Raw genomic sequence first — 113,038 nt, forward strand, 5'->3', positions numbered from 1 at the left:
GAGCACCGGATCCTCCAGCACGTAGCCGTCGACGAAGTCGGCGAACTGTTGCGCGGCTCTTACGGACGGGGGGATGTCGCACCTCCAGGAGACGTCGATCCCCGCAAGCCTAGGAGACCTCGCCCTCACGTGTGGGATGCCGGCCCGTGTAATGCTGGATGCGAAACGGACGGAGGAGCCGATCGTGACAGACGGTTCGGCCTGGCGTCAGCCTGGCCACGGCGCACCGACCAGCCACGCCGGCTGGCCGATGCCGCCCGCGCAGCCGCGACCGCAGCCCGCCCCGAGCAGCTGGTGGTCCGACGCCCTCGCAGACCCGTGGCGCGACCCCGACGCGCAGGTCGTCGTGGTCAAGACCCCGGCCGAGGAGCCACCCGAACTGGAGAAACCGCCGCCGCCCGGGCAGGCCCCGCGCATCGGCATCGGCCTGGTGCTGATCGTGTCGATCGTCACGGCGCTGCTCGCCGGCGCGCTCGGCGGCACCCTCGGCTACGTCTTCGCCGCCGGCGGGGGCGGCGTCCTGGGCGCACCGCCGCTCGGCAGCGACCCGCCACTCAACGGCCGCGCCCCGGACACCGTCGCGGCCCTGGCGAAGAAGGTCCTCCCGAGCGTCGTCACGATCAGCATGCGGGTCGGCTCCGGCACGTCCCTCGGCTCCGGCTTCGTGGTCTCCGCCGACGGGTACGTCATCACCAACAACCACGTCGTGCACGGCGGCAGCGGCTCGGCCACGATCCGCTTCAGCGACGCCTCCGTGGCACCCGCCACGGTCGTCGGCGGCGACGACGAGTCCGACATCGCCGTGCTGAAGATCGAGACCGCGGGCCTGCCCGACGGCCAGCTGCAGCCCGTCGAGTTCGGCGACTCCGACCAGCTCCAGGTCGGCGACCCCGTCGTCGCGGTCGGCGCGCCGCTCGGCCTGACCAGCACCGTCACGTTCGGCGTGGTCAGCTACCTCGACCGTCCGATCCGCACCAGCGAGGGCGGCACCGCCCGCTACTACTCGGCGATCCAGACCGACGCCGCCGTCAACCAGGGCAACTCCGGCGGCCCGCTCTTCGACGGCGCCGGCCGTGTCGTCGGCATCAACTCCGTCATCGGCACCCTGTCGGAGGACCAGGCAACCGCCGGCAACGTCGGCCTCGCCTTCGCCATCCCGATCAACCACGCCCGCCGCGTCGCCCAGGACGTCATCAACACCGGCAAGGCCCGGCGCACTGTGATGGGCGTCTCACCCGACCCGAGCTACCGCAACCCGGCCGGCGGCGCCCGCCTCGCCTCCGTCGAAGCCAACGGCCCGGCCGCCGGCGCCGGCCTCCACGCGGGCGACGTCATCCTGGCCGTCAACGGCAAGCCCGTCGAGGAGTTCTGGGACCTGACGGCTCTCATCCGCAAGTACGCCCCAGGCGCCGTCGTGGAGATCCAGTACCTGCGCGGCACCACCAAGGAGAAGACCTCGGTGACCCTGGTCGCCGACGCGAAGTAACCGGTGGGCCCTCCCGGATCAGGCCCGTGAGTGCGTAGGCTGACGGGCGAGAGCAGGGAGGGCCGGCAATGGGCTTGGAAAACCTCGGTGGCTGGGAGTTCATCGTCATCGTGCTGGTCGGGCTGTTCATCTTCGGCCCGGACCGGCTGCCGAAGGCGATCAGCGACGGCATGCGCATGCTCCGCAACGTCCGCCAGATGGCCCGCAACGCGACCGGCGACCTGAGCCGCGAGCTCGGCACCGACATCCAGCTCGAAGACCTCCACCCGAAGGCCTTCCTCCGCAAGCACCTGCTGAGCGAGGCCGACGAGGCCGCCCTGCGCCGCCCGCTGCAGGACATCGTCGGCGAGGTCCGCGGCGTCGCCGACACCGTGAAGCGCGACGCCCAGGCCGCCGCCAACGGCACCGCGGCCGTGACTCCCGCCCCGTCGTCTCCGGCCGCGCAGCCAGCCGCTGCGGCTCGCCCTTCCTGGGACGACGTCACCTAGGCCTTTCCTGGACCTGCTCTTCGCGTGCGGTGTTTTGGCATGCCCGTATAGAAAATCCATCACGGCTGCGGCCTTCGGCGGCGCGACGGGTGGCGTGGTTGTGGTCCGTGCCGTGCCTGGGTGATGTCAAGCCAGGTCCGCGCTCACATGACCCAGCGCCGTCGAGCGCTTCATTCGGTGGTTCCACACCGCCGCTGGCTTCAAAACGAAACCTTCCTCGATCGCCGGACCGGCGCAGGTCGTCACCCGCGTGGCCGAATGGGCGATTTACGGTCTTTGTGGCCCGGCTGCTCGGAGTCGGCGGCGACGGATGCCGCAACGGCCGCCCTCGATCGGCAACCGAGCCCTTGGGGAACCACACCGAGGCGCCGCTTCGACACGTCAAGACCCACGCCCGCCCACGGACGGCGATCTCCATGGGGCAGCCGAGCATCGCAGTGGTCCGAGGCGCTGCGTAGCCGAATCCCGTCACCGCCGGACCTGGTCGCCGATGGGACGATCGGGCGATTTATGCCTGTTCTAACCGATCGTCCAAATAAGGACGGAGACTGCAGGGGATGTCCCGACGGCACCGGAGCCCGCGAGGACGCCATGAACACCGGCCCGCGACGACACGGGCCGCACAGGGGCATGGGTCACCGAGCATCTCGCGCCGCGGCACGACGCGGCGCGACGCGGCGCGAGACGGGCGGCACGACGCGGCGCGACGCGGCGCGAGACGGGCGGCACGACGCGGCGCGACGCGGCGCGAGACGGGCGGCACGGTGGCGTTCGGACGGTGACCTTGGTGCAGGGACCATGACAGCTGGGATCGGTCCGGTCGCCTCCGATGCCGACGGGGCGATCCAGTCACCAGAGCGGCAAGCCTCCTTCAGTTAAGGGCGGGGCTCCTCGTTCAACTCGGCGTGGGCCGCGTCGCAGAGCGAAGCGGCGCGGCAATGTCGGTGATTGCTCTTGTTGTGAAGCCAGCGGAGGTGTGGAACCACCGAATGATGCGCTCCACGGCGCTGGATGAGGTGAGTGCGGACCCGGCTTGGCATCACCCCAGGCACGGCACGGACCACAACCACGCCACCCGTCGCACCGCCGCAGGCCGCGCGGAGCCACCAAGGCCGCAGCGGTGATGGATTTTCTATTACGGGCATGCCAAACACCGCACGCGGAGCGCAACCCCCGGCCCCGCTCCCGCGCCGGAAGAACAGCAAGTCGGCGCGGGAGCGGAAAGCAGAGCCCGTCACCCAGCCGGCACCTGCGCCGCCTTGCCAGAACGCGACGAGCGCGAGAACCTGGCGGACCGCGCGGCCGCCCGCTGGTCGCGCTCGATCCAGTCCAGCGCGGTCCGCGCCGTATACGCCCACCAGCCGATCGTCGGGCCATACCAGTCGCGGAGCTCGCTCGGTGACGGTGACGGATCGCCGTAGATCGTGGCGGCGGCGGTGAGGTGCTGCTGCAGCTCCAGCGGTGCCCGGTCGGGGCGGCCGAGGACCCGCAGGAGCAGCGCGTGGGCCGTGAACGGGCCGATGCCGGGCAGGGACAGCAGCGCCGCATACACCTCGTCGGCGGGGCCTGTGCGCAGCCAGTGCTCGTCGAGGGCGCTGAGGCCCATGAGGACCGTGTGCAGGCGCCTGGCGCTCAGCCGGTTGCTCGCATACTGCTTGAGCCCCTCGACGCCCAGCGCGGTCAGCGTGGACATGGGCGGGAACGCGGCATAGGCGACGCCGTCGACGACGCCGTGCGGGCCGTGGTCGGCGAGGAGGCGGCGCTTGTAGACCTTGGCGAACCAGTGCGTGGAGTGGTGCACGAGGGTGTAGAAGACGGCGCCCTCGGCGAGGGAGGCGAAGCGGACCTGGTGGAGGCCCTCGGCGACGGCGAGGACGGGGGTCATCGCCGGGTCGGCGCGGGCGAGCTCCAGGAACGTGTCGCGGTCGTCGCGGAGGCTGAGCCAGTCGCTGACCCGGTCGCCCACCGCCGTGGTCTCCGCCGGGGTGAGCGCGTCGTCGCTGAAGATGGTGACCGCGACGCCGTCGTCGCGGCCGACGACTTCGGTGACGACGGCGCGGGTCGGGTCGGTGGGGTGCAGGAACGCCCGGCGGACGCGGCCGTCGATGACGAGCTGGTCGCCGCTGCAGGGGGCGAAGGACTCCATGGCGCGCAGCGAGGAGCCGAAGTGGAACGGGGCGGTCGCCTGCAGGACGGTGCCGGTGGTGGTGCCGAGTTCAGTCATGCCCCGATTTTCGAACAGGGGTACGACAATTTTGGGTCATGCCCGGGCAGAGAAAAAGCCGCGTGCCTCAAGGGGCGAGGCGCGCGGCGTTGCCAACGATCATCCCACCGCCCGGGACGCGGGACAAGCCCGTCATCGTCCGTGTGATGTGTTACCGCGGGCGCCAGGTCACCCGAATAGGACAGGGGGCCGACGTACGATGGCTGACATGTCAGCCCCGGCCACCACCGTCGAAGCCGCGATCGCCGCCGCCCTGTCGACCGTCGACGACCCCGAGATCCGTCGCCCGATCACCGAGCTCGGCATGGTCCGTGACGTCGTGCTGCGCCCCGACGGGGTCGCCGTGATCGGTCTGCTGCTGACGGTCGTCGGCTGCCCGTTGAAGGACAAGCTGCGCAACGACATCACCAACGCGGTCGGCGCGGTCGACGGGGTCACCGGGGTCGAGGTCGACTTCGGGGTGATGACCGCCGAGCAGCGCAAGGAGCTGCAGAGCAGCCTGCGGGGTGACGTGCAGGAGCCGGTCATCCCGTTCGCCCAGCCGGGCTCGCGGACCAGGGTCTACGCGGTGGCCAGCGGCAAGGGCGGCGTCGGCAAGTCCAGCGTGACGGTCAACCTGGCCGCGGCGCTCGCCGTGAAGGGGCTGCGGGTCGGCGTCGTCGACGCGGACATCTACGGCCACTCGGTGCCCCGCATGCTCGGCGCCGACGGCCGGCCCACCCAGGTCGAGTCGATGATCATGCCGCCGTCGGCGCACGGTGTGAAGGTCATCTCGATCGGGATGTTCACCCCGGGCAACACGGCCGTGGTGTGGCGCGGGCCGATGCTGCACCGGGCGTTGCAGCAGTTCCTCGCCGACGTCTACTGGGGTGACCTGGACGTGCTGCTGCTGGACCTGCCGCCGGGCACCGGTGACGTGGCGATCTCCCTCGCCCAGCTGCTGCCGTCGGCGGAGATCCTGGTGGTGACGACGCCGCAGGCCGCCGCCGCGGAGGTCGCGGAGCGGGCGGGTTCGATCGCGCTGCAGACGCACCAGCGCATCGTCGGCGTCGTGGAGAACATGTCGTGGCTCGAGCTGCCCGACGGTCAGCGCATGGAGATCTTCGGCAGCGGCGGCGGGGCGCAGGTCGCGGAGTCGCTGGGCCGTCTGGTCGGCGCGCCGGTGCCGCTGCTGGGGCAGATCCCCCTCGACACACGGCTGCGGGAGGGCGGCGACGCCGGCGTCCCGCTCGTGCTGTCCGACATCACGGCACCGGCGGCGGCGGCGCTGATCGCCGTCGCGGACCGGCTCGCGGTGCGGCGGGAGAGCCTCGCCGGCAAACCGCTCGGTCTCAAGCCCGCCGGTCGTTAGAAAAGCGAGCCACCGGATCAGGCGGTGGCTTCGAGCCAGCGCAGCAGCGTGCGGACGCCCCAGCCGGTGGCGCCCTTGGTCAGCTCGCCGTCGGCGGAGTCCGCCCACGCGGACGAGGACATGTCCAGGTGCGCCCACTGATCGCGCAGCCCGCCGGTGAATTCGCGCAGGTAGAGCGCCGCCATCAGCGAGCCGGCCCCGATGTCGGTGGAGTTGACGAGGTCGGCGACGTCGCTGTCGAGCGCGTCGGCGTAGTCGTCGTGCAGTGGCATGCGCCACATCGACTCGCCGGCAGTCGCGGCGGCCTCGGCGAGAGAAGTGGCAAGGGTGTCGCTGTGGCTGTAGAGCGCCGCGGTCCGTTTGCCGAGGGCGACGCCCTGCGCGCCGGTGAGGGTCGCCAGGTCGATGATCGCGTCGGGGCGCAGCCGCCGCACGGCGTAGGCCATCGCGTCGCCGAGGACCAGGCGGCCCTCGGCGTCGGTGTTGTAGATCTCGCTGGTGGTGCCGCCGTAGTGGCGGACCACGTCGCCGGGGCGGAACGAGTCGGCGCCGAGCGCGTTCTCCGCGAGCGGCGCGATGGCGGTGACGCGCAGCGGCAGGCGCAGCGCGGCCGCGGCGAGGGTCGCGCCGATGACGGCGGCGGCGCCGGCCATGTCCTTGCGCATGAGTTTCATGCCGGACAGCGGCTTGACGCAGATGCCGCCGGTGTCGAACGTGATGCCCTTGCCGATGAGGACCACGTGCCGCCGGGCGCCGCGGGGACGCCAGGACAGCTCGAGCAGGCGCGGGCCGCGGGTGGAGCCGCCACCGACGGCGAGGATCGCGTTGAACCCCTCCTCGGCGAGGGCCTTCGGGTCACGGACGGTCGTCGTGAGCCCCGGCACCCCGGCGGCGGCCTTCTCGACCCGCTTCGCGAACCAGGCCGGGGTCTTCTCGTCGCTGGGCATGTTGGTGAGGTCCCGGGCGAGGACCGTCGACTCCGCGACGGCCTTCGCCAGGGCGAGCCCGGCGGCCAGGTCGGCGGAGGCCGCGACGGCGCCGGAGGGCGGGACGAGCACGATACGGCGCAGCGCCGGCGGGTCGTCGGCGCCGAGCCGGAAGCGGTAGGAGGCCAGCCACAGCCCCTCCCCCAGCCCGCGCACCGCCGCCGGCGTGACGTCGTCGGGCAGCACCACCATGAGGGTGGGCTCGCTGCTGGCGGACTTCGCCAGCTTGGCGCCCGCGGCGCGCCAGTCGGCCTCCTCGCCGGCCCCGACACCGATGAAGAGCAGGCGGTCAGGGCGGCGCCCCGGGCGCGGCAGCTTGTGCATGGTGCCGGCCGACCCGGAGTGCTCGACGTCGGCGAGGAACGCCGTGACGTCGTCCAGGTCGGCCGGGCCGAGCTTCAATCTCCCCAGCGACAGCCGCACGGCCGCGAACCGTGCCGCCGCGAGCTGCGCTGACGACGGGTCGTCAGATGCAGATGTGGTGTCCCCGCCGGCCGGCACGACGACGGCGACCGCGCCGGAGGCGTTGCGGGCCGTGGCGAACCGTATGTCCAGCAAGAGCATGCCTCCACTAAAAGTTTCCGCGCACACCTCGGGGAGCGACCGCCTCAGGGCCACTCGGTTGCGCGGGGTCGTGCCGGATGAACGAAAAAGACCTCAGCCAGTGGCGGTCTTCAGCGCCTCGCTGAGCTCGTTGGCCTCATCCTTGGTCATCTCGACGACGAGCCGCCCACCACCTTCCAGCGGGACCCGCATGACGATGCCCCGGCCCTCCTTGGTGACCTCCAGCGGACCGTCGCCTGTCCGCGGCTTCATGGCCGCCATGTTGTCTCCCTTCGCTCCCTGATGTCCCAGACACCAGGTGGCACAGCCGTCCCCGCATGCCCGCGCGGCCTCTCACCAGCGTCGACCGGGACCTGCCTCCCGGCCGTCCGACTCGTGATGAACGCGCCAACAGATGATTTTCCCTGATGATGGCCCCAAGACCCAAACTGGGATGCGAACCATGTGACAACTCCTGGCGGTGGATGCCGGTCAACTGTCACAATAAGCGGCCATGCAGGCCCGGTCCGCCCTCTTTGATCTCTATGGCGACCATCTCCGTCCCCGCGGTGGACGGGCCGCCGTAGCGGCCCTCGTGCGCCTGCTCGCGCCCCTCGGCATCGCCGCGCCCGCCGTCCGGACCGCGGTGTCGCGGATGGTGCGGCAGGGTTGGCTGCACCCTTTACGGTTGCCGACCGGCCCGGGCTACGGCATCACCCCGAAGGCGGCACGGCGGCTCGATGCGGCGGGTGCCCGCATCTACCGCACGCCGAAGGGCGGTGCCGCCGAGGCCACCTGGGACGGACGCTTCGATCTCATCACGTTGGACCCGCCGCAGCACCGAGGCGCGCGGGCGAAGCTCGTCGCCAACCTCGGATTTCTCGGGTACGGGGCGATCGACCCCTCCACCTGGATCGCGCCGCGCCCCGGCGAGGGCGTCGACGCCCTCCTCGCCGAGGCCGGGGTGCGCTTCGACCGGTTCAGCGCCAGTCACGTCGCCGGCGGCGGATCCCTCGTGTCGCGGGCGTGGGACCTGGACGAGATCGGCGCCGCGTACGAGCAGTTCGTCGCCAGGCTCACGCCGCTGGTGTCGGGCATCGGCCCGGGCACCGACGACGAGCGGGCGTACGCGGCCAGGTTCACGCTCGTGCACGCCTGGCGGGCGTTCCTGTTCCGGGACCCGCAGCTGCCGCCGGAGCTGCTGCCGCAGCGCTGGCCCGGCACCGCGGCGGCCGCGTTCTTCGACCGGCATGCCGGGCGGCTGCGCCCCGCCGCCGACCGTTACGTTGACCAGTGTCTGCACAGCTAGCCCGAGAAGCAGCCAGCCCGAGAAGCAGCTGGCCCAGAGAACAGCTGGCCCAGAGAACAGCTGGCCCAGAGAAACAGCCAGCACCGAGAAACAGCCAGCACCGAGAAAGGGATCCGCATGAGTCTGCAGGTCGAGCGCAATGGCGCGGTCGCCGTCGTGACCCTGAACCGGCCCGAGGCCCTCAACCCGCTGGACACGGCGACCAAGGTGGCCCTGCGCGACACGCTCAAGGACCTCGCCGCCGACCCCGCCGTGCGGGCGGTCGTGCTCGCGGGCGCCGGCCGGGCGTTCTGCGTCGGGCAGGACCTCCGCGAGCACGTCGCGCTGCTGGAGTCCAGCGACCCGGCGCCGCTGTCGACGGTCCGGGAGCACTACAACCCGATCGCGGAGTTGATCGTGGGCATGCCGAAGCCGGTGATCGCCGCGGTACGGGGTATGGCGGCGGGTGCCGGTGCGTCCCTGGCGCTGCTGGCGGACTTCCGGGTCGGCGGGCCGGGGACGAAGTTCCTGATGGCGTTCGCCAACGTGGGGCTGGCCGGTGACACCGGCGTGTCGTGGACGCTGCCGCGGCTGATCGGCCACGCGAAGGCGACGGAGCTGCTGATGCTGGCCGAGCCCGTCGACGCGGCCACCGCGGACCGGCTGGGCATGCTGTCCAAGCTGGTCGAGGACGACGAGCAGGTGCTGCCCACCGCGCTGGCCCTCGCGGAGCGGCTGGCCGCCGGCCCGACCGTGGCGTACGGGCAGATCAAGCGCCAGCTCGCGACCGGCGGATCGGCGGGGCTCACCGAGGCCCTGGAGGCCGAGGCGGAGGCGCAGGCCGTCTGCGGCCGGACCACGGACCACCAGGCATCGACGGCCGCCTTCGTGCAGAAGCAGAAGCCGGTCTTCAACGGGGCCTGATCGCGGCTTTACCTGCCTCGAACACACCGGTCCTACTGTGGCCGCATGGCCGATCGGAAAGCACTCGCACACCTGCTGCGCCGCGCGACCTTCGGACCGACCGCGGAGGAGGTCGACGCGGCGGAGCGGGCGGGCGCCGTCGCGACCCTCGACGCCCTCCTGAACCCGCCGACCGCCGACGGAGGCGCCGCCCGTACACCCGTGCCGAAACTGCCACCGGTGATGAACGCCAAAACCGAGCGGGCCGAGCAGATCCGCGCCGTGGGCTCGTGGTGGCTGGACCGGATGGTCCAGGCCGAGCACCAGCTGCACGAGAAGCTGACGTTCTTCTGGCACGGGCACTGGGCGACCTCGGCGGACAAGGTGAAGTCCGGTCCGCTGATGCTCGGCCACCAGCAGACCCTGGCCCGCACCGCGCTCGGCGACTTCGGCACGATGGTGCGCGCCATGCTGCGCGACCCGGCGCTGATCATCTGGCTGGACGGGCAGAAGAACACCGTCAAGGCACCCAACGAGAACCTGGCCCGCGAGCTGATGGAGCTGTTCACCCTCGGCGTCGGCCACTACACCGAGCAGGACGTCCGGGAGGGCGCCCGCGCGCTGACCGGCTGGGTCGTGGACACGAAGACGGGCACGGCGAGCCTCAACCCGAAGCGGCACGACGCGAAACCCAAGACGATCCTCGGGCGCACCGCCGACCTCGACGCCGACGGGTTCGCGGCGCTGCTGCTGGAGCAGCCGGCGTCCCCGGAGTTCATCGCACGCCGGTTGTGGCTGCGGTACTGCAGCGACGCCCCGATCCCGCAGCCCACCCTGGACGAGGCGAAACGGCAGCCGACCACGGCGGCGATGCTGCGGGTGCTGCTGCTGGCCGACGGGCACGCGGAGCTGGTGAAGCAGCCGGTGGAGTGGCTCGCCGGCGCGCTGCGGCAGCTGGGGCTGCGCCCCGGTGAGCTGCCGGACAACCAGCGCAAGCAGCTGCAGAGCGGGCTCAACCAGCTCGGCCAGGTGCCGCTGCGGCCGCCGAGCGTCGGCGGCTGGCCCGCCGGCGCCGCGTGGCTCACCACGTCGGCGACCCAGGCCCGGTTGAAGGTCGCGCAGCTGCTGGCCGGCAAGGCCCCGCAGCCGGTCCTGGACCGACTCGGCGCGGCGCCGCAGGGGCAGCGGGTCGACGCCCTCGCCCGGCTGCTCGTCGTCGACGCGTTCACCGACCGGACCCGCGCCGCGCTCGACCCGGCCGCCGGGGACCCCCGCAAGCTGCTTGCCCTGGGTCTGGCGAGCCCCGAATACGCGATCCAGTAGGAGGCCGCACATGGACACCGTGACCCGGCGCAAGTTCCTGATCACCAGTGGCGTCGTCGGCGGCGCAGCCCTGGCCGCGGGCGGCGCGTGGACGCTGCGCGACGTCTTCGACACCGCGACCTGGGACGACCGGCCCGGCGACGCGAAGACCCTCGTCCTGGTGACGCTGTACGGCGGCAACGACGGCCTCGCCAACGTCATCCCGTTCGCGGAGAAGGGCTACCGGGAGGCGCGCAACGAGCTCGCGTACACCGCCGATGAGGTCATCCGGCTCGACGACACCGTCGGGCTGAACCCGGCCCTGACCGGCTTCAAGCGGATGTACGACGCGAAGAAGCTCGCGATCGTCCGCGGCGTCGGGTACCCGAGGCCCGACCACAGCCACTTCCGGTCGATGGACATCTGGCAGACCGCGCAGCCGGAACGCCCCGGCAACACCGGCTGGCTGGGCCGCTGGCTGGACACGTTCGGCGGCGACCCGCGGCACGCGGTCTCCTTCGAGCCGGTCCTGCCGCCGCTGCTGGCCGGCGCGACGAGCGCGGGCGCGGCGGTGCCGGTGACGGGGCTCGCCCTGCCCAACGGGGTGCGGACCGCGACCCTGGAGCAGTTCGGTGCCGCCTCGGCCGGCGAGCCGGCGCTGCAGGCCAGGGCCGCCCGCGCGTTCGCGGACCTGGTCAGCGTCGACGCCCTGATCCACAGCGCCGACGGCGCCCCCGACGACGCCGACGACGAGGCCGGCGGCACAGGTACCGGCGGCAGATCGGACCTGAAGGCGCAGCTCGACCTCGTCGCCCGCTGCGTCGAGGCGAACGTCGCGACCCGGGTGTTCTCGGTGTCGCTGGGCGGCTTCGACCTGCACGCCGAGGAGCGCGACTCGCAGGAGAACCTGCTCAAACGCCTCGACGAGGCGCTGACCGGGTTCGCGGAGCGGATGGCGAGGACGGAGGCGGGCCGCAGGGTCGTCGTCGCCGTCTACTCCGAGTTCGGCCGGCGGGTCGCCGCGAACGGCTCGGACGGCACCGACCACGGCACGGCGTCGAACATGTTCCTGCTGGGCAGTCCCGTCACCGGCGGCCTGTACGGCGAGCAGCCGAGCCTGTCGGACCTGGACAACGGCGACCTGAAGTTCACCACCGACTTCCGGTCCGTCTACGCGACGCTGCTCAGGGACGTCCTGGACGCCGACCCGCAGCAGATCCTCGGCTACGACCGGGCGCTGCAGGGGGTGCTGTGACTCGCTCCCGCCCGGGATCCAGGTCGGCCCTGGCGGCTCACTCCTGCCCGGGATCCTGGTCGGCCCCGGCGGCTCACTCCTCCTCGGGGTCCTGGTTGGCCTCGGCGCCGAGGACGAACGCCTGCATCGCGAGCTCGTCGCCGGCGGGCCACACGAACGCCGGCAGCTCCGCCGGACCGAGGTCGCGCACATAGGTCCAGAACTCCCGGACCGCCTCGGCCGGTGACGCCGCCTCGATCGGCAGGTCGACGCTCACCAGCCAGGTGCGTTTCCCGGTGACGTCGGCGGTGGTGGTGCCCGGGTCCCCGTGGGGGGCGGCCGCCGTGAAGGCCGCCTCGTCGATCGGGTGTGTCCCCTGGCCGAGCGCGGCCGCGAACGGCAACGGCGCGTCGACCAGGTTGACCGTGTAGCGCAGCCGGCCTTCGGCGTCGGCCCGGGCGACGCCGAAGACGACGGGCGGGTCCAGGGCCGCGACCAGCAGCGCCTCGTCACCGGCCGGCAGCTCGGCGCCCGGCGCGAACTGCGAAGCGTAGAGACGCTCCTGCGAATACTGCTCCTCGGAAACGACCACCGCCCATTTCGCCATGACCCCATTGGATCATCCGGCGGGATCAGCGCTGCTCGACGGTCCAGCCGGTCTGGTCGGCCCACTGCTCGGCCCGGTCGAGCATGTCGAAGATGAACTCGGTCTTCGCCCGCGTGTAACGCTCCCGATCGTCCGCGAACCGGATCGCGAGGCGCCGCTTGACCTGCGCATACGCGTCGGCGGCGAGGTCGTGGTTGCGCAGGAAGTCCACGAAGAGCAGCTGGACCCGCTCGTGGGAGGAGCCGCGGGAGGTGACGTGGACGTGCCGGGTGCGCGGCGGCGCGGCGGGCCGGTAGAACGACCACGACGCGGCCGGGTCGCGGTGCGCCAGGGCCATCCCGGTCGACTCGACCGCGGCCCGGTAGCCCTCCCGGTCGTGCTCGTCGGCGACGACGACGAGGATGTCGATGACGTTCTTCGCGGCGAGGCCGGGCACGGCGGTGGAGCCGATGTGCTCGATGCGCAACGCCACCGGGCCGAGCGCGTCGGCCAGCTCGTCGCGGTAGTAGGCGAACTTCGCCGGCCAGCCCTGGTCATAGTCGACCAGGTCGAGTGGACCCCCGTAGTCGGCGGCGAACTCGGCGGTCATCCGTCCACACTCCCGTCGCTCACCGGGTGATCGTCAGTCCGGATCATGGCCGCTCGAGCTGCACAAAACAAGAGGCGAGGTGGTCGTCGACCATGCCGGTGGCCTGCATCAGCGCATAGGCGGTCGTCGGGCCGACGAACTTGAACCCGTGCCGTTTCAGGGCCTTGGCCAGGGCTTTGGACTCCTCGGTGACGGCCGGCACCTCGGCGAAACTCGCCGGGCGGGCCGCTCTGGGCTCCGGCGCGAACGACCACAGCAGCGCGGCGACCCCGCCGGGCAGCTCGGCGGCGGCGCGGGCGTTGGCGATCGCGGCCTCGATCTTCGCCCGGTTGCGCACGATGCCGGCGTCGGCCATCAGCCGCTCGACGTCGGCCTCGCCGAACTCGGCGACCTTGGCGATGTCGAAGCCGGCGAACGCCTCCCGGAACGCGGGCCGCTTGCGCAGGATCGTGATCCACGACAGGCCGGACTGGAACGCCTCGAGGGTGAGCCGCTCATAGAGCCCGTCGTCGTCGCGGACCGGCCGGCCCCACTCCGTGTCGTGATAGACCGCATAGTCCGGCGTGGAACCGCCCCAGGCGCACCTGGCCAGTCCGTCGTCCCCGATGACCACATCAACCACGTCACGGAATCTACTGCAGCCCTACGACAGTTTCCCCGCCTCGACGAGCCGGGCGAAGCGGCGCAGGGCACCGGTGAGACTGACCTTGGAGCCGGGCCACAGCACCGGCCAGGCGGCCTTCCCCGCGGCACCGGCCGGCAGGTGGAACCATTCGTGCCACACGACCTGGGTGCGGTTGGCGCCCAGCGGCGTGCAGCGCAGCACCCCCGGGCCGCGCAGCACCTTGCCGTGGTGCACGACGCGGACCTCGTAGGGCGGGTCGACCTTGACCACGCGCATGAGGTCGCGCAGCGCGGCCGGCCCGACCCGCGTGACCGCCTCGATGGAGCTGCCCTCACCGCCGTCGCCGGACAGCACCCGGACCGTGGTGAACGGGATCCAGTCGCTCTGCCGCGGCCAGTCGATGAGCGCGGCGAAGACCCGCTCGGCGGGTGCCCGGACGATCACCGTCGCGGTCACCTCGCCGGTGCCGGGTTGTGCGACCTCGTCGTCGAACGACGGATCGGTCACTTCACCACCGGGGACGGACTGCCCCAGGTCTCGTCGCTGGGCAGCCCCCAGCTGTTCGCGGCGCCGTCCTCGGGCGCGTCGCCGTCCTCGGCCGCGGACTTGTCCAGGTCGACGGGCTTGTCCAGGTCGACGGCCGCGTCGGCCGGCGTCTCCGGCTTCTCCGTCACGACGTTGGTGCCGCCAGCGCCGGTCACGGCGGCCTCGCGGGCGTCGCGGAGCGCGTCGGCGTCCTCGGTGCGACCGTCGCGCAGCGCCTTGACCTCGGCTTCGAGGACCTGGATCAGCTCCTCCTTGTAGCCGATGTCGTAGCCGGCGCGGCGCAGCGCCGCGTCGACCTGCGCCATCCGGTACCCGCGGAGGGTGGTGTCGAAGCGCACGTGCCCCACGTCGCCCTCCACCAGCGGCCGGGACGAGGGCAGCGGCACCGCGCGCCCGTCGGGCTCGTGACCTTCGATCCCCGGGTCGTCGCCGGTGATCAACAAGGACACGCCGAACCCGATGGCCCCGACGACCACGGCGGCGATCAACACCAGGAGGAACTCAGCCATAGGGGGAATCGTGGCACGCTGACTGGGCGCGGGCGACCCCGGCACACCCATCTGAAGGAAAGACGGAGGATCCATGATGTTTCGGCTGGGCCGCCGGGAGTTCACCGACAGTGACTACGCGGTGATGGCGATCGTGAACCGTACCCCCGACTCGTTCTTCGACCGGGGCGCGACGTTCGCGGAGGACGCCGCGCTGCGGGCCGTCGAGGCGGCCGTCGCGGAGGGCGCGGACATCATCGACATCGGCGGCGTGAAGGCCGGCCCGGGCAGCACCGTGGACGCCGCGGAGGAGCTGCGCCGGACACTGCCGACGGTCGTCAAGGTCCGGGAACGCTTCCCTGACGTGGTCATCTCCATCGACACGTGGCGGGCCGAGGTGGCCCGGGAGGTCATCGCCGCCGGCGCGGACCTGATCAACGACACGTGGGCGGGCGCCGACCCGGACCTTGCGACGGTCGCCGCGCAGACGGGCGCCGGCCTGGTGTGCTCCCACGCCGGCGGGCTCACCCCGCGGACCCGGCCGCACCGCGCGGCCTTCGGCGATCCGGTCGAGGATGTGGTACGCACAGTGACGGCGCTCGCCGAACGGGCGGTGTCCCTGGGGGTCCGCAGGGACGGCATCCTCATCGATCCGGCGCATGATTTCGGAAAGAACACCCGGCACTCCCTCGCCATCACCAACCGGCTCGACGAGATGACGGCGACCGGGTGGCCGGTGCTGGTGGCGCTGTCGAACAAGGACTTCATCGGCGAGACCCTCGACCTGCCGGTCGGCGAGCGTCTCGAGGGCACCCTCGCCGCGACGGCCGTGTCGGCGTGGCTGGGCGCGCGGGTCTTCCGGGCGCACCAGGTGCGGGCGACCCGCCGGGTCCTGGACACGGTCGCGGCGATCCGCGGCGACCGCCAGCCCGCCGTCGCCCGGCGCGGCCTGGCTTAGCGGTCTGGGTTGGTGGCCTGCCCCGGCTCCACGGCCGGCGCGGTGGTCAGGTCCAGCGCAGGATGCGCTTGCGCCACGCGTAGAGGATCCCGAGGGCGAGGACGGCGACGAAGATCGCCATCTCGACGACGGCGGCGGCCCCGAACTCGGGCCGGTCGAAGATCACGGCCCACGGGAAGAGGAACACACTCTCGACGGCGAACAACGCGTACAAGAACGCGTACACGTAGTAACGGATCTGAGCCTGCGCCCAGTCGCCGCCGACGGGGTCAAGCCCACATTCGTAGGTGTCGAACTTCGCGGCGGTAGCGCCACTGTCAGCCGATCGGCGGGGACCTAGCAGCCGAGCGGCCGTAAAGGCAGCGACGAAGACGCCGGCGCCGACCAGAAGCAGGAGGCCGAGCGTCGCATAACCACCCAGATAACCACTCACAACACGCACCGTACTCGCATAACCACGATCTCCGAGATGCCGAAATCCAGAACTTGTCTAGATAATGGGCTTCCTTGCTTAACGGCAAGCATGTGCCCCACCCCCAGGAGCAAGCGGACCGCCGCCGAGATACGAGGACGCCCCCCATGGAAGCACCCGCGCGCCGCCGCGCCCGGCTTCGTGCTGCCTTCGTCGCGCTGAGCACTGTCTGCTCGCTGCTGTTCATGCTCTCCCCCGCCGCGTACGCCGAGCCGGACCCGGAGCAGACGACCGAGGCCCCGACGGACCCGCCGGTCACCACCGACCCGCCCGCGCCGACGGTCGAGCCGACGACCGAGGCCTCGCCACCGCCGACCACGGAGGCTCCCCCGCCACCGCCGAAGGTCCGCAAGTTTGCGCTGACGGTCAGCGACGTCGTGCTCGGCGACGGGTACTGGCAGGGCGACGGCTCGTCCAAGCTGGTCGTCTCGGTGCAGAACCTCGGCGACGTCCCCGAGACCATCACGGGCTTCTACACGTTCCCCAGCGGCACCCGTGCCACCGGCGGGTACGGCACCGACGGCTGCACGACCAGCAACGGCACGCTGAGCTTCAGCTGCCCCCTCGCGCCGGGCAAGATCGGCCACGTCGTGGTCAACGTCGACGTCGCGCTGGACGCGTGGCGGCTGTCCGGATCCGGCAACGTGACCGCCGTGATGGAGAACTTCCCGCAGAAAGTGCGAAATTTCTCAATCACCTTCAGCACCAAGCCGCCGGTGCCCGGCATCGAGCTCATGGCCGACCCGATGACCCTCCCCGTGCAGACCACGCCGCGCACGGAGAACGCGACACTGCAGGTCAAACTGCGCAACACCGGCTCGGCGAAGGCCGCCGGCGCGGTCGAGGTGGTGACCCCGCCGGGCGTCGACGTGGTGTCGTTCCCGAGCGCGTGCAAGGTGAAGAAGAAGCTGACACCCGAGCGGGACCGCTGCGAGCTGGGCGACATCGCCGCAGGTAAGGACGTGTCCGCGAGCTTCGTGCTGTCGATCAGCGCGTCCGCGCGGGCCGAGGTGCCGCTCACCGGCGCGGTGCACGGCTACCTGGCGCCGATCGGCCGGGACGCGGTCGAGACCCGCGCCGACTACCGCATCAGCGGCCCGCCGCTGGCCGGTGAGTCGCCGCTGCCGACCGAGGCACCGGCGTCGCCGGTGGCCGTGGCGGTCGCCGCCACCTCCGACCCCGCGAAGCGCCAGCGGCCCGCCAGTGGCCTGCTGACCAGCGATCCCTTGTCCAGCGTGCCGTTCGTCGGCGGGATCATCGGCCTGGTCGCGCTGGTGGGTTTCCTGGTGGTGCTCTCGCTGCGCCGCCGCCTGCGTGACGAGTCCGACGTGCCCGCCGCCGAGGAGGAACTGGTCACCGTGCCGGCGCAGCGCACGAGTGACGAAGATCTACCGGCGCTGCCCCAGCGCACACCGATCCCCAGGTCGCTGACCCTTCCGAGGCTGCCCAGCGGCCCCGTCGCCGGGTCGAGCTTCCGCAAGGACGACGAATAAGCGCAGAATAACGGAGTTTGTGCGGTTCCACGGCAGCCGCACAAATCCGGGATCCGACCCACACGGGCAACTGCGGCGGCTGCAGGCGCGGACCTTCGACGTACCCTCTGAGTGTCAAGAAGGATCGGCCGGCTCGACGACGTGGTCGCACCACCGCATCCGGAGTTCCGCCGGCTTTAACAGGAGGTCAGCTCACGTGACCAAGCAGGTCCGCCAGCTGGATCGAGTGGTCATCAGGTTCGCTGGCGACTCCGGCGACGGCATGCAGCTCACCGGTGACCGGTTCACGTCGGAAACCGCGCAGCTCGGCAACGACATCTCGACCTTGCCCAACTTCCCCGCGGAGATCCGCGCGCCCGCCGGCACCCTGCCGGGCGTGTCGAGTTTCCAGGTCCATTTCGCCGACTTCGACATCCTGACGCCGGGTGACGCGCCCAACGTCCTGGTGGCGATGAACCCCGCGGCCCTCAAGGCCAACATCGCCGACCTGCCCAAGGGCGCCTCGATCATCGTCAACACCGACGAGTTCACCAAGCGCAACCTGGCCAAGGTCGGCTACGCCAGCAACCCCCTCGAGGACGGCTCGCTCGACGGCTGGGCCGTCGCGCCCGTCGGGCTGACCTCGATGACGGTCAAGGCCCTCGAGACGCACGGCGTGTCGAAGAAGGACGCCGAGCGGGCCAAGAACATGTTCGCGCTCGGCCTGCTGTCGTGGATGTACTCACGGCCGCACGAGTCGACGCTGCGCTTCCTGGAGCGCAAGTTCGCCGCCCGGCCGGAGCTGGTCGCCGCCAACATCGCCGCCTTCAAGGCCGGGTGGAACTTCGGCGAGACGACCGAGAACTTCGCGGTCCGCTATGAGGTCAAACCGGCGAAGATGGACGCCGGCAACTATCGCAACATCACCGGCAACGCCGCGCTCGCCCTGGGTGTCGTCGCCGCTGGTGTACGAGCCGAGCTGCCGGTCTTCCTGGGTGCCTACCCGATCACCCCGGCGTCGGACATCCTGCACGAGCTGAGCAAGCACAAGAAGTTCGGCGTGACGACCGTCCAGGCCGAGGATGAGATCGCCGCGATCGGCGTGGCCCTCGGCGCCTCCTACGGCGGGGCGCTGGGCGTGACGACCACGTCGGGGCCCGGGGTCGCGCTCAAGGGCGAGACCATCTCCCTCGCCGTCGCGCTCGAGCTGCCGCTGCTGATCATCGACGTGCAGCGGGCCGGCCCGTCCACCGGCCTGCCGACCAAGACCGAGCAGGCCGACCTCAACATGGCCCTGTTCGGCCGGCACGGCGAGGCACCGGTCGCGGTCATCGCGCCCCGCTCCCCCGCCGACTGCTTCAACGCCGCGATCGAGGCCGCCAGGATCGCGCTGACCTACCGCACGCCGGTGATCCTGCTCTCCGACGGCTACATCGCCAACGGCTCCGAGCCGTGGCGGCTGCCGGAGGTCGCGGACCTGCCCGACCTGCGCACCGAGTTCGCGACCGAACCCAACGGCGAGGACGGCACCACGTTCCTGCCGTACCTGCGCGACCCGGTGACCCTGGCCCGCCCGTGGGCGGTGCCCGGCACGCCCGGCCTGGAGCACCGCATCGGCGGTCTGGAGAAGGCCGACAAGACCGGCGACATCTCCTACGACCCGGCCAACCACGACTTCATGGTGCGCACCCGCGCGGCACGGATCGAGGGCATCGAGGTGCCCGACGTGGAGGTCGAGGACCCCGACGGCACCGCCCGCGTCCTGGTGCTCGGCTGGGGCTCCACGTACGGCCCGATCGGCGCCGCTGCCAGGGCCCTGCGCCAGCGGGGGCTGCCGATCGCGCAGGCACACCTGCGGCACCTGTCGCCGCTGCCGAAGAACCTCGGCGCGGTGCTCGCGGCCTACGACAAGGTCGTCATCCCGGAGATGAACCTCGGCCAGCTGGCCGGCGTCATCCGCTCGAAGTTCCTGATCGACGCGATCGCGTACAACCAGGTCCGCGGCCTGCCCTTCACCGCCGCGGAGCTGGAGTCGGTGCTGGAGGAAGTGGTCAAGAATGCCTGAGGCGCTCAAGCTGACGACGAAGGACTTCAAGTCCGACCAGGAGGTGCGCTGGTGCCCCGGCTGCGGGGACTACGCGATCCTGGCGGCGGTCCAGTCGTTCATGCCCGAGCTCAACATCCCGCGCGAGCGGATCGTGTTCGTGTCCGGCATCGGCTGCTCGTCGCGCTTCCCGTACTACATGAACACCTACGGCATGCACTCGATCCACGGCCGCGCGCCGGCGATCGCGAGCGGCCTGTCGGTGTCCCGCCCCGACCTGTCGGTGTGGGTGGTCACCGGCGACGGCGACGCGCTGTCCATCGGCGGCAACCACCTGATCCACGCGCTGCGCCGCAACGTCAACCTGAAGATCCTGCTGTTCAACAACAAGATCTACGGCCTGACCAAGGGCCAGTACTCCCCGACGTCCGAGATCGGCAAGATCACCAAGTCGACGCCGGCGGGTTCGGCGGACTCGCCGTTCAACCCGATCTCCCTCGCCCTGGGCGCGGAGGCGAGCTTCGTCGCCCGCACCATCGACTCGGACCGCAAGCACCTGCAGTCGGTGCTGCGCGCCGCGGCCGAGCACCGCGGTTCGGCGTTCGTGGAGATCTACCAGAACTGCAACATCTTCAACGACAACGCGTTCGAGGTCCTGAAGGACCCCTCCACCAGGGACGACTACACCATCCGGCTGGAGCACGGCCAGCCGATCACGTTCGGCAAGGACGGCGAGTGGGCGGTGACGCACCCGCCGGGCGGCTTCGGCCTGTCCGTGGTGCCGACCGCCTCAGCGCCGGCCGGCGAGATCGTCGTCCACGACCAGTCCGTCGCCGAGCCGGCGTATGCGTTCGCGCTGTCCCGGCTGCCGGGCCTGGACCTGCGCAACACGCCGATCGGGGTGTTCCGCTCCGTGGAACGGCCCGCCTATGACGACCTGGTCCGCGACCAGCTCACCGCCGCGAAGGCCAAGGCGAAGGGCACTCCTGAGGAGGAGCTCGGCGCCCTGCTCAACAGCGGCGACACCTGGACGATCCTGTGAGCAACCGGCGACACGTCCGGCGCGTCTGAAGAGGTAGCACACCGATCACGTCGGTGAGCCCTCCCTGGGGTGGGGTGGCAGCGCAACGGGGTAACCCTCCGAAGCTCTGTCACTCCATCTGAGCAACCGCATTCTCCCCTCTTTCAGCAGCGCTGACTACGGCCGGTAGCGACGCCGGAGATCAATTTCCGGTGCTGCGGTAGCGTGTGGATGAACGGTCCGCGACACGTCGGCATCGCACCACATAGGGCGTCGCGTCCGTCGAACGACTACTCGACGGCGGAGAACCTACTCGACGGCGGAGAAGCGGATCGAGCCGGCGACGAGGTCGGGGTGCTCGATCGTGAGCGCGAGGGCGACCGACTCCTCCAGGCCCAGCGCACCGCCGGCGGCGTAGGCCTCGTCGAAGTCCGCGTCGCCCATCGCGGACCGCAGCGCGTCCTGCTGGTCCGTCCAGTACGTGCCGAAGCCGCCGGCCGAGCAGCGCAGCCGCACCCTCGCCGCCTGGGCCGCGCCGAACAGCCGGGCCGCGGTGCCGGTCTCGCCGGCCAGGGAGCAGCGCACCGCGATCGCCATCAGGGTCTCGCAGACGCGCAGGTGGAAGCCGAAGCTCATCCGCGAGCGCAGCGCGACGATCAGGTGGTCGTGGGCAGCGACCAGGTCGCCGCGGGACAGGGCGACCAGGCCGAGCAGCATGTCGACGGTGCGCCGGCCGCGTTCCATCGGCCGGGAGTTCTCCAGCGTCCGGGCGGACGCGAGCAGGTCAGCGGCCTCGTCGAGCGCGCCGCGGCGCCACAGCAGCTGCGCGAGGGCGTACACGGCGAAGAGCGTCTCGCCCGACACGCCCTGCTCCTCGGCGAGGGTGATGACGTCGCGGCAGATGCGTTCGGCCTCGTCGAAGCGGCCCAGGTCGAGCAGCGGCGCGCCCCGGCCGGCGAGGACCCGGGCGATGAGCCCCGGGTCGCCGGCGCGGCGGGCGGCGGCCTCGGCGCGCTGTGAGAAGCGCAGCTCCTCGACCGTCTCGCCGTCGGCGCCGGCGTGCAGCGAGTGCAGGTGGTACGCGGCCGCGAGCTCGGCGTCGGGAACGGGCTCGCCGGTGGCGCTGATCCGCTCGTACAGGCGGAACAGCCACATACGGCCCTCGCGGACCAGGCCGCGCTCCCGCCACCACTGGTCCAGTGCGCCCGCGACGGCGAGGCCCTGCCGGGCGCTGCCGCGAGTCACGGTCCAGTGCAGGGCGGCGCGCAGCTCGTCGGCGAGCGGGTCGAGGGTGTACAGGGACAGGGTGACGGGGCGCCCGTCGGTGTCGAGGTAGGCGTCGTGCGCGGCCTGCAGGCACCAGGCGACGTGCCGCTCCCTGGCGGACTCCTCCTCGCCGGCCTCCACGAGCAGCCGGGCGGCGTACGCCCGGATCGGGTCGAGCATCCTGTAGGTCGCGTTCGTGGCGCCGGCCTCGGCCTGCAGCAGCGACTTGTCGACCAGGGTGGCCAGGGGGTCCAGGGGGTCGCCGTCGTGCAGCCACTCGATGGCGGGCAGGTCGACGGGGCTGGCGAACACCGACAGCCAGCGCAGCAGCCGGGCGGCGCGTTCGTCGAGCGTCCGGTACGACCAGTCCACCGCCGCCTGCATCGTCCGGTGCCGGTCCCCCGGCTCGGCGGAGGCAGAGGCGGACGCAGAGGCAGACGCGGAGGCCCGGTCGGAGCGGACAGGGGCGCCGTGCCCGGCGTCAAGGGTGCCCAGGACGTCGTCGATGCGGTTCGCGAGCTGCGTGGCGGACAGCAGCCGCAGCCGCGCGGCCGCCAGCTCCAGCGCGAGGGGCAGCCCTTCGAGGGCCTCGGCGACCCGGGTGAGCTGGGCGATGTCGCCGGGTTCGGCGGGGCGCCCGCCACGGGCGGCGGAGGCGCGGTCGACGAGCAGCGCGACGGCGTCGCTGAACCCTCCGCCGCTGGCCGCCTCGACCGACAGCGGCGGGATCCGCCAGACGACCTCGCCGGCCAGGCCGAGCGGCTCGCGGCTGGTGGCCAGGACGGTGATCGCCGGGCCGGCGGACAGCAGCCTGGACACGAGCCGCCGGGCGGCCGGCAGCTGCGCGTCGGAGGTGTCGAGCAGGATGAGCATCCGCCGGTCGCGGGCGTGGTCGGCGAGGGTCTGGATGACGGGCCGGCCCGGTTCGGGGCGCAGCCCGACGGCGGCGGCCACGGCGACGTCGACGAGGTCGCTGGTGGCCACGGCGCTGAGGTCGGCGAACCAGACCCCGTCGCGGAACTGCTCGACGAGTTCGCCGGCGGCCTCGACGGCCAGGCGGGTCTTGCCCGCGCCGCCGGCGCCGACGACGGTCACGATGCGGTGCGTGCCGATGAGGTCACGCACGGCGGCGCGCTCGGTGGCGCGGCCGATGAACCGGGTCGTCTGCACCGGCAGGTTGTGGGCGGGCGCGTCGATGGTGCGCGGCCTCGGGAACTGGCGGTCCAGGCCGGGCGCCACCAACTGGAAGATCCGCTCGCAGCCGTCGAAGCCGCGCAGCCGGTGCAGACCCAGGTCGAGCAGGTACGCGTCGTCGGTGAGCTCACCGACGCGGGCGGCGGTCGCCGCCGAGCAGAGCACCTGGCCGCCGTGCGCGGCGGCGGCGACGCGGGCGGCGCGGTGCACCTCGGGTGAGGTGTACTCCCCGCCGTACGGCTCGGCGAAGCCGGTGTGCAGCCCCATCCTGACCTTCGGCCTGGCGTCGGTGCCGTCGCCGGCGGCCGGCCAGTCGTGCGCGGCGAGCTCGCGCTGCGCCTCGATGCAGGCGGCGAGCGCGGCCGCGGCGTCGGCGAACGCCACAAAGAGGGAATCACCCTCTGTGAAGAGTTCGACACCGTCCGCTTTGGACAGTGCGCGGCGGATCACCTGCCGGTGCTCCTGGAGCACCGGCCGATACCCCGTGCCGAGCATCTGGGCCAGTCGAGTCGAGCCCTCGATGTCGGTGAACAGGAATGTCACCAGCCCGCTGGGCAGATGCGTCCGCGCCGACACGTGAAACCTCCGCCTCCCTTTTCAGGCGTGACCCATATTTCCCCACCCAGGGGTCGCGCGCATCGTAGAAACGGTCCCCACCAGCGACCCTCAAGGTCGAGGAGACGCTGGTCCATGCAGGTCAGCAAGCATACGGGGATGAAGCTCGAGTGGGTTTCGCGTGACGTAACGACAACGTGACCTACCGAGTTGTGGCACGCGAGGCCACAACATCAAAGCCGTACGGCGACTATTGCGAAACCGACCCGTAACAATGCATCAACAACCGCACGAGCCGCCGCAGCACCCACCACCGGAAGGACGCGGCTGGGCACCTCCGGCGTTGCCACCGCCCACCGCGACGGTCGACAGCAGTTTCACCGTGTCGTCGTGACCCGACGGACACGCGGCGTTCGCGTTGGCTTCACTCATCGGCCGCTGGACTTCGAACGTGTCGCCGCAGGCCCGGCACCGGTACTCGTAACGAGGCATCCCCACAGGTTAGACGGCGGTGACACGCGCACAGGAATTCGGCAATACTCGACGTGTGGCACAGAAGCACGGTCCCGAGCCCGACGAGCGGCAACCCACCACAGTGGACACACGCTCGGTGACCGCGATCCGCCCACCGGCGCCCGACGGAGCGGCCGCAGCGGCAGATTCACCATCAAAACAGGGTAGAAGAGCGTCGAAAAGCGACGAATCGGCCACTGCGAATGGTGACCACCGTGGTCCGGACATGACACCGCCCACCGACGGTGGCTGGACGCCCCCCGAGGGCAGCCCGGCGGCGCCCCCGCAGCGGCACGTCCCCAAGCACGCCGCGAAAGAGCCTGGCGACGAGCGGCCCGGCACCACCAACCCGGCCGGCCGGCCAGGCCCGGGCGCGGCCGGCCCACGCCAGGCCCGGGCACGACCGGCCCGGTCGTCACCGTCGGCGCCGCCGCCCGCCCGCCGGGGTCGACATCCTGCAGAGCCGGCCGTCCCGCTTCGAGGGCCAGCGGGTGTGGCTGCGCCGCCCCGCCGGCCGGGCCGTCATCGCCGGGGTCGCGCTGGCGCTGATGCTCGGCGCGGCGTTCGCCGCCGGACGCTTTCGTCCCCGCCGTGGCCGAGCCGCAGGCCGGCACCTCGGCCCCGCCGCCGCCGACGGCGACGCCCGGCGCGATCGAGACCGGCGAGGCACCCGTGCCGCAGCAGCCGACCACGACGTTCACCCCGCCCGCCGGCACCCAGCAGCGCCCGTCGGACGTCCTGGCCGCCTGGGCCGGCCCGCGCGCGGTGAAGCTGGCGATCCCCCCGGTGGCGATGCAGGCGTACGGCTACGCGGAGCTGATCACCGCACGCACCACGCCGGGGTGCAAGCTGACCTGGACCACCCTCGCCGGCATCGCGAAGATCGAGTCGGACCACGGCCGGACCAACGGCTCGCTGCTGCAGGAGGACGGCAAGTCGGTGCCGCCGATCGTCGGGCCGCCGCTGGACGGGCAGAGCAACCGGCAGTCGATCAAGGACACCGACGGCGGCGCGATCGACACCGACAAGACCTGGGACCGCGCGGTCGGGCCGATGCAGTTCCTGCCGAGCACGTGGAAGCAGTACGGCGTCGACGCCGACGCCGACGGCGTGACCGACGTCAACGACATCGACGACGCGTCCCTGACCTCCGCCGCCTACCTGTGCGCCAACGGCCGTGACCTGTCCACCGTGGAGGGTTGGAACGCCGCGATCCACGCGTACAACATCCCCGAGGAGTACCGCACGGCGGTGTTCAACGCGACGAATGACTACGGCCGGCGGGACCGCACGGGGTAGATGAAGGCCACGCTCTGCGCCGCGGTACTTCCGCTGAGCCACAAAGGTAGGCAAGCTTGACTCCGTGATGGTGCGCGAGTGGGACCCAGGGACCGCGTCCGCGGCCGAGATCGAGGCAGTGCTGCGGGCGCTGAACGAAATCGTGGCGCACGACGTACCGGAGGATCCGCCGTGGCGTGACATCAAGTTCCGGGAATATCTCGCGGTGACGATGCCCGGTGAGCGGCGCACGTCCTGGCTGGCCGTCGACGAGTCCGGCGGGGTGCTCGGCCACGCGAGCCTGCTCGCGCTGGAGGAGATCGGCGTGCTGGAGCTGTCGGTGCGCCCGGCGGCCCGCCGCGGCCATGTCGGCACGGCCCTGCTCGCGGCGGTGGCCCGCCGCGCCGCCGAGGAGGGGTTCGAGTCGGTCGGCGTCGAGGTGATCGGTGGCACGCCGAGCATCAAGTTCTTCGAGTCGTTCGGCTTCGAGTGCGCGTTCATCGAGCAGCGCAACCTGCTGGACCTCGGCGGCGTCGACTGGCTGCGGCTGGGTGAGATGGCCGCCGGCATCGGTGCGGGCTACCGGGTCGAATATCACCCGGGCGGTCCCCCGGAGCAGCACTACGCGGCCTACGCGGCGGCCAAGGAGGCGGCCAGGGCCTCGGTCGTGGAGGATCTGGCGCTGCGACCCAGCTCCTATGACGCGGAGCGTCTGCGGGCCAGCCTGGCGACGCTGCACGCGCGCGGCCTGAAGCCGTACATCGTCCTGGCGGTGCACGAGGCGTCCGACACGATCGCCGGCCTCACCGAGGTCGTGGTGCCCGCGCAGCGGCCGACCCGCGCGGACCAGTACGACACGATCGAGGTGCCCGCGCACCGCGGCTACGGCATCAGCCGGGCGATCAAGGCCAGGATGCTGTTCGAGCTGCGGGCCGCGGAGCCGCACCTGCTGGACGTGCAGACCTGGAACGCGACGGAGAACGAGCCGCTGCTGAAGGTCAACGCGGAGCTGGGCTTCAAACCCGACCGGGAGTGGCGCGAGTACGACGCCGACGTCATCGACCTGCTGCGGCGGCTGAAGAACGCCTGAGGCGCAACGCGCCCGGATAAACGGATCAGCTGGGTGCCCAGGGACCTTGGACGAAGGTACCTTCGGCGCAGCCAGCCGCCACCGGCAAACGAAGGGGGCCCCGGGACGGTCCCGAGGCCCCCTTCGACCCGATTGCTACGGAAGGATCCACTTCTGGTTCGCCGGCGGGCCGGCGACGCACGTCCACAGGTGCACGACGGTGCTGTCCGCGGAGTTGTTGCCGGACACGTCCAGGCACTTGCCGGACTGCGGGTTGCGCAGCGTGCCGTCGGCGTTCGGCGCCCAGTTCTGCGCACCGGAGCCGTTGCACGTCCACAGCTGGATCTTCGTGCCGTCGGCGCTGCCGCCACCCGACACGTCCAGGCACTTGCCCAGCGCCCGCAGCGTCTGGCCGTTGCGGGTCCAGGTCTGCGCGGCCGAGCTGTTGCAGGTGTAGATCTGGATCTGGGTGCCGTCGGCGGTGCCGCTGCTGCGCACGTCGAGGCACTTGCCGGCGAGACCCTTGATGGGTCCGACGCCGGTCGGCGTCGAGGTCTTCACGAACGTGATGTCGTCGACGTCGAAGAGGCCGGTGCCGGTGCCGGTGAACGTGAGGAAGATGTTCGCGTTGCCGGACGGGACGCCGGTCAGCGTGGTCGTCACGTTGGCGTAGGTGTCCCAGTTGCCGGTGTTCGGCACGTTGACGGTGCCCAGCACGGTGCCGGTCTGCGAGCCGTTGCGGATCTGGATCTGGCCGCCGGGGCCGCCGGAGACGACCCGCGCCCGGAAGGACGTGGCACCGCCGACGTTGACGCCGTTGTACCCGGCCCAGTCGCCCGGGTCGATGTAGCCGAGGGTCTGGCCGTTGTTGGCGCCGGCCTTCGTGAACGCCTGCGCGCCGTTGACGGAGCTGAACGACTCGGCCTGCACGGTCACGTCGGTCGACGGGGTACCGCCGAGGTCCTTGATCCGCACGTTGCGGAACGAGGCCGTGTCGCCGGTGCCGTGGTTCTGGATGCCGATGTACCCGTCGAGGTTGCGGTTCGCGTCGGTGTTGGTGAAGTCGTTGATCAGCGTGCCGTTGAGGTACACCCGGATCCGCTGGCCCTCCACGAGCAGCTCGTAGGTGTTCCACTCGCCGGCCGGGTTGAGCGCCGCGTCGCGGGCCGCGATGTCGGCGGACTTGAACGTGTAGATGGCGCCGGTGGTGCGGTCGGCGGCGTCGGTCGCGTCGATCTGGATCTCGTACCCCTGGTTGACGGCGACCCACGGGTCGCTGCCGGGGTTCGGGAAGCCGACGAAGATGCCGGTGTTGCTGTCGCCGGTGAGCCGCCAGTCCGCCTTCAGCGAGTACGAGGTGTACTGCTTCGCGCTGTACCAGAACAGGCCCATGCCACCGACGGAGGTCAGCGTGGCGTCGGAGTTGGTGAAGCTGCCGGGGCCGGACTGCGACCAGCCGGTGGTGGAGCCGTTGTAGAGGGCGGTGTAGCCGCTCTCGGGGCGGCAGTCGGCCTTGGCGCGCTTCGAGGCGTAGCGGATGCCGCCGAGGAGCTCGTTGCGGAAGTTGCCGTCCGCGTAGGACTCCTGGGTGTGCCCGAAACCGGTGTAGAACGAGCGGCCGCTGTCGATCGTCTTGCACCAGGTGATCGGGTGGTCGGCGCCCATCGTGCCGCCGGAGTAGGACGACTCGTCCAGCGTGGCCAGGACCCGGGCGGTGGCGCGCGGGTTGCTCTGGTAGTTGTACAGCTCGTCGGTGCGGGTCCAGGTCTGCGGCAGGTGCGCCGTGGCCGGGTGGGCCCGGTTCTCGGTCTTCGAGTTGACCTGTTGGATCGCCGGGTGCGAGGAGAACCACGCGCCGACGAGCGTGCCGTAGAACGGCCAGCTGTACTCGGTGTCGGCGGCCGCGTGGACGCCGACGTACCCGCCGCCGCCGCGCACGTAGGACTCGAACGCGGTCTGCTGGGTGTCGTTGAGCACGTCGCCGGTGGTGTTGAGGAACACGACCGCCTCGTACTGGGCGAGGTTGCCGGTCGTGAACGCGGCGGCGTCCTCGGTGGCGGTGACGGTGAAGTTGTTCGCCGCGCCCAGCTGCTGGATCGCGGTGATGCCGGCCGGGATGGCGTCGTGGCGGAACCCGGCGGTCTTGGAGAACACGAGCACGTCGTAGGGCGCGTCGGCGGCGACGGCCTGGGTGGCGGCGGACAGGGTGCATGCGGTGAGAGCGATGGCGGCGCCCACACCGGCGAGGATTCTGCGCACGGAATCTCCTTATCAGGGAGGGAGGCGCCCGTGTGGCGGCACGGGCGCCCGATCACCTCGTTAGGGCAGGGTCCACTTCTGGTTCGCCGGCGGGCCGGCGACGCACGTCCACAGGTGCACGACGGTGCTGTCCGCGGAGTTGTTGCCGGACACGTCCAGGCACTTGCCGGACTGCGGGTTGCGCAGCGTGCCGTCGGCGTTCGGCGCCCAGTTCTGCGCACCGGAGCCGTTGCACGTCCACAGCTGGATCTTCGTGCCGTCGGCGCTGCCGCCACCCGACACGTCCAGGCACTTGCCGAGGGCCTGCAGCGTCTGACCGCTGCGGGTCCAGGTCTGTGCGAGGGTGCCGTTGCAGGTGTACAGCTGGATCTGCGTGCCGTCGGCGGTGGCTGCGCCGCGCACGTCGAGGCACTTGCCGGCCAGGCCCTTCACGGGGCCGATCCCGCTGCTGCTGGTCGTGAACGTGAAGCTGTCCAGGTCCAGCAGGGCCGCGGTGCCCGTGCCGGCGAACGTCACGTACAGCGACGTGGTGCCGGCGGGTGGGCTGGTGATCGGCACGGTGACCGTCGTGAACGTCTCCCACGAGCCGGTGACCGGGATCGTGGCGGAGCCGATGACGGTGCCGGTCGGTGAGCCGGTGCGGAACTGCACGGTGCCGCCGGTACCCCCGGACGACGCCCGCACCAGCACGGAGGTGGCGTTGTTCACCTTGTACGGGTCGAACTCGATCCAGTCGCCGTTGTTGATGTCGCCGACCGTCTTGCCGCCCTCGGCGGTCGTCTTGGTGAAGGTGTTGATGCCCGAGGAGGTCTTGAAGTGCTCCGCCTGGCGGTGGCGGGGTTGCAGGATGTTCTGCGCGTGCACGGTCAGGCCGCCGTTGTCGGTGTAGGACGCGTCGAAGATCGGGAAGATGTTCGCCGCGTCGTCGTGCTCACCGTCGACCGGGATGGTGATCGTGCCGGAGCACCCGGTCTGGGACGTGATCTGGTGCGCGTGCTGGTCGTGGCCGAGGACGTAGGTCATCGTGATCCTGGAGCAGGTGATCGCCCCGTCCTCGGGGTCGCTGACCGTGACGCTCCACGGCACGCTGTCGCCGAAGGACACCAGCTGCCCCGACGCCGGTGCGTTGATCGTGACCGTCGGCGCGGTGTTGCCGACGCTGATCAGCACGCTCGACGTGGCGGGGGCGTTCTGGTTGTCCCGCACCGTCAGGGTCGCGTTGTAGGTCCCGTTCGTGGTGTACGTGTACGACGGGTTCGCCGCGGTCGAGTCCTGGGTGCCGTTGCCGTCGAAGTCCCACGAGTAGGTCAGCGGCCCGCCCTCGGGGTCGCTGGACCCTGCGGAGGAGAACGTCACGGCGAGGGGTGCCACGCCCGAGGTCTTGTTCGCGCTCGCCACCGCGGTCGGCGCCCGGTTGCCGCCGCCCACGTAGTCGTAGCGGTACAGCGCCGAGTTGGCGTCGCCGTTGAAATAGCCGGTGCCGTAGTCCAGCACGTACAGCGCGCCGTCCGGGCCGAACTGCAGGTCCATGACCTGCTTGCCGTTCCACGGGAACGTGTCGATCGCGCCGCGGGTGCCGTCGCTGTTGACGACGATCGGCTTGATCCAGCCGCGGCCGAACTCACCGGCGAAGAACATGCCGTTGAACGCCGCCGGGAACTTCGTGGCCGACGGGTTCGCCGCGTCGTAGCGGTACACCGGACCGGCCATCGGCGACTCGGAGCCGCCACCGAACTCGGTGGGGGTACCGGCGTCGCCGCCGTAGCGGATCCAGGCGGGACGGGCCGCGGGGAGCGTGCCCTGCCCGGTGTTGCGGAACGAGTTGTTCGTCGGCCCGCCGGCGCAGTTGTACTTGGCGCCGCCGGTGTTCGCGGCGAAGTCCCACTCGTTGTAGATCTCGTTGGTGGTGTTGGTGCCGGTGCAGTACGGCCAGCCGTAGTTGCCCGGCGACGTGATCCGGTTGAACTCCACCTGCCCGGACGGCCCGCGGGTCGAGCTGGTGGTGCCGGCGTCGGGGCCGTAGTCGCCGACGTAGATCACGCCGGTGGCCTTGTCGACGCTCATCCGGTACGGGTTGCGGAAGCCCATCGCGTAGATCTCGGGCCGCGTGTTCGCCGTGCCCGACGGGAACAGGTTGCCCGACGGGATCGAGTACGTGCCGTTGGCGTTGACCTTGATCCGCAGGATCTTGCCCCGCAGGTCGTTGGTGTTGCCCGCGGAGCGCTGCGCGTCGTACGCCGGGTTCCGGTTCGTCCGCTCGTCCAGCGGCGAGTAGCCCGCGGAGTCGAACGGGTTGGAGTCGTCGCCGGTGGACAGGTACAGGTTGCCGGCCGCGTCGAAGTCGATGTCACCGCCGACGTGGCAGCAGATGCCCCGGTTGGCGGGCACGTCCAGGATGTTGACCTGGCTGCTCATGTTGACGGTGAAGTTCGCGTTGAGCGTGAACCGGGAGAGGCGGTTGACCCCGGTCCAGGTGGCCCAGTCGGTGGCGGTGCCGGTGGCGGGCGCGTCACCGCTGGGCGTGCTCAGCGGCGGCGCGTAGTACAGGTAGATGAACCTGTTGGTGGCGAAGTTCGGGTCGGCCGCGACGCCCTGCAGGCCTTCCTCGTCGTGGGTGTAGACGGGGATGTTGCCGATCACGGTGGTGGTGCCGTTGGCGTCGGTGCGCCGCAGCGTGCCGTTGCGGGCCGTGTGCAGCACGGAACGGTCCGGCAGCACGGAGATGGTGAGCGGCTCGCCGACCTCGGCCTCACCCTTCGCGAGGGTGACCTGCTGGAAGTCGGCCGGGTTGATCGCCGCCGCAGCGGACGCGGCCTGGACGACGAGGGCGCTGATGCTCGCCGAGACAAGAAGCAGGGCGGCACCCATCGGCCGCCATCGATGACGTGAGGGCTGTTGGTTCACTGTGGTCCCTTCCTGACTGAACGTGCCAGGCAGGGCGCGCGCCGCCGCGCCGGATGCCGTATGCCTCCGCAACACGGGGATGTCCATCGATGTATCCACTGCCGACGGATAACATTGATGAAACACTCCAGTGTCGTGCAGGACACACTAGGAGCTTCGAACCAACCTGTCCATACTTTCGGTCGCCTTGGCATGAACTTTTGTTCCGCTAACCAAAAGTCACAATCTGCTACCCGGCGTGCTGCCACCTCGCGCATGATCGAATGCCGTTTCCGGCCGCGCAGCGCGCCGCGACCGGGCCGAGCTCCGTGTCAACAAACCTGGCGCCACGCGTCGAGGTCCTGCTTCTTCTTCATCGAGGAGAAGCGCAGGGCGGTGGTCTTCGGGCAGAACTTCGCGGTGTCGACGTCATACTCGACGTGGAAGACCGGCTTGCCCGCGGCGATGAACACCTTCAGGGTGTCGCACTCGTCGTAGTGGGCGCACTCCTCGTTGACCGCGAAGTCGAACGCCGGCTCCAGCGCCTGAGCCTGCTCGACGTCGTTCTTCAGGCCCACGCCGAGGCCGAGGCGGTGTGCGAGGTCGGCGACGCGGCGGTTGAACGTCAACTGGTCCGCGGCGGTCAGCGGGAAGCCGCTGTTGTTGGCGTAGCCGTCGACGTTGTCGGGCTCGACCGCGTCGAAGCCCTTGTCCTTGCACACCTTGAACCTGGCTTCCAGCAGCGGTGCGAGGGTGTCCCAGCGGCGGATGTCGAGCCACTTCTCCCCCGGCCAGCCCTCCAGGCCCCTGCCGCGCACCGACTCGGGGAAGTTGCCGGCGTCGGCGCGGAAGTCCTCGTGGGCGCCGACGTTGACGTAGCAGATGACGCGCCGGCCGGCGGCCTTCAGGCGAGCGACGTCGGCGGCGGAGGTGGTGACCGCGTCGACGTCGTACACGTCCACGGCGACGGACGGGTCGAGGGTGCCCGTCAGCTGCCACTGCCAGGTGACCCCGACCGCCGGTTTCCACCAGCCGGCGGGGGCGGCGCCGGGCGGGGAGCCGGACACGGACGCGGACGGCGACGGCGACGCGGAGCCCAGGCCGCCGAAGCCTGACGGCGGCACGGCGGCGGTGCGGGGCGCCGCGGCCCTCGTCGGGGTCGTCGTCGCCGCTGGTGCACGCGGCCGCGTACAGCACGGTCAGCAGCACGAGCGCGCACAGTGCGGCCCGGAGCCGGCGGTCGGTCACCGCGCCGCCGCCCGCTCGCGCACGACCGTCGGGATGCCTTCGTAGGGCAGGGGCGCGACGAGGTCGGTGACGAGGCCGTGCGGCGCGCGGGACAGCAGCAGCGCGGTCGCGGCGCCGACGCGTTCGGTCGGCACGCCGTAGACGAGGTGCGCGGCGTTGGGCCAGTCGCGGCCGTCGGGCAGGCCGTACGCCGGGGGTGCGTCCACATAGGACTCCCAGGAGCCCTCGAAGGTGCACACGACGTCGGCCAGGTCGGCGTAGCCGGGCAGGCACCTGGTCCCCGGGTTGAGCACCACCGATCCTCGCACCGCCCGCACCACCTGCGTCACGTAGGCCAGACCGGCGGCGTCCGCCGGCACCTGGTCGAAGAAGATACCGCCGACCGGATACCGCGCCCACCCTACGATGTCGCACCACACCTCGCCGTTGGCGCGGTTGCCGTAGTCGAGGTCGACGTAGCCGAGCATCCGGACGCCGCAGCGGTGCAGGCGGGCCGTGGCGACCGCGTACACCTCGTCGCGGCCGGCGCCGCCGGGTCCGTTGTGGACGTTGACGATCGTCGTCGGCCGTTCGGTGCTGCGGCACAGCGACTCCCACGCGTCGGGGTCGACGAGCGGATGGACGTACAGCGGCAGGAGCATCATCGGTAACTCTCCGGGTCACGCAGGACGAGCGCCGCGACGGCGAGGCCGGGCAGGCCGGCTCCGAGCAGGGTCGCGACGGCGAGGGTTTCGGTGAACGTGGGCGCCACGTGCACCAGGGCGGGTGCCCAGTGGCCGACGCCCGCGACGAGCAGCGTCGGCCACCAGACGACGAGCGCGGCGGTGCCGGCCCGGCCGTGTGCGGCCAGGACCAGGCACAGCGCGTACACGCCGGTGAGCAGGATCGCGGCGGCCAGGGACTGCCCGCCGGGGCCGCTGACGCCGACCCAGACCGCGCCGGCGATCGCGGCGCCGAGCCCGACGGGGACGCAGAGGACCGCGACGGTGCCCTTGCTGATGCGGGCGAGCCGGCGGTCGAACGCGGCCCGGTCGGCGAGGACGGCCCGCGCGTACGCGACGCGCCGCTGATGCCACACCAGGGTCAGTTCGATCAGCGGCACCCCGACGAGCAGCGGCACCGCCGCGACCGGGACGCGGTGCGGCGCGATCCCGTCGAGGGCGACCGCCCCGAGCAGCGCCGCCTGGCCGGTGCCGACGAGGCCGTAGAGCAGCGCGTAGCCGATGTCGCCGCCCCATGACCGCCACCGCCGCCACGGCATCCGGCCGCTGACGTCGGCGCCGACGACCGGCCGGAACGCGGCGACCAGCAGCGCCGCGACCCCGCACAGCAGCGCCGGCACCGCCCAGCCGCCGAGTCCCGCGGCGACGGCGGCGGTCGCGACCCAGCACGGGTCGTGCTCGTCGCGGCTGGTGACAAGGGCGACGGCGGCGACCGCGAACAGCGCCAGTTGCACCGCGGCGATCGTGTACGCCCGCGGCCCGGCGCCGGCGAGCACCAGCGTGAGTGCCAGGGCCCACACGGCGGCGAGGCCGAGGAACCCGCCGCCGAGGAGCCGGGCGGCGGCGGTGACACCCTGCTCCGACAGCGCCCGGTAGCCGAGGTAGGACAGGGCCTGGCCGCCGCCCCAGCCGAGCAGGAGCGTCCCGGTGGTCGCGAGCCGCGGCACACCGTCCACTTCGGACGCCGCGCCGAGCCCGATCGCCAGGGGGGTCAGGTAGATCGCGGCCCGCACGAGGGTGTCGGTGACGACGGAGCGGACCGTCGGCCCCTCATCGACGAACGCGGAGTGCGTGACCGTTTCGGCGGTGTCGAGGGTACGGGCGACGACCCGCCCGGCCAGCGCGAACACCGACGGCACGCCGTACTCCCGGTCGGCGACGCGGTCGTTGATGCCGTTGGCCTCGAGGATCGCGGCGACCTCGTCGACGTCGACGGCGCCGGCGCAGTCCTCGCGCATCTGGTCGGCGAGCGCGGCGACCGGGTCGGTCGAGGCACGCCCGACGAAGCGCAGCGGCTCGCCGCGCTCCAGTGCGGACAGCCGCGCCCGCCGCTGCATGGGCACCACCAGCAGCGAATCCGCGCTCACATCACCACCTCCGCTGCGCCGCGCTGCGCACCTGCCACCGCCACCTCCGCCGGGCTGTGTTCCGGACCGCTCACACCGCCACCAGCACGCCGTCACGCACGGGCGCGCAGGCGGTGGCGCGGCCGCCCGTCAGGTCCAGGTACCGGCCGCGGTACGCGGTCAGGCAGCGGTCCAGGGTGTACTCGTCCAGGGCCCGCTGCCGGCCGTTGCGTCCGGTCGCGGCCCGCAGGTCCGGTGAGGTGAGCAGTGCGATGCACGCCTCACCGAACGCCTGCGGGTCGCGTGGCGGCACGACCAGGCCGGCGTCGCCGACGGCCTCGGCGACGCCGCCGACGTCGGTGCTGACCGTCGGCCGGCCGCACATCATCGCCTCCAGCACCGTGTACGGCATGCCCTCGGAGATGCTGGACAGCGCCGCGACCTGCCCGACGGCGAACGCGTCGCGGCTCGACGAGCACGGACCGGCCCACGTGACCGCGTCGGCGAGTCCCAGGCCGGCGGCGGTGGCCCGGCACGCGGCGGCGTACGCCTCGTTGCCGGCAGGGACGGGGCCGGCGAGGTGGAGCCGGGCGTCGGGCACCTTCGCCCGGACCACGCCGAGGGCGCGGATGAGCGTCTCGAGGTCCTTGAGCGGGTCGATCCGCCCGACCCAGGAGATGACCGGTCCGGCGGGTTCCTCCGTGAGCGCCGGGAAGCGGGCCGGGTCGACGCCGTTGCCGATGACGGCGAGTTTCGCCGGGTCGGCGCCGTGACGCACCGCCCACCGCGAGTTGAACCCGCTGACCGGGGTGATGAGGTCCGACTCCCAGTACGACAGCCGCGCCAGGGCCCGGTGGAAGCGCAGCAGCGCCGTCTTCACCCCGGGTGCCTGGTCGCCGGAGGCGAGGTACCGCTCACGCAGGTACACGCCGTGCTCCGTCATCAGGAACGGCACGCCGCTGCGCCACTTCGCGGCCAGGGCGACCATCGAGGACAGGCCGTTGGCGTTGGCGTGGACGAGGTCCGTGCCGGCGGGGATCTCGGCGGCCAGCGGGCGCAGTGCGTGCTCCAGCAGTACACCGGCGACGTCGGCGTCACGCAGCGTCAGGCGTGGCAGGTGGATGCCGTCGGCTCTGGCCCGCGCCCACGCGTCCAGCAGGATGTCCGCGAGGCGGACCCCGGCGAGGGGGTGGCGGCCGGTGCGCGCGGGCAGGAACCGGCCCGGGCGGGGCCGCGCGAGCTCGGCGAGCTCACGCAGCCCCTCGGTGAAGACGACCAGGTCGGCCGCGGTGTCGCCGAGCATCCCCCGGCACAGCCTCGCGGCGGCCCGTTCTGGCTTGCCGCGGACCGGGCGGGCGGTGCCCCAGACCGGGACCGCGGTCAGTGACCGGACGTTGCCGGGCAGCCGCACCGCGGGCCGGTCCGGTTCGGTGCCGACGATGGCCACGAGCTCCCAGTCCACATCGGACAGTCCACGCACCAGTTGGTCGCACCAGGTGCTGACGCCGCCGGTGACGTACGGGTAGGTGCCTTCGTTGACGAGCGCGACACGCACGGCCCGACCTCAGCTGCTCAGGCGGAGCAGCTGCGTCGCGTTGCGGCCGAGGCTCCGCCAGGCGGAGCGTTCCCCGCCGTAGGGGTCGCCGAAGTTGCCGCCCGTGACCTCGATGCCCAGCACCGACATGGCGATGAGTTTGGTGCCGTTGGGCACGGTGACCGGCACGTCGAGGGTGCCGCTGCCCCGGTTGACGACGGTGACCTTGCCGTCGAGGGTGTACACCTCCACGGACCGGGCCCGCAGCGCCGCCGCCCAGGCCGCCTGCCGCTTGTTCTGCAGCGCGGTCTCGGCGAACTTCGGGTTCACGATCGGGGTGGCGGTGGTGTACGTGGCCGCGTACCGGGCGAGGACCGCGTCGAGCACCGGGTAGAGGATGCGGTCCTCGGCCAGGTTCGACTGGTGCGCGTAGTGCGGCGCCGGACTGGTGGAGACCAGGTGGTCGTAGGCGATGCGGGCCTCGATCGGCACGATGTAGGTGTCGAACCCGTCCGCGCCGAGTGGCGTGATGCAGGTGGAGGCGGCGTTGTTCTCGCAGATTCCGCTGCCGCCGTGCGCCCGGCTGGTGTAGATCCAGTTGTATTCGTCGACCTCTTCGGCCCTGGTGGCCACGTTGTAGTAGATGTTCATGGGGTACCGGGGCACCGTCACGGCGTTGCCGACGGCGCGCGTGGTCTGCTCGCGGGAGGCGTCGGACGCGATGTACTTGACGCCGTTGGTGTTCAGCGCCGGTGCGAGGTTCGGGTTGTCCGCCGGCATCTGCGGCCACGTCTTGAGCCCGGAGTGCTCGCCGGTGACGAGTTCGCCGGCGTCGACGGTGATGCCCTTGCCCTTGGCCCAGTCGACGTTGGTCTTGATCTGGGTGTTGATGTCGGCCTGCGACACCCATTTCGTGGCGCCGTAGCCGTCGGTCGCGCACTTCCACGGTGACACCGTGAAGTCCTGGACGCAGCCGAGGTACGGGTGCTCGTAGGTGTGGTTGATCCAGCGGAACTGGGTCCGGTTGCTCACCATCGCGGTCGTCAGCGGGTCGCCGGCGCCGGCCTCGACGCTGCCGCCGCCGTTGAAGACGACGTCGAGCTTCAGGCCCTTGGCCTGCTGCCAGGCGATGAGGGCCTGCACGTCGGCGGGTGTCATGCGGATCGTGGTGTTGTACGGCGTCACGGTCGGGTCGTGGGCCGGGTTGCAGTCGTCGCCGACGGTGCAGTTGTGGGTGGTGTCCCACCGGTCGTCGGGCAGGAACACGTCGTCGATGTGGACGCTGAAGAAGTTGCGGGTGATGCCGAGGTGGATGCCCTTGGTGAGCCACGTGACCAGGCCGTGGCCGAGTTCCAGCGCGTGCGTCTGGTACCGGTTCGCGGCGAGCGTGACGACGAGTTCCTCGCGGCCGTCGTGGGCGTAGACACCCACCAGGGAGCCGGTCGGGGCGTTCTGCGCCGTTCCGGTGACGAGCGGGGTGAACGTCGCCCCGGCCGGCAGGGTGCTGGCCGGCGTGCCGAAGTAGCCGTAGGACTCGATGACGCCCGGGTCGCGGTCGTCGATGCGGACGGTGCCGTCGAGGTAGCCGAAGCCGGCGGCCTTGCCGGCGTCGGTGACGTTCATCGTGGCGCCGTCCAGGACGCCGCTCCAGGCGAGGTCCTGGCCGACGTTCGGGTTCGCCCACGTGTACGCGTCGATCTGGCGGATCTTGAACTCGCGTTCGAAGTCGGCGAGCGCGGTCGCCTCGGTGCCGGTGACCGCGCTCTCGTTGGGCACGATCACGCCCTGGAACTTGGCCCGGCGCACGCCGCTGACGGAGTCGGCGAGGAACGCGGGGGTGATCGCCTGCCGGCCGCTGTCGCCGAGGGCGATCGCGTCGAAGGGGACGCCTTCGCGGTCGAGCTGGGCGCGGAGCATGTCGATGCCGGTGCTGCCGTCGTCGAGCACGAGGACCCGCAGGTCGACGCGCTGCCTGGGTTCGGCGGCGAGGGCCGGTGAGGCGACGAGGAGGCCGGTGAGGGCGACGAGCGCGCAGGCGCCGGCGAGTGCTCGCCGTCGGGTCTGGAACTTCAACGTGCTGCTCCTTCGGGCGGGGGCTTAGCGTTGGGTGTTTTTGAGCTTGTTCCTGGATTTCTGTCCGGTATGGGTTTCGGGTGCGGTCGCAGTGGCGGTGCCGGTCGCGCTGTGCTTGCCGGCGGCGCTGTGCCGTCCGGGTGGGCTGTGGTCGCCAGCCGCGCTGCGGACGATGTCGTCGAGGTCGTGGCGGGCGTGCCAGCCGAGCAGGTCGCGGATGCGGTCCGGTGAGGCGACGACCTCGGCCGGGTCGCCGGCGCGGCGGGGCGCGGCCGCGTACGGCAGCGGGCGGCCGAGCGCGGCGGCGACGGCGTCGATCATCTGCAGCACGGAGGCGCCCTCGCCGCGGCCGATGTTGAGCACCTCGTCGCGGATCTCGCCGCGGTGCAGTGCCAGCGCCGCGCGGACGTGCGCGTCGGCGATGTCGGCGACGTGGACGTAGTCCCGCACGGCGGTGCCGTCGGCCGTCGGGTAGTCGGTGCCGTAAACGGTGGCGGGCCGGCCCGCGGCGGCGGCCTGCAGCAGCCGCGGCACGAGGTTGGTGCCGCCGTGGTCCCGCAGGTGGGGGGCGCCGGCGCCGGCGACGTTGAAGTAGCGCAGCGCGCACCAGCGGAACCCGCCGCTGGCGGCCGCGTCGCGCAGCATCCACTCGCCGATCAGCTTCGTGCGGCCGTACGCGTTCTCGGGGGTCGTGACGTCCAGCTCGCCGACCGGGGAGCGCAGGGGCGTGCCGTACACCGCGGCGCTGGAGGAGAACAGCACCGAGGGTGTGCCGCTGATGGCGACGGCGTCCAGGACGGACCGCAGCCCGTCGAGGTTCTCCTCGTAGTAGCGCAGCGGGTGGGTGGTCGACTCGGCGACGTCCTTGCGGGCGGCCAGGTGGATGACGCCGTCGAACCGGTGGCGGCGGAACAGGTCCTCCAGCGCGCCGCCGTCGCGCACGTCGGCGCGGACCAGTGGCACGCCGGCCGGCAGGCGCCGGGCGTCGCCGGTCGACAGGTCGTCGATGACGACCGATTCGATGCCGGACGCGCCGAGGGCGGCGACGACGTGCGCGCCGATGTACCCGGCGCCTCCAGTGACAAGCCATCTCACGGTGGGGGCAACGAGGGTGTATCACTACGAATCGGGCAACTGTCGTATTCCTGACAGAACGAGCACCCGAAAGTCCGACGGAAGTCCCTCCACGGGTCCCGTAACCCAGTGTCGCCGACGACCCGACCTGCGCGTTTGCAAACACGCCCAAAATGCCCGAAATGTACGTCGTGCGGTGAGTGAGGCGCGTCGCAACGCTCATCCGTGCCCACGCGCTGCCGACAACACTTGCGGAGCGACAAACAACGACCGGACGGGGGAGGCACATGCCTGACGCGCAACCGTGGCACCCACCGGACGCCCCGCCGGACCCCCGGCTGCCGGTCCCGGTGTGGCCGTTCGGGCCGTTCCAGGCGCTGACACTGCAGGTGCACGAGCTGACGGTGCACGGCCGCAACTCCGAGGCGCTCGACCTCGCCGACCGGCTCGAACACGTCGTCGACCTGCTCGGCGACACCCGCTCCGTCGGCATGGTCCGCCAGGGCCGCCTGTACGCGCTGATCAGCCTCGGCCGGCTGCACGAGGCCCTCGAGGAGGGCGAACGTCTCCTGCAGATGCACCGCACCAGCGGCGCCCGCACCGGCGAGGCGAAGACCCTCGCCGACACCGCCGAGATCCTGATCAAGCTCGGGCTCCTCGACGAGGGCCTGCACCGCCTCGCCAACGCCACCCGGCTGCTGGAGAGCATCCCGCGCGGCAACCCCCGGTACATCTCGGCGATGTCGTCGGTCAGCGAGGCCGCCCGCGCCGCGGAGCTGTACGAGCTCGCCGACGAGGTCTCCGCGTTCGCGGTCGAGTCCTTCACCCCGGGCACCGACCAGCGCGCCGCCGCCGAGCTCCAGCGCGCCGAGCTGCTCCTGGAGTGGGGGCTGCGGCTCGAGCACGTCGGTCTCGTCGAAGAGGCGAACGTCCGCTTCGCCAGGAGCGTCGGCCTCGTGCGCTACTGGGTGCAGAACCACTTCCACGACGCGCCGCTGGCCACCGTCCTGTACGCGCTCGGCCTGGTGAAGATCGGCGCCGTCGAGGAGGCCCTCACCCTCGCCGGCTCGCTGATCGTGCCGCTGCGCGACAACGGCCACGAGCACGAGGCCCGCCTCGCCCATCTCGCGTACGGCATCGCCCTGCGCTGCTCCGGCCGCCTCCGTGAGGCCCGGCGCGAGTTCCTCGCCGCCGACGAACTCGCCCCACTGAGCCCGCAGCGGCTGATCTTCCAGTACGAGCTGGCGCTGCTGGCCGCCGCCGAGCAGCCGGGCGACTCCACCGGCGCGCTGCTCAACGCGGTGCGCGCGCACGCCCGGCACCTGTGGCGGCTGCGCCTGGAGCGCCGCTCGATGCTGCACCAGGCCCGGCGCCGCGTCGAGCTGGAAGCCGCCAGGGCCAGCGCCGACCGCGACGCCGCGCAGGACGCCCTGACCGGCCTCGGCAACCGCCGCCAGTTCGACCGGCAGCTCGACGGAATCACCGACGTCGCCGGCTCGGCCGTCCTGCTCCTCGTCGACATCGACCGGTTCAAGGGCATCAACGACCACTTCTCGCACATCGTCGGCGACCGGGTCCTGCGCGAGATCGCCGCGGTCCTGCGCGCCCACTGCCGCCCCGAGGACGTCGCCGTCCGCCTCGGCGGCGACGAGTTCGCCCTCTTCCTGCACACCGACCTGCCGACCGCGGCCCGCATCGGCGAACGCATCCGCGACGTCGTCACCGGCCGCGACTGGAACCAGGTCGCGTTCGGCCTGCGCGTGACGCTGAGCATCGGCGTCGCCGCGCTCCACGACGGCATGGACGGCCGGGAGCTGTACGACAGGGCCGACCGCAACCTGTACGTCGCCAAACGCGGCGGCCGCGACCGCGTCGCCGCCTGACCCGCCGCGTGCTGCCGGGGGCCGGGGCGGCGCTGCGTGTGGCTAGGGGCGCAGCAGGCGGGCCGCGTCCACGGCCCAGTACGTGAGGATCATCTGCGCGCCGGCGCGCCGGATCGAGGTCAGCGTCTCCATGATCACGCGGTCCCGGTCGAGCCAGCCGTTGGCCACCGCCGCCTCGACCATCGCGTACTCGCCGGAGACCTGGTAGGCGGCGACCGGCACGTCCACCGACTCCGCGACCTTGGTGAGCACGTCGAGGTACGGCAGCGCCGGCTTGACCATGACCATGTCGGCACCCTCGGCGACGTCCAGGGCGACCTCGCGCAGTGCCTCCCGGACGTTGCCGGGGTCCTGCTGGTAGGTCTTGCGGTCGCCGACCAGGGCCGACTCGACCGCCTCGCGGAACGGGCCGTAGAACGCGCTGGCGTACTTCACCGCGTAGGCCAGCAGCGACACGTCCAGGAAGCCGGCCTCGTCCAGGGCCCGGCGCACCACGCCGACCTGGCCGTCCATCATGCCGGAGGGGCCGAGGACGTGCGCGCCGGCGGTGGCCTGGGCGACGGCCAGGTCGGCGTACGCGGCCAGGGTGGCGTCGTTGTCGACGGTGCCGTCGGCGGCCAGGACGCCGCAGTGGCCGTGTGAGGTGAACTCGTCGAGGCAGAGGTCGCTCATGATGACGGTGGCGTCGCCGACCTCGGCCACGACGTCGCGGATGGCGACGTTGAGGATGCCGTCGGGGTCGACGCCGGCGGAGCCGCGCTCGTCACGCACCTGGGGGACGCCGAAGAGCATGATGCCGCCGACCCCCGCGTGGACCGCCTCGGCGGCGGCCTTGCGCAAGGACTCGCGGGAGTGCTGGACGACACCGGGCAGCGACGAGATCGGTCGCGGCTCGGTGAGTCCCTCCTTGACGAACATGGGCAGGATCAGGTTCGACGGCTCGACGTGCGTCTCGGCGACGAGCCGTCGCATCGCTGGGCTACGACGCAGCCGGCGTGGGCGGACGGTCGGGAAACCAGCCATGAGAACCCCTAACGGAACCTGAGAGCGGTCGGGCCCTGGACCTTGGAGCCGCGGCGCTGCTTCGCGGGCATCGCGGCGAGCTTCTCGCGCAGTTCGACGGCGTAGCCGGCGAGCGCCTCGACCAGGTCCGGCACGGACGCGTGCGGTGGTTGCACGTCGACGCGCAGGCCGAACTCGACCGCGGTGTCGGCGGTCTTGGGGCCGATGACGGCGACGACGGTGCGGGCGTGTGGCTTGCCGGCGATGCCGACGAGGTTGCGCACGGTGGAGGACGAGGTGAACAGGACCGCGTCGAAGCCACCGGACTTGATGGCGTCGCGGATGTCGGCCGGCGGCGGGGCGGCGCGGACGGTCCGGTACGCGGTGACGTCGTCGACCTCCCAGCCGAGCTCGGTGAGGCCGGCGGCGAGGGTCTCGGTGGCGATGTCCGCGCGGGGCAGGAGCACCCGGCCGACGGGGTCGAGGACCTCGTCGTGCGGGGAGAACTCGGCGAGCAGGCCCTCGGAGGACTGTTCGCCGGCGGGGACCAGCTCGGGGACGATGCCGAAGCCGCGGACGGCCTCCGCGGTCGCCTCGCCGATGCAGGCGACCTTGACGCCGCCGAAGTGGCGGGCGTCGAGGCCGTGCTCGGCGAACTTCTCCCACACGGCGCGCACGGCGTTGACGGAGGTGAAGACGGTCCAGGCGTAGCGGCCGTCGACGAGGCCCTTGATGGCGCGCTCCATCTGGGCGGGGGTGCGGGGCGGTTCGACGGCGATCGTCGGCACCTCGCACGGGATGGCCCCGTAGGCGCGCAGGCGCTCGCTCATCGCGCCGGCCTGCTCCTTGGTGCGGGGGACGAGGACCTTCCACCCGTACAGGGGCCGGTTCTCCCACCAGCCGAGCTTCTCGCGCTGGCCGACACCGGAGCCGAGGCAGAGCACGACACGCCCGGCGAAGCCGAGTGCGGCGGCGACCATGCTGTCGACGGTGGTGGCGGAGCTGTACTGGGTCTCGCCGGTGCCGTCGCCGGTGACGGAGACGGGGGTGGTGGCGTCGACACCCGCTGCGAGGAGCCCGTCGCGGATGGCGGCGAGGTCACCGGCGTCGACGGCGAGGGCGGAGGAGCCCCGGCTGACGGCGGCGGCGATCGACTCGAAGTCCAGGGACTGCACGTCGTCGACGTCGGCGGTGACGCGGACCCCGGGCAGGGGGACGCCGGCGTACGTGGCGACGCCTGCGGCCTGCCCGATGCCGGGAACGACCTCGAAGGGTACGGCGGTGCGGGCGACGGCCTGCACCTCCTTGAGGACGGTGTCGTGGGCGAGCGGGTCGCCGCCGACGAGGTGGATGGCGCGCAGGCCGGACCGGGCCGCGGACAGCAGCACCTTGGCGACGTCGCCGGGCGCTCCCTCGGCCGGGGAGAACTGCGCCTCGGGGTCGGCGTCGGCGCGGATCACGCTGAGCAGCGACTCGGGGACGTTGCGGTCATAGACGATGTGGTCGGCGGACACCAGCGCCTCATAGGCGCGACGCGTCAGCAGGCCTGGATCGCCGGGGCCGGCCCCGACGAAGGCGATCCGGCCGGTGCTGCCCTTACGGGTGCGGGTCATGCTGCACTCCCAGTGCGTTGTCGGCGCCTTCTTCGCGTAGGTCGCGGGCCAAGGCTCGGCCCACCTCCGCGGCGTCGGCGAGCGTTCCGGTGCGTGACAGCCGGAGGGCGAACCCGCCGTCCGGGCTGAAGACCGCACCGCGCAGATAGATCTCCGGCCCTTCGTCGCCTTCTGCGACCTCGGCCAGTGCCGCGATCGGGGCGGAACAGCCCGCCTCGAGCTCGGCCAACAGCGCCCGCTCGGCGGTGACCGCCGCGCGGGTGTATTCGTCGTCGAGCGCGGCGAGGAGCTCGCGCAGCTCGGCATCGTCTTCTCGGCATTCGACCGCGAGTGCGCCCTGCGCGGGGGCGGGCAGCATCAGCAGCGGGTCGAGGACCTCGGTGGCCTCGCCGGCGCGGCCGAGGCGGGTCAGGCCGGCGTGGGCGAGGACGATCGCGTCGAACTCGCCCTCGGCGAGCTTGCGCAGGCGGGTGTCGACGTTGCCGCGCAGCGGCAGCAGTTCGAAGCGGCGGCCGAGGGCGTTGAGCTGGGCGATGCGGCGCAGCGCGCCGGTGCCGATGCGCGCGCCGACGGGCAGCTCGTTGAGGGTGAGCCCGCCGCGGGCGACGAGCGTGTCGCGGGGGTCGTGGCGGAGCGGGATCGCGGCGATGACGAGACCGTCGGCGGGCGCGGTCGGCAGGTCCTTGTAGGAGTGGACCGCGAAGTCGATCTCCTTGGCGAGCAGCGCGTCGCGCAGCGCGGACACGAAGACGCCGACGCCCAGGGTCTGGATGGGCGCGCTGGAGCGGTCGCCGGGGGTCACGATCTCCACCAGGTCCACGTCGCGGCCGGTGAGGTCGCGGACGGCCTGGGCGACGGTGCCGGACTGCGCCATGGCGAGGGCGCTGCCCCGGGTGCCGAGTCTCAATGTCACGGGTGCACCTCGCCTGCGGCGGCCGGGTCGATGTCTGCGGTGGGGATCTGCAGGTCGAACAGTTCGCGGAGCGCCTGAGCGTATGCCTCGCCGCCGGGTTCGGAGGCGAGTTGCCGGACCCGGACGGTCGGCTGGTGCAGCAGGCGCTGGACGATGCGGTGGACGCTGTGGGCCACCTCGGCGCGGTGCGCGTCGGTGAGCTCGGGGCAGCGCTGGACGAGGCGGCCGAGCTCGGCGCCGACGACCTCGTCGGCACGGGCGCGCAGGGCGGCGACGGTGGGTGCGACGTCGGCGCCGCGCAGCCAGGTGAGGAATGCTTCGACCTCGCCGGCGACGATGTCCTCGGCGGCGCGCTGCTCGGCGTCCGCGGTGGTCGACAGCGACGTGGACAGCAGCTCGATGTCGACGAGCGTGACGCCGGGCAGGTCGCCGACGCCGGGTGCGACGTCGCGCGGGAGGGCGAGGTCGAGCACCAGCAGCGGGTGACCCAGCGCGCCGAGGAGCGCGGTGTCAAGGACGGGCTCGGGTGAGGCGGTGGCGCTGACGACGACGTCGACCTGCTCCAGCGCCGTCGGCAGGGTGGCGTACGGCACCGCGGTGGCGCCGTGCAGCTCGGCGAGGCGCTCGGCGCGCTCGGCGCTGCGGTTGGTGACGTACAGCGGCGCCGCGCCGGCCCGCTTCAACGTCGCCAGGGACAGCGCGCCCATGGCGCCGGCGCCGATGACCAGCGCGGGGCGGCCCTCGACGGTGCCGGTGGCGCCCTGGCCGTAGGCGAGGGCGGCGCTGACGACGCTCTGGCCGGCCCGGTCGATCTCGGTTTCGGCGTGGACGCGCTTGCCGACGCGCAGCGCCTGCTGGAGCAGCTCGTGCAGGACCCGGCCGGCGGTGCCCTGCTCGGCGGCGACACCGTACGCGTCGCGGAGCTGGCCGAGGATCTGCGCCTCGCCCACGACCATCGAGTCGAGGCCGGCGGCGACGCGGAAGGCGTGGCGGACGGCGTCGACCTCGTAGTGGACGTACAGCTGCGGGGCGAGTTCGCCGACGGTGGTGCCGGAGCGGGTGGCGAGGATGCCGCCGATGTCGGCGAGGGCACCGTGGAACGCGGTGACGGACGCGTAGATCTCGACCCGGTTGCAGGTGGAGAGCATGACGGCCTCGTCGACGTACGGCTGGGCGACGAGGTCGGCGAGCACGTCGGGAAGCTTGTCGCCGGGCACGGCGACGCGTTCGAGCAGCGGCACACCGGCGGTCCGGTGCGAGATGCCGACAACCAACAGGTTCACGCCGTCACCTCCGCTGCGCTCCGGCGCCGGCCTGAACTGACACTGAGCTGCTGGTGCACGGCTTCTCCGCTGCGCTTCGAACCGTTCACGTGGCCACCGCCTCCCCGCCGAGCCGGTTGGCCATGCCGACCCGCCCGGGTTTCTGCACCGCGGCGGGCAGCGCGGTGAGCGCTGACTTGCGGTGCTCGTGGAAGGACAGGATTTGCAGTTCGATGGCCAGGTCGACCTTACGCACGTCGACGCCGTCGGGAACGTTCAAGACACATGGTGCAAAGTTCAGGACACTCGTGACGCCAGCCTCGACGAGGCGGTCCGCCACGTGCTGCGCGGCGTGCGCGGGGGTGGCGATCACGGCGATGGAGATGGACTCCTGCTCCACGACCTCGGGCAGGTCGTCGATGTGGCGCACGACCAGGCCGTTGATGTGCTCGCCGACGCGGCCGTGGTCGGCGTCGAAGAGCGCGGCGATGCGGAACCCGCGGGTGCCGAAGCCGGCGTACCCGGCGAGGGCGTGACCGAGATTACCCACGCCGACGAGGGCGACGGCCCTGCGGTGGGTGAGCCCGAGGACCTGCTCGATCTGGTCGATGAGCAACGTCACGTCGTAGCCGACGCCGCGGGTGCCGGTGCGGCCGAGGTGCGAGAGGTCCTTGCGGAGCTTGGCGGAGTTGACGCCGGCGGCCGCTGCCAGTCCCTCCGAGGAGACCGTGTCGTGCCCGTCCTCAGCGAGGTGATGCAGGGCGCGCAGGTACTCCGGAAGCCGGGCGACGGTCGCCTCCGGAAGGTCCGGAAAGTCCGGTCCGTCGGTGGGGCCGGTGCGCTGCTGGCTCATGAGTCTCCGTGACGACGACGGTATGCGAGGCCGCTCGCGATGGCTGTGACCGCCTGTGCTAGCGGGGTTCGTCGTTGCAACAGAGTAGGCGCTTGTGAAGCCGTGCACAAATCGCGATCTTGATGCGTCCACGCCAACCATGTAGAGGTCAGCGCCCGCCCGTGCGGCCCACGCACCCGTGGAATGCCCCCGCGGCACCTGTGTGCCCCTTTCCCCGGACCAGGCCGGCAGCGGGCGGGCGCTCGATTGAGTATCACTACAGAATCGGGCATAACGCCGCCGACACGCTGGAGTTGTTTTCCCATCCGTAGCCAGACTACACGTGCCGGTAGGGTTGCCCCTACCACGCAGTGGCCGGGCCGCGGGATGGGATGAAAGAGGCGTCGTGCATAGCGTCGATGACATGACAACGACCATCACTCCCCGCCACCGCGGCATCTTCCGTCAGCTCGGCGTCGACACGCAGTACGTGCTGCTCGGCTTCCCTCTGGGTCTGGTGACCCTGGTGCTGTTCCTCGTCGGTTTCAGCCTCGGGCTGGGCCTGCTCGTGACCGTGCTCGGCTTCCCGATCCTGGTCGCCACGCTCTTCCAGGCCCGTGGTTTCGCCACCGTGGAACGCGCCCGGATCGGACCGGTCCTACGTACCCGGCTACCACATCCGTACTACAAGAAACCCGACCCGGACGACGGCTTCTGGCGCAAGATGCTGGTGCCGCTCAGCGACGGCCAGTCGTGGCTGGACCTGCTGCACGGGATCCTGCGTTTCATCCCGAGCACGATCGCCTTCGCGTTCGTCATCACCTGGTGGGCCGGTGCCCTCGGCGGAGTCACCACCATTCTATGGGACTGGTCGATCCCCCGCCCCCCGGACAACAAGGACCTCAACGAGCTCATCGGCCTCGGCAGCGGCGACAACGTGCGGATCCTGCTGTACACGGGCATCGGCATCGTCTTCGCCCTGACCCTGCTGCCGGTCGTGCGCGGCGCGGCGCAGCTGGAGGCGCAGTTCGCCCGGGCGCTGCTCAACGGCGTCAACGAGCTGCGGGAGCAGGTCGCGGAGGCCGAGGCGGGCCGCGACGCCGCCCGGGCGCAGCGGGAGGCCGCCGTGTCCGCCGAGGCGACCGCGCTGCGCCGGCTCGAACGCGACATCCACGACGGCCCGCAGCAGCGCCTGGTCCGCCTCGCCATGGACCTGGGCCGCGCCGACCTGCAGTTCGACTCCGACCCGCAGGCGGCCCGGGCGACGGTCGCCGAGGCGCTCGCGCAGACCCGGGAGACGCTCGACGAGCTGCGGGCGCTGTCGCGGGGCATCGCACCGCCGATCCTGGTCGACCGGGGGCTGCGGGCCGCGCTGACCGCGCTGGCCGGACGCTCGCCGGTGCCGGTGGACCTGGAGCTGCCGGAGATCGACGACCGGCTCGCGGAGAGCCTGGAGACCACGACCTACTTCGTCGTCGCGGAGGCGCTGACGAACGTGGCGAAGCACGCCGAGGCCGAGGAGTGCCGCGTGCAGCTGCAGCGCTCCGCCTACGGGCTGCTGGTCACCGTCGAGGACGACGGGGTCGGCGGGGCCAGCTTCGCCAAGGGCCACGGCCTGACCGGCCTCGTGGACCGGGTCAAGGCCGCCGGCGGTGAGTTGACCGTCACCAGTCCCGCCGGCGGCGGCACCCGCCTCACGGCGATCCTGCCCACCTGACCTTCAGCTCTGCAGGTACGTCAGCACCGCCAGCACCCGGCGGTGCTGTTCGTCGTCCGGGGGCAGGTCCAGCTTCGTGAAGATGTTCTTGACGTGCTTCTCCACCGCACCGTCGGTGACCACCAGCTTGCGGGCGATCGCCGTGTTGGACCGGCCCTCGGCCATCAGGCCCAGCACCTCCCGCTCGCGCGGGGTGAGGCTGCGCAGCGGGTCGTCGCGGCGGCGGCGGACCAGCAGCTGCCCGACGACCTCGGGGTCCAGGACGGTCGCGCCGTTCGCGACGCGCTGCATCCCGTCGAGGAAGTCCGCGACCTCCGACACGCGGTCCTTGAGCAGGTAGCCGACGGCACCGGCGCGGTCGGCGAGCAGGTCCTCGGCGTAGGACACCTCGACGTACTGCGACAGGACCAGGATCGGCGTGCCGGGCACCCGGCGGCGGGCCTCGACGGCGGCGCGCAGGCCCTCGTCGGTGTGTGACGGCGGCATCCGCACGTCGACGATCGCCACGTCGGGCCGGTGCTCGACGACCGCCTCGACGAGGCTTGGGCCGTCACCCACGGCCGCGACGACCGTGTGACCGCTCTCGGTGAGCAGCCGCACCAGACCTTCCCGCAGGAGCACCGCATCGTCCGCGACCACGACCCGCAGGATCATGCCATCACCTCCGCTTCGCTCCGGCGCCGGCCTGATCCCACGACTGAGCCCCTGGTTCGCAGCTCCTCGCTACGCTCCGGGCCGCTCATGCCATCACCTCCGCTTCGCTCCGGCGCCGGCCTGATCCCACGACTGAGCCCCTGGTTCGCAGCTCCTCGCTACGCTCCGGGCCGCTCATGCCGCCATCTCGACGGCTTCGAGCAGCGAGCGTGCCACCGGCAGCCCGGTCGCCTTGAGCAGGGACACGTCGGTGAAGCCGCCGGCGTACAGCACGCAGGTCGCGCCGAGGGACGTCGCGGCCTCGCCGTCGTCGACGGAGTCGCCGACGAGCACGACATCGGCCGGGTCGAGGCCGAGAGCCTGCAGGTGCCGGTCGAGGTAGGCGGCCTTGCGGTGGCCGCCCACGGTGCCGGGCAGGCCGTCGACGCGGACCAGGTGGACGCCGAGGCCATGCCGCTCGACCTCGATGAGCAGCTCGTCGTGGAAGAACATCGACAGCAGCGACTGGGTGCCGGTCCAGCGGCCCAGCGCCTCCAGGGCGTCGGGCGCGAGCTTCACGTCGGCCATGCCCAGCCGGTACGCGTCGTGGAACGCATCGTCCAGCAGCTGGAACTCGACCTCGCCGACGGGGCGCTCCAGGACGTGGGCGTAGTAGTCGAGGATCGGCCGGCGGAAGTCGCGGCGGTGGTCGTCGGCGGTGATCACCGGCCCACCGACGGTGGCCAGGCACACGTTGGTGGCGTCGACGACGAGGTTGAGGTCGTCGAGGAGGGTCCCGTTCCAGTCCCAGACGAGGTGCTTGGCGACGTGATTCACGGGGCTGAGGATAGCCGCATGTCGCGCAGGAGCCTGTCCTCCTCGACGCGCCAGTAGCCGTGCTCCTTGCCGTCGAGCAGGACGACGGGGATGCGGAAGCCGTACTCCTCCTCGAGGGCGTCGTCGCCGGTGATGTCGATCTCGGTCCAGCCCTCGCCGGTGGCGGCCGCGACCCGTTCGATGGCCTCCTTGGCGACGTCGCACAGGTGGCAGCCGGGCCGGGTGTACAGGGTGAGCCTCATCGCAGCGCCGCCTTACGGATCTTGCCGGTCGCGGAGTGCGGCAGCTCGTCGACGAACTCGACGGCGGTCGGGCACTTGAACCGGGCGAGGTTGCGTTCGCAGTGCGCGATCAGCTCCTCGGCGGTGACCTGCGACCCGGGCCGCCGCACGACGACGACCTTCACGGTCTGGCCGGTGTACGGGTGGGGTACCCCCAGCGCCGCGGCCTCCACGACGGCCGGGTGCGCGGCCAGGACGAGCTCGATCTCGTGCGGGTACACGTTGAACCCGGAGACGAGGATCAGCTCGCCGAGCCGGTCCACGATGAACAGGTCGCCGTCCTCGTCGGCATAGGCCACGTCGCCGGTCGCCCACCAGCCGTCGGCGTCGGGTGCGCCTTCGCCGCCGGGCCAGTAGCCGTCGAAGAGGTTCCGGCCGCGCACGACGATCTCGCCCGGGTCGGTGCGCACCTCGTCGTCCTCGTCGAGCAGGACCTCCTCGCCGCCGGCGTCGACGAGCTTCAGTTCGACGCCCGGGATCGGCCGGCCGATCGAGCCGGGCTTCACCGAGTCACCGGCGAGGGTGCTGGTCAGCACGGGGGCGGCCTCCGTGAGCCCGTACCCCTGATGCACGGGCCGCCCGGTCGCCTCGACGAAGCGGCGCTCCGCGGCGGCGTCCAGCGGTGACGCGCCGCAGACGGCGAGGCGGACCCCGGTCCATGCGTCGGTGAGCCGCTGCCCCATCAGCGACCAGGCGATGAACATCGGCGGGACGCCGACGATGCCGGTGACGCCGTGCCGCTCGATGACCTGCAGGGAGTCCGCCGGGTCGAACCGCTCGACGAGCACCCCGCAGGCGCCGTGATAGGCGACGGCGCCGAGGCCGCTGTTGAGCCCGTAGGCGTGGAAGAGCGGCACGGCCAGCAGCAGCACGTCGTCGGGGCCGACGGGCGGCGGATCGAGCTCGGCGAGCTGCGCGTGGTTGGCGAGCAGGGCCCGGTGCGACAGCATCGCGCCCTTCGGGGCGCCGGCGGTGCCGGACGTGTAGAGCAGGATCGCGAGGTCGCTGTGCCGGCTGTCGGCTTTCGCCGCCGTGAACAGCTCCCGCAGGTTGTCGCCGAGGGTGTACCGGTGTCCGCCTCCGACGGCACTGGTGACCGACCGGGTGCCGATGACGACGGCCGCACCGGAGTCGGCGACGACGTGGGCGAGCTCACGCGCGGTGTACGCGGGGTTGATGGGCACGGCGACGAGCCCGGCGCGCAGCACGCCGAAGAACACGGCGGCGAACTCCGGCACGTTGGGCAGGGCGACCGCGACCCGGGCGGGGCCGTGCTCGTCGCCGGGCAGGTCGAGTGCGGCCAGGTGCGCGGCGACCGCGTCGACCTGCTGATCCAGCTCGGACCAGGTGATCAGGGTGGCGTGTGATCGCAGGGCCGGTCGGGCGCCACGGGAGGCGGCGGCGCGCCGGACCAGATCGGCGAAATTGGTGACGTCCTGCACGATCGATCAGTCTGCCACGCCGCGGGTGGGTTGCCGCCAACCGAGAGATCACCCGTCACCGATCACCCGCTCGTATGCCAGGGTGCTTACGCGTCCGACACGCCGACTGAGTAAAGGTCCACTCGATCGTGTGCGTTCGGCGTGTCGACGCCAAGTAAGTCCGGCGCGTGTACGTCCCGTTTGCCCAAGTATTCGGCGTGTTGCACGGCGTGTCATGAGCAAGTGACGGACAGCATGTGCGCCGGGACGTCCCCGATCTGTGGGAAGAATTGTGCCCTCACGCCAAAGACTGCCCACATGCGGGTGACGCCGGACCTATCATCACCCAAGTCAGCTCACCCCATTTGTTGCGAGTTGACACCCCTCACCCCGAGGAGGCCGAAGTGCCCGTGATCGCGCCGAATAGGCCGTGTGGTCTGGATTGCGACGCATGACCGCGATCCAGCACGTGTTCGACGCCGAGCACGCACTCGCCGATGGGCTGTCCATGCTGCGCGACTCCATGCGCGACATGTTCAGCACCGTGATCCGCGGTGAAGGTGGCAGCGTCCCACGCACACGGGGACGCCCACACACCAACGAGGCACCCGCCCGGCAGGGTTCCGGTCAAGGTGCAGGCACAAACGTCAGACCGAACGCGGGCGCCAACGGCAAGCCCGCACCCGGCGCCGGGCTCATCGAGGAGGACACCGTCCCCATCTCGAAGTCCGCCGTGGCGGGCACCCTGACGGAGACACTGGCCGACACCGGGCCACCCGCCTCGCAGGAGCCGCCGAAGCCGGCCCGGCCGGACCGGGGCGACCCGGCGTCGGAGGTGTGGGCCCTCATCGAACGCGCCCAGGCCGGCGACGGGGCGGCGTTCGGGCTGCTCTACGACCGGTACTTCGACACGGTCTTCCGGTTCGTGTACTTCCGCGTCGGCAACCGGCAGCTCGCCGAGGACCTGACCGCCGACACGTTCCTGCGGGCGTTGAAGCGCATCGGCAGCTTCACCTGGCAGGGCCGCGACCTCGGCGCCTGGCTCGTGACGATCGCCCGGAACCTGGTCGCCGACCACTTCAAGTCCGGCCGGTACCGGCTCGAGGTCACCACCGGTGACGTGCTGGACGCCGACCGGCCGGACCGGGGACCGGAAGGCAGCCCCGAGGCCGCGGTCATCGACCACATCACGAACGTCGACCTGCTCAAAGCGGTCAAGCAGCTCAACCCCGAGCAGCAGGAGTGCATCGTCCTGCGCTTCCTGCACGGCTTCTCCGTCGCCGAGACCGCCCATGCCATGAGCAAGAACGAGGGCGCGATCAAGGCGTTGCAGTACCGCGCGGTCAGGGCCCTCGCGCGGCTGCTCCCCGACGGATTCCAGCCGTGACCGCTGTCACCTTCCGTTACAGTGCCTCCTCCCGCGCCGTAACCAGCTTCCGCTCTGCACCGTTGGTCCGGGTGCGACCGTCGGCTTGGCGCACGGCGGACGCGGTGGCACACCATCCCGCTACCCCGCCGCGCCTGAGCAACGCGATCAGCGAAGGGGGGTGCCTCAGGTGATCGGCTCCGTCTTCCACCGTCGTCGGGCTGAGCGTTTCGCTCAGCTCTTGGACGAGGCGGCAGGAGCCCGCAGGCACCGCATGAGGTCCACGCTCGACGACTCCCTGACCGGACTGGTCTCAGTCAGCCAACGGCTGACCGACCTCCCGGTCAAGGTGGAGACGCAGCAGGAGTTCAAGGACGGACTGCGGGCCATGCTCCTGGCCACAGCAGAACGAGAAGGCATCGGCATCACCGCCAAGGACCCGGAGCCCGAGGTGACCCGCAGGGGGCTGCGCTCACTGCGCCGCCCGGCGGGCAGCAGGCCCGCGGTCAGCCGCCGGACCCGCACCCGCGGCGCGATCGTCGTCGGCCTCGCCGCCGGCACCCTCGCACTGTCGGGCATGTCCGCGGCGAGCGGCGACGCCATCCCCGGCGACGCCCTCTACACGGTGAAACGGTCCACGGAGAAGGCCCAGCTGGCACTCGCCGGCTCGGACATCAGCCGCGGCCAGCTGTACCTGGAGTTCGCACGGACCCGGCTCGACGAGGCACAGGCGGTGAAGGACCCGGCGGGTCTGACCGCGGTCTTCGACGACATGGACAGCGAGACGCTCGAAGGTGTGCGCCTGCTGACTGCGACCGCCGTCGGCCGGAAGGACTCCGCCGCCCTGGACGCCATCGACGCGTTCACCAGCACCCAGCGTGCCGGTGCCGAGAAGCTCCGCAACGGGGTCAACGGCGACGCCCGGGCCCGGGCCGCCAAGTCCGTGACCCTGCTCGACGAGATCGACCGGCGTTCCAAGGCGATCCGCCCGCTGATCAAGTGCGGCGCGGCCGGGGTCTCCGCCGCCGACCAGCTCGGACCGGTGCCCAACAGCACCGCGTGCAAGCCGGCCGGTCAGAAGACCTCCGGGTCCAACACCCAGCAGCCGGGCAACACCCAGCAGCAGAACAACCCGGGCCAGACCGGCGCCCCCACCGGCCAGCGTCCCGTCCCCAGCGGCTCGGCCGGCACCACCACCGGTGGTTCGGCGACCGAGTCCGCACCGGCGGAGCCCACCCAGGCCCCCGCACCTTCCCCCACGAAGGACCAAGGCCTGCTCGGCTGGCTGTTCGACTGAAAGCTCTTCCTACGGACGGGCCCGGTGTCTGACACCGGGCCCTTCTCGTTCTTCGTGCCGGTACGGTTGGTCGCAACCAGAGGGGGTTTCCGCGCATGCCGATCCGACCTTCGACCGCCGCGCTGGCATTACGACGCCGCCAGCAGTCCGGCCGTATCGTGACGTCCTCGGCAGGCTGGGCCGTCGCCGAGGTCGAGGCCGCCCTCGAGGTCCCCGCCGACCCGGCCGCCGCGGCCTTCTTCGACGTCGACAACACGATGATGCAGGGCGCGTCGATCTACTACTTCGCCCGCGGTCTCGCGAAGCGCAAGTACTTCACCAGCGGCGACCTGGTCCGCTTCGCCTACCAGCAGGCCCGCTTCCGCCTCCTCGCCTCCGAACACGCCGGCACCGTCACCAACGCCAAATCCGCGGCGCTGGCGTTCATCGCCGGCTGGCAGGTCGACGACATGGAGCGGCTCTGCGAGGAGATCTTCGACGAGTTGATGGCCGACCGCATCTGGTCCGGCACCCGAGCCCTCGCCCAGCTCCACCTCGACGCCGGCCAGCGGGTCTGGCTCGTCACCGCGGCCCCGGTCGAGCTCGGCCGCATCATCGCCCAGCGGCTCGGCCTGACCGGCGCCATCGGCACCGTCGCCGAGATCTGCGACGGCGTCTACACCGGCCGCCTCGTCGGCGACCTCATGCACGGCCCCGAGAAGGCCGCCGCCATCACCGCCCTCGCCGACGTCGAAGGCCTGGACCTGTCACGGTGCGCCGCCTACAGCGACTCGGTCAACGACACCCCGATGCTGTCCACCGTCGGCTACGCCGTCGCCGTCAACCCCGACCCTGCGCTGCGCCGCGAGGCCCGCAAGCGCGGCTGGGAGATCCGCGACTTCCGCACCGGCCGCAAGGCCGCGAAAATCGCCGTGCCCGCCGCCCTCGCAACCGGCGTCCTCATGGGCGGCGTCGCCACCGCAGCCGCCCTCCGCCGCCGCCGTCGCCTGCCCCGCCTCTGACTCCCGCGGGCCCGCACGACACCACCCGCGATCCAAGCCGCGCCGCGGCCGCCCCGATAGCCACCAGGCGACTTCGATCACGACTGGGCGGACGGGGAAGCGAGGCCGCCCACGATCGGACGACAGACCTGTCGCGAAGCTCGGCCGTGCACGACCCACAACAGACGGCACAGCCCGGACAATCACCGCGAACCACCCATTCCCGCCGCGCCCCGACCCACCCGCACCCCAACCCACTGCACCCAACCCGCCCGCGCCCCTACCTGCCCGTGATCCAAGGCGCGCCGCGGCCGCCCCGATAGCCACCAGGCGACTTCGATCACGACTGGGCGGACGGGAGGCGGAACCACCCTCGAACCGGACGACAGACCTGTCGCGAAGCCCGGCCGCGCACGACCCACAACAGACGGCACAGCCCGGACAATCACCGCGAACCACCCACTCCCGCCCGCACCCGACCCGTCCGCACCCAACCCGCCCGCGCCCCAACCCGCCCGCGCCCCTACCTGCCCGCGCCCCTACCTGCCCGTGATCCAAGGCGCGCCGCGGCCGCCCCGATAGCCACCAGGCGACTTCGATCACGACTGGGCGGACAGGGAAGCGAGGCCGCCCACGGATCGGACGACAGACCTGTCGCGAAGCTCGCAACCTTGAGCCAGGGGCTTTCAGGCGCCGCGCGCATGCGCGTGTTTCGGCCGCGCGAAGTGCAGGGTGTGCGAGCGACAGCGGGCTAGCTGGAGAACGCGTCGGGGCGGCGGTCGAGCAGCTTGTACAGCGTCTGCTGGATTGTCTCGCGGACCTGGTCGGCGAGGTTGAACACGACCATCGGGTCGTCCGCGGAGTCGACGAAGTCCTCCGTCGGGATCGGCTCGCCGAACTCGATGAGCCACTTGCTCGGCAGCGGGACCAGGCCGAGCGGGCCGAGCCACGGGAACGTCGGCGTGACCGGGAAGTACGGGGCGCCCAGCAGGCGGGCGAGCGGCCGCAGGTTGCCGATCAGGGGGTAGATCTCCTCGGCGCCGACGATGGAGACCGGGACGATCGGGGTGCCGGTGCGCACCGCCGCGGAGACGAAGCCGCCGCGGCCGAAGCGTTGCAGCTTGTACCGCTCGGCGAACGGCTTGCCGATGCCTTTGAAGCCCTCGGGGAAGACGCCGACGAGTTCGCCCTCGCCGAGGAGGCGTTCGGCGTCGGGGTTGCAGGCGAGGGTGGCGCCGGACTTGCGGGCCATCTCGGACAGGACCGGGAGGCGGAAGACCAGGTCGGCGCCGAGGAGGCGCAGGTGGCGGCGGGCGGAGGTCTCGTCGTGGACCGCGACGGAGAGCATGAGTGCGTCGAGGGCGACGGTGCCGGAGTGGTTGGCCACGACGAGGGCGGGGCCTTCCTTCGGCAGGTGCTCGACGCCGAAGACCTCGGTGCGGAACCACTGGTTGTACAGGGGGCGCAGCAGCGGCAGGAAGACGCCGTCGGTCAGGTGGCGGTCGAAGCCGAAGCCGTCGACCTCGTAGTCGCCGGTGAGACGTTCGCGGAGGAACGCGAGCGCGCCGGCGACCCGGTCGTCCCACTGGTCGGGGAGACCAGGGTCAGTCATTTGCCCGCCTCCAACGCGGCGCGCGCCGCACGGGTCCGTCGGAAACCTTCGAGCAGGGTCTGCTCGACGGCGCGGATGCGGTCGGCCGGCAGCGCCTCACCGGACCGGCGGCTGCGGACGAACTCGTCGAAGGCTTCCGCGGTGGTCCGGGGGGTGAAGCCGAACTCCCGGATGAGTCTGGTCGTGTCGACGACCCGGCCGTGCACGAACAGGTCGAGCTGGTCCAGGGACACGGTGCCGCGGCCGAGGCCGGCGATGACGCCGAGGCCGGGCTCGAGGACCGGCATGGTGACCCGGCCGGCCCGCCGGACGGCCTGCGACAGGGTCAGGGTCCCGCCGCCGGCGACGTTGAACGTGCCGGGGTGTGACTCGACCACGGAGCGGTGCAGGACCTCGAACGCGTCGTCCACGTGCAGGAACTGCAGACGTGGGTCCCGGCCGAAGACGGTCGGGACGACGGGCGCGGCGAAATACCTGGTCAGGCTGGTGTCGACGGTCGAGCCGATGAACGGCGCGAAGCGCAGCACGGTGGCACCGACGTCGGGACGGCGGCGGCGGAAGCCACGGACGTAGCCCTCGATGTCCAGGACGTCCTTGGCGAAGCCACCGCGCGGGATCTCCCGCGGCTCGGTGTCCTCGGTGAAGATCGCCGGGTCGCGGAAGGACGCACCGTAGGCCGCGGTGGAGGAGCGGATCACCAGCTTGCTCAGCCGTGCCGCCTGCTGGCAGGCGGCGAGCAGTTGCATGGTGCCGATGACGTTGAGCTCTTTCATCGCGGCGCGGCCACCGTGCTGATCGGCCGCGGTGGTCACCGCGAGGTGCGCCACCGCCTCGACCCGGGCGTCGACCAGCACCCGCAGCACCCCGGGGGTCCGCAGGTCGATCTGGTGCACGTCGACGTCCTTGAGCACCGCGGCGAGCTCACTCGACGGTGCGGTGCTGTCGATGCCGACGACCCGCTCGATCCGGGGATCGGCGGCGAGCCTAGCGGCCAGGTGCGCGCCCAGATAGCGGCCCACCCCTGTCACAAGGACAACCCGTGGTGTGCTCACGGCGTCACCTCCGCTGCGCTCCGGCGCCGCCGTGAGCCAGACCTGCGCTCATGGTGAGCGGCTCCTTCGCTCCGCTCCGGACCGCTCACGCGACTCCCTTAGATGCGAGTGCGAGCGTGCCCGGGGCGGACCGCCGGCGCGCTGCTACTTGCCGAGACGACGACGCTGGACGCGGGTCTTGCGCAGCAGCTTGCGGTGCTTCTTCTTGGCCATACGCTTGCGGCGCTTCTTGACCACCGAGCCCATACGGGTATCTCCTCGTTACAGCGGAACGCGTGCCATCGCTGGCACGCCGAAGACATGGTTAGCGGCTCCAGCGTAGCCGCATCCCCTCGTGATCGGAAAAGCGGGCTCACCGGTCAGGCGCGAAGCGTGCGGTTACGCCGTCTCACGGAACGCTTCGCGCAGGTATGCGTCGACCGCGTGCTCGGGGACCCGGAACGACCGGCCGACCCGCACGGCGGTGAGATCTCCGGCGTGAACCAGGCGGTAGACGGTCATCTTGGACACCCGCATCAAGGTTGCCACCTCGGCGACCGTGAGAAACCTGACCTCGCCCAACCGGCCTTCGGTGGTGTGTGGCGTGCTAGACATCGCGACCTCCGACCAGCGTGCTCGCCAAGCTGATGAATCAGCGTGTTATCAGTACGGTAACGGTACTGCTGTGACTTGCGCCTTGGCTTCGTCGGATTCTTTGCTTCCAAGGTCAAGACGCGCCGGTTCCGAGGTGGAGACGCGCCGGTTCCCAGGTGGAGACGCGCCGGTTCCGAGGTCAGGACGCGCCGCTGGCGAGGTCAGGCCAGGCTCACTCGGTGCGCAGGGCGACGACCGGGTCCAGGCGCCCGGCCCGCTGGGCCGGCACGACGCCGAAGATGATGCCGACGGCGGCGGACACGCCGAACGCCAGCGCCAGGGACCACCAGGTGATCGCGGCCGGCACCGGGGACAGGGCCGCCACCAGCAGGGCCGCGCCGATGCCCAGCGCCATGCCGATGAACCCGCCGAGGGTCGTGAGCAGCACCGCCTCGAGCAGGAACTGCACCCCGATGTCGCGGGGCCTGGCGCCGACCGCCTTGCGCAGGCCGATCTCCTTGGTGCGTTCCCGCACGGAGACGAGCATGATGTTGGAGACGCCGACGCCGCCGACCAGCAGGGAGATGCCGGCGATCGCGGCGAGGACGCCGGTGAGGACCCCGAGGATGTCGCCGAGGACGCCGAGGATCTGCTCCTGGGTGACGGCGCTGAACTCGGTGCCCGGATGGCGGCGGCCGAGCTCGGCGATGATGCGGGCGCTGAGGTCGTCGATCTCCTCGCGGTTCGGGGCCTTGATCGCGATCCCGTCGACGCGGTTGGTACCCAGCAGCCGGTGCGCGCTGGTGATCGGGATGTGGACCTCGTTGTCGCGGTCGACGCCGAGGCTCTGGCCGAGCTGGGAGAAGACGCCGATCACCCGGAAGCGCACGCCGGCGATCGTGACCTGCTGGCCGACGGCGTCGCGGTCGCCGAAGAGGGTCTTGGCGACGCTCCAGCCGAGGACCGCGACGCGGCGCTGGGTGTCGACGTCGCTGCGGCTCAGGTACGTGCCGCGGGCCAGGCTGCGCACGAACACCTGCGGGGTGGTCTCGATGACGCCGTTGATCGTGGCGAACGTGTCGACGTTGCCCGCAGCGACGGTCTCACCCGAGGCGACGCTGACGGCGACCCGGTTGCGGTCCCCCACGATCTTCGACACGGCGTCGACGTCGGAGAGGTCCATCCGCGACACCGACGGCGCCGAGCCGAGGCTCACCTGGCCGGGCAGCACGATGAGCAGGTTCGAGCCGAGCCCCTCGACCTGCCGTTCGATCTGCTGTTTGGTACCCGTACCGATGGCGACGAGGACGACCACGGCTGCGACGCCGATGATCACGCCCAGCATGGTCAGGGTCGAGCGCAGCCGGTTCGCGCGCAGCGCGTCGATGGCGACCCGCCACGCCTCCGCGAACCTCATGAAACGATCACTCCGTCGCGCATGACGATCTTGCGGTGGGCGCGGTCGGCGACCTCGGTGTCGTGGGTGACGACGACCAGGGCGACGCCCTGCTCCTCGTTGAGTGCCTCCAGCAACGCGAGGACCGTCTGCCCGGTGCGGGTGTCGAGGTTGCCGGTCGGTTCGTCGGCGAGCAGCACCTGCGGGTCCGTGACCAGGGCCCGGGCGATCGCGACCCGCTGCTGCTCGCCGCCGGACAGCTGGTTGGGCCGGTGGTCGAGGCGGTGGCCGAGCCCGACCCGCTCCAGCATCGCGACCGCGCGGCGGCGCCGCTCCGAGGCCCGTATGCCCCGGTAGACCAGCGGCAGCGCGACGTTGTCGACGGCGCTGGTGCGCGCGAGGAGGTGGAAGGACTGGAAGACGAACCCGATCGTCTCGTTGCGCAGCTTCGCCAGGGCCTGCGGGTCGAGGCCGGCGACGTCCCGGCCGCCGATGCGCAGCGTCCCCGCGGTGGGCCGGTCCAGGCCGCCGAGCAGGTGCATCAGCGTCGACTTGCCGGACCCCGACGGGCCGATGATCGCCACGTAGTCGCCGGCGTCGACGGTGAAGCTGACCCCGCGCAGCGCCGGGACGGTGACCCCGTCCAGCGCGTACTCCCGGGTCACGTCCTGCGCGACGAGGGCCGCCGTCATCGGGGCAGGTCCATGCCCTGCTTGACCTTGTCGGTGCCGCGGATGACGACCCGGTCGCCGTCGGCGACGCCGCTGAGGATCTCGACGCGGTCCTGACCGGCGACGCCGATGCTGACCGGGGCCTGGACGGCCTTGCCGTCGCGGAGGAGCCACACGACGTCCTTGCCGCCGACGTTGAACACCGCCGCGGCGGGCACCGTGACCGCGTCGCGGATCTGGCGGACCTGCAGGTGCGCGACCGCGTTCATGCCGGGGCGGGGCGCGGGTGCGGGCCGGCCGTCGGCGAAGGTGCCCTTGCCGAGGGTGAGCCGCGACCGGTACGAGACGCCGCCGCGCGCCGACGTGGTCGGCAGCACGTCCGCGGACGTGACGGTCGCCTCGTAGGCGGCGCCGGGTGCGGCGTCGAGCTCGACCCTGGCGGCGACGCCCGGCTGGACGAGCAGCACGTCGGTCTCGTCGATCTCCGCCATCAGCCCGAGCTGTGACACGTCGACGACGGTGAGGATCGCGGTGCCGGCGCTCACCTGACCGCCGACGGGGACGGCCGGGTCGACGCCAGGCCCGGCGCCCGCGCCCGCCGCCGCGGCCGGTGCCTGGCCGCCGGTCGCGGCGCCGAGCAGGTCCGTGATCGACGGTGCCGCCGCCGCGGAGGTGCCACCGAGCTGGACGACCCCGGCGACGGGCGCCCGCAGGGTCAGCGCGTCGACGGTCGACTTCGCCAGGTCGTAGGCTGCCTGTGCCTGGCTGCGCTGCGCCGTGGTCAGCGCCGCCATCGCCTTCGTGACGCTGGCCAGGCCCCGCTGCACGGCGGTGATGACCGCCCGGGCGGACGCGGCCGCCTCCTGGTAGGACTTCTCGGCGAAGTCGATCTGCGCGAGGAGCCCGGCCCGTACACCGGCGTCCGCGATGACCTGAGCGGCCTTGCGGGCCTCGCCGAACGCCTTCGCGGCGGCGTCGTCGGTCTTCTTCTGCGTCGCCGACAGGTTCTTGACCCCGCCTCCCCCACCACCGGCGCCCTTGAGCGCGTCGAGGGCCTCCTCAGCGCTGCGCAGCCGCTGCTGCGCGGGCGGGGAGTCCACGACGGCGAGGACCTGCCCCGCCTCGACGGTGTCGCCGGGGCGCACGGCCAGGGAGGCGAGGGTGCCGTCCGCGGCCGCGGTCAGGGTCGCCGCGGCACGGGCGGTGACGGTGGCCGGGGCATCGACGACCTCGACGACGTCGCCGCGGCCGGCGGTGCCGAGCCCGATGTCGTCCTGATCGTCGGTGCAGGATGCGCCGGTGAGCGAGAAGACGGTGAGGACGGCCACGAGCAGCTGAACACGCGGGGGGACGCGATTCACGTCCGCAAGTCTGCCACGCCGCTCATGGGGGCCGATCAGATGTGGTTGCGCACGTACTTCACGCAGTCGGTGGCCACGTCGTCCCACGACACGCCATAGACCTCCGTGGCGGCCTCCTCCAGCGCGTCGCCCTGCCTGGCGGTCCGGTCGAAGAACTCGAGCATCTTCTCCTCGCCGAAGCGCTCCGCCATCCGGTTGACGGCCATGTACGCCACCCCGTACCGGCCGCTGACGTCGGCGGAGCTGGTCCCCTCCGGCGGGTCGTCCATCGCGATCTCGTTCTTCCAGCGGCCGCTCTGCACGTACTTGCGCACCGAGGCGGCGTCGTCGAAGCGGCCACCGAGGCCCTGCACCCGCACGTACTCGGCGATGCCCTCGACCAGCCACCACGTCTGGTCGTAGGCGCGCTCGACCTTCGCGAGGGTCACCACGTGCGTGAACTCGTGCCGCAGCACGTCGAGGGTCTCCTTGACGTCGACCCGGTTCGCGTTGAGCACGATCTCGGTCGCGTCGGCGGTCAGCGGCAACGCGAAGCCGGCGACCCAGCTCTCCTGCTTCAGGCCGTACCAGCTGGACCACTCCTCCGGTCCGGCCAGGTAGACGACGTACCGCGACGGCGGCTGGCTCCACTTCGAGTAGCGGTCGGACAGTTCCGCGGCCTTCTCCGCCGCGTTGAGCATCGTGGTGAGGCGTGAGGCGTACTTCGGGGTGGTCGCCATGACGACCCGTTTGCCGACCGCGACCCGCAGCTCGCTGCGCTCCCAGGGGCGCGGGCCGAGGTCCTCGGCGACGCCGAACGCGAGCAGTTTGACCCCGTCGGCAGTGACGTTCCACTTCGTGGTCGTCTCGAGGTTCATCGGGTCGCAGGTGGTCACGACGTAGCAGTACCGGACGTAGACGATCACGTCGGCGGTGTTGTCGGAGCCGACCTTGACGGCGTCCAGGACCGTCGGCTCCCAGACCTTCACCTGCAGCTGGCGCAGCGAGTTGAACCGCCTGGCGAGATCGTCGCGCAGCGGGCCGGCGGACGGGTCGACGGCGGCGACGAACCCGGCGGCGTCGCCGTTGAGCAGCGCTTTGCCCTGGTCGGTGAGCGCCTGCTTGACCTTGCCGTCGACGGACGGCGGGGTGGAGGTCTTCGGGGAGCCGCTCGCGCCGGGTTTGCCGTTGGAATGCCCGGGGCTCTTACCTTCCGGGTCGACGCCCTGGGCGGAGCCGCTGGCGGTCCGGTCCCGCCGCACCGTCTCGAACGCGATCGCCGCCGGGGGCGTGACCAGCACCAGCGCGAGCGCGACCAGCAGGGCGGCGCGCAGCCCGGTGATCCTGGACCGTCGCGGCGGGACCGGCGGATAGGGCTGGTAGCCGTAGTGGCCGGGATGCGGCTGTGGCGGATATGGCTGCCCGGTGTACGGGGGCTGCTGCAGGCCGGCGTGCGGCGGATACATCTGTGGCCCGGCCTGCGACGGCACGCCGAGGTGCGGCCCGGCCGGGAACTGCCCGGTCTGGTACTGCCCGGTCTGGAACTGCCCGGTCGGGTGCGGGCCGGGCTGGTACGGGCCCGCCTGGTGGGGCACGACCGGGAACTGGCCCGTCGGGGCCTGGCCGGGCTGATGCGGGCCCGGCTGGTGCGGCACGGCCGGGAACTGGCCGGTCCGTTGCGGCACCGGCGGGAACTGGCCCGTCGGGGCGTGGGGGCGCAGGGGCCGGGGTTGCGGGGAGTCGGGCGGCGCGAACTGCCCGGTCAGCTCCGCGGGGTCGGCCGGTTCGCCGGGCATCGGCTGGCGCGGCGACGACTGGTGCGGCGGCTGGTGCGGCGGCTGGTGTGGCGACGGGTTCTCGGCGGACGCGCGGGGCTGGATGACCGGGTGCTGGCCGGTGTTGCCCATCCGCGGCGGGAACGGCCCGACCGGCGGCCACGGCGCCACCGGCTCCGGCGACGTCAGCGGTCGCGGCTGCGGCTGCGGCGGTGTCAGCGGTCGGGGCGGAGCGGGCCGGTCCACGGACAGCGGCACCGGCTTCGGCAGCGGCGCCTGCCCGGGCAGCGGCGCGACGCGCGGCAGCGGTTGGTGCACGGCGATCGGGTCGGGCACCCGGGGCGGCGCCTGCGGCACCGGGACCGGGGTCACCGGCGGTGCGACGGGCGCCGCGACGGGTTCGGCCGTCGACCCGGCCCTCAACTCGGTCGTGGCCTCAGCCGTCGCCTCGGTCATCGACCCGGTCGTCGCCTCGGTCATCGATTCAGCCGCCGCCTCGGTCATCGATCCGGTCGTCGACTCGGCGGAGGGGCGCTGGCGCGGCAGCGGCGCACGCACGTCCACCACGGAGTCCGCCACCGGACCCGGCGCAGCGTCCGGCGCCGGGTGGCGGGTCGCGTCGGACTCATCCCCCTGCATCACTGCCGGAACGTACGCGACCGGGTCAAGGTGGCGCGTCGCCCGTACGGACGAGATGCAGGGTAAGCCCGTAACCTTCCGCTATGTCCTTTTAGCCGCGGGAGGTGACCGCGCGGGCGAGGAAGCCGAGGTTGGCGGGGCGCTCGGCGAGGCGCCGCATCATGTACGCATACCACTGCGTCCCGTACGGAAGGTAGACCCGCACGGTGTACCCGAGCCGGGCGAGACGCAGCTGCTCGTCGGGGCGGACCCCGTACAACATCTGGAACTCGAACTCGTCAGGGTTGCGGTCGAACCACTTGGCCCGGTCCTCACCGATCGCGACCAGTCGCGGGTCGTGGGTGGCGAGCATCGGATAGCCGGTGCCGGCCATGAGCACGTTGAGGCAGCGCACGTAGGACTTGTCGACGTCGAGGCGGGACTGGTACGCGACGGACTCCGGCTCCTTGTAGGCGCCCTTGCACAGGCGGACGCGGGATCCGGTGACCGCCAGCTCGCGGCAGTCCGCCTCGGTGCGGCGCAGGTAGGACTGCACCACGGCGCCGGTGGTCGGGAAGTCGGCACGCAGCCGGCCGAGGACCTCGAGGGTGGAGTCGGCGGTGGTGTGGTCCTCGGCGTCGAGGGTGACGGTGGTGCCGGCCTCGCTCGCCTTGGCGCAGATCGCGCGGGCGTGCTCGTAGGCGAGCTTCTCGTCGAAGACCTGGCCCAGCGCGGAGAGCTTCAGGCTGACCTCGGCGGCGGGGGTCAGCTCGGCGGCGTGCAGGGCGTCGAGCAGGTGCAGGTATTCGTCTCGGGTCGCCTCGGCCTGCTGGGGGTTGGTGGTGTCCTCCCCCAGGTGGTCGATGGTGACGGCCAGTCCGTCGGCGACGAGTTCGCGGGTGCGTTGTAACGCGTCCTCCGCGTGTTCGCCGGCGATGAAACGGTGCACGATGCTCCGGCTGACCGGGGCGGTTTCAACGATCCGCTCGACCCGATGTGAGCGGGCTGCGGCGAGGATGACCGATCTGAGCATGTGCCGAGCGTAGACAGAACCACTCGCCACCGGTGACGCCTGGTCGCCAGTGTGGCATTTCTTGACTACCTTGGTCGGGTGGACTTCGACGCGTATGCGCGGACCGCTGTCGACATCGTCAACGCGCCGCTCGAAAGCATGCAGGACCTCGCCGCACTGTTCGGCGAGGACAGCTGGCAGACCGCCGAGGCGACGGAGCGGGATCTGATCGCGTTCCGGCGTGCTCGCAAGCGGCTGCGGGAGGTGTTCGAGCACGGCTCGTCCGGGCGTGACATGGCGGCCGTCGCAGAGCTCAACGCGCTGCTGGAGGCATATCCGATGCAGCCGCGCATCTCCGGGCACGACACCCATGACTGGCACATGCATGTCACCGGTCGCGGGTCGTCGGTCAGTTCGGAGCTGCTCGCCGGCGCGGCGTGGGGCCTGGCGGTGTGGCTGTGCGAGCACGGCAGCTCCAGGTTCGGCGTCTGTGCGGACGAGCGCTGCGGCAACGTCTACCTGGACACCTCATCCAACTGCTGCCGGCGGTTCTGCTCGGAGCGGTGCGCGACGCGGTCGCACGTCGCGGCGCACCGGGCCCGCAAGCGTGCCGCCGAAACGGGCGCCGCACTCGCACCGTCGCAGGTCGGGGTGGGCGAGGCCGATCGGGCGGTCGTGACCGCGTAAGTGCTGGAAACGGCCACGGACGCGGCCGTCTTCGGCATATCTTGCGTGGTGTGGTTCGCTTCACCGTGCGCCCGGCATGCCCGAAATTTCGGATAGGTCGGACGTTCGGTTCAGGGCGATGTCGGGCCGTGGCACCTGTTCACGGCCCTCGACACCGGGTACCGCACCGGATCACAACGCCCTACGAAGGAGAAACAGCACCATGGCACAGGGAACCGTGAAGTGGTTCAACGCTGAGAAGGGCTTCGGCTTCATCAGCGTCGACGGCGGCAACGACGTCTTCGTCCACTTCTCCGCCATCGCCGAGGACGGCTACCGCAGCCTCGATGAGAACCAGCGCGTCGAGTTCGAGATCAAGCAGGGTCCGAAGGGTCCTCAGGCCGAGTCCGTCCGCAAGATCTGACCGTCGACTTCACGGCCCGGCACGCACTCGGCGTGCCGGGCTGTCTCCACGCCCGCTCTTCACACCCGCCCGGGCCTGCTGAACACCAGCGCCGGCCTGCTCACACCTTTGACGGTGCGGCGAGGTGCTGGCGGGCGAAGCGCAGCGACTCCGCCAGGTCGGCCTCCCGCTCCGCCCGGCTGCTCGCCTTGCGGGTGCCGACCTCCACCGCGACCGACCCGGTGAACCCGCGCCGCCCCAGCGACTCCAGCAGCTCCGCGCACGGCTGTGTGCCCCGGCCGGGGACCAGGTGCTCGTCGCGGCCCTTGCCGGTGCCGTCGCCGAGGTGCACATGCGCCAGGCCCGTGCCCATCGTGTCGGCCAGGCCCAGCGCGTCGGTCCGCGAGGCCGCGCAGTGGGAGAGGTCGAGGGTGTAGGCGTCGAAGCCGGTGATCGTCGGGTCCCAGCCCGGCGCATACGGCACGAACTCCCGCCCGACGCCCCGCAGCGGGAACATGTTCTCCACCGCGAAGCGGATCCCGGGGAACGCCTTGCCCAGCCGGGCCAGCCCGGTCTCGAACGTCCGCGCGTAGTCCCGCTGCCAGGCGAACGGCGGGTGCACCACCACGACCGGCGCGCCGAGCGTGTCGGCGAGCACCGCGGCCCGCCGCAGCCGCTCCCACGGGTCGGGGCTCCAGACCCGCTGCGTCACCATCAGGCAGGGCGCGTGCACCGAACGGACCGGCACGCCGTAGTGCTTCGACAGGCCGGCGAGGGCGCCGGCGTCCTGGCTGACCGCGTCGGACCAGACCATCACCTCAACGCCGTCGTAGCCGACGGCGGCGGCCATCTCGAATCCCGCCGCGGTCGGCTCGGGGAAGACGGATGAGGTGGACAACAGGACCGGCACTCGTGGACTCACTCCACCAGGCTAGCCCCCGCCGGGTAGCGTCTCCTGTCGATCAACTCGACTCCAGCACCTCCAGCCGGCGAAGAATCACCCCTTCGCGCAGCGCCCACGGGCAGATCTCGACCTCGTCGATGCCCAGGCTGCGCATCGTGACCTCGGCCACCACCGCCCCGGCGAGGATCTGATGCGCCCGGCCAGGGCTCACCCCGTCGATCTCGGCCAGGGCCGCCGACGGCATCCTGCGGATGAACGACAGGACCTGGTGCAGACCGGTCCTCGTCAGTCTCCGCGGTGCTCGCGGGCCTGCGCTGGACGGCGCTGCCCCGGCCAGCCGGGCCAGGGTCCGGAACGTCTTCGAGGTGGCCACCGGGCGGTCCCAGCCGTTGTCCATGAGCCGTTTCGCCGCCCTCGCGACCTCGAACTCCGCGAATTCGCACAGCGCGTCGACGGACGCCTTGCTCGCCGGGTCGCCGTCGAGCCGCTCCCGGGTGAGCCGCCCCGCACCGAGCGGCACCGACAGCGCCACGTCGGGCTCCTCGTCGATGCCGGCCGCCAGCTCCAGCGAGCCGCCGCCGATGTCCATCACCAGCAGCCGCCCGGCCGACCAGCCGAACCAGCGGCGCACCGCCAGGAACGTCATGATCGCCTCGGCTTCGCCGGACAGGACCTGCAGGTCGACGCCGGTCTCCTCGCGGACCCGCCGCAGCACGCGGGCCGAGTTCTTCGCGTCCCGCACCGCCGACGTGGCGAACGCGAGCAGGTCCTCGGTCTCCAGGGCCGCCGACGCGTCGCGGGCCTCGGCGCACGCGGCGACCAGGCTGTCCGCGCCGGCCCGGCTCAGCTCGCCGTCCTTGCCGATCTTCTCGGCAAGCCGCAACTCGGCCTTCTGGGAATGCGCCGGCCACGGATGCGCCCCGTGGTGGGCGTCGACCACCAACAGGTGGACCGTGTTCGAACCGACGTCGAGCACACCGAGCCGCATCCCTTCACCGTAATGCCGGGACCGGACGCGTACTCTTCGTCAGATGGAGATTCACGTCGCGGTCGACAGCATCGGCGACTCTGACACGCCGCGCGACCTCGAGGTCGACCTCGACTTCCCCCGGGAGTTCCTCGAGTTCTCCGACCCGGCCGACGCCGACCACCTCGTCCGTGCCGATCTCACATGGCTGCTGTCCAACTGGACGTGTGTGTACGGGCAGGGCTGCCACGGCATCATCGAGGGCAAAGCCGAAGAGGGCTGCTGCTCGCACGGCGCGTTCTTCACCGACGCCGACGACGAGAAGCGGGTCCGCGCCGCCGCCAAGCGCCTCACGCCCGAGCACTGGCAGCACTACCGTCGCGGCTTCAAGCAGTACACCGAGTGGGACACCATCGACGGGGAGTCCAAGGCCCTGCGCACGGCGACCCGCCCCGGCGCCGGCTGCGTCTTCCAGAACGACACCGACTTTCCCGGCGGTGGCGGCTGCGCCCTGCACGGCCAGGCGCTGCGCGACGGCGTCCACCCCCTGGAGTACAAGCCGGACGTGTGCTGGCAGCTGCCCGTCCGCCGCGACCAGGACTGGCGCAAACGCCCCGACGGCACCAAGGTCCTCGTCTCCACCCTCGGCGAGTTCGACCGCCGCGGCTGGGGCGAAGGCGGCCACGACCTGCACTGGTGGTGCACCTCGTCCCCCGAGGCCCACGTCGGCGCGAAGCGGCTCTACCAGGAGTACGAGGCTGAGCTCACCGCCCTCATCGGCAAGGCCGCCTACACGAAGCTGGCCGAGCTGTGCGCGGAGCGCGCGAAGCAGGGCATGATCGCCCCCCACCCGGCCACGACGGTCGCCCTGACCCTCCTGCCGACCCGCCGCGCCTGACCCGTCGCGGCGGCTCCGGCAGATCAGTCGTCGTTGTCGGAGGACGAGGAGTCGGCGCGGGCACGGCGGGACCTGGCGAACAGCGAGTAGCCGACGGCGGTCAGGGACAGGCCGATGAGGATGCTGGGCAGGGCCTCGGGCCAGTGGGCGCGGGTGATCGCGGTCCAGATCGAACTGGCGGCGAGGAGCACGCCGATCAGCATCATGAGCGTCCCGGCGGGGCCGGAGTTGAAGCTGCGCACCTCCGGAAACGCTACGGGGTCCGCGGTGTCGAGTGTGCGACAACGCGGGAACCCGGCGGTGGATGCGGGCGGCGGTGCAATAGGTTCGTGCGGTGACCGAAGAGATCTTCCCCGGGGTTGAGCTGGGTGAGGGCACCGTGGTGGAGCCCGGTGCGCGGATCGGGGTGCCGCCGCGCGGCGCGGCGCCCGGCGAGTTGCCGACCATCATCGGGCCAGGTAGCAGGATCCGGTCCGGGACCGTGATCTACGCGGGCGCGCGGATCGGGGCCCGATTCCAGTCCGGGCACGGGGCGATGATCAGGGAGAACAACGTCATCGGGGACGGGTGTTCGGTGGGCACCTACGCGGTGCTGGAGCCGGGCAACCGGATCGGTGACGGGAGCAGGGTGCACTCGCACTGCTTCCTGGAGAACGTGACGCTGGGGCGCCGGGTGTTCCTGGGGCCCGGGGTGGTCTTCACCGACGACCCGCACCCCCCCTGCCCCCGGTACGACGAGTGCGTCGGCGGCGCCACGGTCGAGGACGACGCCTCGATCGGCGGCAACGCGACGATCCTGCCGGGCGTGCGGATCGGAGCCCGGTCGCTGGTCGGCGCCGGTTCGGTGGTGACCCGGGACGTGGCGCCGGACACCGTGGTCGCGGGCAGCCCCGCGCGGGAGAAGCGCAAGACGTCGGAGCTGGTGTGCGCGCCGGGGCACTTCGCCAAGCCGTACGAGTGGCGCGAGGCACTGGACTCGTAACACCCCATCCTCAAGTCGGCGGACGATCGGCCGAACGTGTAGACGTGACCCTGCCCGCGATCAACGCTCTGGTCGACGTGGTGCTGATGGACGGCGAGGCCTATCAGTCCCGCGTCGAGGACATGACCGGCAAGCGGCTGACCGTCGCCGCGCCGTTCGGTGTCAACAGCGCCGACATGCCCAAGCTCGGCACCTCCGCCGAGCTTGCCTGGGTGGCCGGCGACCGGCGGCAGGCGGTGGACGTGCGGCTGGTCGAGCTGAGCAGGGAGCAGCCGCCGCGCTGGTCGCTGGAGGCGGTCGGGACGGTGCGGCTGCAGACCCGGCGCAACTATGTGCGCGGCGGGGGCGGCGAGGGCGTCGAGGTCACCAAGGACGGCACCGCGTACCGCGGGCGGGTCATCGACCTGTCCGAGGGCGGGGTGCGCTGCCGGCTGCACGAGGACCGGTTCGACCGCGACGACCGGGTCGACCTGCGGATCGCACTCGACGAGGAGACGATCGCGATCCGCGGCACGGTGCTGTTCGTCCGCCGCGACCCGGAGAACGACGCATTCGACGTGATCATCACGTACGAGACCACGGAGCTGATGGGCCGCGCGATCCGCGGCTACGTCCTCCGGCGCGAGATGGAAGAGCGCCGGAGGGCCCGCGAGTCCGTCGCGAACGCCGGATAGATCTTGCATGCGTCACGCAGCGGCGCCGCCTGCGGTGGGGCGGCTGGAAACAGCTTGCGTGCGTCGCGCAGCGGCGCATGGGGGGCCCGCGGGGTGGGAACCCCCCGCGCGGGACCCGCCGCCTGCGGTGGGGCGGCTGGAAACAGCTTGCGTGCGTCGCGCAGCGGCGCATGGGGGGCCCGCGGGGTGGGAACCCCCCGCGCGGGACCCGCCGCCTGCGGTGGGGCGGCTAGAGACAGCTTGCGTGCGTCGCGCAGCGGCGCATGGGGGGCCCGCGGGGTGGGAACCCCCCGCGCGGGACCCGCCGCTTGCGGTGGGGCGGCTAGAGACAGCTTGCGTGCGTCGCGCAGCGGCGCATGGGGGGCCCGCGGGGTGGGAACCCCCCGCGCGGGACCCGCCGCTTGCGGTGGGGCGGCTAGAGACAGCCGATTTACGGCTCGAACTTGTAGCCGAGGCCGCGGACGGTGACGATGAAGCGCGGCGCCGACGGCTCCGGCTCGATCTTCGAGCGCAGCCGCTTGACGTGCACGTCGAGGGTCTTGGTGTCACCGACGTAGTCGGCGCCCCAGACGCGGTCGATCAGCTGGCCGCGGGTCAGGACCCGGCCGGCGTTGCGCAGGAGCAGCTCGAGCAGCTCGAACTCCTTCAGCGGCAGCTGCACGGCGTCGCCCGCGACCGTGACGACGTGGCGGTCGACGTCCATGCGGACGGGGCCTGCGGACAGGGTCGGCGGGGTGAGCTCGCTGACCGCGTCGACCTGCCGGCGCAGCACCGCGCGGATGCGGGCGACCAGCTCGCGGGGCGAATACGGCTTCGTGACGTAGTCGTCGGCGCCGATCTCCAGGCCGACGACCTTGTCGATCTCGCTGTCCCGGGCCGTGATCATGATGATCGGCACGTTGGACTTGGTCCGCATCTGCCGGCAGACCTCGGTGCCGGACATCTCCGGCAGCATCAAATCGAGCAGGACGATGTCCGCTCCGGTGCGGTCGAACTCCGTGAGGGCCTCGGTGCCGGTCGCCGCGATGGAGACCTCGAAACCCTCCCTGCGGAGCATGTACGACAACGGGTCGGAGATGGACTCTTCGTCCTCGACCACGAGTACGCGCGCCAACGTGCTGTCCTTTCGTAGTTGCCGGGGAGCCGCACTGCGCTGCGAACCGCGGGTCTGATGTTGCGATTGGGTCACAATCATGGGGTGCCTCCGATCTCAACGGACGGCGGTAGCGCCAGCGCGGCATCCGTCGGACGCGCGGGCAGCCGCAAGGTGAACGTCGAGCCAACTCCGACGCTGCTGACCACGTCGACGCGGCCACCGTGATTGGTGGCGATGTGCTTGACGATCGCCAGGCCAAGGCCGGTGCCGCCGGTCGCCCGGGAGCGGGCCCGGTCGGCCCGGTAGAACCGTTCGAAGATCCGATCGATGTCACGGGGCTCGATGCCTATGCCCTGGTCGACGACGGCGATCTCGATGTGCGCGGTGTCGTCGCCGGCCGACAGGCTGGTCGAGATGCTGACCGTCGTGGACTCGGGCGAGTAGGCGATCGCGTTCTCCACGAGGTTGACCACTGCGGTGACGAGCTGATTCTCGTTGCCGTAGACGACCAGGCCGCGCGGGCCGTGCGACACCACGTCGATGTGCTTCGCGGCGCCCGGGGTCTTCGTGCGGTCGAGCACCTCGGCGACGATCTTGTCGACGTCGACGGGCTCCGGCTCGGGCAGCGGCTCGGCGCCCTGCAGGCGCGAGAGCTCCAGCAGCTCGGAGACGAGCCGGCCGAGACGGGCCGACTCGTGCTTGATCCGCTCCGCGAAGCGGATCGCGGCGGCGGGGTCCTTGTCGGTCGCGTCCAGCAGCGCCTCGGCGAGCAGCTGCAACGCCCCGACCGGGGTCTTGAGCTCGTGGCTGACGTTGGCGACGAAGTCGCGGCGGACCCGGGCGACCCGGTGTGCCTCGGTGACGTCGGCGGCCTCGATCGCGACCCGGCCGCCGTCCAGCGCGACCGCCCGCACGTTGACGCCCAGCGGGTCGCCGTGGGTGAGGCGCGGCAGGTCGAGCTCGACCACGCGGGTCACCCCGTTGCGCCGGACCTGGCCGGCCAGGGTGCGCACGATGGTGTGCGCCTCCTCGCCCGCGCCCTGGCGCTGCCGGACGAGACCCATCTCGCGTGCCGCCGCGTTGACCAGCACGGGCCGGTCGGTGTCGTCGAGCACGACCACACCGACCAGCAGCGCGTCGAGGATCTCGGTCATCGCCGTATCCGTCGCCGCACTGTCGGCCTTCGACTGCCGGAACTTCCAATCCACGACCTGATCGTAGGAGGTCGCTTACCCGACGGACGGTGGTCCAGGGCACGAAACGGGCTCACATCATCCAGTGTTCACCCTGCGGCGGGATGAAGTTCACCGGCTGCCCCGGCGCGGGACCTACCGTGAGGGACACCACGATAGGAGAACTATGCGCGACGAATACCGTGCCGACCTGCTGCAGGTCAACCGTCTGCTGGTATCGATGGCGGACGCTGTGCGCAACGCGATGGTCCGGGCCACCAAGGCCCTGCTCACCGCCGACCAGACCGAGGCCCAGGAGGTCGTGGCCCGCGACGCGGAGGTCAACGCCCTCTACCGGCTCGTCGAGGACAAGGTGTACGACCTGTGCGCCCGCCAGGCGCCGGTCGCCTCCGACCTGCGCGTGGTGCTGACCGCTCTGCACCTCGCGACCGACCTCGAGCGCATGGGCGACCTGGCCGACCACGTCGCGAAGACGGCGCTGCGCCGGCTGCCCGAGGTGGCCGTGCCGGCCACGCTGACCGAGACCTTCGAGCAGATGGGCCTGGTCGCCGACCGGATCGCGGGCAAGATCTCGCGCGCGATCTCCACCCTCGACGTGGTCGCCGCCGGTCAGCTGGACCGCGACGACGACGAGATGGACCGGCTGCACACCAGCCTGTTCGAGATCATGTTCGGCCCCAAGTGGACCGAGACCACCCAGGCGGCGGTCGACACGGCCCTGCTCGGCCGCTTCTACGAGCGTTACGCCGACCACGCCGTCAACGCCGGCCGCCACGTGGTGTTCCTCGTCACGGGCGAGGCGTTCGACACAGCACAGGCCTAGCACGCCACGAAAGCAGACATAGCAGGACACGAAGAGGGGGCCGCGCGAAGCGGCCCCCTCTTTGCAACAGCGTTACCGGCCCTGGTTGGCGACCGCGGCCGCGGCCTCCTTGGCCGCCTCCGGGTCCAGGTAGGTGCCGCCGGCCGTGACCGGCCGCAGCGCCGCGTCCAGGTCGTAGCGCAGCGGGATGCCGGTCGGGATGTTGAGCTTGGCGATGGCCTCGTCGGAGATGTCGTCGAGGTGCTTCACCAGGGCGCGCAGCGAGTTGCCGTGCGCCGCGACCAGCACCGTCTTTCCGTCCAGCAACTGCGGCACGATCTGGTCGTACCAGTAGGGCAGCATGCGCTGCACGACGTCCTTGAGGCACTCCGTGCTCGGGCGGATGTCGGGCGGCAGGTTCGCGTAGCGCGGATCGGCGGCCTGCGACCACTCGTCGTCTTCGGCGATCGGCGGCGGCGGCACGTCGTAGGAGCGGCGCCAGAGCATGAACTGCTCCTCGCCGAACTCCTCCAGGGTCTGCTTCTTGTTCTTGCCCTGCAGGGCACCGTAGTGCCGCTCATTGAGCCGCCAGTTGCGCTGGACCGGGATCCAGTGCCGGTCGGCGGCGTGCAGGGCGATCTCACTGGTGCGGATGGCACGGCGCAGCACTGACGTGTGCACCACATCCGGCAGCAGACCGGACTCACGGATCAGCTCGCCGCCCCGACGGGCCTCGGCCTCCCCTTTGGCGCTGAGGTCCACGTCGACCCAGCCGGTGAACAGGTTCTTGGCGTTCCACTCGCTCTCACCGTGCCGCAAGAGCACCAGTGTCCCGACTTCACTCATGCCGCCGCCTCGCTTCGCTCACCGGCGCCATGAGGCACACAGACGCTGCAACACGATTCGCTCGCAAGCTCGCTCATGCCGCCATCTTCCCGCACAGAATCACTTCGACAGCACCGGACCTCCGATGTAAGGATGCGAGCGTGCCTCGCAGCTTACAAAAACGCCGGTTGCCCGGTCAGTTCTGGATCGTGTGGACCGCGACCCTGGTCAACCGCGCGGGCGGATTCGTCGGCATCTTCCTGACGATCTACCTGACCACGGAGCGGGGCTTCAGCGAGACGGTGGCCGGGCTGGTCCTCGGCCTCTACGGGCTCGGCGGCGCGATCGGCGTCACCGCCGCCGGGCACCTGACCGACCGGTGGGGGCGGCGGCCGACGGTGCTGCTCGCGATGGGCTCCGCCTCGGTGCTGATGGTGTGCCTCGGACTGGCCGACAGCCGCCCGGCGATCATGATCGGCGCGCTCGCCCTGGGCATGGCCGCGGAGGGCGCCCGCCCGCCGCTCGGCGCGATGATCGCCGACATGGTGCCGGCCCCCGACCGCGGCCGGGCGTACTCCGTGTACTTCTGGGCGATCAACCTCGGCTTCGCGACCGCGGCGATCCTGGCCGGTTTCGCCGCCGGCAGTGGCTACCTGACGCTGTTCCTCGCCGACGCCGCCACGACCGCCGCCGCGGCGCTGCTCATCGCCGTGAAGATCCGCGAGACCCGGCCCGCGCTCGTGGAGCACCCCCGGCAGCAGCGCTCCGGCCTCGCCACGCTCGCCCGGGACCGCGTCTTCCTCGGCTTCGTCGCCTGCAACCTGCTCGTCGCGCTGGTGCTGCTGCAGCACATGTCGATGCTGCCCCTGGCGATGATCGGCGACGGGCTGGCGCCGCGGACGTTCGGCATGGTGATCGCGCTCAACGGCGTGCTCATCGTGCTCGGCCAGCCGCTCGTGACGCGGCTGCTCGCCGGCCGCCGCGAGGCCCTGGTCGCGCCGGTCTCGGCGGTGGTGATCGGGGTCGGCTTCGGGCTGACGGCGTTCGCGCACACCCCGGTCTGGTACGGCGCCACCGTGCTGCTCTGGACCGCCGGGGAGATGCTCAACGCCCCCTCCACCGCGGCGCTGCTGGCCGGGCTGTCCCCGGTCGACATGCGCGGCCGCTACCAGGGTGCGTACAGCCTGGCGTGGCAGGCGGCGTCCTTCCTCGCCCCGACGCTCGGCGGCGCGGTGACCGACCTCGCCGGCAACAGCGAGCTGTGGCTGGGCTGCCTCGGGCTGACCCTCATCGCGGCGGTCTGGAACCTCGTCGCGGTGCCCGCCAGGGAGCGCCGGGTGGCCGAACTGACCGCCGCCGCGGAGGAACAGAACGAGCTGGCTAGGATCTAACTGTTAAGAACACTTACCGTTCCTGGAGCACCGCTTGCGCAACTGGTACAGGTCCACGATCGGTGGGCTGCCGAACACGTACTGGCTGCTCTGGACCGGCATGCTCATCAACCGGGTCGGCGGGTTCGTCGCGCTGGTGCTGTCGCTGTACCTGACCTCCGAACGCGACCTGAAGCCCAGCGCCGCCGGCCTGGTCGTGGGTCTCTACGGCGTCGGCGGCATCGCCGGGGTCCTGCTCGGCGGGGTGCTCGCGGACCGGTGGGGGCGCCGGCCGACCCTGCTGCTCGCGCACTTCGGCGCGGTGGTGTTCCTCGCCGGCCTCGCCATGACCACGCGCATCCCGGCGATTGCGGCCCTCGCCGCGCTGCTCGGCCTCATGCACGCCATGCCCGGCCCCGCCTTCGTGGCCGCGATCGTCGACGTGGTGCCGGCCGCGGACCGCAGCCGGGCGTTCAACCTGCAGTTCTGGGCGTTCAACCTGGGCATGGCCGCGGCGTCGCTCATCGCCGGCCTGCTCGCCGAGGTGAGCTTCGCGCTGCTGTTCTCCGTCGACGCGGCCGGCACCCTGGTCACGGCGGTGCTCCTGCTGTGGAAGGTCCGCGAGACGAAGCCGGCCGCCGCCCCCGCGGCGAAGGAGCCGCGGGGTGGGCTGCACACGGCGCTCACCGACCGCGCGTTCATGTCGTTCGTCGGGCTGAGCCTGCTCCTGGCCGTCGTCACCCTGCAGAGCTCGACGATCCTGCCGCTGGCCATCACCGCCGACGGGCTGCGCCCGACCGTGTACGGCTCCGTCGTCGCGTACGCCGGGCTGCTCATCGTCGCCGGGCAGCTGTTCGTGCCGAGGCTCATCGACCGGTGGCGCAAGGGCACCACCCTCGCCGTCGCCAACGTGTTCCTGGGGCTCGGGTTCGCCTGCGTGGCGCTCGCCTCCGACGTGCCGGGCTACCTGCTCGCCGCGACCGTGTGGACGGTCGGTTCGATGCTCGCCGCGCCGCCGAACGCCGCCGTCATCGCGGAGCTGTCGCCGGAGGCGTTGCGCGGGCGGTACCAGAGCGTCTTCTACCTCATCTTCCCCGCGGCGAGCTTCATCGCGCCCGCGGCCGGCGGGGCGAGCCTGGAGTTCCTCGGCGACTGGCACTGGGTGATCTGCGGGGCCCTCGGCATGGTCGCCGCGGCCGGGCACCTGCTGATCCAACCGGCCCGTGAGCGCCGCGTCATCAGGGATCAGGAGAGGTTAGAAGTTCCCGTCGCGGGGTAGACGCCGCCTTTCGACGTGACAGGGGGCGAAGTGGACGGTCTGTCGGCGAGGCTCGAGGCGCCGGATCCCGGCACGGTCGTCATCCGGCTCGACGGAGAACTCGACCTCGCCACCCGCGACCACCTCTGCGACGCGGTGCGGGCGGTGCTGCCGATCTTCCGGCCCGAGGTGCTCGTCGTGGACCTCGCGGCCGTGTCGGTACTCGACTCGGCCGGCATCGGCGCGCTGGTCAGCTGCTGGAAGCTGGCGCAGGACAACGGCTGCGCGCTGAGCCTGCGCAACCCGCGCCCCCTGGCATACGCACAACTGCGCCTCACCGGCCTGCTGGACGTGTTCGCACTGCCGGTCTAGAGCAACTGCCGGTCTGGAGCAACTACCGGTCTGGAAGCGCGGCCGCCGATCAGGCGCTAGAGCGTGCCGTCGTACTTGGCGGCGCCGCTGACGGTCGCGTCGCCGCGCAGCCGGCCCTTGGCCGCGCCGTCGCTGTAGAGGGCGTACCGCAGGAAGTCCAGCATCGTCTTGGACACCGCCTGGTTGGCCGGCGCGGACCCGAACAGCCCGCCGCCGTGATCCCCGCCGAGCAGGGTCAGGAACGCCTTCGGCCAGGTGCAGCCGTCGTACAGCGAGCGGCCGCTGCTGTAGGGCACGGTGCCGTCCGCGTCGCCGTGGATGAACAGCACCGGCGTCGACGCGCCGCTGAACTTCCCGCCCATGCCGCCACCGGAGACGATGACGCCGCCCTTGAGCCGGCTGTCACGGCCCGAGCCGGACAGCATGCCCGCGGTGGTGTAGCCGCCCGCCGAGTGACCGCCGGCGGCGACCCGGGTGGTCTCGATGTGACCGGCGAGCGCGGCGCCCGCCTTCGTGTCGAGCTTGAGCACCTCGGTGATCACGGCGGACGCGTCGGCCGGCTGGTTGCCCATGTCGTTCTGGTTGAACGGGTTGGCCTTGTCGTTGGTGAACGGGTACGCCGGCGCCGCGACGACGAACCCGGCGGCGGCGATCTTCGCGGTCACGCCCTGGTAGCCCTCGGGCGAGCCGTGCAGCCCGTGGCTCCACAGCACCAGCGGGAACCTGCCGGCGGCCGCACCCGCGTTGCTCTTCGGCGAGCCGCCCGCCGAGCCGGTGGCCGGGTAGAAGACCAGGGTGCGCAGCGTACGACCGGCGCGGGTGAACGTGAACTGGCTGACGCCGACGGCGAAGGTCTGGGTGGGCGCCTTGACCGCGGGCGGCGCGGCGCTCTTCGAGGCGGAGGCCGACGGCGACGCACCGGCGGCGGCGAGCGCGGCCTGCGCCGAATCCGCGGCGGGATCAAAGGATCCGGCGGAATCGGTCGACTCGGCGGCAGACTGTGCTGATTGATCGGTTTTGTCTGCCTTGGCGCCGCAACCCGTCAACGCGACGACGAGCAGGAGACCGGCGACCGCACCCCGCATCCGCATGCGAGGAAACTACGGCTTTGCGGCCTCGTGCGTCTTTACGCGCGACTTAAGTTTGGCGGGTCGTACCGGCGGCAGCGGGTGGCGTGCACCCCCAGTCCACGACCACCCGCTCTGCTGCGGTCTCTCGACCGCGCGGTGCCGCCGGTTGCAGTGGTCGCCCCGCCCGGACAGACCACTGCGAGTGGGCCGCGAACGGCCCAGAAACACCCCCGTCGCTCCCCAACTTCAGGAATCGCCGGATCCGTCATTGACGGTACGCGGCGAGGAAATGCAGCGACAAGTAACGGGACTGTCGGCTCCCTCACACAACTGAAATAATTGAAATCAATCGAAATGCTGGAAGCTCAGCCACAGCTCAGCCCAGGTGCCCGTCAGGTCGCGGCAGACGAAGACGCGAGCTGTTTGCTCCTCGTTCTCGACGCCGTAACCGTTGTCGAGATCGGCCTTGTGCTCGCAGGACCCGAACGCCGTGGAACGGCTCGGGTCGCCCTGCGTCACGAGCACCACCACCGTCGCGGACTGCGGCGGCGGGCCGAGCCACCACAGCTCGTTCTGTCCACTGTAGACATCGGGCAGGCCCAGCGCCCGGCCGTAGCGGTCCAGGGCACCGGCCTCGCCGTAGTTGCCGGTGATCAGCACCGTTCGCGGCTTGTCCTGCGCCGGGAGGGCCTCGTAGACGGCGGCGACCTGCCGCACGTACCGCGGCCAACCGATCTGATCCGAGAGGCCCTGGTTGATGGCCGGGATCGGCGTCCTGCCCATGACGTCGATCGGCAGCACCGGCAGCGAGGTCAGGATGGCGAACGCCGCGTTCACGGCCGCGCCGGCGACCAGGATCCAGCGGCGGGTGACGCGCCGCTCCACGGGCACCGTGCCGATCGCGAAGAGCGCGGCGAGCAACCCGAGGGTGTAATACGGCTGGCCGGCGATCACGAACAGCAGCACCAGCATCACCGGGTACGCCAGCCCCAGCGCGCGGATCGGGCGCAGCACCGGATCGCGCAGCAGCGTGACGATCCCGGCGATCCAGACCGGCACGAACAGCGGGCCCAGCCACACCAGCTGCAGCGGGATCAGCGTGATCCGGGCCTCCTCGCCCTTGTTCTCGGCGAGCGCGGCGGCCATGTCCAGCTGCGGGAAGTCGTTGGCGATCTGGTACAGCAGGTTCGGCAGCCCGACGACCAGCGCGATGCCGAGCCCGGCCCAGAGCCACCGCGACAGCAGGACCTTGCGCGGGCCCAGGACGAGCAGCCCGGCCGCGAACGTCAGCAGCAGCAGGATGACGAGGTGTTTGTTGTACAGCGCCAGCCCGACCAGAAGTCCCGCCAGGAGCCAGTACCGTTCCAGTCCGCGCAGCATGGCCCGCATCACGCACAGGATGACCAGCAGCCACATCAGCAGGTCCGGCGCGGCGGTGATCGAGATGTGCGTGGCGACGAGGATGAACGTGGTGAGCACGCCGCTCGCGGCCAGGGTCTGCGCGACGGCGCCGCCGCCGGCCTCCCGGGCGACGTAGGCGAGCAGGAACGCGGCGGCCACGACGTAGAGCACGCCGGGCAGCCGGATCGCCCACAGGGTGTCGCCGAAGACCTCGATGCACAGGCGCATCAGCAAGGGCGTGAACGGCGGCTGGTCGACATAGCCCCACTTGGGGTGCTGACCGACCATGCGGAAGTACAGCTCGTCGCGGTGATAGTCGTACCGGTTGATCGTCAGCAGGAGCGCGACGGCGGCCGAGGCCGCCACCGCACCGACGGGCTTCCAGGCAAGGGGCGATCGCTCGATCACCGGCACAGAGTAGCTAGCTGGACCTCTCCACGAAGGCCGTGAATGCCTTGAGATTGTCCAGCGGCTCGCCGCGCTTGACCCGCCAGTCCCATTCACGGCGGATCGCGGAGCCGAAGCCGATCTCCAGCATCGGGTCGAAGCTCTCGTCGGCGTAGGTCAGCACCGCGCCGAGGAGCCGGTCGAGCTCCTCCTCGGTCACGGCGTGCAGCGGCAGCCGGCCCATCAGGTACACGTCGCCGACCGTGTCCACGGAGAAGGCGACCCCGTACATGCGGGCGTTGCGCTGCAGCAGCCACTGCCACAGCTCCTCACGGTTCTCGTCGGGGTGCCGCATGACGAACGCCTCGACGCGCATCGTGTGCTCGCCGACGATGAGGTTGCAGTTGGTCTTCTGCTTGTGCGTGCCGGGCAGCACCACCACGTAGGCGTTGTCGCCGGTCTTCTCCCAGGCGATCTCGCGCTCGTCGCACACCCGCTCGATCAGCGTCCCGACGTCCTCGGTCATGACATCACCGCCAGCAGCTCGGTGTCGCGGTGCGTGACCAGCGCGTCCCGGTACGCGGCGAGCAGGCCGCTCGCGGTGTGACTCCAGGAGAACTCATGGGCGTGCCGGACGGCGCCCGCCGACAGCTCCAGCCGCCGGGCGGGGTGGGCGAGCAGGTCACCGAGCACCGCGGCCCAGTCGGCCGGGCGGTGGGTGTCGACCAGTATCCCGGAGACACCGTCACGGACCGCGGTCACCAGCCCACCGACGGCGGCCGCCACGACCGGCGTGCCACACGCCTGCGCCTCGATCGCGACGAGGCCGAACGACTCGTTGTGGCTCGGCACCGCGACCAGGTCGACGGCGCGGAACAGCTCCGCCAGGTCCTCCCGCGGCTGCGGGGCGAGGAACCGCACGCAGTCGGCGATGCCGAGCTCGGCGGCCAGGTCCATGAGCGCCGTCGGCCGATCCAGGCCGGAGCCGCTCGGACCGCCGCAGACCGCCACGATCAGCCTGGCGCCCAGCTCCGGGTCGCGGGCGCGCAGCTCGGCGGCGGCGCGCAGCAGCACGTCGGGGGCCTTCAGCGGCTGGATCCGCCCGACGAACGCGACCACGAGCGCGTCCTCGGGCAGGCCGAACTTCCGCCTGTTCCGCGTTGCGGAAGGGGTGAACGTCTCCAGATCCACGCCCGGCGGCACCACGCTGACCCGGCTGGGGTCGGCGGCGTACAGCTCGATCAGGTCGGCCGCCTCGGCCGGGGTGTTGGCGACCAGGCCGTCTGCCGCGGCGACGACCTGCTCCTCGCCGATGACGCGGGCGATCGGCTCGGGCTTGTCACCGTCGGCGAGCAGCTGGTTCTTCACCTTCGCCAGGGTGTGCGCGGTGTGCACCAGCGGCACGCCCCACCGGTCCTTCGCCAGCCAGCCGACCTGACCGGACAACCAGTAGTGGGAGTGGACAAGGTCGTACCAACCGGGCGCCCTGGACGCCTCGGCCCGCAGGACGCCGTTGGTGAACGCGCACAGCTGCGCCGGCAGGTCCTCCTTCGCGAGCCCCTCGAACGGTCCCGCGATGACGTGCCGCACGAGCACGCCCGGCGCCATCTCGACGACCGGTGGCAGCTCGCTGCAGGTGGCCCGGGTGAAGACCTCGACCTCGACACCCGCCCTGGCCAGGCGCTCAGCGACCTCCACGATGTACACGTTCATCCCGCCGGCGTCACCGGTGCCCGGTTGGTCCAGCGGGGACGTGTGCACCGACAGCGTCGCAACCCTCCGGGGAAGCGAACGACGGGACTGCGGGGTGTGCCTGTGCAGCGAGTCGACCCGCGCCACGTCGGTGCTCCTTCATCTGTTGCCGGACGGTTACATCTTCCCAACCGTCCATGTTCCCTCCATGGCGGCCATCTACCCACCGTTGCGTTGGTCACTGCGCTCGCCGTGGCATGCGGGAGGATTGACGGCATGTCTTCTCCTATCGCCGTGGTGACGGGTGCCTCCAGTGGCATCGGCGCCGCCACCGCCCGCCGGCTCGCCGCGGAGGGCTTCCACGTGGTCGCGGTGGCGCGCCGGGCCGACCGCCTCGATTCGCTCGTCGCCTCCTTGCCCGCGGCGACCTCAGTTGTGGCCGACATCACCTCTGATGCAGACATTTCACGGCTTGTCGGTGTGGTGTCTGGTCTGGGCGGCTCCGTCGAACTGCTGGTCAACAACGCCGGCGGCGCGATCGGCGCGGAGACGGTCGAGGAGGCCGACCTCAGCGACTGGCAGTGGATGTTCGAGGTCAACGTCCTGGGCACCGTCCGGGTCACCAAGGCCCTGCTGCCGCTGCTGGAGAAGTCGGGCCGGGCGACCATCGTCATGATCAGTTCCACCGCGGGTCTCGTGGTGTACGAGGGCGGCGGCGGCTACACGGCGGCCAAGCACGCGCAGACGGCTGTCGCGGAGACCCTGCGCCTGGAGCTCAACGGCCGCCCGATCCGCGTGGTCGAGATCGACCCCGGCATGGTGAAGACCGACGAGTTCGCCATCAAGCGCTTCGAAGGGGACGCGGAGAAGGCGGCGGCCGTCTACAAGGGCGTCGAGTTCCCGCTGGTCGCCGACGACATCGCCGACTGCGTCGCGTGGACCGCCACCAGGCCGCACCACGTCAACATCGACCGCATCGTCGTCCGCCCGCTCGCCCAGGCCGCCCAGCACAAGGTGCACCGGGTGTCGTAATGCGGCCGATCGGCGCCATCACCCGGGGCACCACCAACCCCAACCGGCTCCGGCGGGTCGACAACTGGATCGCGGTGACCCTCGGCGCGGTGCTCGCCCGCGCCGAGGCGCCGCTCGTCGTCGACCTCGGCTACGGCGCCTCGCCGGTCACCACCCTGGAGCTGCGCCGCCGGCTCGGCCCGCGGATCTCGGTCGTCGGGCTGGAAATCGATCCTGCGCGGGTCGCGGCCGCGCAGCCCTTCGCCGACCCGCCGGGGCTCTCGTTCCGGCGGGGCGGCTTCGAGCTGGCCGGGCTCGCCCCGACCGTGGTGCGGGCGTTCAACGTGCTGCGGCAGTACGACCTCGACGCCGTCCCCGCCGCCTGGGCCGCGATGACGGCGACCGGCGCGATCCTCGTCGAGGGCACCTGCGACGAGCTCGGCCGGCTCGCGTCCTGGGTGACCGTCTCGTCCGGCGTGCCACGGACACTGACGCTGGCCAGCCGGCTGTCCACGTTGGACACCCCGGCGACCCTGGCCGAGCGCCTGCCGAAGTGCCTCATCCACCACAACGTGCCCGGTCAACCGATCCACGCCCTGCTGTCCACACTGGACACCGCCTGGCGCGCCGCCGCGCCGCTGTCCACCTTCGGCCCGCGCCAGCGCTGGCGCCGCGCGGTCGAGTCCACCCGCGCCGCCGGCTGGCCCGTCCTGGACCGCCCGGCCCGCTGGCGCCTCGGCGAGATGACGGTCCCGTACTCCTGCCTGGTCTAGATCCGCAGCGGAGCGGCGTGGAGGCTCGGACACCGCACCGTTGCAAGGCGTGGCCTAATGTTGGACGTGCAGCGTCCGGACCGGGAGAGGGATCGCCGATGAGCAAGCCTCAGCTCACCAAGGAGTTCTGGCTCACCGCGCTGCGCACTGAAGGCGACGCCTTCCGGGCCGCGCTCAGTGGGGAGGCCCCGCTGGACGCCGCCGTGCCCACCTGCCCCGGCTGGCAGCTGCGCGACCTCGCCTGGCACCTCACGCAGGTCTACGTCTGGGTCAACGCCCTCGTCCCGCGCGGTGTCACCGACCGCCCCGGCCCCCGCCCCGACGAGCCGCTCCCCGCCGGCGTCGACCCCGTGACCGCCTGGACGGACGCCTTCACCGAGCTGCTGTCCACCCTCGACGCCGTCGACCCCGACCTGCCCGCCTACAACTGGGCCCCGCAGGCGAAGAAGGCCTCGTTCTGGCACCGGCGCATGGCCCACGAGACCGCCATCCACCGCTGGGACGCCCAGATGGCCGGCGGCCTCAGCGAGCCCATCGAGCCGAAGCTCGCCAGCGACGGCGTCACCGAGGTCCTCGACAGCTGGCTGCCCGCCGGGCGTCGCAGCGGCCCCGCCAACCGGGCCGGCATGATCGCCCTGCACGCCACCGACGTCGACCATGTCTGGTATGTCCGCCTCCGCGGCGCCGGCGTCGCCCTGCTGGACACCGACACCCTGCTGGACTCCGACGACCACCACGAGCGCGCCACCGCCAGCGGCCCGGCCAGCGACCTGGTGCTGGCACTGTTCGGCCGGGTCGCCTTCGACACCCTGCTGGTCAGCGGCGACACCGGCCTCCTCGAAGGCCTCCGCACCGGCTGACCGCGCCGCTCCGCCGTTTGCCCCTACACCCGCACGACCACGGCGGGCGGCTTACCGCCGACGGCGGCGACCGGCGTGTCGACCGGCAGGCCGAAGAGCTTGCGGGTGAGCAGGGTGCTGCCGGCGACCGCGGCCGGCACGACCAGGACCGCGGCGAACGGGATCAGCAGGATCACGAACACCGGCATGCCGAAGCCGAGCGCCATCGGCCGGTTGGCCCGCAACATGGCGCGACGGTCCTTCAGCCGCAGCCCCCGCCGGTTGAACGGCACCCCGGTGAGCTCGACCGCAAGCAACCATCCCCCGACAACGGCGTCGAGGACAGGCACGACCGTCTGGCCGAGCACGGGCACGAAGCCGAGCAGGAACAGCGGCACGGCGACCGCGATCCCCAGCGCGATCAGCCTGATCGAGTCGGCGGCGTTCTTGAGCATCGTGCGATACCACGGCAGGTCGCTCATCCCGGGCGTGCCGCCGAAGCGCTCCTCGATCCGCTCGGAGATGACCTCGTAGAACGGGTCACCGATGAGCAGCGTCAACGCCGTGTACGTGAGCACCGACACCAGCGCCGACACGACCACGATCCCCGCGCCGGCACCGAACCTGGTGACCGCCCGCCACGGCGACCCCCAGTCGTCCGCGAACCAGGTCACCGTCGCCGCCAGGTCCTGGATGAACCACAGCAGGAAGAACCAGGCAGTGCCCAGCAACAGGAACGAGATGACCGCCGGGATCAACCCGAGCAGCAACAGGCGCGGACTCCGCCCGTACATCGCGAATCCCCGCCCGAGCAGCCGCGCCCCTTCGGCGAACTCGTCCCACATCGTCTTCAGCGGCGCCACCCCGCCATTTTTCATGACCCCGGGAGCCCTCCGATCAGCGGACCCCCGAGAGCATGAACTCAACGGAGAGGAGGCGCACCCCAGGCCCATCCTGCTCCGGCGCACACGTCAATACCGGCCAGCCGGTTGCTCGCGATTCCCAGATCACGTGCTTTGCGGCCAATGAACCAGTCCATGAGCCGGCCTGTTTCGCCGCCTCCTCACCGAACGGCAACACACTGACGGTCACCGACCAGAGCAGCGGATCCCAAGCGGTCGGGCTGATGTCCGCCCGACGACCGGCCTCGGCCATCGCGGCGGACGGGAAGCCAACCACGACCTTGCCTCGGTCAGCTCTGTCCCAGAGCCTGCAGACCGGCACGTAGGCGGCGAACAGCGCGACCAAGGCACTTTCGTCGAAGACGAACATCAGGCGGCCTGCTGGGCACCTGGCACAATCAGCTGGCGGGCCCGGGCTATCAGGTCGTCGACAGCACGCTCATCCTCGGGCGTAATCTCCGGGACCCGGTCATGCCCCCCAGAGTTGCCGCAGAAGTGCCGCACCGGCGCCAGGCGTGTGCGGAGGCAGCTGTGACCTCGACTGGATCTGGCCGTCCCCAGGCGCGTCCATTGCGCCAGAATACCTCGGCATCTCGTCCCCCGATCGAGCTTCGGTGATGTCCATGAGCACATATAGGGCCATGTGCGCATAGGACGGCAAGCGGACAAGATCGGCGGGCTATCTACGGTTGTCGCATGATCGACCGGAGTTCGGATCGGCCGCTGTATCAGCAGTTGGCGGACCTGCTGCGTGAGCAGATTAAGACGGGGAAGCTGGCGCCCGGGGCGTTCGTGCCGTCGGAGAGCAGTCTCATGCAGGAGTACGCGCTGGGGCGCCCCGCCGTCCGCAACGCGGTCTCGGTGCTGCGGCAGGAAGGGTTGGTCGTGTCGGCCAGGGGCGCGCGGACGCAGGTGCGGCCCGCTCTGGAGCGGGACATCGTCGAGCTGCGGGCCGGTGACGAGGTGATCGGGCGGATGCCGACCGATCCGGAGCGGCGCGACCTGGGGATCGACCCGGGCGAGCCGATCCTGGAGGTGACCCGGGCGGACGGGCAGACGCTCATCCTGCCCGCCGGCACCCACCACCTGCGGGTCAGTCGCTGAGGCGGACCCGCACGCGGCGGTTGGCCTTGCCCTTGCTCTCGACCTTGACGACCTGCATGCGGCCGATCTGCGCGGTCGACGCGACGTGCGTGCCGCCGTCGGCCTGAGCGTCCAGGCCCACGATGTCGACGATGCGGATCTCCTGCTCGTCGGCGGGGATCAGGTTGGACTGCGTCCGGATGATGTCGGGCAGGGCGAGGGCCTCGTCCCGGCCGAGGACCTTGGTCACGACCTTGCGGTCGGCGACGACCTCGGCGTTGATGAGCTCCTCGAGCCTGGCCTTGAAGTCGGGTGGGACCTCGGGCAGGTTGAAGTCCATGCGGGCCTCGGCGGGCTCCATCGAGCCGCCGGTGACGAGGGCGCCGAAGTCGCGGAACACCACGCCGCCCAGGACGTGCAGGCCGGAGTGGGTGCGCATCAGCTTGGTGCGGCGGTCGTCCTCGACGGCGCCGATGACCTCGGTGCCGACGGGCGGCAGCGGGTCGCCCTCGACCGGCAGGAGGTAGAGGTCTTCGCCCTTGCGCGTGCCGGCGATCCGGGTCTGCACCCCCTGCCACAGCAGCACGCCGTGGTCCGGGGGCTGGCCGCCGCCGCCAGGGTAGAAGGCGGAGCGGTCGAGCACGATGCCTTCCGTGGCATCGCTGTGCAGGACGACGCACGTCCACTCGCGCAGTGTCGGGTCCGCGAGGTCGAGGCGTGCGGTCCTGCCGTGTTGCGTGACACCCATGTCCGGAACTCTATGTCGGTCCGGCCCAGCGGCGCAGCGCGGTCATGGTCCGATCCCTCCAAAGCACGTCGTGGAAAGCTCACTCGCAGAACAAGACGCGTGGGGTCCCGCCCTGATACGCCGGACAGGTCAGCCGTTCGGTCAGAACCCGTGGCTGGAACCGGGCGAAACGCGCTTTCAGTTGAGAAACGCCGAGATCCGGCCGCGCAGGTCGGCCCGCTGGGTCCACACGACGCCGGGCCGGTCGTAGATGTGCAGTTCGGCGTCCGGGAGCGACTCGGCGAGCTGCTCGGCGACGGTGACGGGGTGCAGGTCGTCGCCCCTGGAGCCGATGACGAGGCACTTCGCGGTGACCTTGGCGAGGTCGGCGCGGTCGTCCACGGCGACCTGGGCGGGCAGGCTGCCGAGGCCGGCCGCGAGCCCGTCGCGCATCAGCTGGTCGAGTCGCTGGCGCAGGAACGCCCAGACCGGGGGTGAGTTGCGGACCTGGGTGGGGACCTCCATGGAGATCACGTCGGCGACGGCTGCGGCGTCTCCGGCCTCGATCGCTTCGAGCAGCGCGGTGAGGCGCTCCTGCGCGGCGGCCGGCCGCGCCGTATCGAGGACGGCGGGTAGGAAGAACACGGCACGTTCGAAGCGGCCGGGGTTGTCGGCGAGCAGCCGGCACAGGGCGCCGGCGCCGAGGCTGACGCCCAGGGCGCGGGTGGCGCCGGACAGGTCGGCGACGGCGCGCAGGTCGCGGGCGAGGTCGGCATAGGTCCAGACGCCGCCGGGTGACGCGGAGTGCCCGTGCCCGCGGAACTGGAAGAAGACCTTGCGGCCGGAGACGGCGCTGCCGAGCGGGCGGGTCTCGGCGATGCCGCTGCCCAGCCCGTGCGCGAAGACCGTGACGGGGTCGCCGTCGCCGGTGATGAGCCATTCCAGCTCGACGCCGTGCGGGGTGGCGATCTGCTCCGTCGGCGGCGCGGGGAGGGTCGGCCGGCCGGTCTGCGGCCCGCGGGTCACGGGCGGGCGGAACCGGTCGGGCCTGCCGTCGGGCGGCGGCGGCCAGCGAAAGTCCATCAACGAACCGCCATCACCACGAGCCGTGGCCGTCAACCGCGTCGCGCAGCGCGGGTCTGATGTCGAGCAGATACACCGCGAAGATGCCCGCGGCGATGAGCAGGAAGATGCTGAGGTAGCCCATCCGCAGCTGCGGCGCCAGGGCGGTGAGCAGCAGACCACCGCCGGTCATGGCCAGCCAGACCGTCTTGGACATCGTGCCGATGGCCGCGAACGCGTCGGCCCGCTGCACCAGACAGTGCAGCAGTGCCGCGGCGCCGAGCACCAGGCAGAAGATCCACACTGTCAGGTCGATGTAGAGCTCGACCCGTTCGTAGAACACCGGCACTGCAGTCACCATCCCACGAGCTTATTCCGAAGCCCCCCGGCCCGTGCGAGACGGTGCCGGAGGGCTCCTGACAAACTCCCGGTTACTTCTTCGCGGCCGCGGTCTTCTTCGCCGCGGTGGCCTTCTTCGCGGGCGTCGCGGCAGGCACGGTGGTGGCCGCGGCCTCGGGCTTCGCGGCGACGGCCGGCGCGACGTCGGCCGGGGTCGGGGTGACGGCGACCTCGGTGGTCACGGTCTTCGCGGCCGGCTCGATCTCGATCTTCGCCTCGGCGGTGCGGCCACCGGCGACGACCTTCTCACCGCGGTTGACCAGGTCGGTGTAGACGGCGAGGGCCCGGTCCTGGGCGACCTGGGCGCCGGCCTGGGCGTTGGCCAGGATCGACTCGGCGTTGCGCAGCGCGGCGCCGCGCAGGCGGTCCAGGTCGGCGCGCAGCTTGGTCTCGGTGACCGCGTCGGTCACGGCAGGGCGCAGCTCCTCGACCCGGGCACGCAGCTGGGCGACCTGGGCGGGCAACTTGCGCAGCTGCTGATAGGCCAGGTCACCGGCGCCGGCCGCGGCGTAGAGCGGCGTGGGGATCTTGCGGGTGGTGGTGCTGGTGGTCATGCTGACTCCTCTGACTTCGTCGTGGCTGCCGGGTCAGCGTCGGGCCCCGCCCCCGAGGCCGCGCTGTCCAGGTCGTTGCGCGTGTTCTCGCGCCGGAACGTCTCGTAGATCTGCGTGAGCGACTGCTTCTGGGCCATGGTGAGATCACTGTCCGCTGCGATCGCGGCCAGCACGTCGTGCCCCTCGCGCTCGAGCAGGCCGGCTCGCAGATACATCAACGGGGTCGACACCCGTAGTGCACCGGCGAGCTGCGCGAGCACCTCGGCACTCGGTTTGCGCAGGCCACGCTCGATCTGACTGAGATATGGGTTGCTGACTCCGGCCTGCTCGGCGAGCTGGCGGAGCGAGATGCGCGCGTTGCGGCGCAGGTCACGAATGAACCCACCCAGGTCACGCGGCTCTTCAGTCACGTCACTGACGGTAGCTCGCTCTGCTAACTCTTGCAAGCAAAACGCTAGCAGCAGCTAGCGTGAACCGGGTCACCAGACGGCGCGCACCGAACCTACCCGAGATCCTCCACCCAAAACCGGCATATCGGCGTACGTGCCCAGCGGGAAGCCCAGCCGGGACAGTCCTGCGCCGAGCACCGGCAGCCTGGGCCGCGCCGCGCCGTCGTCGATCTTCAGCGCCACCGCACCGACCCCTGGGACCGCGACCGCCATGACCCCTTCGGCGCCGATCTTCGACAGCAGCCCGGGGAACGCCCGCATGAGGTGCGTGTCGTGCCCGTCCGCGTCGGTGCCGGAGACCAGGTCGGGGTGGGCCCGCATCGCATCCGCGACCCGGCGCGCGTCGGAGCCCGGCTCGGCCGACACCAGCCGCAGGAACGCCGCCGCCAGCCCGCGCAGCGACACCGCGAGCAGCGGCGCGCCGCACCCGTCGACCCCGGCCGCGGTGGCCGGCTCGCCGGCGAGCGACTCGACACCGTGGCGGATCGCCACCTGCACGGGGTGCGCCGGGTCCAGGTACCCCTGCAGCGGCCAGCCGTTCGCCGCGCAGGTCCGCAGCATCCCGGCGTGCTTGCCGGAGCAGTTCATGAACAGCGGCTGCCGCGTCTCCCCCGCCCTGACCAGGTCGTCACGGGCGTCCTCGGCGAGCGGATAGTCCGCGGGGCAGCCGAGCGCCGATGCCGGGATGCCGGCGAGCACACCGCGTACCGATGCGATGTGAGCCGGCTGACCGCGATGGCTGGCCGAGATGATCGCGAGCTCGGCCGGGGTGGCGGCGAGCCCTGCCGCCAGCATCCCGACGGCCTGCATGGGCTTGTTGGACGAGCGCGGGAAGATCGGTCCGAGCACGTCACCGGCCCACGCCGTGACCTCGCCGTCGGCGTCCAGGACCACCACGGACCCGCTGTGCCGGCTCTCCACGAACCCGCTGCGGACCACCTCGGCGAGCGGCTCGCCACCCAGATAGCGGTCGCTCACGAGCGGGATCCGGGGATCCCGAGCAGCGCGCGGGCGTCAGCAGGAGTCATCGGCGGGCGCTGGGCGAGCCTGGCGAAGGCGGAGGCCCGCGCGACGAGCTGCGCGTTGCTCTCCACCGGCACACCCTTGGCGTAGGTGACGGTGTCCTCCATGCCGACCCGCAGGTGCCCGCCGGCGGACAGCGACGCGAGCAGGACCGGCAGCGTGCCACGGCCGATGCCGGTGGCCGAGAACGTGGTCCCCTCGGGCAGGTCGCGCATCGCCTGGACGCAGGCGACCAGGGCCTCGGCGGTGCCGGGCATCCCGCCGGGCACGTTCATGACCAGGTCGAGGTGGACGTGGCCGCCGAAGGGCAGCCCGTGCCGGTCGAGCAGGCGCCGCAGGGTGGTCAGCTGGCCCAGGTCGAAGATCTCGTACTCGGGCACGATCCCGCGGTCGCGCATGCGGGTGTGCAACTCGACGATGAACGCCCACCGGTTGAGGAACACGTCGTCACCGAAGTTGACCGTGCCCATCGTGCAGGAGGCCATGTCGGGCTCGGCGTCCAGGACCCGGAGCCGGTCGTCCTCCGGGTCGGTGACCGCGCCGCCGCTGGAGAGCTGGACGATCAGGTCGGTCTCGTCCCGCAGCGCGGCGACGGCCTCCTTGAGCCGGCCCAGGTCCAGGGTGGGCTCGGCGGCGTCGTCGCGCAGGTGCACGTGGATGACGCTCGCGCCCACCGCCTGGCATTCCTTGCCGGTCGCGACCAGCTCCGCCAGGGTCACCGGCAGGGCTGGCACGTCGGACTTGCGGGACTCCGCGCCGGTGGGCGCCACCGTGATCAACGTCGTTGTTGTCATGGCTCTTTCTACAGCGGGTCGATCGCGGCGGTCGACGGGCCCACCTGCAATTGACCGCCGTCGTCGGGCCGGACGTTCTGCCTGAGCACCGCGAGCGCGATCTGGCCGAGCTCGTAGTGCCGCACGGCGGTGCCGACGAACCCGACCGCCCGGCCGTCCTTGACGACCTCGGTGTGCGGCGCGGGCAGCTCGTCGGTGGTGATGCCGTCGAGGTGCAGCAGGGCCAGCCTGCGCGGCGGGCGGCCCAGGTGGTGGACCCGGGAGACGGTCTCCTGCCCCCGGTAGCAGCCCTTCTCCAGGTGCACGGCCCGCGCCGTCCACCCCACCTCCGCCGGGAGGGTCTTGTGGTCGGTCTCGAAGCCGAACCTCGGCCGCCGCGCCGCCACCCGCATCGCCTCATACGCCCAGATCCCGGCCGGCGGGAGCGCGGCGGCGGCGATGACGTCGGCCACGGCGGCGCGCGGCACCAGCAGGTCCGCGCCGCCCTCGACCCGCCGGACGAGACCGTCGAAGCCGGGCAGTGTCGCGGCGGCGTAGCGGGCGGTGGGCCGGTCCGGCACGGTTCCCGTGGCGAACTTCGCCGGCGGCACCGGTACGACGTCAGCGGCCTGGAGCGGACCGACCCCGAGCGCACGCAGCGCCTCATCGGTCTGCGGGCCGACGATCGACAGCACCGCCCGGTCGGCGGTCACGTCGGCCGGCTCGACCCGCATCATGAAGCGCATCCGCTCCAGGAACGTCAGCAGCCCCGCGCCGGCACCCGGCTCCAGGTCCAGCCACGTGGTGGTGCCGTCGTCGACCAGCACCGCGTGGTGCTCGACGTGCCCGTGCGGGGACAGCACGAGCAGCTCGGAGCCGGTCATCGGCGGCAGCCCGGTCAGGTGCTGGGTGGTGAGGCTGTGCAGCCAGGTGAGCCGGTCCGCGCCGGGCACCGCCAGGACGTCGCGGTGGGAACGGTCGACCAGTCCGGCCTCGGTGTCGAGGATCTTCTGCTCGCGGCTCGGGTCGCCGTAGTGCGCGACCGCACCGGCGTCGACCGACGAAGGCTCTATGGACGCCACGGTTACGGGCTTCACGGGTTACTCCTCTTTGGTACCGCAGCTGTCGCACACACCGAACAGGGCCACGTGGCCGATGTCGAGGCGGAAGCCGCGGGTCGTGCACAGGTCCTCGGCGAGGCCCTCAAGCGTGGACGACGGCAGCTCCTGCACGTCGCCGCAGCCCCGGCACACCAGGTGGGCGTGCTGGTGCTCGCCGAGCGGGTGATAGGTGGGCGCGCCGTGCGACAGATGCGCGTGCGTCACGAGCTGGAGCTCCTCGAGGAGCTCCAGCGTGCGGTAGACGGTGGTGATGTTGACCCCGGCGGCGCGCTCGCTGACGTCGGCGTGGATCTGGTCCGGTGTCGCGTGCCGCAACCGGTAGACCGATTCGAGCACGAGCTGCCTCGGCGCGGTCAGCCGCAGGCCTCGCGACCGGAGCACCGCGGCCAGATCATCGAAACCCACCTTCTTAGGTTAGCCCGCCACGCGCTCCAAGCGGGCGGACAGGTGCGGCTGGAGTTTCTCGCCGACCGCGGCCAGGTCGAAGGCGTAGAGCAACGCACCCTCGACGATGCCGTACAGCCGCTGACCGCCGCGGACCTCCTTGGCGGTCGACGTGCGGACCACCGCGTCGGTGGCCATCTGCCACTGCGTGGTGCCCTTGGCCTGGCCGATGTACAGCTCCATGATCCCGGTCGGCTGGCTGAGCAGCACCTCGACCTCGTCGGTCGCCTTGCCGTCCTCGAGCACCGGCCGCCACCAGCCGGTCTCCCGGTTGCTGGGCTTGACCGGGTTGCCGTCCACGTCGATCACCCACGCCCGCGACTCGTAGAACAGGAACGGCCGGCCGTCGTGGCTGAACCGGATCTCCTGCGCGTAGTGGAAGCCCTCGATCGTCGGGTAGTCGCCCTGCCCCCGCCCGCGCCACACCCCGACCAGCGGCAGCAGACCGAGCAGCGCAGGATGGAGATCCGGGCCGACCCGCAGGTCGTGCGTCTCCTCATACGGGTATTCCCCGACCTGGGCCAAGCCCGCCCACGGCGGCTGCACGTCCGTCACCAACGCCCCCTCGACACCCTCACCGCAAGATAGATCAGGCCGCCGGCCAGTGCGCCCATGCCGGCGACCAGCAGACTCACGAACCCGATCTCGGTAACCATCACCGCGATCCTATGCTGCGAGTCATGGCACGCTCTCTGGTCATCAAGACAACCGCCGGCGCGGACGCGCCGGAGCGCTGCTCGCAGGCGTTCACCGTGGCCGCGACCGCCCTCGCCGGCGGGGTGCCGACCTCCCTGTGGCTGACCGGGGAGTCGGCGTGGTTCGCGCTGCCGGGCCGGGCCGCGCAGTTCGAGCTGCCACACTCGGCGCCGCTCGCCGACCTGCTGGAGGCGATCCTGGCCGGCGGCACGGTGACGCTGTGCACCCAGTGCGCCGCCCGCCGCGGCATCGGCCCCGACGACGTCATCCCCGGTGTCCGCATCGCCGGGGCGGCCGTGTTCGTCGAGGAGGCCCTCCAGGAGGGTGCGCAGGCCCTCGTGTACTGAGGCGTGTCTGGTAGGGACCAGACACGCCTCAGCAGCCGGCCGTCGAGGTGATGCGCAGCGCGTCGCTCTCGACGCGCAGGGCGACGCCCGCCTCGCCGGCCCGGAAGGCGAAGAGCTTCGGCTCGTCCAGGACCACCGCCGTGGCCGGGACCGTGCTCCGTGCGGCGGCGCCGTCGCCGGTGGTGACCGCCTCGACGGTCCACAGGATGCCGCCGCCGGGGCAGACGAGGCGGTGGGTCCGCCACTGCGACGCGCTCTGCTTGAGGGTGTCGAGGACCGCCTGGACCGGCGCCCGGTTGGCGGTCTGCGACTGCGGGGTCGCCTCTTTGACCGCGGCGTCCTGGACCCGGCAGCCCGTGTCCGCGGTGAAGCGCACCTGACCCGGCTGGACCACGGCGCCGCGCAGCGTGACGAAGTCGCCGGCGTCCGCGGTGAGCACATGGGTGTTCGGCCCGCTCACCAGATGGCTCTGGTACGCCGCGGGCAGGGCGTCGTGGACGCGGTCGAGCACGGCGGGCTCGGTGTCCTTCTTGACGTACACCAGCAGCACCCGCTCGAACCGGGTGCCTTCGCGCGCCGAGGTGACCCGGCAGCTCTGGTCGGTGCGCGTGTAGCCGCCGAGCGCGGTCACGGAGGTGGCCGGGTCCAGCGCGGCGGCGACCCGGGCGAGCGCGGTGTCCACCACCGGCAGGCCGTCGGCGATCGTGGTCTGGTCGCGCGACGTCGGCGGATCATTGCGCGAGGAGTAGTAGGCCAGCCCGGCGATGACGAGCGCCCAGGCCGCCGTTCCGGCGATGATCCAGTGACGTTTCACGGCCGACATCTTCGCAGCCCGGGACAACGACGCCGCCCTCCGGGGTTGGGCCCGGAGGGCGGCGTCACTGTGCGTGCGAAGGTCAGGCGACCGCGACGGCGATCTCGTTGATGCCCCGGTCGGCGGCGAGGGTGGCGTCGCCGTTGCCCTGGCGGGACAGGGCCCGCAGGGTCCAGTTGCCGGGAGCGGCGAAGAACCGGAACTGGCCGGCCGGCGAGGTGACGACCTCGGCGGTGAACTCACCGGTCGAGTCGAGCAGGCGCACGTAGGCGCCGCCGACGGGACCGTCGCCGGAGCTGACCACGCCCGTGATGACGGTTTCCTTCTCGACGTCCACGGAGGCCGGGATGGGCGCGCTCTGCTCGGGCGCGCCGCAGCTGTCAACAGCACTCATGATGATCTGCCTTTCACGCGTTACCGGGCTCGTCGCCAACGGCGACGGGGACACCGACGAGGGAGCCGTACTCGGTCCAGGAACCGTCGTAGTTGCGCACGTCGCTGTGCCCGAGGATCTCCTTGAGCACGAACCAGGTGTGCGAGGACCGCTCGCCGATGCGGCAGTAGGCGATGGTCGACTTGCTGTCGTCGAGACCGGCGGCGGCGTAGAGCTCGCGCAGGTCCTCGTCGGACTTGAAGGTGCCGTCCTCGTTGGCGGCCTTGCTCCACGGCACCGACACGGCGGTCGGGATGTGGCCCGGACGCTGCGCCTGCTCCTGCGGCAGGTGCGCGGGGGCGAGGAGGCGGCCGGCGTACTCGTCGGGCGAGCGCACGTCGACGAGGTTCTGCACGCCGATCGCCTTGACGGCGTCGTCACGGAACGCGCGGATCGACAGGTCCTGGTCGTGCACCGCGACGTAGGTCGTGGCGGGGCGGCTGACCTCTTCCTTGGTCAGCGGGCGCCCGTCGAGCTCCCACTTCTTGCGGCCGCCGTCGAGCAGCTTGACGTCGCCGTGGCCGTAGAGCTTGAAGTACCAGTACGCATACGCGGCGAACCAGTTGTTGTTGCCGCCGTAGAGGACCACGACGTCGTCGTTGCCGATGCCCTTGCTGGACAGCAGGGCCTCGAACTGCGCCTTGTTGACGAAGTCCCGGCGGACCTGGTCCTGCAGCTCGGTCTTCCAGTTGATTTTGACAGCACCGGCGATGTGCCCGCCGTCGTAGGCGGCGGTGTCCTCGTCGACCTCGACGAAGACCACGTTGGCGGCACCGATGTTCTGCTCGGCCCAGTCGGCCGTGACCAGGGCGCTCTCGCGACTCATGAGTGTTTTCTCTCCCAGGGAACGATTTGGGGCGGGTCGAGTCGACACACGGGTCGGGGTGTGCACCACGCCGCGCGCGACCCGAGGGGACGGATCACGGTTTCGGCGATGGGTCTGGAAAATGCCGCGGACTGGAACTCGCCCGCCAGACCCATCGGTCTGGGGCGCCGCTGCCTCGAGCCGTTAGAAGAGCACGCTGCAGGGCCGCACCATTAGGGGCGGCAACACAGGCAGGTGGCCACGCGGCACAGGTCGACCGCGCGCCGTCTGGTGAGCAGCATGCTCATGGTCAGGGAGCCTAGCATCGCCGAGAGGGACGGCCCAGGGTCCGTTGAGTCACTGTCCGCCTGTTGGACCTGATCACTGGCTGGACAGCGGGACGTTCTTGGCCGATGCGATGACGAGCAGACCGGAGTCGGTGGTCTCGGCGGAGTTGATCACCAGGTTGTACGGCAGGCCGGGCAGCTTCACGGTGACCTGGAGGCGGCTCTTGTTGGCCTGGATGATGTCGTTGACGAACTTCGGCAGGTTGCCCTGGTCGGTGGTGACCGACTCCAGCTTGAGGCGGACCTTGCCCGACTCGACGACCATGGTGCCGTTCGCGATGATCATGACCTTGAAGCCCTGGTACGCGAACGGGATCCGCAGCTCGATCTTGTTGTTGACAACCTTCACGTCGACGGCGGAGGGGTCCACGCCCTGCGGCAGGTTGGTGAACTCGAGCAGCTTGCGGACGTTGTCCCAGGTCATCGTGGCCCGGCCGGCGACCTCGCCGGCGACGACCTCGCCGGTGCCGTTCATCAGGTCGCGGGCGTCGGCCTTGACCGCCTTGGCGTCGACGGTGAGCTCTTCGAGCTTCACGTTCTCGATCTGCGGCTTGGTCAGCGCGATCGTGATCTTCTCGTACTTCCCGGCGAGGACCTGCGTCAGGAACGGGAAGCCGGCGATCTTGACCGACGGGTTGCCCTCGTAGGTGACCGAGTTGGCCGCGAGCTGCTTGCGGGTCTCGTCGGTGATGCGGTCCTGCGCGGTGCTCGCCGCGATACGGTCAGCGACGAAGAGCACACCCACCAGGATCACCGCCAGCACGACCAGGACAATGCCGATCTTGGCTCCTCGACTCGCCGCCACGGCGCTCCTTCCGCATCCTGCGTGTGTTGTACCGGGACGTACCCAGACACCAGGATTTCGTACCCTGGCAACCTCGGAGCTACAGCAGCAGCAGCGTGCTGGCGACGTAGGCGGCGGGCGCGGCGAAGGCGAAGGCGCCCAGCGGGCCCTGGATGTGCCGGGCCAGCGACACGGCCGGCTCCTCACCGTCGATGAGGCGGCTGGCCTCCGCATAGCCGACCGACAGGTCGACCATGACCGCCACGATGGCGGTGGCCAGCCCGGCGAGCGCGCTCGGCAGCGGCATGATGCCGTCCAGCAGGTTGCCGATGGCGCCGGCGGCGGCCGTGCCGACCATCGCGCCGAGGACGACGCCGGCGCCGCCACGCGGGACCTGCGGCGCGATGCGGGGCAGCGCGACGATCGCGTCGGTGAGCCGGGCGACCAGGATCGCGATGCCGGCCGCGGCGAGGCAGGCGACGATCGCCTGGGTGCCGCGCGGGATCCGGCCCAGGACGATCACGCTGGCGAAGGCGACGACCCCGAGGGTGACGACCAGCGACGAGCCGAGGGACTCGGTGACCCGCTGCCGGCCCGCGGGGCGGGTGAGCTGGCCGACGACGCCGACGATGAACCCGGCGGCGGTGACGTAGGCCAGCGGCGCGAGGGACGCGGGACGGGTGAGCACGGCCGCGACGTCGGTGCCGATCGCGACCGCGATGCCGACGGCGCCGACGACGCGCGGGGCGGGCGGGCGGCTGGCGACGATCCAGACGCCGACGAACAGCACCTGGACGCCGAAGATCACCACGGCGTACGACTCGTGCGTGGTCTGCGCGCCGACGACCAGGCCGACGGTCATCAGGGCGGCGAACCCCGCGACGCCGAGGGAGACCATCCGCCGGATCGGAGGCCACGACTCGGACGTTTCGGGAATTTCCGAAACGTCGGTCTGGTCGACCTGGCCCCGACGCCGGCGACGGGTCGCCGGATCGGCGGCCGGAGGCCGGGCGCCGTGGTCCTCGGCGGAGGGCGGGGTAGCGGACACGCCCCGATGGTGCCAGAACGCCCCCGACCCGGGCAGCACCGGGATGAGGAAACCGCATAGCACGATGACGGAAACGGTGGGGTGTGGCTCACCCGACTGTCTCGATCTGGATTCCCGCCAGCCGCAAAACGTGAATACTCAGATATTCTTCTGTGGGGATACACCCACAACCCTCCCGTCAGTGTGGCCGGGACGAACAGAGCCGCCGCCCTTTCCAGGGGCGCCACAGCGCCCACTGCACGAGGTGCGTCGCGGCCACGGAGGTGACTCGTGGAGATTCTGCTGCTGACCGCGGCCCCCGCGGGCCAGGTGGTCCTGCCCGGCCTGGACCTGCTGCCCCACACGGTGCGCACCGCTCCCCGTGACGTCCGCACACTGGTGAGCGGACCGAGCCCTGACGCCGTCATCGTCGACGCCCGCACCGAGCTGGCCGACGCCCGCGCGACCTGTCGCATGCTGCACGCCACCGGTCTGGGCGTCCCGCTGCTGGCGGTCGTGACCGAGGCGGGCCTCGTCGCCCTGCACGCCGACTGGGGCCTCGACGACGTCATCCTGGCCACCGCCGGCCCCGCCGAGATCGAGGCCAGGCTGCGCCTGGCCGTCGGCCGCCTCAACTCGGCCGCCGCCGCGAGCGGCGGCATGATCAAGGCCGGCGAGCTGACGATCGACCCCGACACCTATGCGGCGAAGCTCAAGGGCCGCCCGCTCGACCTCACCTACAAGGAGTTCGAGCTGCTCAAGTTCCTGGCCCAGCACCCCGGCCGGGTCTTCACCCGCGACCAGCTCCTGCGCGAGGTCTGGGGCTACGACTACTTCGGCGGCACCCGCACGGTCGACGTGCACGTCCGGCGGCTGCGCGCGAAGCTCGGCTCGGAGTACGAGTCGATGATCGGCACGGTCCGCCAGGTCGGCTACAAGTTCGTCGTCCCGCCCGCCCGTCCGCTGCACGAGTCCGAGCCGGTAAGGGTCTGATCTAGTCTTTACCCGTGACCGTCGAGCAGCTTGACCACCTTTCCGACTCCGCTGTCGACCAGGTGCTCGCGCTGAGTCAGGCGGCCGGCGACACCGACGGCGCGCTGCCGCTGTCCGAGCACGTGGTGCTGCACCTGCGGCACGGGGGTGAGGCGCAGGCGGTGCACCTGCTGGCGCGCGACGCCGGCGGCACCGTCGTGGGCTACGCGCACGTCGACACCACCGACGCGGTCGCGGGCGCCTCGGCGGAGCTGGCGGTGCATCCGCTGCACCGGCGGCGCGGCATCGGCCGGGCGCTGGCCAAGGCGGCGATCGCGGTCGCCGACGAGCGCTCCGGCGGCCGGCTGCGGCTGTGGGCGCACGGCGATCACCCCTCGGCCTCCGCGCTCGCGGTCAGCCTCGGCTTCGACCGGGCACGGGTGCTGCTGCAGCTGCGGCGGTCGCTGTTCGCGCCGCTGGACGAGGTCGTGCTGCCCGACGGGGTGTCCCTGCGCGCGTTCCGGCCGGGCGAGGACGACGCCGCCTGGCTCGCGGTCAACGCCGCCGCCTTCGCCGATCATCCCGAGCAGGGCAAGTGGACCCTCGACGACCTGCACGTGCGGCTGCGGGAGCCGTGGTTCGACGCGGAGGGCTTCCTGCTGGCGTTCCGCGGCGGCGAGCTGGCCGGGTTCCACTGGACCAAGATCCACGGTGATCTTGCCGATCACGCGCACGAGCCGATCGGCGAGGTCTACGTGCTGGGCGTGGCGCCCGGCGCGCACGGCGGCGGGCTGGGCCGCGCGCTGACCCTGGCCGGACTCTGGCACCTGCGCTCCCGCGGGCTTGCGCAGGTCATGCTCTATGTCGACGAGGACAACCGCCGGGCCGTGGCCCTGTATCAGCGGCTGGGTTTCGTGCGCTGGACCAATGACGTGAGCTTCCAGCGCGGCGTCTGACGCAAAACGGGCACCACCCATCTCCAGTGGGCAGTTCACCCATTGTCCAACTGGCCTCCGACCAGGCGTCACCTGTCTCCCCGGACCTGTTCACCCTGCGTTCACCCGTCCCCGGATGGCCGGTTACCTAGCGCTCTTAGCGTCCCTCTCAGTCGACGACCCCCGTCGGCAGCACCCCGACGAAGGGACCGCAGTGAACTTCAAGCGGCACGGCATCATGGCCGGCATCGCGCTCACCGCGACGCTGGCGCTCACCGCGTGCGGCTCGGATAACGAGACCCCCAGCACGCCGGGCAGCACCGGTGGCAGCACGCCGGCCTCCGCCATCACCTGCGCCAAGGGCTCACTGACGGCCCAGGGCTCGTCCGCCCAGAAGAACGCGATGGACGAGTGGATCAAGGCGTACCAGCAGAAGTGCACCGACGCCAAGATCGACTACCAGGGCACCGGCTCCGGTGCCGGCATCACCGCCTTCTCGGGTGGCACGGCCGACTTCGCCGGCTCCGACTCGTCCCTCAAGGACGGCGACGAGACCACCAAGGCCACCGCGCGCTGCGGCGGCAACCCGGCGCTCAACCTGCCGATGGTCACGGGCCCGATCGCGATCGCCTACAACCTCGACGGCGTCAAGGACCTCCAGCTCAAGCCGGAGACCCTGGCCAAGATCTTCGCCGGCTCGATCACCAAGTGGGACGACGCCGCGATCAAGGGTGACAACCCCAGCGCGACGCTGCCGTCGAGCCCGATCCTCGCCGTGCACCGCTCGGACTCCTCCGGCACCACGGAGAACTTCACGGGCTACCTGGACAAGGCCGCGACCGGCACCTGGACCTTCGGCAAGGACAAGGTCTGGAAGGCCACCGGCGGCCAGGCCGAGAAGGGCTCCGACGGCGTTGCCGGCGCGGTCAAGAAGACGGCCGGCGCGATCGGCTACGTCGAGTGGTCGTTCGCCAAGTCGAACTCGCTCGGCACCGCCAAGATCTACAACGGCGCCGGTGAGTACACCGCGCTGACCGGCGCGGCCGCCGGCAAGACCGTCGCGGGCGCCAAGATCACCGGCACCGGTGACGACCTGAAGCTGTCGATCGACTACGCCACCAAGGAGGCCGGGGCGTACCCGATCGTCCTGGTGACCTACGAGATCGTCTGCAGCAAGGGCACCCCGGCCGACAAGCTCGAGCTGGTCAAGGGCTTCCTGGGTTACACCGCCAGCACCGAGGGCCAGGCCGTTCTCGACAAGCTGGGTTACGCCCCGCTGCCCGAGTCGGTCCAGACCAAGGTCGCTGCCTCCATCAAGAACCTGGCCTGACAGGACTGTCTTGAGCCAGCAGACTCTGCCTGCCACCTCCGCCGGTTCGCCCGGCGGAGGTGGTGGTCTTCCGAGGCGCCGCCGACTCGGCGCCGACATGTTGTTCCGCGGCACTGCGACGTTCGCCGGCTCGATGGTGCTCATCATCATCGCCGCCATCGCCGTCTTCCTCGTCGTGAAGGCCATCCCCGCCTTCCAGGACGACACCGAGAACTTCTTCACGTTCAAAGAGTGGTTCACCGACGGCGACACGCCGAGGTTCGGCATCGCGGCGACGGCGTTCGGCACGGTCCTCACGGCCGCGCTGGCGCTGCTGATGGCGGTGCCGGTCGCGCTGGGCATCGCGCTGTGCCTCTCGCACTACGCACACCGCCGGGTGGCCACCAGCCTGAGCTTCATCATCGACCTGCTCGCCGCCGTCCCCAGCGTCGTGTTCGGCCTCTGGGGCCGCGACTACTTCTACGAGCCGGTCACCAACCTGTCGAAGTGGCTGCACGACACCGCCGGCTGGCTGCCGATCTTCGGCAGCGAGGGCCCCTACGGCAAGTCGGTCCTGCTCGGCTCGATCGTGCTGGCGATCATGATCCTGCCGATCGTGACGTCGCTGTCGCGTGAGGTGTTCCTGCAGACCCCGCGGGAGAACCAGGAGGCCGCGCTCGCGCTCGGCTCCACCAAGTGGGAGATGATCCGCACCGCCGTGATCCCCTACGGCAAGGCGGGCATCATCGCCTCGGTCATGCTCGGCCTGGGCCGCGCGCTCGGCGAGACGATCGCCCTCGCGCTGACCCTCGGCAGCGTCTTCGCCATCAACTGGGACTTCATCGGCCCTGGCGGCATCACCATCGCCTCCAACATCGCCAACCGGTTCGGCGAGGCCGACGAGTTCGGCCGCAGCGCCCTGATCGCCTCCGGTCTGGTGCTGTTCGCCATCACCCTGGTCGTCAACATGGCCGCCCGCGCGATCGTGTACCGGCGCCGCGAGTTCGTCGGGAGCGCATGATGAGCGTGGAAACCCCGGAGCGGGTGGGCCTGCAGAACGCCCAGCAGCTCCGCACGAAGTCGCTGCCGAAGTGGTCGCCCTGGGCGGTCGCGGCGGCGGCGCTGGTCGTGTCGTTCATCCTGGTGTACCTGACGTCGTGGGGCGGCGCGGTGCTCACCGGCGTCGTCGCGGCCATCCTGTTCGTGGTGTTCCTCGGCATCGCGGCGACGGTCGTCGAGGGCGGCCGGTCGGCCCGCAACCGGATGGCCACCACCCTGATCTACGGGGCGTTCATCCTCGCGCTGGCGCCGCTGCTCTCGGTGGCCTGGACATTGATCAGCAAGGGCAGCACCCGCCTGGACGGCAACTTCTTCGGCACGTCGATGAACAACATCGGCGCGTTCGACGAGAAGGGCGGCGCCTACCACGCGATCATCGGCACGCTCGAGCAGGCCGGCATCGCCACGCTGATCACGGTGCCGCTGGGCATCCTCGGCGCGATCTACATCGTCGAATACGGCCGCGGCTTCCTCGCCAACGCGATCCGCTTCTTCGTCGACGTCATGACCGGCATCCCCTCGATCGTGTCCGGCCTGTTCATCCTGTCGTTCTGGGTCTTCACGGTCACCCCGCTGTTCAACGACGGCAACGCCCGCTACTCGGGCTTCGCCGCGGCCCTGTCGCTCAGCGTCCTGATGCTGCCGACCGTGGTCCGCTCGACCGAGGAGATGCTCCGGCTGGTGCCCACCGCGCTCCGTGAGGGCGCCTACGCCCTCGGCGTGGCGAAGTGGAAGACGATCGTCAGCATCGTGCTGCCGACCGCGGGCCCCGGCATCGTCACCGGCGTCATGCTGGCGGTCGCCCGGGCCGCCGGTGAGACCGCCCCGGTCCTGCTCGTCGCCGGTGGTCTCAGCTCGATCAACTTCAACGTCTTCAGCGGTAACCAGTCGTCGCTGTCGCTGTTCGTGTTCGAGCAGGCCGGTATCGCCTCCGAGTTCGCACCGGGCCGCGCCTGGACGGCGGCGCTCACGCTGGTCGTCCTCGTCCTGGTCCTGACCGTCGCGGCGAAGCTCCTCGCCAGCCGCAACAAGCTCGCCCGATGACCCTCACTGGAGCGCCCCACATGGCAAAGCGCATCGAAGCCCACGGTGTCACCTCGTACTACGGCTCGTTCAAGGCGATCGACGGCGTCTCGATGACCATCGAGCCGAAGTCCGTGACGGCCCTCATCGGACCCTCCGGCTGCGGCAAGTCGACGTTCCTGCGGTCGATCAACCGCATGCACGAGGTCCTGCCCAACGCCCGCATCGAGGGGCAGCTCCTCATCGACGGGCAGAACATCTACGACAAGGACGTCGACGTCACGGCGGTCCGCCGGATGATCGGCATGGTCTTCCAGCGGCCCAACCCGTTCCCGACGATGTCGATCTTCGACAACGTCGTGGCCGGCCTGCGGCTCAACGGCGTGCGCAAGAAGTCGTTGCTGGAGGAGATCGCCGAGAAGGCGCTGCGCAGCGCCAACCTGTGGAACGAGGTCAAGGACCGCCTCGGCCGTCCCGGCGCCGGCCTGTCCGGCGGCCAGCAGCAGCGCCTGTGCATCGCCCGCGCCATCGCGGTCGAGCCGCAGGTCGTGCTGATGGACGAGCCCTGCTCGGCGCTCGACCCGATCTCCACGCTCGCGATCGAGGACCTGATCACCGAGCTGAAGAACCAGTACACGATCGTGATCGTCACGCACAACATGCAGCAGGCGGCCCGTGTCTCGGACCGCACCGGCTTCTTCTCGATCGACAAGACCGGTGACCCCGGGCGCCTCATCGAGTACGACGACACCGCCAAGATCTTCACGAACCCTTCGGTGAAGAAGACCGAGGACTACATCACCGGCCGGTTCGGCTAGGGCTCTCTCATACAGGGCGGATGGCGTCGGCCGGGTTCCGGTCCGACGCCGCCGCCACGGCCGCCTCGATGCTGCCCGCCTCGGCCAGCTCGGTGAGCGTGTAGAGGGTCGGCGGCAGCATCGTGAAGCGGCCGTCGGCGGCCTCGGCCGGTGTGCACCAGACCGTGTCGTCGGCCTCGCCTCCCACGTCCCTGGTGACCTGCCCCTCCGGCAGCGCCGCGAGGAAGAAGTACGTGTCGAAGCGCCGCGGCTCGAACTCCGGCGTGATCCAGCGCGACCACGGCGCCAGCAGGTCGGAGCGCAGCACCAGGCCGTTGCCGGTGAGGAACTCGGCGAACCCGAGCTCCCGCTTGATCAGCGCCAGCCTGGCCTGCTCCCAGTCGGGTCCGCTCACGTCGCCCACGACGGTGTCGACGTCGGCGCCGGCCAGCAGCACCCCCGACTCCTCGAACACCTCCCGCACGGCCGCGCACACCACGGAGCGCGCCACGGACTCCGCGAGCCCCAGCCGGGCCGCCCAGTCCGCCGGCGACGGCCCGGCCCAGTCCGGCTGCACCGTCGCGTCGCGCGGGTCGACACCGCCGCCGGGGAAGACGTACATCGACGCGGCGAAGGCCATCGTGGGCACCCGGCGCAGCAGGTACACCTCGAACGGCGCCCGCAGGAGCATCACCGTACTGGCGAGGCGGGGCTCCACCGGTACACCACCTGCTGCGGCGAACTGACGGGCCTGTTCGGCCAGAGCGGGCGGCAGACGGAACTCGACCATCCGCCCAGCCTAGTCAGGCGCGGGTTCGTGCCCGGGGCGGCCGTGGGTGCGGCGGCGCTCCTTCATCTCGGCCTCGTACACGTGCCGGCGGCCCTGGATCAGCTCGTCGCGGGCGGTCCGGTCGAGCTCCTTGAACAGGGCGTAGTAGCCGTCGTCGAAGTCCTCGACGATCTGGAACGTCCAGCGGCCGGCGATCACGTTGCGGCCGACCAGTTCGGTCGCGATCCGCTCGGCGAGCTTCGCGTGACCGGCGGCGCGGAACAGGTCGACCACCTCGTCGAGCATCAGGTCGGCGTGGCCGATCAGCTGGTGCAGCTCATAGAGGTGCCCGCGGGCCCGCTCCACGGTCTCCAGCGCCTCGCTCAGCTTGCCCAGGGCCTCGACAGTGGCCTCGGACACCCCGTCCGGCCTGCGGTGTTGTTCATCAGATCCCACGATCGCCCGGTACCCACCGGAGCACTAGATTGAACGCATGGCCGACCGCATTCGCTGGGGCATCCTGTCCACCGGCAGCATCGCGAGCACCTTCGTGCAAGACCTGCGGCTGCTGCCGGACGCCACGGTCGCGGCCGTCGGCTCCCGCACCGCACAGAGCGCCGAGCGGTTCGCGGCGAAGCACGGCATCCCGCGGGCGCACGGCTCCTGGCAGGCGCTGGTCGACGACCCCGAGGTCGACGCGATCTATGTGGCGACGCCGCACACGGCGCACTTCGACGCGACGATGCTGTCCCTGGCCGCGGGCAAGGCCACGCTGACGGAGAAGCCGTTCACGCTCGACGTGGCGTCCTCGGAGGTCCTGGTGGAGACCGCCCGCAGCAGCGGCGTGTTCCTCATGGAGGCGATGTGGACGCGCTGCATCCCGGCGGTCCGCCGGATGGTCGACCTCGTCGGCAGCGGCGCGATCGGCCAGCCGACCGCCGTGCACGCGGACTTCGGCATGCAGGTCCCCCGCGACGACACGCACCGGCTGTGGGACCGGGCCCTCGGCGGCGGCGCGCTGTATGACGTCGGCATCTACCCGGTGACGTTCGCGCACCTGTTCCTCGGCGCGCCGTCCAGCGTCCAGGCGTGGGCGCGCATGAGCCCCGGCGGCATCGACGAGAACACCGGCATCCTGCTCGGCTACGACTCCGGCGCGGTCGCGGCGCTGACGTGCTCGCTGATCGGCGACAGCGCGCGCCGGGCGACGATCACGGGCACGGCCGGACGGATCGAGGTGCCCCGCGACTTCTTCCACCCGTCGGGCTTCACCGTCTGGCACGGCGACGAGGCCGAGGTGGTGGACCTGCCGTTCGAGGGTGCCGGCTACCAGTTCGAGGCCGCGGAGGTGCACCGGTGCCTGCGCGAGGGCCTCACGGAGAGCCCGCTGGTCCCCCTCGCCGAAACGCTGGACATTTTGACCGTTCTGGATGTTGTACGGGTAAAGGTCGGTCTTGACTACTCGGCCTGACGGGACCACCTGATCGTTCCGGCTTGACTACCCTGCGCGATATGGCGAGTGAGATCCGGGCCGATCCCGCGGCGTTGAGCGATCTGGCGGATGCCGGGCTGGCCGCGGCCGAGCGCCTCGGCGACCACTTCCGCACCGGCTACCGGCACCTGCCGGTGCCCGTGTCGGCGTTCGGCACCCTCGGCGGCGCCGCCGCGATCCACGGCACCTGCGAGCTGGTGCTGCACGACGCCCAGGCGGCGGTCACGGCGCTGGTCGCGGTCCTGGAGGGCGACGCCGAGCGGCTGTGGCGCACCGCGTTCGCGTATCAGGACGCCGACCGCACGGCCGGCATGCGCATGGGCGGGTCCCGCGGAGCCACGGCATGACCCCCACCGGCGCGACGCTCGAGGCGGTCGCCGCCTCCCGAGGAGCGACGGCAACCACCACCGGCGCAACGCTCAACGCGGTCGCCGCCTCCCCAGGAGCGACCGCATGACCACGACCGGGGCGACGCTCGAGGCGGTCGCCGTCGATGACCTGTGGCGGCTCGGCGCGCGGCCCGATCTGCTCGACGCCGCGGCCGGGGTGTGGCGGGCGACCGGTCGGGACGCCGCCGCCGCGCTCGCGCTGCTGGACGCGGCGGCCCGGCCCGTGACCGGCGCGGCGTGGACCGGTGACGCCGCCGACAGCTACCAGTGGCACCGCGGCAAGCTCGGCCGCGACCTGGATGCCCTCACGCAGCTCTGCCCGGCGACCGCCGCCCGGTACGAGGCGATGGCGGCGCTGCTGCGGCGGGGGCAGGACCTGCTCGACGACGCCTGGAGCCGCATCGCCGCGCTCGTGCCGCACCGGCGCGGCGGTGGCGGCGTCACGTTCAGCCCGGCGGACCAGGCCCAGGCCGGCGCGGTCGGGCGGGCCGTGGCCGACGCGGCCGCCATCCGGGCCGAGGTGGTGCAGGCGCTGGTCGTGCACGACGCGGCGCTTCGCACGTCACGGCCGCAGTGGGCGGTGATCGGCACGCACTGGCGCGAGGTCGCGGCCGGTCGCGTGGAGGGCTGGCAGGCCGCCACCGAGCCAGCGACCGGCGTGGGCGTGATCACGGCCGGCAGCGTCGTGGTCAACGCCGGCGGTGGCGACGACGTGGTGACGGTGCGCACCGAGCCGGACGGCAGCCGGATCGTGCTGGTCGGCGGCCTGCCGGTGCGGGTGCCCGCGGGCGCCCGGCTGGTGGTCCGGGCCGGCGCGGGCAATGACACCGTGCACGTGGAGGGTGCGGGCGGGGTCACCGTGCTCGGCGGCTCGGGCGACGACACCCTCGACGGCGGCGCCGGCGACGACACGCTGCTGGCCGGTGCCGGCGTGGATCACGTACGGGCCGGCGCCGGCGACGACCTGGTGAGCCTGGGCCCGTGGCGCGGCGGCAAGCCGGAGGCCGAGACCGCGGCGCTCGGCGACGGCGACGACCGGCTCTGGGGCAGCGCCGGTATGGAGCGGATCGACGGCGGCGCGGGCGACGACCTGCTGTTCGGCGGGGACGGCGACGACGTGGTCAGCGCCGGTGGCGGCGCGGACACCGTCGACGGCGGCGACGGCGAGGACCGGCTGGCCGGCAACGGCGGGGACGACACGCTGTTCGGCGGGGACTCCGCCGACCATCTCGACGGCGGCGCGGGCGACGACCGCCTTGACGGCGGTGAGGGCGGCGACGTGCTCTACGGGCTGTCCGGTGACGACACCCTGATCGGCGGCGCCGGCGGGGACTACCTGGAGGGCGGCACCGGCGCGGACACCCTCGACGGCGGCACCGGCGCCGACGTCCTGTCCGGTGGCCGCGGCGACGACGTGCTGATCGGCGGCGCCGGCGACGACGTCGTGTACTCCGGCGCCGGCGCCGACACGGTGCTCGGCGGTGCGGGCGCCGACACGCTGTACGGCCAGGGCGAGGACGCCGCCGCCGGGGTCGAGCGGATGGTCGCGGTCCAGTCCTCGGCGGGGTTGGACGGCTTCGTGTGGATCGAGGGCGACGCGGAGTACGTCGAGCGGGTCCGGGCCGACCTGGACCTGCTGAGCGCCTCCCCCGACGGACGGCAGATGCTCGCCGCGCTGCAGGCGACGGGCTCGCAGCTGGTCATCCGGCCGGAGCCCGGCGACAACGGCCACGCCAGGCCCGGCCCGCCGCCCGCGGTGCTCTACAACCCGGCGTGGGGCGGCGTGCAGGAGGGCCGCCCGCCGGTGGTGACGCTGTTCCACGAGCTGGCGCACGTCTACGACTACACGCACGGGACGCTCAACCGGCAGTCGTACAACGGCGCGAGCGGGCGCGACGTCGACGGCTTCGGCAATCCGGTGGGCAACCACGAACGCCAGGCGACCGGGCTGCCGATCGACGACGACGGCGACCCCGCGACCTCCAACCGGATCGACCCGCGGCATCCCGTGGAGCTCACCGAGAACGGCCTGCGCGCCGAGATGCAGCTGGCGCACAGGGACACGTACGGCACCGCTTAGAACATGGGGCGGGCGACCAGGTAGACGAGCACGGCGATGGCGCCCGCGGCCGGGAAGGTGAGGACCCAGGCGATCAGGATGTTGCCTGCGACGTTCCACCGGACCGCGGAGAGCCGCTTGGTCGCGCCGACGCCCATGATCGCAGAGGTGATCGTGTGGGTCGTCGAGATCGGCACGCCGAGCCACGACGTGGTGAACAGCACACCCGAGGCGACGGTCTCGGCGGCGAAGCCCTGCGGCGGGTCGAGGTCGATGACCTTGCGGCCCAGCGTGCGGATGATCCGCCAGCCGCCGGAGTAGGTGCCCAGGGCCAGCATCGTCGAGGAGGTCCAGAAGACCCACCACGGGATGTGGGTGGTGCTGTCCTGGTACCCACCGGCGTAGAGCGCGAGCACCACGATGCCCATCGTCTTCGCGGCGTCCTGCATGCCGTGACCGACCGACATGGCGGCCGCGGAGACGGTCTGCGCGTAGCGGAAGCCCTTGTTGAGCTTGCGCGGGTTGCCGTGGCGGAAGATCCACATGATGGCGATCATCATGATCCCGCCGAGCGTGAAGCCGACCAGCGGCGAGGCCACCATCGGAATGACGACCTTCTCCACGATGCCCGCCCACAGCACCGTGGCGCCCTCGACATCGAAGAGCATCGCGCCGAGGGAGGCGCCGACCAGGCCGCCGACCAGGGCGTGCGACGAGGACGACGGGATGCCGAAGTACCAGGTGATGAGGTTCCACGCGATGGCGCCGACGACGCCGGCGAACACGATGCCGAGGCCGCTCATGCCGCCCGGCGGGTGGATGATGCCGCTGCCGACGGTCTTGGCGACCGCGCCGCCGAGGTGGGCGCCGGCGAAGTTGCCGAGCGCGGCCATGATCAGGCCGGTGCGCGGGCTGAGGGCCCGCGTGGAGACGGAGGTCGCGATCGCGTTGGCGGCGTCGTGGAACCCGTTGGTGTAGTCGAACACCAGCGCCACGAGGATGACGGCCAGCACGGCGACCAGTTGCGCGCTGATCAGGACTCCTTGACGACGATGGTCTCGACGGTGTTCGCCACGTGCTCGAAGGCGTCGCAGGCGGCCTCGAGCTCGTCGACGACCTCCTTCATCTTGAGCACCGTGAGCGCGTCGTACTCACCGGAGAAGAGCCGCACGAGCAGCATGCGGTACGCGTTGTCGCCCTCGTTCTCGAGGCGGTTGCACTCGACCCAGTACTCCTCGAGGTTCTTCATGGTCTTCAGCCGCGGCATCGCGTCGGCGGTGAGCCTGGCCTGCTGGTCGAGGACCTTGACGATCTCGTGCAGTTCGCGGGGCAGCGACGGCAGCTTGGTGAGGCCGTACAGGTACAGCAGGCTGCCGACCGCCTCGAGGTGGTCCATCACGTCGTCGAGCAGCGAGCCGAGCCGGTAGATGTCCTCCCGGTCGAACGGCGTGATGAAGCTGGAGTTGATCTTCTTGTAGAGCTCGTGCGTGATGGCGTCGCTGTCGTGCTCGACCTCGACCAGACGCTCGCTGACGGTCTGCACGTCGACGCCCGGCAGCGCCAGCTCCGAGAGCAACTCGGTGCCGATCACCAGATTCTTCGCCGCGCGGGTGAAGAACTCGTAGAACGAATCGTCGCTGGGACGCAGCCTCAAACGCACAGCCTGACCTCGAGACGTGAACGAAATCCGCGAGTAACCGGTTGGTCCTCGGCGGGAATGCTAGATCCCGCTGCTGAGCTCGGCCGAACCGCAGTCCGCACCCCATGTGTAGTTCATCTCTCGTTCAACTGCTGTTCATCTGGTACCGCCGATCTGCGCGCCTCCGCCCGGTGCTTGCGTACCCGATTGGCCGGTTTGCGGAGAAACCGGGCGAGCGGGCCGCGGTGGTGGCTGGCGATCAGGTCGACCCCGGCGGCGCGCAGTTCCTGCCAGAACGCCGTGCGCGCCGCCCGCGGGCCCTCGGGGACGTCGACGAACCGGATGCGCCGCCCGCCGGCGTGCGCGGCGCCGACCAGGGATCGCAGGATGTGCCGGGCCTCGGCGGGGAACTCGGGCCACTCCTCCTGCGGGTCCCAGCCCAGCCTGGCCCCGAGCGCCTCGGTGACCAGCGGCGCGACGGTGACCGGCAGGCCGCCGGGCTCCAGGTCGGCGAAGCGGCCCTCCAGGAACGCGAACCGCTCGTAGGCGCCGAGCAGGTCGGCGCGGGACCAGTACGGCCCGGTGAGCACCACGGTGATCGCGCCCGGCACGACCCGGCCGCCGAGGAATGTGGTGAGCATCTCGGCCCGGGGGCGCAGCAGGAGGTCGAGGGCCTCGTACTCCGGGCGCGCCGCCTGCAGCGCGGCCGTGCCGTTGACGCTGCGCTGGTGCGGTGGCTGGCCAGGGCGCGGCGCGGCGACGCCCGGGTCGGCGTGGACGAGCAGCAGGAACGGCTCGGCCCGGCGTGGATGGACCCGGCCGAGCGGGCTCTCGTCGACCAGGGTGGCCAGGGGCTCCAGTACCGCGGCCTCGAAGGTCGGCGCGGGCTCGCCGGCGGGCATCACGCAGTCGAGTCGCAGCACGGGCGGCCGGGTGTCGTGGTCGAGGCGCACGGCGACCTCGACGCCCGCGAAGCCCGCGCGGACGGCGGTGGCGACCGGATCCGCCGGGCCGTCGACCGCGACGAGGAGGCCGTCGGCGAGGTACGGCCGGCCCCGCCGTGCCCGCGCCGCGGCCAGTGCACCCATCGCCGCGAGGCCCACCAGTCCGCTGGCGACCGTGGCCAGACCATTGCTCATGCTCAAATGGTATGTAACGTACATATCGCCCGGGCAGGAAACACCCTGCTCCGATGGGCTTGAATGAGTGTGTGGACGACGGGTTCAGCGCGCACCGCGGGCATCTGTTCGGCGTGGCGTACCGGATGCTCGGCAGCAGCGCCGACGCCGAGGACGTCGTGCAGGACGCATGGCTGCGTTACGCCGGGGCGGACACCTCCGGCATCGCCGACCTGCGCGCGTGGCTGACCACCGTCACGGGGCGGCTGTGCCTGGACCATCTGCGCGCCGCGAAGGTCCGCCGCGAGGCGTACATCGGGCCGTGGCTGCCCTCCCCGCTGGTCGAGCGGCTCCCCGACCCGGCGCAGGTCGACCCG

General features: G+C 71.5%; 110 protein-coding genes and 4 pseudogenes (2 of these 114 only partly in view). 42 read left to right on the top strand and 72 right to left on the bottom strand.

The window, feature by feature from the left end:
• A protein-coding gene (locus OHA72_RS03890; protein ID WP_327011450.1) for an O-methyltransferase crosses the window boundary here: on the bottom strand, positions 1-21 show its beginning. Its footprint begins 570 nt before the window's first position; only the first 21 of its 591 coding nucleotides appear in the window; it begins with the start codon at positions 19-21; the stop codon falls past the left edge of the window.
• Positions 22-184: 163 nt separating this feature from the next.
• Between OHA72_RS03890 and OHA72_RS03895 the strand changes: the two genes are divergently transcribed.
• Together OHA72_RS03895 and OHA72_RS03900 are read left to right on the top strand one after the other, a co-directional pair.
• Positions 185-1,486 carry a S1C family serine protease gene (locus OHA72_RS03895; protein WP_327006477.1) on the top strand — a complete coding sequence of 434 codons (1,302 nt, stop codon included), beginning with the start codon at positions 185-187 and terminating at the stop codon, positions 1,484-1,486.
• Between the two features lie 68 nt (positions 1,487-1,554).
• Positions 1,555-1,974 carry a twin-arginine translocase TatA/TatE family subunit gene (locus tag OHA72_RS03900; RefSeq protein WP_327006478.1) on the top strand — a complete coding sequence of 140 codons (420 nt, stop codon included), beginning with the start codon at positions 1,555-1,557 and terminating at the stop codon, positions 1,972-1,974.
• A 1,234-nt stretch (positions 1,975-3,208) separates the two neighbouring features.
• Here OHA72_RS03900 and OHA72_RS03905 read toward each other — a convergent pair.
• A complete protein-coding gene (locus tag OHA72_RS03905) occupies positions 3,209-4,198 on the bottom strand; it encodes a DNA glycosylase family protein (RefSeq protein WP_327006479.1) in 990 nt (329 codons plus the stop codon).
• A 208-nt stretch (positions 4,199-4,406) separates the two neighbouring features.
• Between OHA72_RS03905 and OHA72_RS03910 the strand changes: the two genes are divergently transcribed.
• Positions 4,407-5,549, top strand: a complete 1,143-nt coding sequence (locus tag OHA72_RS03910; RefSeq protein ID WP_327006480.1) for an Mrp/NBP35 family ATP-binding protein — start codon at positions 4,407-4,409, stop codon at positions 5,547-5,549.
• Between the two features lie 17 nt (positions 5,550-5,566).
• On the opposite strand, the gene OHA72_RS03915 is transcribed toward OHA72_RS03910, so the two are convergent.
• Positions 5,567-7,099, bottom strand: coding sequence for a leucyl aminopeptidase family protein (locus tag OHA72_RS03915; protein WP_327006481.1), 1,533 nt, complete (start codon positions 7,097-7,099; stop codon positions 5,567-5,569).
• Positions 7,100-7,192: 93 nt separating this feature from the next.
• Entirely contained in the window at positions 7,193-7,360 is a 168-nt protein-coding gene (locus OHA72_RS03920) for a DUF3117 domain-containing protein (RefSeq protein WP_081971220.1), read from the bottom strand.
• 232 nt (positions 7,361-7,592) lie between these two features.
• Here OHA72_RS03920 and OHA72_RS03925 point away from each other — a divergent pair, with 232 nt between their 5' ends.
• From OHA72_RS03925 to OHA72_RS03940, 4 genes are all read left to right on the top strand, one after another.
• A complete protein-coding gene (locus tag OHA72_RS03925; protein ID WP_327006482.1) occupies positions 7,593-8,387 on the top strand; it encodes a PaaX family transcriptional regulator in 795 nt (264 codons plus the stop codon).
• Positions 8,388-8,504: 117 nt separating this feature from the next.
• Positions 8,505-9,290 carry an enoyl-CoA hydratase/isomerase family protein gene (locus OHA72_RS03930; RefSeq protein ID WP_442788509.1) on the top strand — a complete coding sequence of 262 codons (786 nt, stop codon included), beginning with the start codon at positions 8,505-8,507 and terminating at the stop codon, positions 9,288-9,290.
• Positions 9,291-9,335: 45 nt separating this feature from the next.
• A complete protein-coding gene (locus OHA72_RS03935; RefSeq protein ID WP_327006483.1) occupies positions 9,336-10,592 on the top strand; it encodes a DUF1800 domain-containing protein in 1,257 nt (418 codons plus the stop codon).
• Between the two features lie 10 nt (positions 10,593-10,602).
• On the top strand, positions 10,603-11,826 hold the full coding sequence (locus OHA72_RS03940; RefSeq protein ID WP_327006484.1) for a DUF1501 domain-containing protein: 1,224 nt from the start codon (positions 10,603-10,605) through the stop codon (positions 11,824-11,826).
• Between the two features lie 73 nt (positions 11,827-11,899).
• Here OHA72_RS03940 and OHA72_RS03945 read toward each other — a convergent pair whose 3' ends face one another.
• The 5 genes from OHA72_RS03945 to OHA72_RS03965 are packed head-to-tail and all read right to left on the bottom strand — an operon-like array spanning position 11,900 to position 14,681.
• The gene (locus OHA72_RS03945; protein ID WP_327006485.1) at positions 11,900-12,412 is read right to left on the bottom strand and encodes a hypothetical protein; all 513 of its coding nucleotides are present in this window, start codon (positions 12,410-12,412) and stop codon (positions 11,900-11,902) included.
• Positions 12,413-12,437: 25 nt separating this feature from the next.
• Positions 12,438-13,001 (bottom strand): GrpB family protein, encoded by a 564-nt coding sequence (locus OHA72_RS03950; protein WP_327006486.1) that lies wholly within the window; start codon positions 12,999-13,001, stop codon positions 12,438-12,440.
• Positions 13,002-13,044: 43 nt separating this feature from the next.
• A complete protein-coding gene (locus tag OHA72_RS03955; protein ID WP_327006487.1) occupies positions 13,045-13,623 on the bottom strand; it encodes a DNA-3-methyladenine glycosylase I in 579 nt (192 codons plus the stop codon).
• 21 nt (positions 13,624-13,644) lie between these two features.
• Positions 13,645-14,133, bottom strand: a complete 489-nt coding sequence (locus OHA72_RS03960) for an SRPBCC family protein (protein WP_327006488.1) — start codon at positions 14,131-14,133, stop codon at positions 13,645-13,647.
• Positions 14,130-14,681, bottom strand: coding sequence for a DivIVA domain-containing protein (locus OHA72_RS03965; RefSeq protein ID WP_327006489.1), 552 nt, complete (start codon positions 14,679-14,681; stop codon positions 14,130-14,132). The genes OHA72_RS03960 and OHA72_RS03965 overlap by 4 nt, the downstream gene beginning before the upstream one ends.
• 73 nt (positions 14,682-14,754) lie before the next feature.
• Between OHA72_RS03965 and folP the strand changes: the two genes are divergently transcribed.
• On the top strand, positions 14,755-15,618 hold the full coding sequence (folP, locus tag OHA72_RS03970) for a dihydropteroate synthase (protein ID WP_327006490.1): 864 nt from the start codon (positions 14,755-14,757) through the stop codon (positions 15,616-15,618).
• Between the two features lie 46 nt (positions 15,619-15,664).
• Here the strand turns inward: folP and OHA72_RS03975 are convergent, their stop codons facing one another.
• The gene (locus OHA72_RS03975) at positions 15,665-16,051 is read right to left on the bottom strand and encodes an NADH-quinone oxidoreductase subunit A (RefSeq protein ID WP_327006491.1); all 387 of its coding nucleotides are present in this window, start codon (positions 16,049-16,051) and stop codon (positions 15,665-15,667) included.
• A gap of 146 nt (positions 16,052-16,197) precedes the next feature.
• On the opposite strand from OHA72_RS03975, the gene OHA72_RS03980 reads away from it, so the two are divergent.
• From OHA72_RS03980 to OHA72_RS03990, 3 genes are all read left to right on the top strand, one after another.
• A complete protein-coding gene (locus OHA72_RS03980) occupies positions 16,198-17,583 on the top strand; it encodes a hypothetical protein (RefSeq protein ID WP_327006492.1) in 1,386 nt (461 codons plus the stop codon).
• A gap of 196 nt (positions 17,584-17,779) precedes the next feature.
• Positions 17,780-19,627, top strand: coding sequence for a 2-oxoacid:acceptor oxidoreductase subunit alpha (locus OHA72_RS03985; RefSeq protein ID WP_327006493.1), 1,848 nt, complete (start codon positions 17,780-17,782; stop codon positions 19,625-19,627).
• Positions 19,620-20,648 carry a 2-oxoacid:ferredoxin oxidoreductase subunit beta gene (locus OHA72_RS03990; RefSeq protein WP_327006494.1) on the top strand — a complete coding sequence of 343 codons (1,029 nt, stop codon included), beginning with the start codon at positions 19,620-19,622 and terminating at the stop codon, positions 20,646-20,648. The genes OHA72_RS03985 and OHA72_RS03990 overlap by 8 nt, the downstream gene beginning before the upstream one ends.
• A 288-nt stretch (positions 20,649-20,936) precedes the next feature.
• Here OHA72_RS03990 and OHA72_RS03995 read toward each other — a convergent pair whose 3' ends face one another.
• Complete coding sequence (locus OHA72_RS03995; RefSeq protein WP_327006495.1) at positions 20,937-23,663, bottom strand: winged helix-turn-helix domain-containing protein; 2,727 nt, start codon at positions 23,661-23,663, stop codon at positions 20,937-20,939.
• A 258-nt stretch (positions 23,664-23,921) separates the two neighbouring features.
• Positions 23,922-24,134: an FmdB family zinc ribbon protein gene (locus OHA72_RS04000; RefSeq protein WP_327006496.1), complete on the bottom strand. Its 213-nt coding sequence runs from the start codon at positions 24,132-24,134 to the stop codon at positions 23,922-23,924.
• 612 nt (positions 24,135-24,746) lie between these two features.
• Here OHA72_RS04000 and OHA72_RS04005 point away from each other — a divergent pair.
• Together OHA72_RS04005 and OHA72_RS04010 are read left to right on the top strand one after the other, a co-directional pair.
• The gene (locus OHA72_RS04005; protein ID WP_327006497.1) at positions 24,747-25,454 is read left to right on the top strand and encodes a lytic transglycosylase domain-containing protein; all 708 of its coding nucleotides are present in this window, start codon (positions 24,747-24,749) and stop codon (positions 25,452-25,454) included.
• A 67-nt stretch (positions 25,455-25,521) separates the two neighbouring features.
• Entirely contained in the window at positions 25,522-26,523 is a 1,002-nt protein-coding gene (locus tag OHA72_RS04010; RefSeq protein WP_327011452.1) for a GNAT family N-acetyltransferase, read from the top strand.
• A 135-nt stretch (positions 26,524-26,658) separates the two neighbouring features.
• Here OHA72_RS04010 and OHA72_RS04015 read toward each other — a convergent pair whose 3' ends face one another.
• The 8 genes from OHA72_RS04015 to galE all read right to left on the bottom strand — a co-directional run bounded on the left by OHA72_RS04015 (position 26,659) and on the right by galE (position 39,662).
• Positions 26,659-28,761 carry a ThuA domain-containing protein gene (locus tag OHA72_RS04015; RefSeq protein ID WP_327006498.1) on the bottom strand — a complete coding sequence of 701 codons (2,103 nt, stop codon included), beginning with the start codon at positions 28,759-28,761 and terminating at the stop codon, positions 26,659-26,661.
• A 60-nt stretch (positions 28,762-28,821) separates the two neighbouring features.
• Complete coding sequence (locus OHA72_RS04020; RefSeq protein ID WP_327006499.1) at positions 28,822-31,629, bottom strand: PQQ-dependent sugar dehydrogenase; 2,808 nt, start codon at positions 31,627-31,629, stop codon at positions 28,822-28,824.
• A 347-nt stretch (positions 31,630-31,976) separates the two neighbouring features.
• Positions 31,977-32,768 (bottom strand): endo alpha-1,4 polygalactosaminidase, encoded by a 792-nt coding sequence (locus OHA72_RS04025; RefSeq protein ID WP_327006500.1) that lies wholly within the window; start codon positions 32,766-32,768, stop codon positions 31,977-31,979.
• A gap of 120 nt (positions 32,769-32,888) precedes the next feature.
• Positions 32,889-33,536, bottom strand: a complete 648-nt coding sequence (locus OHA72_RS04030; RefSeq protein WP_327006501.1) for a spherulation-specific family 4 protein — start codon at positions 33,534-33,536, stop codon at positions 32,889-32,891.
• Positions 33,533-34,981, bottom strand: a complete 1,449-nt coding sequence (locus OHA72_RS04035) for a hypothetical protein (protein WP_327006502.1) — start codon at positions 34,979-34,981, stop codon at positions 33,533-33,535. Before OHA72_RS04035 ends, OHA72_RS04030 begins: the two co-directional genes overlap by 4 nt.
• A gap of 70 nt (positions 34,982-35,051) precedes the next feature.
• Entirely contained in the window at positions 35,052-36,515 is a 1,464-nt protein-coding gene (gene pelF, locus OHA72_RS04040; protein WP_327006503.1) for a GT4 family glycosyltransferase PelF, read from the bottom strand.
• A gap of 9 nt (positions 36,516-36,524) precedes the next feature.
• Positions 36,525-38,567 (bottom strand): hypothetical protein, encoded by a 2,043-nt coding sequence (locus OHA72_RS04045; protein WP_327006504.1) that lies wholly within the window; start codon positions 38,565-38,567, stop codon positions 36,525-36,527.
• Positions 38,568-38,591: 24 nt separating this feature from the next.
• The gene (gene galE / locus OHA72_RS04050; RefSeq protein WP_327006505.1) at positions 38,592-39,662 is read right to left on the bottom strand and encodes a UDP-glucose 4-epimerase GalE; all 1,071 of its coding nucleotides are present in this window, start codon (positions 39,660-39,662) and stop codon (positions 38,592-38,594) included.
• Positions 39,663-39,928: 266 nt separating this feature from the next.
• Between galE and OHA72_RS04055 the strand changes: the two genes are divergently transcribed.
• Positions 39,929-41,524 (top strand): GGDEF domain-containing protein, encoded by a 1,596-nt coding sequence (locus OHA72_RS04055; protein WP_327006506.1) that lies wholly within the window; start codon positions 39,929-39,931, stop codon positions 41,522-41,524.
• Positions 41,525-41,566: 42 nt separating this feature from the next.
• On the opposite strand, the gene hemB is transcribed toward OHA72_RS04055, so the two are convergent.
• The 5 genes from hemB to OHA72_RS04080 form a co-directional block, all read right to left on the bottom strand.
• Complete coding sequence (hemB, locus tag OHA72_RS04060) at positions 41,567-42,547, bottom strand: porphobilinogen synthase (RefSeq protein ID WP_327006507.1); 981 nt, start codon at positions 42,545-42,547, stop codon at positions 41,567-41,569.
• An 8-nt stretch (positions 42,548-42,555) separates the two neighbouring features.
• Positions 42,556-44,139, bottom strand: a complete 1,584-nt coding sequence (locus tag OHA72_RS04065) for a bifunctional uroporphyrinogen-III C-methyltransferase/uroporphyrinogen-III synthase (protein WP_327006508.1) — start codon at positions 44,137-44,139, stop codon at positions 42,556-42,558.
• Positions 44,123-45,013, bottom strand: a complete 891-nt coding sequence (gene hemC / locus OHA72_RS04070; protein WP_327011453.1) for a hydroxymethylbilane synthase — start codon at positions 45,011-45,013, stop codon at positions 44,123-44,125. Before hemC ends, OHA72_RS04065 begins: the two co-directional genes overlap by 17 nt.
• A 35-nt stretch (positions 45,014-45,048) precedes the next feature.
• A complete protein-coding gene (locus OHA72_RS04075; protein ID WP_327006509.1) occupies positions 45,049-46,335 on the bottom strand; it encodes a glutamyl-tRNA reductase in 1,287 nt (428 codons plus the stop codon).
• A gap of 85 nt (positions 46,336-46,420) precedes the next feature.
• Positions 46,421-47,167, bottom strand: a complete 747-nt coding sequence (locus OHA72_RS04080) for a redox-sensing transcriptional repressor Rex (RefSeq protein ID WP_327006510.1) — start codon at positions 47,165-47,167, stop codon at positions 46,421-46,423.
• A 403-nt stretch (positions 47,168-47,570) separates the two neighbouring features.
• Between OHA72_RS04080 and OHA72_RS04085 the strand changes: the two genes are divergently transcribed.
• Positions 47,571-48,863 carry a sensor histidine kinase gene (locus tag OHA72_RS04085; RefSeq protein WP_327006511.1) on the top strand — a complete coding sequence of 431 codons (1,293 nt, stop codon included), beginning with the start codon at positions 47,571-47,573 and terminating at the stop codon, positions 48,861-48,863.
• A 3-nt stretch (positions 48,864-48,866) separates the two neighbouring features.
• On the opposite strand, the gene OHA72_RS04090 is transcribed toward OHA72_RS04085, so the two are convergent.
• From OHA72_RS04090 to OHA72_RS04105, 4 genes are all read right to left on the bottom strand, one after another.
• Positions 48,867-49,511, bottom strand: a complete 645-nt coding sequence (locus OHA72_RS04090; protein ID WP_327011454.1) for a response regulator — start codon at positions 49,509-49,511, stop codon at positions 48,867-48,869.
• Between the two features lie 180 nt (positions 49,512-49,691).
• Positions 49,692-50,333 (bottom strand): HAD family hydrolase, encoded by a 642-nt coding sequence (locus OHA72_RS04095; protein WP_327006512.1) that lies wholly within the window; start codon positions 50,331-50,333, stop codon positions 49,692-49,694.
• Positions 50,330-50,575 carry a glutaredoxin family protein gene (locus OHA72_RS04100; RefSeq protein WP_327006513.1) on the bottom strand — a complete coding sequence of 82 codons (246 nt, stop codon included), beginning with the start codon at positions 50,573-50,575 and terminating at the stop codon, positions 50,330-50,332. Before OHA72_RS04100 ends, OHA72_RS04095 begins: the two co-directional genes overlap by 4 nt.
• Positions 50,572-52,056: an AMP-binding protein gene (locus OHA72_RS04105; protein WP_327006514.1), complete on the bottom strand. Its 1,485-nt coding sequence runs from the start codon at positions 52,054-52,056 to the stop codon at positions 50,572-50,574. Before OHA72_RS04105 ends, OHA72_RS04100 begins: the two co-directional genes overlap by 4 nt.
• A 430-nt stretch (positions 52,057-52,486) precedes the next feature.
• Here OHA72_RS04105 and OHA72_RS04110 point away from each other — a divergent pair, with 430 nt between their 5' ends.
• The 3 genes and pseudogenes from OHA72_RS04110 (at position 52,487) to OHA72_RS04120 (ending at position 55,699) form a co-directional block, all read left to right on the top strand.
• Positions 52,487-53,422 (top strand): sigma-70 family RNA polymerase sigma factor, encoded by a 936-nt coding sequence (locus OHA72_RS04110; RefSeq protein WP_442788511.1) that lies wholly within the window; start codon positions 52,487-52,489, stop codon positions 53,420-53,422.
• A 169-nt stretch (positions 53,423-53,591) separates the two neighbouring features.
• Positions 53,592-54,455 (top strand): annotated as a pseudogene (locus OHA72_RS04115) (DUF5667 domain-containing protein); the annotation flags it as partial.
• A 338-nt stretch (positions 54,456-54,793) separates the two neighbouring features.
• The gene (locus OHA72_RS04120) at positions 54,794-55,699 is read left to right on the top strand and encodes an HAD family hydrolase (RefSeq protein ID WP_442788512.1); all 906 of its coding nucleotides are present in this window, start codon (positions 54,794-54,796) and stop codon (positions 55,697-55,699) included.
• A gap of 730 nt (positions 55,700-56,429) precedes the next feature.
• On the opposite strand, the gene OHA72_RS04125 is transcribed toward OHA72_RS04120, so the two are convergent.
• From OHA72_RS04125 to OHA72_RS04165, 9 genes and pseudogenes are all read right to left on the bottom strand, one after another.
• Positions 56,430-57,290, bottom strand: coding sequence for a lysophospholipid acyltransferase family protein (locus OHA72_RS04125; RefSeq protein ID WP_327006516.1), 861 nt, complete (start codon positions 57,288-57,290; stop codon positions 56,430-56,432).
• Complete coding sequence (locus OHA72_RS04130; protein ID WP_327006517.1) at positions 57,287-58,342, bottom strand: NAD-dependent epimerase/dehydratase family protein; 1,056 nt, start codon at positions 58,340-58,342, stop codon at positions 57,287-57,289. Before OHA72_RS04130 ends, OHA72_RS04125 begins: the two co-directional genes overlap by 4 nt.
• Positions 58,343-58,486: 144 nt before the next feature.
• A complete protein-coding gene (locus OHA72_RS04135) occupies positions 58,487-58,588 on the bottom strand; it encodes a 30S ribosomal protein bS22 (protein ID WP_007465623.1) in 102 nt (33 codons plus the stop codon).
• A gap of 132 nt (positions 58,589-58,720) precedes the next feature.
• Positions 58,721-58,936 carry a helix-turn-helix domain-containing protein gene (locus tag OHA72_RS04140; RefSeq protein WP_033363444.1) on the bottom strand — a complete coding sequence of 72 codons (216 nt, stop codon included), beginning with the start codon at positions 58,934-58,936 and terminating at the stop codon, positions 58,721-58,723.
• Between the two features lie 211 nt (positions 58,937-59,147).
• Positions 59,148-60,332, bottom strand: coding sequence for an ABC transporter permease (locus tag OHA72_RS04145; protein ID WP_327006518.1), 1,185 nt, complete (start codon positions 60,330-60,332; stop codon positions 59,148-59,150).
• A pseudogene (locus OHA72_RS04150) lies at positions 60,332-61,003 on the bottom strand (ABC transporter ATP-binding protein); the annotation flags it as partial. The pseudogene OHA72_RS04150 and the gene OHA72_RS04145, both read right to left, overlap by 1 nt.
• Positions 61,000-62,343, bottom strand: a complete 1,344-nt coding sequence (locus OHA72_RS04155) for an efflux RND transporter periplasmic adaptor subunit (RefSeq protein WP_327006519.1) — start codon at positions 62,341-62,343, stop codon at positions 61,000-61,002. The pseudogene OHA72_RS04150 and the gene OHA72_RS04155, both read right to left, overlap by 4 nt.
• A gap of 35 nt (positions 62,344-62,378) precedes the next feature.
• Positions 62,379-64,739, bottom strand: coding sequence for a hypothetical protein (locus OHA72_RS04160; RefSeq protein ID WP_327006520.1), 2,361 nt, complete (start codon positions 64,737-64,739; stop codon positions 62,379-62,381).
• Positions 64,740-64,827: 88 nt separating this feature from the next.
• Positions 64,828-65,748, bottom strand: a complete 921-nt coding sequence (locus tag OHA72_RS04165; RefSeq protein ID WP_327006521.1) for a proline dehydrogenase family protein — start codon at positions 65,746-65,748, stop codon at positions 64,828-64,830.
• A gap of 78 nt (positions 65,749-65,826) precedes the next feature.
• On the opposite strand from OHA72_RS04165, the gene OHA72_RS04170 reads away from it, so the two are divergent.
• Together OHA72_RS04170 and OHA72_RS04175 are read left to right on the top strand one after the other, a co-directional pair.
• On the top strand, positions 65,827-66,414 hold the full coding sequence (locus OHA72_RS04170) for a CGNR zinc finger domain-containing protein (protein ID WP_327006522.1): 588 nt from the start codon (positions 65,827-65,829) through the stop codon (positions 66,412-66,414).
• Positions 66,415-66,616: 202 nt separating this feature from the next.
• Positions 66,617-66,817: a cold-shock protein gene (locus tag OHA72_RS04175; protein WP_327006524.1), complete on the top strand. Its 201-nt coding sequence runs from the start codon at positions 66,617-66,619 to the stop codon at positions 66,815-66,817.
• A gap of 100 nt (positions 66,818-66,917) precedes the next feature.
• Here the strand turns inward: OHA72_RS04175 and OHA72_RS04180 are convergent, their stop codons facing one another.
• Together OHA72_RS04180 and OHA72_RS04185 are read right to left on the bottom strand one after the other, a co-directional pair.
• Positions 66,918-67,718: a sugar phosphate isomerase/epimerase family protein gene (locus OHA72_RS04180; protein ID WP_327006525.1), complete on the bottom strand. Its 801-nt coding sequence runs from the start codon at positions 67,716-67,718 to the stop codon at positions 66,918-66,920.
• A gap of 40 nt (positions 67,719-67,758) precedes the next feature.
• Positions 67,759-68,688, bottom strand: a complete 930-nt coding sequence (locus OHA72_RS04185) for a Ppx/GppA phosphatase family protein (protein WP_327006526.1) — start codon at positions 68,686-68,688, stop codon at positions 67,759-67,761.
• Between the two features lie 43 nt (positions 68,689-68,731).
• Between OHA72_RS04185 and OHA72_RS04190 the strand changes: the two genes are divergently transcribed.
• Positions 68,732-69,565 carry a DUF3109 family protein gene (locus OHA72_RS04190; RefSeq protein WP_327006527.1) on the top strand — a complete coding sequence of 278 codons (834 nt, stop codon included), beginning with the start codon at positions 68,732-68,734 and terminating at the stop codon, positions 69,563-69,565.
• Between the two features lie 23 nt (positions 69,566-69,588).
• Here the strand turns inward: OHA72_RS04190 and OHA72_RS04195 are convergent, their stop codons facing one another.
• Positions 69,589-69,807: a hypothetical protein gene (locus OHA72_RS04195; protein WP_327006528.1), complete on the bottom strand. Its 219-nt coding sequence runs from the start codon at positions 69,805-69,807 to the stop codon at positions 69,589-69,591.
• A 92-nt stretch (positions 69,808-69,899) separates the two neighbouring features.
• Here OHA72_RS04195 and OHA72_RS04200 point away from each other — a divergent pair, with 92 nt between their 5' ends.
• Entirely contained in the window at positions 69,900-70,547 is a 648-nt protein-coding gene (locus OHA72_RS04200) for an acyltransferase (protein ID WP_327006530.1), read from the top strand.
• A 44-nt stretch (positions 70,548-70,591) separates the two neighbouring features.
• A complete protein-coding gene (locus OHA72_RS04205) occupies positions 70,592-71,221 on the top strand; it encodes a PilZ domain-containing protein (RefSeq protein ID WP_327006531.1) in 630 nt (209 codons plus the stop codon).
• A gap of 430 nt (positions 71,222-71,651) precedes the next feature.
• On the opposite strand, the gene OHA72_RS04210 is transcribed toward OHA72_RS04205, so the two are convergent.
• Positions 71,652-72,335: a response regulator gene (locus OHA72_RS04210; protein ID WP_327006532.1), complete on the bottom strand. Its 684-nt coding sequence runs from the start codon at positions 72,333-72,335 to the stop codon at positions 71,652-71,654.
• 77 nt (positions 72,336-72,412) lie between these two features.
• Positions 72,413-73,459: pseudogene (locus OHA72_RS04215) on the bottom strand (ATP-binding protein); the annotation flags it as partial.
• A gap of 217 nt (positions 73,460-73,676) precedes the next feature.
• Here OHA72_RS04215 and phoU point away from each other — a divergent pair.
• Positions 73,677-74,333, top strand: coding sequence for a phosphate signaling complex protein PhoU (phoU, locus tag OHA72_RS04220; protein WP_327006533.1), 657 nt, complete (start codon positions 73,677-73,679; stop codon positions 74,331-74,333).
• A 72-nt stretch (positions 74,334-74,405) separates the two neighbouring features.
• Here the strand turns inward: phoU and OHA72_RS04225 are convergent, their stop codons facing one another.
• Positions 74,406-75,158 (bottom strand): phosphoglyceromutase, encoded by a 753-nt coding sequence (locus OHA72_RS04225; protein WP_327006534.1) that lies wholly within the window; start codon positions 75,156-75,158, stop codon positions 74,406-74,408.
• A 167-nt stretch (positions 75,159-75,325) separates the two neighbouring features.
• Between OHA72_RS04225 and OHA72_RS04230 the strand changes: the two genes are divergently transcribed.
• The 3 genes from OHA72_RS04230 to OHA72_RS04240 are packed head-to-tail and all read left to right on the top strand — an operon-like array spanning position 75,326 to position 78,137.
• Entirely contained in the window at positions 75,326-76,528 is a 1,203-nt protein-coding gene (locus OHA72_RS04230) for an MDR family MFS transporter (RefSeq protein WP_327006536.1), read from the top strand.
• Between the two features lie 34 nt (positions 76,529-76,562).
• Positions 76,563-77,786, top strand: coding sequence for an MFS transporter (locus OHA72_RS04235; RefSeq protein ID WP_442788513.1), 1,224 nt, complete (start codon positions 76,563-76,565; stop codon positions 77,784-77,786).
• A 30-nt stretch (positions 77,787-77,816) separates the two neighbouring features.
• Positions 77,817-78,137 (top strand): STAS domain-containing protein, encoded by a 321-nt coding sequence (locus OHA72_RS04240; RefSeq protein WP_327006537.1) that lies wholly within the window; start codon positions 77,817-77,819, stop codon positions 78,135-78,137.
• Between the two features lie 56 nt (positions 78,138-78,193).
• On the opposite strand, the gene OHA72_RS04245 is transcribed toward OHA72_RS04240, so the two are convergent.
• The 4 genes from OHA72_RS04245 to mshA form a co-directional block, all read right to left on the bottom strand.
• Positions 78,194-79,228, bottom strand: a complete 1,035-nt coding sequence (locus OHA72_RS04245) for an alpha/beta hydrolase family protein (RefSeq protein WP_327006538.1) — start codon at positions 79,226-79,228, stop codon at positions 78,194-78,196.
• 324 nt (positions 79,229-79,552) lie between these two features.
• Positions 79,553-81,016, bottom strand: a complete 1,464-nt coding sequence (locus tag OHA72_RS04250) for a glycosyltransferase family 39 protein (RefSeq protein ID WP_327006539.1) — start codon at positions 81,014-81,016, stop codon at positions 79,553-79,555.
• 13 nt (positions 81,017-81,029) lie between these two features.
• Positions 81,030-81,521: a type III secretion system chaperone family protein gene (locus OHA72_RS04255; protein WP_327006540.1), complete on the bottom strand. Its 492-nt coding sequence runs from the start codon at positions 81,519-81,521 to the stop codon at positions 81,030-81,032.
• A complete protein-coding gene (gene mshA / locus OHA72_RS04260) occupies positions 81,518-82,834 on the bottom strand; it encodes a D-inositol-3-phosphate glycosyltransferase (protein ID WP_327006541.1) in 1,317 nt (438 codons plus the stop codon). Before mshA ends, OHA72_RS04255 begins: the two co-directional genes overlap by 4 nt.
• A gap of 129 nt (positions 82,835-82,963) precedes the next feature.
• On the opposite strand from mshA, the gene OHA72_RS04265 reads away from it, so the two are divergent.
• The 3 genes from OHA72_RS04265 to OHA72_RS04275 all read left to right on the top strand — a co-directional run bounded on the left by OHA72_RS04265 (position 82,964) and on the right by OHA72_RS04275 (position 85,331).
• Complete coding sequence (locus OHA72_RS04265; RefSeq protein WP_327006542.1) at positions 82,964-83,719, top strand: SDR family oxidoreductase; 756 nt, start codon at positions 82,964-82,966, stop codon at positions 83,717-83,719.
• Entirely contained in the window at positions 83,719-84,471 is a 753-nt protein-coding gene (locus OHA72_RS04270) for a class I SAM-dependent methyltransferase (protein WP_327006543.1), read from the top strand. The genes OHA72_RS04265 and OHA72_RS04270 overlap by 1 nt, the downstream gene beginning before the upstream one ends.
• Before the next feature lie 98 nt (positions 84,472-84,569).
• On the top strand, positions 84,570-85,331 hold the full coding sequence (locus OHA72_RS04275; RefSeq protein WP_327006544.1) for a maleylpyruvate isomerase family mycothiol-dependent enzyme: 762 nt from the start codon (positions 84,570-84,572) through the stop codon (positions 85,329-85,331).
• A 23-nt stretch (positions 85,332-85,354) separates the two neighbouring features.
• On the opposite strand, the gene OHA72_RS04280 is transcribed toward OHA72_RS04275, so the two are convergent.
• Positions 85,355-86,188, bottom strand: a complete 834-nt coding sequence (locus tag OHA72_RS04280; RefSeq protein WP_442788514.1) for an EI24 domain-containing protein — start codon at positions 86,186-86,188, stop codon at positions 85,355-85,357.
• A 19-nt stretch (positions 86,189-86,207) separates the two neighbouring features.
• Complete coding sequence (locus OHA72_RS04285) at positions 86,208-86,582, bottom strand: hypothetical protein (protein WP_327006546.1); 375 nt, start codon at positions 86,580-86,582, stop codon at positions 86,208-86,210.
• Positions 86,583-86,908: 326 nt separating this feature from the next.
• On the opposite strand from OHA72_RS04285, the gene OHA72_RS04290 reads away from it, so the two are divergent.
• The gene (locus OHA72_RS04290; protein ID WP_327006547.1) at positions 86,909-87,316 is read left to right on the top strand and encodes a GntR family transcriptional regulator; all 408 of its coding nucleotides are present in this window, start codon (positions 86,909-86,911) and stop codon (positions 87,314-87,316) included.
• Here OHA72_RS04290 and OHA72_RS04295 read toward each other — a convergent pair.
• The 11 genes and pseudogenes from OHA72_RS04295 to mtfM form a co-directional block, all read right to left on the bottom strand.
• Positions 87,306-88,043 carry an alanyl-tRNA editing protein gene (locus OHA72_RS04295; protein ID WP_327006548.1) on the bottom strand — a complete coding sequence of 246 codons (738 nt, stop codon included), beginning with the start codon at positions 88,041-88,043 and terminating at the stop codon, positions 87,306-87,308. The genes OHA72_RS04290 and OHA72_RS04295 overlap by 11 nt on opposite strands.
• A 177-nt stretch (positions 88,044-88,220) precedes the next feature.
• Complete coding sequence (locus OHA72_RS04300) at positions 88,221-89,108, bottom strand: alpha/beta fold hydrolase (protein ID WP_327006549.1); 888 nt, start codon at positions 89,106-89,108, stop codon at positions 88,221-88,223.
• A 10-nt stretch (positions 89,109-89,118) separates the two neighbouring features.
• Positions 89,119-89,445, bottom strand: a complete 327-nt coding sequence (locus OHA72_RS04305) for a DUF2516 family protein (RefSeq protein WP_327006550.1) — start codon at positions 89,443-89,445, stop codon at positions 89,119-89,121.
• 70 nt (positions 89,446-89,515) lie between these two features.
• Positions 89,516-90,037, bottom strand: coding sequence for a hypothetical protein (locus OHA72_RS04310; protein WP_327006551.1), 522 nt, complete (start codon positions 90,035-90,037; stop codon positions 89,516-89,518).
• Between the two features lie 77 nt (positions 90,038-90,114).
• Positions 90,115-90,447, bottom strand: a pseudogene (locus OHA72_RS04315) (helix-turn-helix domain-containing protein); the annotation flags it as partial.
• A 69-nt stretch (positions 90,448-90,516) separates the two neighbouring features.
• On the bottom strand, positions 90,517-91,464 hold the full coding sequence (locus OHA72_RS04320) for an asparaginase (RefSeq protein ID WP_327006552.1): 948 nt from the start codon (positions 91,462-91,464) through the stop codon (positions 90,517-90,519).
• Positions 91,461-92,303, bottom strand: a complete 843-nt coding sequence (locus OHA72_RS04325; protein ID WP_327006553.1) for a beta-keto acid cleavage family enzyme — start codon at positions 92,301-92,303, stop codon at positions 91,461-91,463. The genes OHA72_RS04320 and OHA72_RS04325 overlap by 4 nt, the downstream gene beginning before the upstream one ends.
• Before the next feature lie 8 nt (positions 92,304-92,311).
• Positions 92,312-93,379 (bottom strand): CAF17-like 4Fe-4S cluster assembly/insertion protein YgfZ, encoded by a 1,068-nt coding sequence (gene ygfZ / locus OHA72_RS04330; RefSeq protein ID WP_327006554.1) that lies wholly within the window; start codon positions 93,377-93,379, stop codon positions 92,312-92,314.
• 3 nt (positions 93,380-93,382) lie between these two features.
• Complete coding sequence (locus OHA72_RS04335) at positions 93,383-93,808, bottom strand: Fur family transcriptional regulator (protein ID WP_327006555.1); 426 nt, start codon at positions 93,806-93,808, stop codon at positions 93,383-93,385.
• A gap of 9 nt (positions 93,809-93,817) precedes the next feature.
• Positions 93,818-94,402, bottom strand: a complete 585-nt coding sequence (locus OHA72_RS04340) for a heme-binding beta-barrel domain-containing protein (protein ID WP_327006556.1) — start codon at positions 94,400-94,402, stop codon at positions 93,818-93,820.
• Positions 94,399-94,503 carry a small membrane protein MtfM gene (mtfM, locus tag OHA72_RS04345; protein WP_033363477.1) on the bottom strand — a complete coding sequence of 35 codons (105 nt, stop codon included), beginning with the start codon at positions 94,501-94,503 and terminating at the stop codon, positions 94,399-94,401. The genes OHA72_RS04340 and mtfM overlap by 4 nt, the downstream gene beginning before the upstream one ends.
• A 12-nt stretch (positions 94,504-94,515) precedes the next feature.
• Between mtfM and OHA72_RS04350 the strand changes: the two genes are divergently transcribed.
• Entirely contained in the window at positions 94,516-94,890 is a 375-nt protein-coding gene (locus OHA72_RS04350) for a DsrE family protein (RefSeq protein WP_327006557.1), read from the top strand.
• Positions 94,891-94,918: 28 nt separating this feature from the next.
• Here the strand turns inward: OHA72_RS04350 and OHA72_RS04355 are convergent, their stop codons facing one another.
• The 6 genes from OHA72_RS04355 to OHA72_RS04375 form a co-directional block, all read right to left on the bottom strand.
• On the bottom strand, positions 94,919-95,704 hold the full coding sequence (locus OHA72_RS04355; protein ID WP_327006558.1) for a hypothetical protein: 786 nt from the start codon (positions 95,702-95,704) through the stop codon (positions 94,919-94,921).
• 82 nt (positions 95,705-95,786) lie between these two features.
• The gene (locus OHA72_RS04360) at positions 95,787-96,098 is read right to left on the bottom strand and encodes a DUF1416 domain-containing protein (protein ID WP_327006559.1); all 312 of its coding nucleotides are present in this window, start codon (positions 96,096-96,098) and stop codon (positions 95,787-95,789) included.
• A 13-nt stretch (positions 96,099-96,111) separates the two neighbouring features.
• On the bottom strand, positions 96,112-96,963 hold the full coding sequence (locus OHA72_RS04365) for a sulfurtransferase (protein ID WP_327006560.1): 852 nt from the start codon (positions 96,961-96,963) through the stop codon (positions 96,112-96,114).
• Positions 96,964-97,175: 212 nt separating this feature from the next.
• Positions 97,176-97,268, bottom strand: coding sequence for an Ms5788A family Cys-rich leader peptide (locus OHA72_RS64525; protein ID WP_442788515.1), 93 nt, complete (start codon positions 97,266-97,268; stop codon positions 97,176-97,178).
• 55 nt (positions 97,269-97,323) lie between these two features.
• Complete coding sequence (locus OHA72_RS04370) at positions 97,324-98,094, bottom strand: LmeA family phospholipid-binding protein (protein WP_327006561.1); 771 nt, start codon at positions 98,092-98,094, stop codon at positions 97,324-97,326.
• A gap of 79 nt (positions 98,095-98,173) precedes the next feature.
• Complete coding sequence (locus tag OHA72_RS04375) at positions 98,174-98,971, bottom strand: hypothetical protein (RefSeq protein WP_327006562.1); 798 nt, start codon at positions 98,969-98,971, stop codon at positions 98,174-98,176.
• Positions 98,972-99,391: 420 nt separating this feature from the next.
• Between OHA72_RS04375 and OHA72_RS04380 the strand changes: the two genes are divergently transcribed.
• From OHA72_RS04380 to pstB, 6 genes are all read left to right on the top strand, one after another.
• Complete coding sequence (locus OHA72_RS04380; RefSeq protein WP_327006563.1) at positions 99,392-100,093, top strand: winged helix-turn-helix transcriptional regulator; 702 nt, start codon at positions 99,392-99,394, stop codon at positions 100,091-100,093.
• A 14-nt stretch (positions 100,094-100,107) separates the two neighbouring features.
• Positions 100,108-101,028: a mycothiol synthase gene (gene mshD / locus OHA72_RS04385; RefSeq protein ID WP_327006564.1), complete on the top strand. Its 921-nt coding sequence runs from the start codon at positions 100,108-100,110 to the stop codon at positions 101,026-101,028.
• Between the two features lie 193 nt (positions 101,029-101,221).
• Complete coding sequence (gene pstS / locus OHA72_RS04390; RefSeq protein WP_327006565.1) at positions 101,222-102,337, top strand: phosphate ABC transporter substrate-binding protein PstS; 1,116 nt, start codon at positions 101,222-101,224, stop codon at positions 102,335-102,337.
• 97 nt (positions 102,338-102,434) lie between these two features.
• The gene (gene pstC / locus OHA72_RS04395; protein ID WP_327006566.1) at positions 102,435-103,337 is read left to right on the top strand and encodes a phosphate ABC transporter permease subunit PstC; all 903 of its coding nucleotides are present in this window, start codon (positions 102,435-102,437) and stop codon (positions 103,335-103,337) included.
• Complete coding sequence (gene pstA, locus OHA72_RS04400) at positions 103,334-104,419, top strand: phosphate ABC transporter permease PstA (protein ID WP_442788516.1); 1,086 nt, start codon at positions 103,334-103,336, stop codon at positions 104,417-104,419. The genes pstC and pstA overlap by 4 nt, the downstream gene beginning before the upstream one ends.
• Positions 104,420-104,439: 20 nt before the next feature.
• Positions 104,440-105,216 (top strand): phosphate ABC transporter ATP-binding protein PstB, encoded by a 777-nt coding sequence (pstB, locus tag OHA72_RS04405; RefSeq protein WP_327006568.1) that lies wholly within the window; start codon positions 104,440-104,442, stop codon positions 105,214-105,216.
• A gap of 7 nt (positions 105,217-105,223) precedes the next feature.
• Here the strand turns inward: pstB and OHA72_RS04410 are convergent, their stop codons facing one another.
• Complete coding sequence (locus OHA72_RS04410; protein ID WP_327006569.1) at positions 105,224-105,985, bottom strand: NUDIX hydrolase; 762 nt, start codon at positions 105,983-105,985, stop codon at positions 105,224-105,226.
• 9 nt (positions 105,986-105,994) lie between these two features.
• A complete protein-coding gene (locus OHA72_RS04415) occupies positions 105,995-106,384 on the bottom strand; it encodes a hypothetical protein (protein ID WP_327006570.1) in 390 nt (129 codons plus the stop codon).
• A 73-nt stretch (positions 106,385-106,457) separates the two neighbouring features.
• Between OHA72_RS04415 and OHA72_RS04420 the strand changes: the two genes are divergently transcribed.
• The 3 genes from OHA72_RS04420 to OHA72_RS04430 all read left to right on the top strand — a co-directional run bounded on the left by OHA72_RS04420 (position 106,458) and on the right by OHA72_RS04430 (position 109,925).
• Positions 106,458-107,435, top strand: coding sequence for a Gfo/Idh/MocA family protein (locus OHA72_RS04420; RefSeq protein WP_327006571.1), 978 nt, complete (start codon positions 106,458-106,460; stop codon positions 107,433-107,435).
• A 41-nt stretch (positions 107,436-107,476) separates the two neighbouring features.
• Entirely contained in the window at positions 107,477-107,803 is a 327-nt protein-coding gene (locus OHA72_RS04425) for a hypothetical protein (protein WP_327006572.1), read from the top strand.
• Between the two features lie 106 nt (positions 107,804-107,909).
• The gene (locus OHA72_RS04430; protein WP_327006573.1) at positions 107,910-109,925 is read left to right on the top strand and encodes a M91 family zinc metallopeptidase; all 2,016 of its coding nucleotides are present in this window, start codon (positions 107,910-107,912) and stop codon (positions 109,923-109,925) included.
• On the opposite strand, the gene OHA72_RS04435 is transcribed toward OHA72_RS04430, so the two are convergent.
• The 3 genes from OHA72_RS04435 to OHA72_RS04445 all read right to left on the bottom strand — a co-directional run bounded on the left by OHA72_RS04435 (position 109,922) and on the right by OHA72_RS04445 (position 112,682).
• Complete coding sequence (locus tag OHA72_RS04435) at positions 109,922-110,938, bottom strand: inorganic phosphate transporter (RefSeq protein ID WP_327011457.1); 1,017 nt, start codon at positions 110,936-110,938, stop codon at positions 109,922-109,924. The two genes, OHA72_RS04430 and OHA72_RS04435, sit on opposite strands and share 4 nt — an antisense overlap.
• Positions 110,938-111,564 carry a DUF47 domain-containing protein gene (locus OHA72_RS04440; RefSeq protein WP_327006574.1) on the bottom strand — a complete coding sequence of 209 codons (627 nt, stop codon included), beginning with the start codon at positions 111,562-111,564 and terminating at the stop codon, positions 110,938-110,940. Before OHA72_RS04440 ends, OHA72_RS04435 begins: the two co-directional genes overlap by 1 nt.
• Positions 111,565-111,677: 113 nt before the next feature.
• Entirely contained in the window at positions 111,678-112,682 is a 1,005-nt protein-coding gene (locus OHA72_RS04445) for a PI-PLC domain-containing protein (RefSeq protein WP_327006575.1), read from the bottom strand.
• A gap of 53 nt (positions 112,683-112,735) precedes the next feature.
• On the opposite strand from OHA72_RS04445, the gene sigJ reads away from it, so the two are divergent.
• On the top strand, positions 112,736-113,038 hold the beginning of the coding sequence (gene sigJ, locus OHA72_RS04450; RefSeq protein WP_327006576.1) for an RNA polymerase sigma factor SigJ. It continues 597 nt past the right edge of the window; only the first 303 of its 900 coding nucleotides appear in the window; it begins with the start codon at positions 112,736-112,738; its stop codon lies off the right edge, out of view.

Origin of the sequence: Dactylosporangium sp. NBC_01737 (assembly GCF_035963215.1) — a bacterium.
Taxonomy (GTDB): Bacteria; Actinomycetota; Actinomycetes; order Mycobacteriales; family Micromonosporaceae; genus Dactylosporangium.

Excerpts from the sequence above, each read along its gene's own strand:
- OHA72_RS04100 (WP_327006513.1), bottom strand. The coding sequence starts at position 50,575 with ATGAGGCTCACCCTGTACACCCGGCCCGGCTGCCACCTGTGCGACGTC.
- OHA72_RS04265 (WP_327006542.1), top strand. The coding sequence starts at position 82,964 with ATGTCTTCTCCTATCGCCGTGGTGACGGGTGCCTCCAGTGGCATCGGC.
- OHA72_RS04325 (WP_327006553.1), bottom strand. The coding sequence starts at position 92,303 with ATGACAACAACGACGTTGATCACGGTGGCGCCCACCGGCGCGGAGTCC.
- OHA72_RS03910 (WP_327006480.1), top strand. The coding sequence starts at position 4,407 with ATGTCAGCCCCGGCCACCACCGTCGAAGCCGCGATCGCCGCCGCCCTG.
- OHA72_RS04010 (WP_327011452.1), top strand. The coding sequence starts at position 25,522 with ATGGTGCGCGAGTGGGACCCAGGGACCGCGTCCGCGGCCGAGATCGAG.
- OHA72_RS04290 (WP_327006547.1), top strand. The coding sequence starts at position 86,909 with ATGATCGACCGGAGTTCGGATCGGCCGCTGTATCAGCAGTTGGCGGAC.
- OHA72_RS04080 (WP_327006510.1), bottom strand. The coding sequence starts at position 47,167 with ATGAGCCAGCAGCGCACCGGCCCCACCGACGGACCGGACTTTCCGGAC.
- OHA72_RS04285 (WP_327006546.1), bottom strand. The coding sequence starts at position 86,582 with ATGTTCGTCTTCGACGAAAGTGCCTTGGTCGCGCTGTTCGCCGCCTAC.
- OHA72_RS03920 (WP_081971220.1), bottom strand. The coding sequence starts at position 7,360 with ATGGCGGCCATGAAGCCGCGGACAGGCGACGGTCCGCTGGAGGTCACC.
- pstA (WP_442788516.1), top strand. The coding sequence starts at position 103,334 with ATGATGAGCGTGGAAACCCCGGAGCGGGTGGGCCTGCAGAACGCCCAG.
- OHA72_RS04310 (WP_327006551.1), bottom strand. The coding sequence starts at position 90,037 with ATGACCACCAGCACCACCACCCGCAAGATCCCCACGCCGCTCTACGCC.
- OHA72_RS04360 (WP_327006559.1), bottom strand. The coding sequence starts at position 96,098 with ATGAGTGCTGTTGACAGCTGCGGCGCGCCCGAGCAGAGCGCGCCCATC.
- OHA72_RS04020 (WP_327006499.1), bottom strand. The coding sequence starts at position 31,629 with ATGGGTGCCGCCCTGCTTCTTGTCTCGGCGAGCATCAGCGCCCTCGTC.
- OHA72_RS04270 (WP_327006543.1), top strand. The coding sequence starts at position 83,719 with ATGCGGCCGATCGGCGCCATCACCCGGGGCACCACCAACCCCAACCGG.
- OHA72_RS04110 (WP_442788511.1), top strand. The coding sequence starts at position 52,487 with ATGACCGCGATCCAGCACGTGTTCGACGCCGAGCACGCACTCGCCGAT.
- OHA72_RS04425 (WP_327006572.1), top strand. The coding sequence starts at position 107,477 with ATGGCGAGTGAGATCCGGGCCGATCCCGCGGCGTTGAGCGATCTGGCG.
- OHA72_RS04055 (WP_327006506.1), top strand. The coding sequence starts at position 39,929 with ATGCCTGACGCGCAACCGTGGCACCCACCGGACGCCCCGCCGGACCCC.
- OHA72_RS03945 (WP_327006485.1), bottom strand. The coding sequence starts at position 12,412 with ATGGCGAAATGGGCGGTGGTCGTTTCCGAGGAGCAGTATTCGCAGGAG.
- pstC (WP_327006566.1), top strand. The coding sequence starts at position 102,435 with ATGTTGTTCCGCGGCACTGCGACGTTCGCCGGCTCGATGGTGCTCATC.
- OHA72_RS04445 (WP_327006575.1), bottom strand. The coding sequence starts at position 112,682 with ATGAGCAATGGTCTGGCCACGGTCGCCAGCGGACTGGTGGGCCTCGCG.
- hemC (WP_327011453.1), bottom strand. The coding sequence starts at position 45,013 with ATGGCGCAGTCCGGCACCGTCGCCCAGGCCGTCCGCGACCTCACCGGC.
- OHA72_RS04065 (WP_327006508.1), bottom strand. The coding sequence starts at position 44,139 with ATGACCCGCACCCGTAAGGGCAGCACCGGCCGGATCGCCTTCGTCGGG.
- OHA72_RS04000 (WP_327006496.1), bottom strand. The coding sequence starts at position 24,134 with ATGCCTCGTTACGAGTACCGGTGCCGGGCCTGCGGCGACACGTTCGAA.
- OHA72_RS03950 (WP_327006486.1), bottom strand. The coding sequence starts at position 13,001 with ATGACCGCCGAGTTCGCCGCCGACTACGGGGGTCCACTCGACCTGGTC.
- OHA72_RS04175 (WP_327006524.1), top strand. The coding sequence starts at position 66,617 with ATGGCACAGGGAACCGTGAAGTGGTTCAACGCTGAGAAGGGCTTCGGC.
- OHA72_RS04295 (WP_327006548.1), bottom strand. The coding sequence starts at position 88,043 with ATGGGTGTCACGCAACACGGCAGGACCGCACGCCTCGACCTCGCGGAC.
- phoU (WP_327006533.1), top strand. The coding sequence starts at position 73,677 with ATGCGCGACGAATACCGTGCCGACCTGCTGCAGGTCAACCGTCTGCTG.
- OHA72_RS03900 (WP_327006478.1), top strand. The coding sequence starts at position 1,555 with ATGGGCTTGGAAAACCTCGGTGGCTGGGAGTTCATCGTCATCGTGCTG.
- OHA72_RS04430 (WP_327006573.1), top strand. The coding sequence starts at position 107,910 with ATGACCACGACCGGGGCGACGCTCGAGGCGGTCGCCGTCGATGACCTG.
- OHA72_RS04145 (WP_327006518.1), bottom strand. The coding sequence starts at position 60,332 with ATGAGGTTCGCGGAGGCGTGGCGGGTCGCCATCGACGCGCTGCGCGCG.
- OHA72_RS03930 (WP_442788509.1), top strand. The coding sequence starts at position 8,505 with ATGAGTCTGCAGGTCGAGCGCAATGGCGCGGTCGCCGTCGTGACCCTG.
- hemB (WP_327006507.1), bottom strand. The coding sequence starts at position 42,547 with ATGGCTGGTTTCCCGACCGTCCGCCCACGCCGGCTGCGTCGTAGCCCA.
- OHA72_RS04420 (WP_327006571.1), top strand. The coding sequence starts at position 106,458 with ATGGCCGACCGCATTCGCTGGGGCATCCTGTCCACCGGCAGCATCGCG.
- folP (WP_327006490.1), top strand. The coding sequence starts at position 14,755 with ATGATGTTTCGGCTGGGCCGCCGGGAGTTCACCGACAGTGACTACGCG.
- OHA72_RS04255 (WP_327006540.1), bottom strand. The coding sequence starts at position 81,521 with ATGACCGAGGACGTCGGGACGCTGATCGAGCGGGTGTGCGACGAGCGC.
- OHA72_RS04275 (WP_327006544.1), top strand. The coding sequence starts at position 84,570 with ATGAGCAAGCCTCAGCTCACCAAGGAGTTCTGGCTCACCGCGCTGCGC.
- OHA72_RS04120 (WP_442788512.1), top strand. The coding sequence starts at position 54,794 with ATGCCGATCCGACCTTCGACCGCCGCGCTGGCATTACGACGCCGCCAG.
- OHA72_RS04280 (WP_442788514.1), bottom strand. The coding sequence starts at position 86,188 with ATGAAAAATGGCGGGGTGGCGCCGCTGAAGACGATGTGGGACGAGTTC.
- OHA72_RS04190 (WP_327006527.1), top strand. The coding sequence starts at position 68,732 with ATGGAGATTCACGTCGCGGTCGACAGCATCGGCGACTCTGACACGCCG.
- OHA72_RS03935 (WP_327006483.1), top strand. The coding sequence starts at position 9,336 with ATGGCCGATCGGAAAGCACTCGCACACCTGCTGCGCCGCGCGACCTTC.
- OHA72_RS03980 (WP_327006492.1), top strand. The coding sequence starts at position 16,198 with ATGGAAGCACCCGCGCGCCGCCGCGCCCGGCTTCGTGCTGCCTTCGTC.
- OHA72_RS04140 (WP_033363444.1), bottom strand. The coding sequence starts at position 58,936 with ATGTCTAGCACGCCACACACCACCGAAGGCCGGTTGGGCGAGGTCAGG.
- OHA72_RS04245 (WP_327006538.1), bottom strand. The coding sequence starts at position 79,228 with ATGCGGATGCGGGGTGCGGTCGCCGGTCTCCTGCTCGTCGTCGCGTTG.
- OHA72_RS04135 (WP_007465623.1), bottom strand. The coding sequence starts at position 58,588 with ATGGGCTCGGTGGTCAAGAAGCGCCGCAAGCGTATGGCCAAGAAGAAG.
- OHA72_RS03905 (WP_327006479.1), bottom strand. The coding sequence starts at position 4,198 with ATGACTGAACTCGGCACCACCACCGGCACCGTCCTGCAGGCGACCGCC.
- OHA72_RS04375 (WP_327006562.1), bottom strand. The coding sequence starts at position 98,971 with ATGGTCTCCCTCGGCGTCGCGGGGTTCGCCGCCCTGATGACCGTCGGC.
- OHA72_RS04185 (WP_327006526.1), bottom strand. The coding sequence starts at position 68,688 with ATGCGGCTCGGTGTGCTCGACGTCGGTTCGAACACGGTCCACCTGTTG.
- OHA72_RS03965 (WP_327006489.1), bottom strand. The coding sequence starts at position 14,681 with ATGGCTGAGTTCCTCCTGGTGTTGATCGCCGCCGTGGTCGTCGGGGCC.
- OHA72_RS04165 (WP_327006521.1), bottom strand. The coding sequence starts at position 65,748 with ATGCTCAGATCGGTCATCCTCGCCGCAGCCCGCTCACATCGGGTCGAG.
- OHA72_RS64525 (WP_442788515.1), bottom strand. The coding sequence starts at position 97,268 with ATGCTAGGCTCCCTGACCATGAGCATGCTGCTCACCAGACGGCGCGCG.
- OHA72_RS04225 (WP_327006534.1), bottom strand. The coding sequence starts at position 75,158 with ATGAGTGAAGTCGGGACACTGGTGCTCTTGCGGCACGGTGAGAGCGAG.
- OHA72_RS03940 (WP_327006484.1), top strand. The coding sequence starts at position 10,603 with ATGGACACCGTGACCCGGCGCAAGTTCCTGATCACCAGTGGCGTCGTC.
- OHA72_RS04030 (WP_327006501.1), bottom strand. The coding sequence starts at position 33,536 with ATGATGCTCCTGCCGCTGTACGTCCATCCGCTCGTCGACCCCGACGCG.
- OHA72_RS03990 (WP_327006494.1), top strand. The coding sequence starts at position 19,620 with ATGCCTGAGGCGCTCAAGCTGACGACGAAGGACTTCAAGTCCGACCAG.
- OHA72_RS04305 (WP_327006550.1), bottom strand. The coding sequence starts at position 89,445 with ATGGTGACTGCAGTGCCGGTGTTCTACGAACGGGTCGAGCTCTACATC.
- OHA72_RS04410 (WP_327006569.1), bottom strand. The coding sequence starts at position 105,985 with ATGGTCGAGTTCCGTCTGCCGCCCGCTCTGGCCGAACAGGCCCGTCAG.
- OHA72_RS04085 (WP_327006511.1), top strand. The coding sequence starts at position 47,571 with ATGACAACGACCATCACTCCCCGCCACCGCGGCATCTTCCGTCAGCTC.
- OHA72_RS03925 (WP_327006482.1), top strand. The coding sequence starts at position 7,593 with ATGCAGGCCCGGTCCGCCCTCTTTGATCTCTATGGCGACCATCTCCGT.
- OHA72_RS03915 (WP_327006481.1), bottom strand. The coding sequence starts at position 7,099 with ATGCTCTTGCTGGACATACGGTTCGCCACGGCCCGCAACGCCTCCGGC.
- OHA72_RS04125 (WP_327006516.1), bottom strand. The coding sequence starts at position 57,290 with ATGACTGACCCTGGTCTCCCCGACCAGTGGGACGACCGGGTCGCCGGC.
- OHA72_RS04350 (WP_327006557.1), top strand. The coding sequence starts at position 94,516 with ATGCTGCGAGTCATGGCACGCTCTCTGGTCATCAAGACAACCGCCGGC.
- pstB (WP_327006568.1), top strand. The coding sequence starts at position 104,440 with ATGGCAAAGCGCATCGAAGCCCACGGTGTCACCTCGTACTACGGCTCG.
- OHA72_RS04365 (WP_327006560.1), bottom strand. The coding sequence starts at position 96,963 with ATGAGTCGCGAGAGCGCCCTGGTCACGGCCGACTGGGCCGAGCAGAAC.
- mtfM (WP_033363477.1), bottom strand. The coding sequence starts at position 94,503 with ATGGTTACCGAGATCGGGTTCGTGAGTCTGCTGGTCGCCGGCATGGGC.